General features: G+C 71.2%; 105 protein-coding genes (1 of these 105 running past the window's edge). 62 read left to right on the top strand and 43 right to left on the bottom strand.

The window, feature by feature from the left end; all coding sequences use genetic code 11:
- Positions 1-643 carry the 3' portion of an alpha/beta fold hydrolase gene (locus ABD743_RS07065; RefSeq protein WP_344720013.1) on the top strand. The gene continues 404 nt to the left of window position 1, outside the view, so only the last 643 of its 1047 coding nucleotides appear in the window; its start codon lies off the left edge, out of view; it ends in the stop codon at positions 641-643.
- A gap of 71 nt (positions 644-714) precedes the next feature.
- Complete coding sequence (locus tag ABD743_RS07060) at positions 715-1101, top strand: PNPOx family protein (RefSeq protein ID WP_344720012.1); 387 nt, start codon at positions 715-717, stop codon at positions 1099-1101.
- Between the two features lie 21 nt (positions 1102-1122).
- Here the strand turns inward: ABD743_RS07060 and ABD743_RS07055 are convergent, their stop codons facing one another.
- From ABD743_RS07055 to ABD743_RS07030, 6 genes are all read right to left on the bottom strand, one after another.
- Positions 1123-1548 (bottom strand): DUF1810 domain-containing protein, encoded by a 426-nt coding sequence (locus ABD743_RS07055; protein ID WP_344720010.1) that lies wholly within the window; start codon positions 1546-1548, stop codon positions 1123-1125.
- Positions 1549-1878: 330 nt separating this feature from the next.
- The gene (locus tag ABD743_RS07050; RefSeq protein WP_344720009.1) at positions 1879-2943 is read right to left on the bottom strand and encodes a lysylphosphatidylglycerol synthase transmembrane domain-containing protein; all 1065 of its coding nucleotides are present in this window, start codon (positions 2941-2943) and stop codon (positions 1879-1881) included.
- 6 nt (positions 2944-2949) lie between these two features.
- Entirely contained in the window at positions 2950-3252 is a 303-nt protein-coding gene (locus ABD743_RS07045) for a DUF3040 domain-containing protein (RefSeq protein WP_344720007.1), read from the bottom strand.
- Positions 3253-3410: 158 nt separating this feature from the next.
- Positions 3411-4826, bottom strand: coding sequence for an FAD-dependent oxidoreductase (locus ABD743_RS07040; RefSeq protein ID WP_344720005.1), 1416 nt, complete (start codon positions 4824-4826; stop codon positions 3411-3413).
- 46 nt (positions 4827-4872) lie between these two features.
- Entirely contained in the window at positions 4873-5607 is a 735-nt protein-coding gene (locus ABD743_RS07035) for an acetate uptake transporter family protein (RefSeq protein ID WP_344720003.1), read from the bottom strand.
- A 225-nt stretch (positions 5608-5832) separates the two neighbouring features.
- A complete protein-coding gene (locus tag ABD743_RS07030) occupies positions 5833-6621 on the bottom strand; it encodes an enoyl-CoA hydratase/isomerase family protein (RefSeq protein ID WP_344720001.1) in 789 nt (262 codons plus the stop codon).
- 289 nt (positions 6622-6910) lie between these two features.
- On the opposite strand from ABD743_RS07030, the gene ABD743_RS07025 reads away from it, so the two are divergent.
- On the top strand, positions 6911-9640 hold the full coding sequence (locus ABD743_RS07025; RefSeq protein ID WP_344719999.1) for an ATP-binding protein: 2730 nt from the start codon (positions 6911-6913) through the stop codon (positions 9638-9640).
- A 16-nt stretch (positions 9641-9656) separates the two neighbouring features.
- Here the strand turns inward: ABD743_RS07025 and ABD743_RS07020 are convergent, their stop codons facing one another.
- Both ABD743_RS07020 and ABD743_RS07015 read right to left on the bottom strand, forming a co-directional pair.
- Complete coding sequence (locus ABD743_RS07020; RefSeq protein WP_344719997.1) at positions 9657-10097, bottom strand: DoxX family protein; 441 nt, start codon at positions 10095-10097, stop codon at positions 9657-9659.
- Between the two features lie 87 nt (positions 10098-10184).
- Positions 10185-10628 (bottom strand): DoxX family protein, encoded by a 444-nt coding sequence (locus tag ABD743_RS07015; protein ID WP_344719995.1) that lies wholly within the window; start codon positions 10626-10628, stop codon positions 10185-10187.
- Positions 10629-11084: 456 nt separating this feature from the next.
- Between ABD743_RS07015 and ABD743_RS07010 the strand changes: the two genes are divergently transcribed.
- Positions 11085-12575: an aldehyde dehydrogenase family protein gene (locus ABD743_RS07010; RefSeq protein WP_344719994.1), complete on the top strand. Its 1491-nt coding sequence runs from the start codon at positions 11085-11087 to the stop codon at positions 12573-12575.
- A 4-nt stretch (positions 12576-12579) separates the two neighbouring features.
- Here the strand turns inward: ABD743_RS07010 and ABD743_RS07005 are convergent, their stop codons facing one another.
- Positions 12580-13101, bottom strand: a complete 522-nt coding sequence (locus ABD743_RS07005; protein ID WP_344719992.1) for a PadR family transcriptional regulator — start codon at positions 13099-13101, stop codon at positions 12580-12582.
- Between the two features lie 380 nt (positions 13102-13481).
- Between ABD743_RS07005 and ABD743_RS07000 the strand changes: the two genes are divergently transcribed.
- Complete coding sequence (locus ABD743_RS07000; RefSeq protein WP_344719990.1) at positions 13482-14480, top strand: MucR family transcriptional regulator; 999 nt, start codon at positions 13482-13484, stop codon at positions 14478-14480.
- An 89-nt stretch (positions 14481-14569) separates the two neighbouring features.
- Here the strand turns inward: ABD743_RS07000 and ABD743_RS06995 are convergent, their stop codons facing one another.
- The gene (locus tag ABD743_RS06995) at positions 14570-15730 is read right to left on the bottom strand and encodes an NAD-dependent formate dehydrogenase (RefSeq protein ID WP_344719989.1); all 1161 of its coding nucleotides are present in this window, start codon (positions 15728-15730) and stop codon (positions 14570-14572) included.
- Positions 15731-16161: 431 nt separating this feature from the next.
- On the opposite strand from ABD743_RS06995, the gene ABD743_RS06990 reads away from it, so the two are divergent.
- Positions 16162-16938, top strand: coding sequence for an IclR family transcriptional regulator domain-containing protein (locus ABD743_RS06990; RefSeq protein WP_344719987.1), 777 nt, complete (start codon positions 16162-16164; stop codon positions 16936-16938).
- 236 nt (positions 16939-17174) lie between these two features.
- Here the strand turns inward: ABD743_RS06990 and ABD743_RS06985 are convergent, their stop codons facing one another.
- Together ABD743_RS06985 and ABD743_RS06980 are read right to left on the bottom strand one after the other, a co-directional pair.
- On the bottom strand, positions 17175-21539 hold the full coding sequence (locus ABD743_RS06985; RefSeq protein ID WP_344719986.1) for an HAD-IC family P-type ATPase: 4365 nt from the start codon (positions 21537-21539) through the stop codon (positions 17175-17177).
- 63 nt (positions 21540-21602) lie between these two features.
- Entirely contained in the window at positions 21603-22115 is a 513-nt protein-coding gene (locus ABD743_RS06980; protein ID WP_344719984.1) for a hypothetical protein, read from the bottom strand.
- Between the two features lie 364 nt (positions 22116-22479).
- On the opposite strand from ABD743_RS06980, the gene ABD743_RS06975 reads away from it, so the two are divergent.
- Together ABD743_RS06975 and ABD743_RS06970 are read left to right on the top strand one after the other, a co-directional pair.
- Entirely contained in the window at positions 22480-22833 is a 354-nt protein-coding gene (locus tag ABD743_RS06975) for a DUF3618 domain-containing protein (protein WP_344719982.1), read from the top strand.
- 54 nt (positions 22834-22887) lie between these two features.
- A complete protein-coding gene (locus tag ABD743_RS06970) occupies positions 22888-23802 on the top strand; it encodes a Dyp-type peroxidase (RefSeq protein WP_344719980.1) in 915 nt (304 codons plus the stop codon).
- Positions 23803-23815: 13 nt separating this feature from the next.
- On the opposite strand, the gene ABD743_RS06965 is transcribed toward ABD743_RS06970, so the two are convergent.
- Positions 23816-24556: a Clp protease N-terminal domain-containing protein gene (locus ABD743_RS06965; RefSeq protein ID WP_344719978.1), complete on the bottom strand. Its 741-nt coding sequence runs from the start codon at positions 24554-24556 to the stop codon at positions 23816-23818.
- A 117-nt stretch (positions 24557-24673) separates the two neighbouring features.
- Here ABD743_RS06965 and ABD743_RS06960 point away from each other — a divergent pair, with 117 nt between their 5' ends.
- Positions 24674-25741 carry a YihY/virulence factor BrkB family protein gene (locus ABD743_RS06960; RefSeq protein WP_344719976.1) on the top strand — a complete coding sequence of 356 codons (1068 nt, stop codon included), beginning with the start codon at positions 24674-24676 and terminating at the stop codon, positions 25739-25741.
- Between the two features lie 24 nt (positions 25742-25765).
- Here ABD743_RS06960 and ABD743_RS06955 read toward each other — a convergent pair whose 3' ends face one another.
- Complete coding sequence (locus ABD743_RS06955) at positions 25766-25927, bottom strand: hypothetical protein (RefSeq protein WP_344719974.1); 162 nt, start codon at positions 25925-25927, stop codon at positions 25766-25768.
- 565 nt (positions 25928-26492) lie between these two features.
- Complete coding sequence (locus ABD743_RS06950) at positions 26493-26618, bottom strand: hypothetical protein (protein ID WP_344719972.1); 126 nt, start codon at positions 26616-26618, stop codon at positions 26493-26495.
- A 47-nt stretch (positions 26619-26665) separates the two neighbouring features.
- Between ABD743_RS06950 and ABD743_RS06945 the strand changes: the two genes are divergently transcribed.
- The 3 genes from ABD743_RS06945 to ABD743_RS06935 all read left to right on the top strand — a co-directional run bounded on the left by ABD743_RS06945 (position 26666) and on the right by ABD743_RS06935 (position 28830).
- A complete protein-coding gene (locus tag ABD743_RS06945; RefSeq protein WP_344719970.1) occupies positions 26666-27658 on the top strand; it encodes a Gfo/Idh/MocA family protein in 993 nt (330 codons plus the stop codon).
- Positions 27659-27714: 56 nt separating this feature from the next.
- Positions 27715-28107, top strand: a complete 393-nt coding sequence (locus ABD743_RS06940) for a VOC family protein (protein WP_344720734.1) — start codon at positions 27715-27717, stop codon at positions 28105-28107.
- A 228-nt stretch (positions 28108-28335) separates the two neighbouring features.
- Positions 28336-28830: a bifunctional nuclease family protein gene (locus ABD743_RS06935; RefSeq protein ID WP_344719968.1), complete on the top strand. Its 495-nt coding sequence runs from the start codon at positions 28336-28338 to the stop codon at positions 28828-28830.
- Here ABD743_RS06935 and ABD743_RS06930 read toward each other — a convergent pair.
- Both ABD743_RS06930 and ABD743_RS06925 read right to left on the bottom strand, forming a co-directional pair.
- Entirely contained in the window at positions 28798-30063 is a 1266-nt protein-coding gene (locus ABD743_RS06930) for an MFS transporter (protein ID WP_344719966.1), read from the bottom strand. The two genes, ABD743_RS06935 and ABD743_RS06930, sit on opposite strands and share 33 nt — an antisense overlap.
- On the bottom strand, positions 30060-30521 hold the full coding sequence (locus ABD743_RS06925; RefSeq protein ID WP_344719964.1) for a MarR family winged helix-turn-helix transcriptional regulator: 462 nt from the start codon (positions 30519-30521) through the stop codon (positions 30060-30062). Before ABD743_RS06925 ends, ABD743_RS06930 begins: the two co-directional genes overlap by 4 nt.
- Positions 30522-30569: 48 nt before the next feature.
- Here ABD743_RS06925 and ABD743_RS06920 point away from each other — a divergent pair, with 48 nt between their 5' ends.
- On the top strand, positions 30570-31013 hold the full coding sequence (locus ABD743_RS06920) for an NUDIX domain-containing protein (protein WP_344719962.1): 444 nt from the start codon (positions 30570-30572) through the stop codon (positions 31011-31013).
- 4 nt (positions 31014-31017) lie between these two features.
- Here ABD743_RS06920 and ABD743_RS06915 read toward each other — a convergent pair whose 3' ends face one another.
- From ABD743_RS06915 to ABD743_RS06890, 6 genes are all read right to left on the bottom strand, one after another.
- Positions 31018-31599, bottom strand: coding sequence for a hypothetical protein (locus tag ABD743_RS06915; protein ID WP_344719960.1), 582 nt, complete (start codon positions 31597-31599; stop codon positions 31018-31020).
- Positions 31596-32432, bottom strand: coding sequence for a carbohydrate ABC transporter permease (locus tag ABD743_RS06910; protein WP_344719958.1), 837 nt, complete (start codon positions 32430-32432; stop codon positions 31596-31598). The genes ABD743_RS06915 and ABD743_RS06910 overlap by 4 nt, the downstream gene beginning before the upstream one ends.
- A gap of 5 nt (positions 32433-32437) precedes the next feature.
- Complete coding sequence (locus tag ABD743_RS06905; protein ID WP_344719956.1) at positions 32438-33274, bottom strand: carbohydrate ABC transporter permease; 837 nt, start codon at positions 33272-33274, stop codon at positions 32438-32440.
- A 155-nt stretch (positions 33275-33429) separates the two neighbouring features.
- The gene (locus ABD743_RS06900; protein WP_344719954.1) at positions 33430-34698 is read right to left on the bottom strand and encodes an ABC transporter substrate-binding protein; all 1269 of its coding nucleotides are present in this window, start codon (positions 34696-34698) and stop codon (positions 33430-33432) included.
- 24 nt (positions 34699-34722) lie between these two features.
- On the bottom strand, positions 34723-34851 hold the full coding sequence (locus ABD743_RS06895; protein WP_344719952.1) for a hypothetical protein: 129 nt from the start codon (positions 34849-34851) through the stop codon (positions 34723-34725).
- A 291-nt stretch (positions 34852-35142) separates the two neighbouring features.
- Complete coding sequence (locus ABD743_RS06890; protein WP_344719951.1) at positions 35143-36132, bottom strand: LacI family DNA-binding transcriptional regulator; 990 nt, start codon at positions 36130-36132, stop codon at positions 35143-35145.
- Between the two features lie 204 nt (positions 36133-36336).
- Between ABD743_RS06890 and ABD743_RS06885 the strand changes: the two genes are divergently transcribed.
- From ABD743_RS06885 to ABD743_RS06865, 5 genes are read left to right on the top strand one after another with little or no spacing between them, the layout of a single operon-like run.
- Positions 36337-36585: a hypothetical protein gene (locus ABD743_RS06885; protein WP_344719950.1), complete on the top strand. Its 249-nt coding sequence runs from the start codon at positions 36337-36339 to the stop codon at positions 36583-36585.
- 52 nt (positions 36586-36637) lie between these two features.
- Positions 36638-37948, top strand: a complete 1311-nt coding sequence (locus ABD743_RS06880) for an extracellular solute-binding protein (protein ID WP_344719949.1) — start codon at positions 36638-36640, stop codon at positions 37946-37948.
- A gap of 20 nt (positions 37949-37968) precedes the next feature.
- Complete coding sequence (locus ABD743_RS06875) at positions 37969-38841, top strand: carbohydrate ABC transporter permease (protein ID WP_344719947.1); 873 nt, start codon at positions 37969-37971, stop codon at positions 38839-38841.
- Positions 38838-39755, top strand: coding sequence for a carbohydrate ABC transporter permease (locus ABD743_RS06870; protein ID WP_344719946.1), 918 nt, complete (start codon positions 38838-38840; stop codon positions 39753-39755). Before ABD743_RS06875 ends, ABD743_RS06870 begins: the two co-directional genes overlap by 4 nt.
- Before the next feature lie 34 nt (positions 39756-39789).
- The gene (locus ABD743_RS06865; RefSeq protein ID WP_344719945.1) at positions 39790-42114 is read left to right on the top strand and encodes a beta-xylosidase/alpha-l-arabinosidase; all 2325 of its coding nucleotides are present in this window, start codon (positions 39790-39792) and stop codon (positions 42112-42114) included.
- A 4-nt stretch (positions 42115-42118) separates the two neighbouring features.
- On the opposite strand, the gene ABD743_RS06860 is transcribed toward ABD743_RS06865, so the two are convergent.
- Entirely contained in the window at positions 42119-44101 is a 1983-nt protein-coding gene (locus ABD743_RS06860) for a TPM domain-containing protein (protein WP_344719944.1), read from the bottom strand.
- A gap of 117 nt (positions 44102-44218) precedes the next feature.
- Here ABD743_RS06860 and yczE point away from each other — a divergent pair, with 117 nt between their 5' ends.
- Together yczE and ABD743_RS06850 are read left to right on the top strand one after the other, a co-directional pair.
- Positions 44219-44860 carry a membrane protein YczE gene (yczE, locus tag ABD743_RS06855; RefSeq protein WP_344719943.1) on the top strand — a complete coding sequence of 214 codons (642 nt, stop codon included), beginning with the start codon at positions 44219-44221 and terminating at the stop codon, positions 44858-44860.
- A 139-nt stretch (positions 44861-44999) separates the two neighbouring features.
- Positions 45000-45854, top strand: coding sequence for an LLM class flavin-dependent oxidoreductase (locus tag ABD743_RS06850; RefSeq protein ID WP_344719942.1), 855 nt, complete (start codon positions 45000-45002; stop codon positions 45852-45854).
- 72 nt (positions 45855-45926) lie between these two features.
- On the opposite strand, the gene ABD743_RS06845 is transcribed toward ABD743_RS06850, so the two are convergent.
- On the bottom strand, positions 45927-47198 hold the full coding sequence (locus ABD743_RS06845; RefSeq protein WP_344719941.1) for a multidrug effflux MFS transporter: 1272 nt from the start codon (positions 47196-47198) through the stop codon (positions 45927-45929).
- 75 nt (positions 47199-47273) lie between these two features.
- Positions 47274-48641 (bottom strand): type I glutamate--ammonia ligase, encoded by a 1368-nt coding sequence (locus ABD743_RS06840; RefSeq protein ID WP_344719940.1) that lies wholly within the window; start codon positions 48639-48641, stop codon positions 47274-47276.
- Between the two features lie 63 nt (positions 48642-48704).
- On the opposite strand from ABD743_RS06840, the gene ABD743_RS06835 reads away from it, so the two are divergent.
- The 6 genes from ABD743_RS06835 (at position 48705) to ABD743_RS06810 (ending at position 56244) form a co-directional block, all read left to right on the top strand.
- Positions 48705-49697 (top strand): alanine racemase, encoded by a 993-nt coding sequence (locus tag ABD743_RS06835; protein ID WP_344719939.1) that lies wholly within the window; start codon positions 48705-48707, stop codon positions 49695-49697.
- Positions 49698-49720: 23 nt separating this feature from the next.
- On the top strand, positions 49721-50881 hold the full coding sequence (locus ABD743_RS06830; RefSeq protein ID WP_344719937.1) for a pyridoxal phosphate-dependent aminotransferase: 1161 nt from the start codon (positions 49721-49723) through the stop codon (positions 50879-50881).
- Positions 50878-51786, top strand: a complete 909-nt coding sequence (locus ABD743_RS06825) for an NADP-dependent oxidoreductase (protein WP_344719935.1) — start codon at positions 50878-50880, stop codon at positions 51784-51786. The genes ABD743_RS06830 and ABD743_RS06825 overlap by 4 nt, the downstream gene beginning before the upstream one ends.
- A 60-nt stretch (positions 51787-51846) precedes the next feature.
- Positions 51847-52392: a hypothetical protein gene (locus ABD743_RS06820; RefSeq protein ID WP_344719933.1), complete on the top strand. Its 546-nt coding sequence runs from the start codon at positions 51847-51849 to the stop codon at positions 52390-52392.
- Between the two features lie 61 nt (positions 52393-52453).
- Entirely contained in the window at positions 52454-53056 is a 603-nt protein-coding gene (locus tag ABD743_RS06815; RefSeq protein ID WP_344719931.1) for a hypothetical protein, read from the top strand.
- A complete protein-coding gene (locus ABD743_RS06810; protein WP_344719929.1) occupies positions 53053-56244 on the top strand; it encodes an ATP-binding protein in 3192 nt (1063 codons plus the stop codon). The genes ABD743_RS06815 and ABD743_RS06810 overlap by 4 nt, the downstream gene beginning before the upstream one ends.
- 13 nt (positions 56245-56257) lie before the next feature.
- On the opposite strand, the gene ABD743_RS06805 is transcribed toward ABD743_RS06810, so the two are convergent.
- The gene (locus tag ABD743_RS06805; protein WP_344719927.1) at positions 56258-56530 is read right to left on the bottom strand and encodes a helix-turn-helix domain-containing protein; all 273 of its coding nucleotides are present in this window, start codon (positions 56528-56530) and stop codon (positions 56258-56260) included.
- 33 nt (positions 56531-56563) lie between these two features.
- Between ABD743_RS06805 and map the strand changes: the two genes are divergently transcribed.
- On the top strand, positions 56564-57343 hold the full coding sequence (gene map / locus ABD743_RS06800) for a type I methionyl aminopeptidase (protein ID WP_344719926.1): 780 nt from the start codon (positions 56564-56566) through the stop codon (positions 57341-57343).
- A 15-nt stretch (positions 57344-57358) separates the two neighbouring features.
- Here map and ABD743_RS06795 read toward each other — a convergent pair whose 3' ends face one another.
- The 4 genes from ABD743_RS06795 to ABD743_RS06780 all read right to left on the bottom strand — a co-directional run bounded on the left by ABD743_RS06795 (position 57359) and on the right by ABD743_RS06780 (position 62375).
- On the bottom strand, positions 57359-58171 hold the full coding sequence (locus ABD743_RS06795; RefSeq protein WP_344719924.1) for an SDR family oxidoreductase: 813 nt from the start codon (positions 58169-58171) through the stop codon (positions 57359-57361).
- Positions 58172-59187: 1016 nt separating this feature from the next.
- Positions 59188-59643, bottom strand: a complete 456-nt coding sequence (locus ABD743_RS06790; protein WP_344719922.1) for a VOC family protein — start codon at positions 59641-59643, stop codon at positions 59188-59190.
- A gap of 114 nt (positions 59644-59757) precedes the next feature.
- Complete coding sequence (locus ABD743_RS06785) at positions 59758-61722, bottom strand: acyl-CoA dehydrogenase family protein (protein ID WP_344719921.1); 1965 nt, start codon at positions 61720-61722, stop codon at positions 59758-59760.
- A complete protein-coding gene (locus ABD743_RS06780; RefSeq protein ID WP_344719919.1) occupies positions 61719-62375 on the bottom strand; it encodes a TetR/AcrR family transcriptional regulator in 657 nt (218 codons plus the stop codon). Before ABD743_RS06780 ends, ABD743_RS06785 begins: the two co-directional genes overlap by 4 nt.
- An 80-nt stretch (positions 62376-62455) precedes the next feature.
- On the opposite strand from ABD743_RS06780, the gene ABD743_RS06775 reads away from it, so the two are divergent.
- From ABD743_RS06775 to ABD743_RS06755, 5 genes are all read left to right on the top strand, one after another.
- Positions 62456-63766 (top strand): acetyl-CoA C-acetyltransferase, encoded by a 1311-nt coding sequence (locus ABD743_RS06775; RefSeq protein WP_344719917.1) that lies wholly within the window; start codon positions 62456-62458, stop codon positions 63764-63766.
- A gap of 1 nt (position 63767) precedes the next feature.
- On the top strand, positions 63768-65108 hold the full coding sequence (locus ABD743_RS06770) for a 3-oxoacyl-ACP reductase (RefSeq protein ID WP_344719915.1): 1341 nt from the start codon (positions 63768-63770) through the stop codon (positions 65106-65108).
- Positions 65108-65974 (top strand): MaoC family dehydratase, encoded by an 867-nt coding sequence (locus ABD743_RS06765; RefSeq protein ID WP_344719913.1) that lies wholly within the window; start codon positions 65108-65110, stop codon positions 65972-65974. The genes ABD743_RS06770 and ABD743_RS06765 overlap by 1 nt, the downstream gene beginning before the upstream one ends.
- 64 nt (positions 65975-66038) lie before the next feature.
- The gene (locus ABD743_RS06760; protein ID WP_344719911.1) at positions 66039-67583 is read left to right on the top strand and encodes an adenylate/guanylate cyclase domain-containing protein; all 1545 of its coding nucleotides are present in this window, start codon (positions 66039-66041) and stop codon (positions 67581-67583) included.
- 47 nt (positions 67584-67630) lie between these two features.
- A complete protein-coding gene (locus ABD743_RS06755) occupies positions 67631-68539 on the top strand; it encodes a DMT family transporter (RefSeq protein ID WP_344719909.1) in 909 nt (302 codons plus the stop codon).
- Between the two features lie 4 nt (positions 68540-68543).
- Here the strand turns inward: ABD743_RS06755 and ABD743_RS06750 are convergent, their stop codons facing one another.
- Genes ABD743_RS06750 through ABD743_RS06740 form a run of 3 tightly spaced genes read right to left on the bottom strand, consistent with a single transcriptional unit; the run spans position 68544 to position 70806 of the window.
- Entirely contained in the window at positions 68544-69437 is an 894-nt protein-coding gene (locus ABD743_RS06750; RefSeq protein ID WP_344719907.1) for a 5-oxoprolinase subunit C family protein, read from the bottom strand.
- Positions 69434-70039 (bottom strand): 5-oxoprolinase subunit B family protein, encoded by a 606-nt coding sequence (locus tag ABD743_RS06745; protein WP_344719905.1) that lies wholly within the window; start codon positions 70037-70039, stop codon positions 69434-69436. The genes ABD743_RS06750 and ABD743_RS06745 overlap by 4 nt, the downstream gene beginning before the upstream one ends.
- On the bottom strand, positions 70036-70806 hold the full coding sequence (locus ABD743_RS06740; protein ID WP_241036845.1) for a LamB/YcsF family protein: 771 nt from the start codon (positions 70804-70806) through the stop codon (positions 70036-70038). The genes ABD743_RS06745 and ABD743_RS06740 overlap by 4 nt, the downstream gene beginning before the upstream one ends.
- Before the next feature lie 150 nt (positions 70807-70956).
- Here ABD743_RS06740 and ABD743_RS06735 point away from each other — a divergent pair, with 150 nt between their 5' ends.
- On the top strand, positions 70957-71814 hold the full coding sequence (locus ABD743_RS06735; protein WP_344719902.1) for an SDR family NAD(P)-dependent oxidoreductase: 858 nt from the start codon (positions 70957-70959) through the stop codon (positions 71812-71814).
- Positions 71815-71916: 102 nt separating this feature from the next.
- On the opposite strand, the gene ppc is transcribed toward ABD743_RS06735, so the two are convergent.
- Both ppc and ABD743_RS06725 read right to left on the bottom strand, forming a co-directional pair.
- A complete protein-coding gene (gene ppc / locus ABD743_RS06730) occupies positions 71917-74757 on the bottom strand; it encodes a phosphoenolpyruvate carboxylase (protein ID WP_344719900.1) in 2841 nt (946 codons plus the stop codon).
- A 115-nt stretch (positions 74758-74872) separates the two neighbouring features.
- Positions 74873-75466, bottom strand: coding sequence for an SACE_7040 family transcriptional regulator (locus tag ABD743_RS06725; protein WP_344719898.1), 594 nt, complete (start codon positions 75464-75466; stop codon positions 74873-74875).
- Between the two features lie 89 nt (positions 75467-75555).
- Between ABD743_RS06725 and ABD743_RS06720 the strand changes: the two genes are divergently transcribed.
- On the top strand, positions 75556-77220 hold the full coding sequence (locus ABD743_RS06720; protein ID WP_344719896.1) for a sensor histidine kinase: 1665 nt from the start codon (positions 75556-75558) through the stop codon (positions 77218-77220).
- On the opposite strand, the gene ABD743_RS06715 is transcribed toward ABD743_RS06720, so the two are convergent.
- Positions 77196-77870 carry a response regulator transcription factor gene (locus ABD743_RS06715; protein ID WP_344719894.1) on the bottom strand — a complete coding sequence of 225 codons (675 nt, stop codon included), beginning with the start codon at positions 77868-77870 and terminating at the stop codon, positions 77196-77198. The genes ABD743_RS06720 and ABD743_RS06715 overlap by 25 nt on opposite strands.
- A 127-nt stretch (positions 77871-77997) precedes the next feature.
- Here ABD743_RS06715 and ABD743_RS06710 point away from each other — a divergent pair, with 127 nt between their 5' ends.
- The 5 genes from ABD743_RS06710 to ABD743_RS06690 are packed head-to-tail and all read left to right on the top strand — an operon-like array spanning position 77998 to position 84694.
- Positions 77998-79587: a carboxyl transferase domain-containing protein gene (locus tag ABD743_RS06710; protein ID WP_344720733.1), complete on the top strand. Its 1590-nt coding sequence runs from the start codon at positions 77998-78000 to the stop codon at positions 79585-79587.
- 27 nt (positions 79588-79614) lie between these two features.
- Positions 79615-81618, top strand: coding sequence for an acetyl/propionyl/methylcrotonyl-CoA carboxylase subunit alpha (locus ABD743_RS06705; RefSeq protein ID WP_344719892.1), 2004 nt, complete (start codon positions 79615-79617; stop codon positions 81616-81618).
- Between the two features lies 1 nt (position 81619).
- Positions 81620-82771 carry an acyl-CoA dehydrogenase family protein gene (locus tag ABD743_RS06700; RefSeq protein WP_344719891.1) on the top strand — a complete coding sequence of 384 codons (1152 nt, stop codon included), beginning with the start codon at positions 81620-81622 and terminating at the stop codon, positions 82769-82771.
- A 44-nt stretch (positions 82772-82815) separates the two neighbouring features.
- Complete coding sequence (locus tag ABD743_RS06695) at positions 82816-84264, top strand: fused MFS/spermidine synthase (RefSeq protein WP_344719890.1); 1449 nt, start codon at positions 82816-82818, stop codon at positions 84262-84264.
- A 40-nt stretch (positions 84265-84304) separates the two neighbouring features.
- Positions 84305-84694, top strand: coding sequence for a hypothetical protein (locus ABD743_RS06690; protein ID WP_344719888.1), 390 nt, complete (start codon positions 84305-84307; stop codon positions 84692-84694).
- An 82-nt stretch (positions 84695-84776) separates the two neighbouring features.
- Here the strand turns inward: ABD743_RS06690 and surE are convergent, their stop codons facing one another.
- Positions 84777-85574, bottom strand: a complete 798-nt coding sequence (surE, locus tag ABD743_RS06685; RefSeq protein ID WP_344719886.1) for a 5'/3'-nucleotidase SurE — start codon at positions 85572-85574, stop codon at positions 84777-84779.
- A 106-nt stretch (positions 85575-85680) separates the two neighbouring features.
- Between surE and ABD743_RS06680 the strand changes: the two genes are divergently transcribed.
- Positions 85681-86589, top strand: a complete 909-nt coding sequence (locus ABD743_RS06680; protein ID WP_344720731.1) for an aldose 1-epimerase family protein — start codon at positions 85681-85683, stop codon at positions 86587-86589.
- Positions 86590-86619: 30 nt separating this feature from the next.
- On the opposite strand, the gene ABD743_RS06675 is transcribed toward ABD743_RS06680, so the two are convergent.
- Entirely contained in the window at positions 86620-87396 is a 777-nt protein-coding gene (locus ABD743_RS06675; RefSeq protein ID WP_344719884.1) for a transglutaminase family protein, read from the bottom strand.
- A gap of 75 nt (positions 87397-87471) precedes the next feature.
- A complete protein-coding gene (locus tag ABD743_RS06670) occupies positions 87472-88413 on the bottom strand; it encodes an ATP-binding protein (RefSeq protein ID WP_344719882.1) in 942 nt (313 codons plus the stop codon).
- A 150-nt stretch (positions 88414-88563) separates the two neighbouring features.
- Between ABD743_RS06670 and ABD743_RS06665 the strand changes: the two genes are divergently transcribed.
- The 4 genes from ABD743_RS06665 (at position 88564) to ABD743_RS06650 (ending at position 92702) form a co-directional block, all read left to right on the top strand.
- The gene (locus ABD743_RS06665) at positions 88564-89016 is read left to right on the top strand and encodes a MaoC family dehydratase (protein WP_241036859.1); all 453 of its coding nucleotides are present in this window, start codon (positions 88564-88566) and stop codon (positions 89014-89016) included.
- Between the two features lie 57 nt (positions 89017-89073).
- Positions 89074-90288: an acetyl-CoA C-acetyltransferase gene (locus ABD743_RS06660; RefSeq protein ID WP_344719880.1), complete on the top strand. Its 1215-nt coding sequence runs from the start codon at positions 89074-89076 to the stop codon at positions 90286-90288.
- 134 nt (positions 90289-90422) lie between these two features.
- Positions 90423-90929, top strand: coding sequence for a MarR family winged helix-turn-helix transcriptional regulator (locus ABD743_RS06655; RefSeq protein ID WP_344719878.1), 507 nt, complete (start codon positions 90423-90425; stop codon positions 90927-90929).
- 9 nt (positions 90930-90938) lie between these two features.
- The gene (locus ABD743_RS06650) at positions 90939-92702 is read left to right on the top strand and encodes an MDR family MFS transporter (protein WP_344719876.1); all 1764 of its coding nucleotides are present in this window, start codon (positions 90939-90941) and stop codon (positions 92700-92702) included.
- 60 nt (positions 92703-92762) lie between these two features.
- Here the strand turns inward: ABD743_RS06650 and ABD743_RS06645 are convergent, their stop codons facing one another.
- Complete coding sequence (locus tag ABD743_RS06645; RefSeq protein ID WP_344719874.1) at positions 92763-93269, bottom strand: inorganic diphosphatase; 507 nt, start codon at positions 93267-93269, stop codon at positions 92763-92765.
- Positions 93270-93423: 154 nt separating this feature from the next.
- Between ABD743_RS06645 and dacB the strand changes: the two genes are divergently transcribed.
- From dacB to hpt, 4 genes are all read left to right on the top strand, one after another.
- A complete protein-coding gene (gene dacB / locus ABD743_RS06640; RefSeq protein ID WP_344719872.1) occupies positions 93424-94845 on the top strand; it encodes a D-alanyl-D-alanine carboxypeptidase/D-alanyl-D-alanine endopeptidase in 1422 nt (473 codons plus the stop codon).
- Between the two features lie 93 nt (positions 94846-94938).
- The gene (locus ABD743_RS06635) at positions 94939-96024 is read left to right on the top strand and encodes a zinc-dependent metalloprotease (protein WP_379658991.1); all 1086 of its coding nucleotides are present in this window, start codon (positions 94939-94941) and stop codon (positions 96022-96024) included.
- A gap of 152 nt (positions 96025-96176) precedes the next feature.
- Positions 96177-97169 (top strand): tRNA lysidine(34) synthetase TilS, encoded by a 993-nt coding sequence (gene tilS, locus ABD743_RS06630; protein ID WP_379659027.1) that lies wholly within the window; start codon positions 96177-96179, stop codon positions 97167-97169.
- Between the two features lie 31 nt (positions 97170-97200).
- On the top strand, positions 97201-97752 hold the full coding sequence (hpt, locus tag ABD743_RS06625) for a hypoxanthine phosphoribosyltransferase (protein WP_344719870.1): 552 nt from the start codon (positions 97201-97203) through the stop codon (positions 97750-97752).
- 9 nt (positions 97753-97761) lie between these two features.
- On the opposite strand, the gene ABD743_RS06620 is transcribed toward hpt, so the two are convergent.
- Positions 97762-98655 carry a serine protease gene (locus ABD743_RS06620; RefSeq protein ID WP_344719868.1) on the bottom strand — a complete coding sequence of 298 codons (894 nt, stop codon included), beginning with the start codon at positions 98653-98655 and terminating at the stop codon, positions 97762-97764.
- Positions 98656-98952: 297 nt separating this feature from the next.
- Here ABD743_RS06620 and ftsH point away from each other — a divergent pair, with 297 nt between their 5' ends.
- The 10 genes from ftsH (at position 98953) to ABD743_RS06570 (ending at position 108436) form a co-directional block, all read left to right on the top strand.
- A complete protein-coding gene (gene ftsH / locus ABD743_RS06615; protein WP_344719866.1) occupies positions 98953-101364 on the top strand; it encodes an ATP-dependent zinc metalloprotease FtsH in 2412 nt (803 codons plus the stop codon).
- 77 nt (positions 101365-101441) lie between these two features.
- Positions 101442-102005: a GTP cyclohydrolase I FolE gene (folE, locus tag ABD743_RS06610; RefSeq protein WP_344719864.1), complete on the top strand. Its 564-nt coding sequence runs from the start codon at positions 101442-101444 to the stop codon at positions 102003-102005.
- Between the two features lie 59 nt (positions 102006-102064).
- Positions 102065-102895 carry a dihydropteroate synthase gene (gene folP / locus ABD743_RS06605; RefSeq protein WP_344720726.1) on the top strand — a complete coding sequence of 277 codons (831 nt, stop codon included), beginning with the start codon at positions 102065-102067 and terminating at the stop codon, positions 102893-102895.
- Between the two features lie 79 nt (positions 102896-102974).
- Positions 102975-103367: a dihydroneopterin aldolase gene (gene folB, locus ABD743_RS06600; RefSeq protein WP_344719862.1), complete on the top strand. Its 393-nt coding sequence runs from the start codon at positions 102975-102977 to the stop codon at positions 103365-103367.
- The gene (gene folK, locus ABD743_RS06595; protein WP_344719860.1) at positions 103364-103873 is read left to right on the top strand and encodes a 2-amino-4-hydroxy-6-hydroxymethyldihydropteridine diphosphokinase; all 510 of its coding nucleotides are present in this window, start codon (positions 103364-103366) and stop codon (positions 103871-103873) included. The genes folB and folK overlap by 4 nt, the downstream gene beginning before the upstream one ends.
- The gene (locus ABD743_RS06590) at positions 103870-104334 is read left to right on the top strand and encodes a DUF3180 domain-containing protein (protein ID WP_344719858.1); all 465 of its coding nucleotides are present in this window, start codon (positions 103870-103872) and stop codon (positions 104332-104334) included. The genes folK and ABD743_RS06590 overlap by 4 nt, the downstream gene beginning before the upstream one ends.
- Before the next feature lie 40 nt (positions 104335-104374).
- A complete protein-coding gene (locus ABD743_RS06585) occupies positions 104375-105652 on the top strand; it encodes a PrsW family intramembrane metalloprotease (RefSeq protein WP_344719857.1) in 1278 nt (425 codons plus the stop codon).
- A gap of 148 nt (positions 105653-105800) precedes the next feature.
- Positions 105801-106694, top strand: coding sequence for a Rossmann-like and DUF2520 domain-containing protein (locus ABD743_RS06580; RefSeq protein ID WP_344719855.1), 894 nt, complete (start codon positions 105801-105803; stop codon positions 106692-106694).
- Positions 106691-107566 (top strand): pantoate--beta-alanine ligase, encoded by an 876-nt coding sequence (gene panC, locus ABD743_RS06575; RefSeq protein ID WP_344719853.1) that lies wholly within the window; start codon positions 106691-106693, stop codon positions 107564-107566. The genes ABD743_RS06580 and panC overlap by 4 nt, the downstream gene beginning before the upstream one ends.
- 12 nt (positions 107567-107578) lie before the next feature.
- Complete coding sequence (locus ABD743_RS06570; RefSeq protein WP_344719851.1) at positions 107579-108436, top strand: type III pantothenate kinase; 858 nt, start codon at positions 107579-107581, stop codon at positions 108434-108436.
- Here the strand turns inward: ABD743_RS06570 and ABD743_RS06565 are convergent.
- On the bottom strand, positions 108352-109098 hold the full coding sequence (locus tag ABD743_RS06565; RefSeq protein WP_344719849.1) for a class I SAM-dependent methyltransferase: 747 nt from the start codon (positions 109096-109098) through the stop codon (positions 108352-108354). The two genes, ABD743_RS06570 and ABD743_RS06565, sit on opposite strands and share 85 nt — an antisense overlap.
- Before the next feature lie 156 nt (positions 109099-109254).
- On the opposite strand from ABD743_RS06565, the gene lysS reads away from it, so the two are divergent.
- The 4 genes from lysS (at position 109255) to ABD743_RS06545 (ending at position 114773) form a co-directional block, all read left to right on the top strand.
- Positions 109255-110709, top strand: coding sequence for a lysine--tRNA ligase (lysS, locus tag ABD743_RS06560; RefSeq protein WP_344720725.1), 1455 nt, complete (start codon positions 109255-109257; stop codon positions 110707-110709).
- Positions 110710-110825: 116 nt separating this feature from the next.
- Positions 110826-111170: a histone-like nucleoid-structuring protein Lsr2 gene (locus ABD743_RS06555; protein ID WP_344719848.1), complete on the top strand. Its 345-nt coding sequence runs from the start codon at positions 110826-110828 to the stop codon at positions 111168-111170.
- A 93-nt stretch (positions 111171-111263) separates the two neighbouring features.
- On the top strand, positions 111264-112052 hold the full coding sequence (locus tag ABD743_RS06550) for a siderophore-interacting protein (RefSeq protein ID WP_344720723.1): 789 nt from the start codon (positions 111264-111266) through the stop codon (positions 112050-112052).
- A gap of 174 nt (positions 112053-112226) precedes the next feature.
- Complete coding sequence (locus ABD743_RS06545; protein WP_241036879.1) at positions 112227-114773, top strand: ATP-dependent Clp protease ATP-binding subunit; 2547 nt, start codon at positions 112227-112229, stop codon at positions 114771-114773.
- Positions 114774-114817 lie beyond the last annotated feature (44 nt).

The raw sequence follows: 114817 nt of genomic DNA, 5'->3' as shown, positions 1-114817 counted from the left end.
GATGCGCGACGCGATGAGTCCGGTGCAGACCCAGGCGCTGCTGTCGCTCGTGGACCAGGACTGGGACCTCTTCGCCGACACCGCTGCGCACGCCTGGCTGGGGTGGACCGCGGGCGAGTCGGGGCGCCTGGTCGCGGAAGGGTTCCGCAGCGCGGCCGCGCCGGGCGTCGCCAAGGCGTGGTTCGCGGCCGCCGCGGGGATCGACGTCACCGATCGCCTACCCGAGGTCGCCGCGCCGACGCTCGTCCTGCACCGTCAGGGAGAGCGGCAGATCCCGGTGGAGGTGTCCCGCCGGCTCGCCGAGACCCTCCCGCACGGCCGGCTGGTCGAGCTGGCCGGCTCGTCACCGACGTTGTTCATGGCGGACGCCCGCGGGGACCTGGAGCTGGTCACCCGCTTCCTGACCGGTGGTGACGTCGTCCCACCCGCGGTGCCCGCCACCCCTCCTGCCGACGGCGTGACCGCTCGTGAGCTGGACGTGCTCCGGTTGCTGGCGGCCGGGGAGTCGAACGCAGGTATCGCGCGCAGCCTCGGGATCACGGTGCACACCGTCGAGCGGCACACCGCCAACCTCTATCGCAAGATCGGTGCGAGGGGCCGGGCCGATGCGACGGCCTATGCGCTGCGCCGCGGCATCGCCTGACGGATTTCCGTCATCGGGCCTACCGGGCGACCCCGATGCGGGACGCAGCAGGCGACAGGACGATCACGAGCATGACGACGACGCGATCCACCCCGCCCACGATGGCCAAGGCGAGCGCCCCTATCGCCCGCGCACTGGCCGGGCGGCGCTTCTTCCCACTCTGGGCGGTGGTGCACCACCGTGGCCGCAAGACAGGACGGGCGCTGTCGGTGCCGGTCGCCGTGCGGGCCACGGCTGACGCCTTCGTGGTCGCGCTGCCCTGGGGCCCCCGCACGAACTGGGCACAGAACGTCCTCGCGGCCGGCGAGTGCGTCCTCACATGGAAGGGCGTCGACCACCGGCTCGACCGGCCCGAACTGATCACGACGGCCGACGCGAGACCGTACTTCGGGCCCGGGACATGGGCGGTGGTGAACCGGCTGATCGGTGCCGAGTCCTTTCTCCGGCTCCACCGGTAGCTGCGGCCGTAACGCCGCGCATCACATCCTGCTGGTCGTGGCCTCGTCCGGCTCTCCTCCGAAATACCGGGCGAGCACATCGCGGAACACCTGCTGGTCCGGCGCGGCGCGGGCGAAGAGCGTCATCGACGATCGCAGTTTCTGCGCGTCGACCGGACCGAACACCTGCACCGCGCTCACACCGTGGAGGTCGTTGAGTGCCGACGCCGACTCGATGAGGCGCGGCCCGAGCACCGGGTGGGCGAGGTAGGCCTGCGCCTCCGCGAGGCCGGAGATCGCGAAGTGCCGGGATGTCTCACTCAGGCCGAGCCCGGCGATCTGTGGGAAGACGAACCACATCCAGTGACTGCGCTTGCGGCCGGCGCGCAGTTCGCGCAACGCCTGGTCGTAGGTGTCGCCGTCGTCCTGCGCGTCGACGAAGCGGTCGAGGTCGAACGGGTCGGTCACCCACGCAGGTTCGTCGGTGATGCCGACGGCGTCAATCCGGGCCCGAGATGCACGAGAGCATGATGATTTGGGCCCCGGGTGAATTGGGCCCGGAATCCGGAGCACATACAATTCCTCATTCCGACGCCGCGCGCTTGTTCTACGATCGCCTCATGTCGGATCTCGACGGCCCCGTCGAGGGGGGCGATTCCGTGTGCTGGCTCGACCAGCTGTGTCCGGAGTGCCGCGCCATGCCGTCGCCGGAATCTCTGCAGCGCTGCTGGCGTTGCGGTCACCCGCTCGCGGAAGAGGGTGACCGTGCGACGCCGACGGACGGTCGCGACTCCGGCTTCACGCAGGAGTGAGCTCGGGCGCGTGGCGGTGCAGATGCAGTGGAGCGGTGTGGATCCACAGCGCGTACACCAGCCAGCCCATCAACGCGAGACCCAGCCACGTGATCAACCGGTAGATCAGCACGCTGGCCGCTGCCTGCGCCGCGGGCACGCCGGAGGCCAGCAGCAGTGCGAGCAAGCTCGTCTCGGCCAGCCCGGCGCCGCCCGGGAAGATCTGCAGGGCGATGCTTGCCTGCACGAGCAGGAAGCCCACCAGGAGCCCGCCCCACGGCACTGAAGCGCCCACCGCCGCCACACTGGCGGCCAGGCTGAGGAAGTCCAGCACCCACGTCGAGGCCGCGATCGCGATCAGGCCGAGCCAGCGCAGGCCGCTCGGCTGCAGCACCGTGAGGCGGGCGGACAGCCGCCGGGAGACCTGGTCGGCCCGCTCCGCCCACGCGGACCGGCAGGTCTTGCACACCCCTGGGATCCATTGGGCCACCAGCACCAGCCCGCGTACGCCGTGGCGCAACACCTCGGGATGGGTCAGCAACTTCCACGCACCCACGGAGCCGAGCGCGATGACCAGCGCAATTGTTATGCCGAGGGCCAGGGGAATGCGGCCCACGACACCGAGGCCGACCGAACCGAGTACCAGCAGGCTGAGGGTGGCGATCACCCCGGCCACCAGCACAGACCAGGAGGCCAGTGCCGAGTCGACCTTGCGCCGGCGCAGCTGGTCGATCGCGTACAGGATGGCGCCGGCCCCGCCGACCACGGGGATCGTGGTGGACACCGCGTTCTCGACGAAGTTGATGCCCTGGACGGTCGGGACCGACAGCCGCGCCCCGCCGACGAGGAGAAGCTGCCGATGCAGCTCGCCGTACACGACCAGCGCCGAGACGCCGAACGGGACCGCGACGAACAGCCATCCCCAGCGGAGGTGGTCGAGCGAACCGAAGGCCTCGTCCGCCTGGCCCACCAGTCCGGGAATCAACCAGGCCAGGTAGCCGACAGCGGCGCCCACCACCACCCAGTGCAGCGCCGTCTGCCAGTGCTTCTTGATGAACGGTCCCCAGGCCAACGTGCTCTACTTCCCCTCCGGTCCGATGGTCCGGTGGTGCGGCCGCTCCCTCGCCACGATGAGAAGCAGCGGGTAGATGGTCAGCAGGGTGACCCCTCCCACGACAGTGATCGCGGTAACGCCGGTCACGAGTCCGACCAGCCCCAGCAGCACACAGATCGCCAGGGTGACCGAGGACGCCCTGGTCGTCCACAGTCGGCGGCGCGGCCCCATGGGTGCAGCGAGCCTGCGGACGAGCTCGGGATCACTCCTTCTCGTGAAATCCGCAATCCGGCTCAGCTGTAGGAATTCATTGTGATCAAGGGACATCTGTTCCGCCGTCTGTTCGTTTTGAACCGAGTATACGTGGGTGGCAATGCGGTAAGGCCTTTGCTGCCGACATCCGGATGTCTTCACCGGTTCGTGGCACTTGGGCAGATCGGTGGCTCGATCCGTATCGGGCGGGATCGACCGATATGCGTCGATGATCAGACCCGTGACCCGTGCGGCTCGTCCGTGCGCACGACCGTGGCGAGCACGTCGTTGAACGCTTCCGTCGAACTGGGGTGGGTGTAGATCGCGTCGCGGAGTTGGGCCGCCTTGATCCCGTAGCGCATGGCGAGCGCGACCGTGTTGATGAGCTCCTGCGCGTCGATGCTCAGCAGGGCGGCGCCCAGGATCTCGTCCGTCCAGCCGTCGATCACGAACTTCATGACTCCCCGGGTTTCCTCGACGGCGTATGCGCGCGGCATCGCGACGATCTCGGCGACCGGCTGGCTCGTGATCTTCACCAGGTATCCCGCTTCGCGTGCCTCCCGCTCGGTCAGCCCCACGGACGCGAACGGCGGGGTCATGAACAAGGTGCGGGGAATCGCCACCCGGTCCGCGGTCGAGCGCCTGCCCTCGCCGACGAGCTGGTCGATGACGATGCGACTGTCGTCGAGAGAGATGTAGGTGTACTGCGGGCCGCCGTTGACGTCCCCGAGGGCGTAGATGTGTGGCTGGCTCGTACGCAGGTACTCGTCGACCTCGACGGCCCCGTGTGACGTGGTGCGGACGCCGGCGGCGTCCAGCCCGAGGTCGCGGGTCGCCGGCGCGCGACCGGTGGCGGCAAGGATCGCGTCGACCTCGTGGGTGTGCTCCAGGCCCCCGTTCTCGAAGACGACGGTCGCATCGCTCTCACCGTCGCGAATCTCCACCACACGCGCGCCGGTGATGATCTCGATACCCTCGCCCGCGAGGATGTCCTCGGCGACGGCAGCGACGTCGTCGTCCTCGCGGCCGAGAATCTTCGGCGCGGCCTCGAACACGGTGACGTGGGAACCGAACCGGGCGTAGATGGACGCGAACTCGATGCCGAGGTAACCACCGCCCAGGATCGCGAGCCGTTCAGGCAGGTCCGTCGTGCGGATCAGATCGGTGCTGGTGAGGGCGTACTTGCTGCCCCGCAGCCCTGCGATATCCGGAATGACCGGTTCGGAGCCCGTATTGATCAGGATTTTCTCGGCGACGATGGTGAGGCGGTCTTCGCCCACTCCGACGGCCGCGGTGTGTGGGTCGACGAAAGTGGCTCGCCCGGTGACCACTGTCACGGTGTCGGCGTTGTTCAATGCGTCGTAGTTGCCGCTGCGGAACAGTGAGGTCAGCGCCTGAACGTGCTCGACGGAGTGCTCGTAGAAGTCTTTCACCGAGTCGCCCGACCGGCGCTTGCCCGAGTGGTGCACGAGCGCTTTCGTCGGTACGCAACCGACGTTGGGGCACGTGCCCCCGTACATCTGATCCGACTGCTCGACGAGCACCACACGCTTTCCGAGGTCCCCGACCGTGGCGGCGGTGACCTTGCCGCCCTTGCCGAACCCGATGACGAGAACATCGGCGTACAGGGTCTTGTCCGTGGTGTCCATGGTGTCCAGTTCTTCGAAAGTCGATCTGTGTCTGATGGGGGTGGAGCTACTGCCCGACCTTGACGCCGGGCTCGCCCGCGGCGTACTGGATCGGGTTGCTGGTCAGGACGTCGGTGGCCTGCGCGGTGTGGCGCTTTCCGGTGGGCAGGACGGGCCGGTTGAAGGCGGCTTCGAGCATCAGCGCGGCGGCGAGGTACCAGGCGATCAGGGCGCTGATGATGAGCAGGTAGGCGCCGATGACCAGCACGGTGGGTGTGGCGGCGAGCAGGGCGATGGCCAGGAGTGTGGAGCCGGCGGCGAGCATGACCAGTTGGGCCGTGAGCGCGCTGTTGTCGGCTGTGGCGGCGATGGCGCCGATCCAGGTGATGGCGGCGAGGACGACGAACCAGAATCCGAGGGCCCCCGGAGCGCTGCCGCTGCCGGTGGCCGCTGGTAGGACGCCGAGTGCGATGAGCAGGGTGTAGAGGCCGTAGGCGATCCAGAAGGATCCCCAGATGCCGTGCATGGCGGTGGCGATGGCGTCGCGGGCGCGGTAGGCCCACATGCCGGCGAGGAACTGGGCGATGCCGCCTGCGGTGAGGGCGAAGGGGAACAGGACGAGTGGGGTGTCGCTGCTGCCGTACCAGCCGGCCAGGTTGGCGGCGACCATGAAGGTGGCTGCGGCGAAGCCGAACAGTCCGAGAATGGATGGTGCGGCGACCGGTGACAGCACGATGGTGCTGTGGTCACGCCAGAAGGCGTGGTCGGCGGCGTCGGCGTCGGATGTGCGTCCGTTGGTCATCGTGCTCACTTCTCCTCCAGATGTTTCTCGTGTCGAATCGTTATTTCTGCGTGCGTCTCCCGGAGCCGGTGTCCACCGGCGTGATCTGGGGACCTCGTCACGGCTCGCGCCCGTTCATCCGGGGGCCGTGTGTCTGTCGCAGCGTCACATTCGGGCCACGCTCATCGCACCCGTGGAAGTCTCTGGCGTGTCGCCCCGGGTGCCGGCCCCGTGGGCCCGGGGGCGTCACGTCTGGTTCTGGTACGGCAGATCGGCCGCTGTGAGACCTTCGAGCGCCATACCGAAGGGGACGTCCTCGAGGATCCGGCGACGCAGGTTGACGTTCAGCGTCTGCTTCTGCAGGGCGCGGTAGAGCGCCGGTTTCGCGGCGAGGTGGCGGGCGATCTGCACGCCTCGCTCGACGGCGTGGTCATGGGCGACCACCTCGTTCACGACGCCCCACTGCAGGGCCGTCTGCGCGTCGATCTGCTCGCCGGTCCAGAGCAGCCACTTTGCGCGGGCCGTTCCCGCTATCTCCTCCCAGACGACCTGCACCCCGTCGCCACCGGTGATGCCGAACGCGGGGTGTGGGGAATCGCCGTACGTCGCCCGCTCCGACGCGATATGGATGTCGGCGAGGAGCAGGTACTCCGAATGGACGATCGCGGGCCCGTTGGCGACGCCGACCACGGGCATCGGCAGTTCGATCAGTCGCTGGAGCACCTTCGAGCCCTCGCTCCGCGTCTTCTCCCATGTGGCGGGCTTGAATATCTCCCCGAGGCTCGGCCCGTCGATCTGATCCATGAAGGCGTCGCCTGTGCCGGTGATGACCAGCGCCTTGTTGTCCTTGTCCAGGGAGATCTCGTCGAGTGCAGCCGGGAAGTCCTGGTGGGTCCGGCCGGTGAACACCACCGGACCCCCGTTGGTGTGGAAGCGCAGCAGGAGCACGCCCTCGCTGTCTCGCCCGAAGGTGAAGTTGTCGTATTTGTCGAAGTACTCGGGGGTGACCAACGCCGTCTCCTTTGTGCTGGGCATCTGACACCGGCACGATCGGCGGCGTTGCGACTCGATCGAACCCGTGAAAATCTCGGGGGCGGGCGACCGGCGCAGCGCCGGCACCCCTGACGGGCCTGTTTCCGGCGATACGTGACTCGTGTCTCGTGCGAACCGCCGAATACCCTGCAAGCGCTGGTACGCGACCCGGGGGTCGGCCATGACCTCACAGCGACCCCGCGCCGCCGGGTCGATATGTGGCGGCCGGCGCGACGGCATCCGGATACTCGGTAGGTGGCCCGACGAAGACGCACGCTGGCGGTGTGATCCGTTGTTACGTGACCGGCACAGCGAACGCGACACGCTCGATCGGCTGTTGGAGGCCGTTCGGGCGGGTGAGAGTCGCGCGCTGGTCCTGCGTGGTGAACCGGGTGTGGGCAAGACGGCCCTGCTCGAGTACATGGTCGAGCGGGCGGCCCGGCACGGGCTCGGGGTGGCACGGGTAGTCGGTGTCCAGTCGGAGATGGAGCTCGCATTCGCCGGGTTGCACCAGTTGTGCGGGCCGATGCTGGCCCGGGCCGAGGGGCTGGCGGGGCCGCAGCGTCGAGCGCTGTCCACAGCTTTCGGGCTGAGCGACGGGCCTGCCCCGGATCGCTTCCTGGTGGGGCTGGCTGCACTCGGCCTGATCGCCGAGGCGGCCTGTAAGCGCCCCCTCGTCTGCGTCGTGGACGACGCCCAATGGCTCGACCACGCTTCGGCCCAGGCGCTGGCCTTCGTTGCGCGCAGGCTGGGGGCCGAGTCGGTGGCGATGGTCTTCGCGGCCCGGGTTCCCGACGAGGTCGTGGAGCTGGAGGATCTGCCGGAGCTCGAGGTCACGGGGTTGGCCCCGGTCGAGGCGCGAGCGCTGCTGGACGAGGTCGTGCGCGGGCCCGTGGACGACCGTGTCCTCGACCGGATTGTCGCCGAGACGCGGGGCAACCCGCTGGCGCTGCTGGAGCTGCCACGTGGGCTGACGTCCGCGCAGCTGGTGGCGGGGTTCGGGTTGTCGGGTACGGGGGCGCTCCCGCGGCAGATCGAGGAGAGCTTCCGGCGTCAGATGGGCGCGCTCGATGCCGAGGCCCGGCAGCTGCTGCTGGTGGCCGCCGCAGAGCCCGTCGGCGACCCGGTCCTGGTGTGGCGTGCAGCAGAGCGGCTGGGAATCGGCTGCGCGGCAGCGGCTCCGAGCGTTGCCACCGGGCTCGTCGAGATCGGCACGGTGGTGCGGTTCCGGCACCCGCTGGTGCGATCGGCGATCTACTGGGCGGCGTCGCCGGAGGAGCGGCGCAACGCACACCAGGCGCTGGCGGACGCCACCGATGCCGAGACGGATCCCGATCGCCGGGCCTGGCACCGTGCGCAGGCCGCGTTCGCTCCGGACGAGGACGTGGCCGCGGAGCTCGAGCGATCGGCCGATCGGGCGCAGGCACGTGGCGGGCTTGCCGCTGCGGCTGCCTTCCTGGAACGCGCGGCCGAACTGACTCCCGAGCCGGCGCGCCGGGCCGACCGCACCCTTGCCGCGGCCCAGGCGACGCACCACGCAGGGATGCCCGATGCGACCCGGCGATTGCTCGCCCTCGTGGAGGCGCTCCCACTGGACAAGCTCCAGAACGCTCAGATGGACCTGCTGCGCGCCCGGATCGCCTTGACCGTGAACCGGGGCCGGGAAGCCCCGCCGCTGCTGCTCAGCGCCGCCAAACAGCTCGAGCCGCTCGACGTCCGGCTGGCCCGCGAGACCTACCTGGACGCATTGCTGGCGACGATGTTCGCCGGCGCACTGGCCAACGACGGTGTGCGGGACGCGGCCGAGGCCGCCCGTGCCGCGCCGGCGCCCGCCGGGCCCCCGCGCGCGCCCGATCTGCTCCTCGACGGCCTCGCTATCCGCTTCACCGACGGTTATGCCGCGGGAGTGCCGATGCTGCGGCGGGCGCTGTGTGCCTTCCGCAGCCCGGACCTCTGCCCGTCCGAGCTGCATTGGCTCTGGCTCGCCCACATCACGGCGGGAAACCTGTGGGACGAGGCGACGTTGGAGACGTCGCGCCACCTGGAGCTCGCCCGCGATGCGGGTGCGCTCACCACGCTCCCTCTCGCCCTGACCTCACGTATCGGCTCGCTCGTGTACCTGGGCGAGCTCGCCGAGGCTGCCGGGCTGCTCCAGGAGGTGGAGTCGGTGAGTGCGGCGACCGGGATCCCCGTCGCGCCCTACGGCGCCCTCCTGCTCGCTGCCTGGCGCGGCCGGGAAGCCGATGCGTTCCGGCTGATCGAGACCACCACCGAGGAGGTGCTCCGCCGGGGCGAGGGATTCGGGCTGATCATCACGGGTGCGGCGGACGCGTTGCTCTGCAACAGCCTGGGGCGGTACGAGGACGCCTACGTCGCGGCTCGGCGGGCGAGCGAGTACCCGCCGGTGATGGGCGTGGAACCGTGGGGGGTGCTGGTCGAGCTCGTCGAGGCGGCCACCCGGGGCGGGCGGCCCGAGGGTGCTGCAGGTGCTCTGGAGCAGCTCGTCGAGACGACCCGGGCCAGTGGAACGGACTGGGCGTTGGGGATCGAGGCGCGGTGTCGTGCGCTGATGAGTGAGGCCGGTGGGGCCGAGGACGCCTATCGGGAGGCGATCGAGCGGCTGGGCCGGACCCGCGTCAAGGGTGAGCTTGCGCGGGCGCATCTGGTGTTCGGGGAATGGTTGCGCCGGGAGCGGCGACGGTTGGATGCGCGTGAGCAGTTGCGGCTGGCTTTCGAGCTGTTCTCGGGGATGGGGATGGAGGCGTTTGCCGGGCGTGCGGCTCGTGAGTTGGGGGCGACCGGCGAGACAGCGCGTAAGCGGAATGTGGAGACCAGTAGTGAGCTGACGGCTCAAGAGGCACAGATTGTGCGGTTGGTACGGGAGGGTTTGTCGAATCCGGAGATCGCGGCGCGGTTGTTCTTGAGTCCGCGCACGGTGGAATGGCATTTGAGCAGGATCTTCGGGAAGCTCAACATCACCTCCCGCCGCCAGCTGCGTAGCCGCGCCTACCAATCGCTGTAGCGCGGGCGCCTTCGCCTCAGTCGGACGAGGCAGCCGTGGTCGGGTCGCGTCGCGCTGCCAGCAGGCCGTCGAGGCTGTACCGCCCGCCGCCGACAGCCGCCACCAGCAGCGCGACCACCGCGATCAGCCCGACGAGCTCCCAGCCGCCCTGATCGACGAACACGCCGTTGCGGACGTGGACGAGGATCAGTGCACCCAGCATGTCCAGCGCGACGAGGCCCGCCGCCACCGTGGTGACGAGCCCGACGAGCAGCAGCAGGCCGCCGCCGAGCTCGGCGACCATCGCGTAGAACGCGGAGACGGAGGGCAAGGGGACGCCCATCGACCCGAACGCCGCGCCGGTGGCGCCGATGCCGTCCGTGAGCAGCTTCTGGAGGCCGTGCGCGACGAGCACGACGCCGAGGAGGACGCGGGCGACGAGGACGGCGATGTCATCGAAGGGGCGGGGCAGGGTCATAGGGATCTCCGGGTTCGATCGAGCTCTCGACTGGTGGAAGAGGTGCCGGGCGCCGACGCGCCCGGTGTGTGGACCGGCCCTCCTTCGTCAGCGTGCGCCGACCGCTGGCGTCTCCTCACGCATGCGCAGCAGGTGGGCCACGCTGTACCGCCCCGGACCGGTGGCCGCGATACCCAGGAGCCCGGCACCGAGCACGCCGACGAGCTCCCACCCTCCGTCGGCGACGAAGATGCCGTTGGGGATGTGAACGAAGACCGCGGCGCCCGCCATCGTGATGAGCTCCAGTCCGGAGACCAGGAGCGTTGCCACGCCGGCGATCATCAGCATGCTGCCGGCGAACTCGACGACCGTCACGAACGACGCGGAGATGATGGCGAGCGGGATGCTCATGGTCTCGAAGCCCCGGGAGGTCTGGCCGATCCCGTCGATCGCCAGCTTCTGGTAGCCGTGGGCGAACATCACGACACCGATCACGACGCGAGTGATCAGCAGCACCCAGTCGCGCGCGGGTGCAGGGAGAGATCGGTACATCGGGGAGCTCCAGGAGGCACTCGGTGATTGGCCCCGACGATGGGGCCGGGTAAGTCAACCGAACGGGATGGCTCGAACTGACCCGTTCGGGTGGCTACGCGGCGGCCGAACGACGGAGAGCGACGAGCAGTAGGCGTAACGCGACGCCCTGTTCACCCGGTCGTGTTCGGTCAGTCACCCCTCGTGTGATGCCGTTCGGCGCTCGTCATCTCGGCGACCGCGAGGGCGGTCGCGAGCCCGCCTTCAGCACGTGGTCAATGCCCGCCCCGCGGGTCCGGCGGGAGCCGGCGCCCGCCCCGTGATCGTTCGCCCTCGTACCTGGCCGGATGGGCGGGGACAACTGTAGAGAATCCGCTTTTGCGGGCCCATTTCTATCGACGTTCCGCAGATGCGGTGGTTCCATGGCGTTCTGGGTCGTGGCGGCGAACCAGTCTGATTCCAGCGAGGAGGACGATGATGACCCTGGCGTTCGAGGCACCCCGCATCCAGGAGGTCGTGGGATCGCTCAGCCGCAAGATGCTGATCAATGGCGAATGGGTCGACGCGGCGTCGGGCTCGACGTTCGACAGCGTCAACCCGGCCACCGAGGAGGTACTCGCCTCGGTCGCGCACGGTCAGGCGGAAGACGCAGACCGGGCCGTACGTGCGGCGCGTGCCGCGTTCGAGGACGGTTCGGCGTGGCGCAAGATGCCCCACGGGCAGCGCGGCCGGATCATCCACAAGCTCGGTGACCTGATCCTGGATCACCTCGAGGAGTTCGCACTCCTCGAGTCGTTGGACAACGGAAAGCCCTTTGCGGTGGCCAAGGCGGCGGACGTGCCGTTGGCGGCCGACATGTTCCACTACATGTCGGGCTGGACCACCAAGATCGAGGGCAGCACGCTGCCGATCTCGGCGCACGACCCGGACGCCTACCTCGGGTTCACCCTGCGGGAGCCGGTCGGGGTGGCGGCGCAGATCATTCCGTGGAACTTCCCGCTGCTGATGGCCGCGTGGAAGGTGGCCCCCGCGCTCGCGGCGGGGTGCACGATCGTCCTCAAGCCTGCCGAGCAGACGCCGCTGTCGGCGTTGCTGCTCGGTGAGCTGGCGATGCAGGCGGGGCTGCCGCCGGGCGTGCTCAACATCGTCACCGGCTTCGGTGACGCCGGCGCGGCGCTGGCCGCTCACCCCGACGTGGACAAGGTGGCGTTCACCGGGTCCACCGAGGTGGGCAAGCAGATCGTGCAGGCGGCTGCGGGCAACCTGAAGAAGGTCACCCTGGAGTTGGGCGGCAAGTCGCCCAACGTCGTCTACGCCGACGCGGACATCGAGAAGGCCATCGCCGGATCGGCCAACGCGATCTTCTTCAACCAGGGCGAGTGCTGTGTCGCGGGCTCCCGGCTCTACGTCGAGGAGTCGGTGTACGACCAGGTCGTGGAAGGCGTTGCCGAGCAGGCCCGCAACATCAAGGTCGGCAACGGGCTCGACGAGTCGACCATGATGGGCCCGCTGGTGTCGTCCGAGCAGTTCGACCGGGTGACCGGCTACATCAGCTCGGGCCGCGACGAGGGCGCGAACATCATCGGCGGCGAGCGGGTGGGCGACAAGGGGTACTTCGTGGCCCCGACGATCCTCACCGGCACTCGCGAGGAGATGAAGGCCGTTCAGGAGGAGATCTTCGGTCCGGTCGTGGCCGCCGCGCCGTTCAACGCGGACCGCGACATCCTGCCCACCGCCAACAACACGAACTTCGGGCTGGGTGCCGGGGTGTTCACCCGCGACATCGGCAAGGCCTACCGCACCGCTCGGCGGCTGAGGGCGGGCACGGTGTGGGTCAACACCTGGAACGTGTTCGACGCGACCCTCCCGTTCGGCGGCTACAAGGAATCCGGGTGGGGCCGGGAGATGGGCCAGGCCGTCTTCAACAACTACATGGAGACCAAGACGGTGATCACCGACCTGAGCTGATCCGTCAGCGGATGGTCGATGCGCGGGACAGGTCCTCCACGAAGTCGAGGGCCGATGCGGTGGTCGCCCGGCGCCAGCTGAACAGCACGGCGTCGAAACCGGTGTGCCGGGCGGCCTCCGCGTCCAGCGCTCGCGCGATGGTCGTCAATGTCTCGCGCTGCTGGGCGAGCACGGGGGCGGGGTCGCCGCCGCGGCGGTCCAGCAGCGCGAGCTTGACCAGGAAGTGCGAGCGCATCTCACGGACGTGCTCGACGGGGGTCTGGAGCCACTTCTCGGCCTCGCGATGGCCGAGCGGGGTGCTCGCATACACCGTGCGTTGCGGCCCGGCCTCGGACTCCACCGCATCGGGCCGCACCATCTCGGCCTCGAGCAGCCTGCCGAGCGCGCGGTACACGACCGGACGAGGAAGGTGCCAGATCCTTCCGAGCTCGCCGTCGCGGGCCGTCAACGCGGCCACGGCGAATCCGTGCACCGGTCGCTCGTCGATCACGCTGAGCACGATCCACTCGGCCAGACCGAGATGCATCGCCTCAGCCTAGTGCCGAGGAAACGAGGTCGTCTTACCCGTCTCCGGCGCCCAGGCGGCGCCTCGCGGCGTTGTCGTCGGCGCCGATACAACAGCGGTATCGGCGCCTCCTCCGCCTTGCGATTGCCCGGGTGCGGGTGTCCCGCAGGGACACTGCGCCTGGACACCGGATCCGGGCAAGGAACCCCGTTTCCGCGACACTAGACAACCTCGCCCGGGAGGTTCGCAGAGGCTAGTCTCAGTGATACTAGTGGCCATCGTTCCCCGCCTCGGGAGGCCTGATGTCATCAGCGGAGACAGTGTGGACGGCGCCGCCGCATCCGCCGGAATACGTGCCGTCGGCGTGGGCGCGCGGTCGATCTGTGCACGAGGTCGCCGGGGTGCTAGCGGACGGAACGGTTCACTACGCCCCGATCGGCGTGGTGATCGGGGACGGGCCGGTGGTGATGTGCCACCTCTGCGGGGAGTGGTTCCGGTCGGTTCTGGCGCACCTGCGCTCTCACGGCTGGAACCAGGAGGACTACCGGGCGGCGTTCGGTCTCGAACGTGGGCAGCCCCTGGAGGGCACCTCCACCCGGGAGCGCCGGGCGGCTGCGCTGACCGTCCGCAGGTCGACCGACCCCGCGATCCGTGAAGGGTGCGATGTCGGGATGCGCTGGGCGAAGTCCGGTGGGCTGAGCAGGGCCGCAGCGCTCGCGGCGCGTGGCAGGCCCCAGCCCGAGCAGCGCCGTCGCAAGACGCTGGCCACGCTGGCGGCGATCTCCCTGGAGAAGCGGGCCGCCGCCACCCGCCGGTACGCGGACGAGCGGCTGCGGGAGACGGCCACGGCCGCGGCGGAGCGCCTTGGCTTCTCCGACATCGGCACGCTGGTGCGTGAGCGCATCCGGGACGGCTCCAGCCTCGCGGCGATCAGCCGCGCGGCCGGCCTGCACAAGGACTGGCTCAGCCGGCACCTCGCCGCGGTCGACCCGGAGGCCGCCGCGGCCGTCGACGACGAGGTCCGTGGCAGGCGCCGGGCCCGCTGGGATCAGTCGTGGCTGCCGGTGGTGGAGGAACTCGGGTTCCCGGACGTCGCCGCGTACCTCGAGGACCGCCACCTGCGCAAGCACTGGACCGTGGCGGCGATCGGCGTCGAGGTCGGGATGTCGCGGCCCGCGGTCGAGTCCGCGATGCGCCGCCACGGGATCGATCGGCACCTGCACGCGACCTCGCGGTCACGCACGCAACGGCGGGCCGATGCCATCGCGCACCGCTTCGGCTACGACAGCATGGACGACTATCTGTCGGCCCGTCGCGGCGACGGCTTCTCGTGGAAGCGGATCGCCCGCGAGTGCGGCGAGCCGGAGACGTGGGTGCGCAGGCGCGCCGGCCTCTGCTGAGTCGCCGAGCGGGCGACTGCAGGTGGCACGGCGGAAATGACGGACGGGCCCGGGATGCCGTACGGCACCCCGGGCCCGTGCCCGGTGGATCAGCTGTTCGTGCTGTAGGAGTGCGCTCCGGTGCCGGCGAGCTTTCCGGCGTCGACGATCAGGTACTCGTCGCGGATCGGCGTGCCGGCGAAGAAGGACTCGAGGATCTCCCGAGTGCCCGCTGCGTAGCGTGCCTGCGCCGACAGCGACGAGCCCGAGATGTGGGGGGTCATGCCCTGGTGGGGCATGGTCCGCCAGGGGTGGTCGGACGGGGCGGGCTGCGGGTACCAGACGTCACCGGCGTACCCGGCGAGCTGGCCGCTCTCCAGGGCGCGCACGACCGCGTCCCGGTCGACGATCAGCGCGCGGGCGGTGTTGACCAGGTAGGCCCCGCGGCGCATCTGCGAGAGCAGATCATCGCCGAACATGCCCTGCGTCTCGGGGTGCAGCGGCGCGTTGATGGTGACCACGTCGCAGTGCGGAGCCATCTCCTGCGTGGTGGCGTGGTAGGTCAGGCCGAGTTCCTCCTCGACCTCGGCCGGGAGGCGGTGCCGGTCGGTGTAATGCAGGCGGACGTCGAACGGGGCGAGGCGGCGCAGCACGGCGAGCCCGATCCGCCCGGCGGCGACCGTGCCGACGTCCATGCCCTCGAGGTCGTAGGAGCGGGCCACGCAGTCGGCGATGTTCCAGCCGCCCTTGCGGACCCACTCGTGCGACGGGAGGTAGTTGCGCACGAGCGAGAGGATCATCATCACGACGTGCTCGGCGACGCTGATGCTGTTGCAGAAGGTCACCTCGGCAACGGTCACACCGTGCTTGATCGCTGCGTCGAGGTCGACGTGGTCCGAGCCGATGCCCGCGGTGAGGGCGAGCTTGAGGTTGGGGGCCTTCGCGATCCGCTCCGCCGTGAGGTACGCGGGCCAGAACGGCTGGGAGATCACGACCTCGGCGTCGGCGAGGTGGCGGTCGAACTCCGAGTCGGCCCCTTCTTTGTCGGAGGTGACGACCAGCTCGTGGCCCAGGCCTTCGAGGTACTTCCTCAGCCCGAGCTCGCCCGACACGCTGCCCAGCAGCTGGCCCGGCGTGAAGTCGATGCCTGCCGGAGTGGGAAGCGTCTGTCCGTCCGGGTAGCGCTCCAGCACGGGAAGGGTGTCGCGGGCGTAAGTGGACGGATATCCGTCAATCGGGTCGTCGTACAGGACGCACAGCACCTTCGCCATCGTCATCTCCTTGATTGTCGGGATTTCCCTTTGTGTAATAACAGTGCTGGATAGCAGGGGTGCCCGGCAACAGTGTCGAGGACGATTCTCGCTATGACCTCATTCATCGCGTCGATCGTTCGAGGCCGGAGCCTTCCCGGCTGCGGAGGCCACGCGGCGAGCAAGGAGGGGCGGGGCGCCGCCCCGGCTGTGTCCGCAGAAACGGAGACCACTCACGATCTTGACCGCATCTGCGGGAGTGGTGACGGGCCTGGGGCGGCGTGGTGGCGCCGCTGCCAGAGGTGGTGCCGCTCTGCTGTCGCGGGCCGACAGGCGGCGTGAGCCCGTGTGTAAGTGGAGCGCCGGCTCCGCGAATGCGCCCGGATGGCCGCTAGTTACAGTGATACTAGTGAAGTTCCCGCCGGTACATGCGCAACGCAAGGGGAGAACAGGTGTCGTCGGACGTGCCCGCGGTCGAGAAAGCCATCCGGATCCTGGAGCGTCTCGCCGTGGAGTATCCACGTCCGGTATCCCCGGCCACGCTCATCGCCGACCTGGCCCTCAATCGCAGCACCTGCTACGGAATTCTGGCCACATTGCGTGCCCAGGGATGGGGCGTCTCGCCCGAGCGGGCGGGCTGGACGCTCGGGCCGCGCCTGCTCACTCTCGCCCGCACCGGCGAACACACGGCCGGGGTCGTGCGTGAGGAGCTCGACGAGCTGAGCATGCGACTGCGCGCCGTCACGGTTGCCGTGGTCCCCGACGGCTCCGGGGAGTTCGTCGTCGTCGCCACGGGTGAGTGCACGCAGGGGGTCAGGGTCAGCATCGGGATCGGTGACCGGCTGCCGGAGCCCGCCACGGCTGTGCGGCAGGTCGTCGCCGCGTGGGGTCTGCAGGGGGAGGCGTCGAGACATCGCCTTCCGCCGGACGAGCTGCGCGATCAGGGTGACGTGGTCACGCGGGTACGCGCGGACGGGTTCGGGCGCAGTGCCGGGGCCGCCGACCAGCCGCACGGCGTCGCCGCGGCTGCCGCGTTCGACGCCGACGGCCGCGTTCGCATGATCGTGACGGTGCTCGCGATGCCCGACCGGAAGTCGGACGAAGAGATGGACAGGATCGGCCGCGCCGTTCGTGACGCCGCCGTGGCGATCAGTACCCGTACCGGCGGAGTGCCACCGGCCTACGACGTACGCGCCGATCCGCCTCCGGTTTCGGGAATCGGCAGGTAGAGGTCAGTGCGCCGCTTGTGGATCAGACGGTGGCAGGCCGCAGCGCTCCCCAGAGGGACCGGGCGACCCGCACCGCGAGCCGCTCGAGCAGGGAAGCCGCAACAGCGACCAGCACCGCGGTGAGCATCTCAGTCATCGCATCCGCCTTCCGAGGAATTGCTCCAGGATCGGTGGCGGTGGTGAGCATTGCGCGCCGGTGGACTGGATGTCCGGTGGCGAGAAGATGACGAGCGCGTTCAGGCGCCTGTCAGTAGCCGTTGCGCCACGAGCTGGGCGCCGGTGGCCCCCACGGAGGCGCTGAGGGCGATGGCCCACTGGTGGGGAAGGAGCGGCTGGGAACCGACCACCCGGCTCAGGCCGGGTACCTGCACCGCGACCGCCAGCAGCACCATCGAGCCGGCGACCGCGGCGGCCACCAACGGGGTACGCCCGCGCACGGCGAGGGTCTGCCCGAGCTGGGCGCCGACGAGCGCGACGAGCCCTGTCGTGCTCGCCTGCCCGGCGGTGCTCACGGGCCGGGCCAGCAGCCACGCGATGCCTGCGGAGGTCGCCGTGATCGCGGCCCTGACCTCGATGTCGCGGGTGAGCGCGCCGCCCAGTGACTGTTCGGGGCCTTCGGCGAGCAGCTGCTCGGGCGTGGCGTCGGCGGGTGGCCGGACGGCGACGGCCATGGCGGGCAGCACGTCGGTGAGGAGGTTGATCAACAGCAGCTGCCGTGCGTTGAGGCCGCCGTTACTGCCTGCGATGCCCGTGGCGAGCGTGTAGGCGATCTCGCCGAGGTTCCCGCCGAGCAGGATGGACAGCGCGTCGCGCACCGAGGTCCACATGCCGCGGCCCTCGACGATCGCGTCGGTGATCGTCTCGATCCGGTCGTCGGTGACCACGACGTCAGCCGCCTCCCGCGCGGCCGCGGTGGCCCTGGCGCCCAGCGCGATGCCCACGTCGGCGAGGCGGATGGCGGGCGCGTCGTTGGTGCCGTCACCGGTGACGGCCACCGCGAGACCGCGTTGCTGGTACAGCCGGACGATGCGGGCCTTCTGCGCGGGGCTCACGCGCGCGAAGACGGCCGCGCGCGGTAGCGCCTCGACGAGCTGGGAGTCCGTGAGCTCCTCGAGCTCGGTGCCCGTCATCACCGTGCGCCCGTTCAGTGCGTCGAGCTCGCTCGCGATCGACTGCGCCGTGCTCGGGTGGTCCCCGGTGATCATGGCGATCTCGACACCGGCGGCGCGCAAGGTCGCGACGGCCTGGGCGGCGGTCGGCCGGACGGGGTCGACCAACGCGACGAGCCCGCGGAACTCCAGCTCCGTGACGTCGTCCTCGGTCAGCTCGGTCCGGTTCGTGATGCGCCGCTGGGCCACGGCGAGCACGCGGTGTCCTTGCAGGGCCAGCCGGTGTACCTCCTCGTCGATCACGGCGCAGGCCTGCTCGTCGAGCGGCTGGGTCTCGCCGTTGCGTCTGCGGGCGCTGCAGAGCGGGAGGACGACCTCGGGAGCGCCCTTGAGGCTGATCCGCGTGCCGGTACGGCCGCGCCACAGGGTGGCGTGGTAGGCCCGGCGGGACTCGAAGGGCAGCTCGTCGAGCTGCTCGACGACGGCGTGACCGTTCTCCGCGCTCACCCCGAGCGTGTGGGCGCCGCGCAGCACAGCCCGGTCGGTCTGGTGGGTGACCTGGTGGGGGTCGGCCCGGAACGGGCTGGCTCGCACGGCGGTGGCGATGACGTCCTGCAGGTCGGGGCGCAGCGGTTCGTCGACGCTCACGGTGTCGGTTCCGTCGGACACCTGCCGCAGGCTGATCCGGCCCTCGGTGAGCGTGCCGGTCTTGTCGAAGCAGAGCACGTTCACCCGCCCGAGAGCCTCGATCGTCGACGGGTTGCGGACCAGGGCTCCGCGGGCGGACAACCGCCGCGCGGCCGCGAGCTCGGCCACCGTCGCGACGAAGGGCAGCCCTTCGGGCACGGCGGCCACCGCGAGGCTGACGGCGCGGGTGAGCGCGATCCCCGCAGGCCGTCGGCGCAGGAGGTCGGACACCACCAGGACGACACCGGCACCGATCGAAATGGGAAGGGCGCGTGCGGTGAGCTTGCGCAACCTGGTCTCGACCCCGGTCGGCGGCGCCTGCTCGCCGGTCTGGCGCAGGGCTCGGCCGGCCTCGGTGTGGTCCCCGGTCGCGACGACCACCGCGTCGGTGCGGCCGACCGCGACCACCGTGCCCTCGTAGAGCATGGAACTCCGGTCGGCGATGGCTCGGGCGCTCGTCGCGCGGTTCGACTTCGCCACCGGCACCGACTCGCCCGTCAGGGACGACTCGTCGATCTCCAGGTCATGGCCGGTCAGCACGCGGGAGTCCGCCGGTACCGCGTCACCGGTCTGTAGCCGGATCACGTCGCCCTCGACCAGCTGGTCGGCCCGCAGCTCCACATCCGACTCCCCTCGCCGGACGTGGACGCGTGCCGCGCTGCTCTTCCGGAGCGTGCGGAGAGCCCGCTGCGCTCCGACCCGCTGCACGCCGCCGATCAGGGCGTTCACCGCGAGCACCGTGGTGATCAGCAACGGGTCGAGGATCGAGCCGGTCGCCGCCGAGACACCGGCGCCTGCTGCGAGCGCCGGAGTGAGCGGGTTGGCGAGCTCCTCCAGCGATGCCCTGGTGAGCCCGACCTCGTGCTGGTCATCGATGGATGGCCGGTCGCGCTGACGCAGCTGCGACTCGTGCTCGGTGAGCCCGGTGCGGGCGCTGTGCAACGACTGCAGCACGGCGTGAGCCGACATCGCATGCCACGGCGTGCGGTCGGCCGGTATCGGCCCCGGTCGCCTGGCCAACGAGATCCCCGACCAGGTGCCGAGGCCGAGCGCGACCAGTGCGGCGGTGTGCACGGGGATGGCGGCCCGTCCCGCGGCGCCGGTCGGAGGCCCGAGCACGGCGAGGAGTCCTCCCAGCCCCGACCCCCCGACGGCGAGCTGGGCGGACCGGCGGCTGACCTGCTGAGCCACCCCGATCGCGTCCAGCAGCAGGCACACCTCTGTGGCCGTTCTGGTGAGCACGTCCGCGGTCCACGGCGGGGGCTTCCGGGGTCCGACCACGCCGATCCCGACGTCTGCGGCGACCAGCGCGGTGCGGTGGTTCCTGCTGACCACGGCGACGACGTGGCCGTCCGTCTGCAGCGCCCGCACGGAGTCCATCAGCGCGGCCCCGCCGGGAACGGCGCCGTCGAGCTCCAGGCGTCGCGAGAGCTCGCGGGGGCCGCCGACGAGCACCAGGCCGGCCCGGGTGGCCGAGGCCACCACGGACTCGGCGAAGGGGTCCAGTGCCGGCGAGACGCCGATGAGGGCGACCGGCTCGCCGCCGCGCCGCAGGGTCAGCAGCGTGGACGACCGGCGCCCGAGCACGGCGGCGACCTCGCCCAGCCGCCCTGTCGGCTCCGGCTCGGTCGGCCCGACCGACCATCCCTCGTTCGCACGTGCCCGCAGCGGCCTTCGCAGGTCGACCAGGTCGTGGGCCCGCTCGACGAGCTCGGACAGCTCGGAGCCGGGCTCCTCCGCGAGGGGAATCACGTCGTCCACGGCCTGGTGGCCGGCCAGCAGGACGTCCTCGTCCAGAACGACCGTGTCGACGCGGTCGAGTCGGCGCAGCACGTTCCGGTCGAGGACGAGCGTGCCTTTCGCAGCGGCGTCGCGGCCGAGCTGAGCGGCGAACCCTTCGCGGCCCGACCGCGCGGCCTTGGGGGCGCCGAGAGCGAGCGCGGTGGTCGCCAGCGGCACGGACCGCGTGGCGGCCAACAGCGCGGCGGCGCCGCCGAGCGCGGCCAGCGGCGTCTGGTCGGCGACTTTCTCGACCGGCCCCGGCGGCATCGGTGCAGGGCGCGGGCCCACTGGTCGTGGCATGGCTCGATGGGCGCCCTCCTGATCGGCGAGCGCGTCCTCCCACGCTGTCCAGACCCGGCGGCGCGCCTGGTTCTCCTGGTAGAGGACGAAACGCTGGCATGCGTCGACGATGAGCCCGATCGGGCGCTTGCCGAGCCCGTTGGACAACGCCGCTCCGGTGCTGAGCAGTGCGTCGGCAGTGGGTTCACCCAGGGCTCCCGCGACGTAACCGCGCAGCCGGGGGGAGGCGTCGATCAGCGCGAGGACGGATGCCGGCAGCGCGACCGGTGCGGCGGGCACCGCCCGGCCGACCGTCGTGTAGACGAGCGCGGCGGCGTGAATGCCCAACAGGGCGGCCTCCTGCAGCGCCCGGCGAGCGTTCCCCGGATGCTCCTGGCTCGTGTACGGCTCCGACGCGAGTCCGTTCTCCCGCTCGACGTCCGCCACGATGTCCAGTGCGTCGGACACCGGGAGCAAGTCCGGATCGAACTCGACCATGACGTGGCCGAGCGCCGCGTTCACCTCCGCGCGGCGGACCGCGGGATGCTCGGCGAGCTGCTCCTCGACGGCCGCGGCGATGGCGGCGTCGCTGGTGTGCACCCCACGCAGGGGAACGTGCACCCGGCCCGGCGCCACCGTCGTGGCGTCGCAGGTGGCGGCGTAGGCCAGTTCGGCCACCCCGTTCGCCGCGCCGAGGACGGTGCCCACAGCGCTACCCGCAAGGTTGAACACACTCTGCAACATCTGCCCTCGCACACAACGGACGAGCCACGGCCTCTGCCGCGGCTCGTCGCTCCATGGATCAGGTCAGTTCCGCGCCCTCGCCCCGCGCATTCCACCTACCTGTGGACCGTCTCCCCGCGGCTCGGGTTTCGCCGCCCCCCGGCCGGCCAGAGCGCTTCCGATACCGATGGCCGCCGCTACCGGCCATTCGATCGCTCCGATGACCGCGGTGGCCGCCAAGCCCCCGAAGAACAACAACGTCTTCGGCGGCGGCAGAACGGACAGCGCCTTTCGTCCGGCCGAGTCGAGATCCTCGCGGGTCGGCGGACGCACTTCCGGCATACGGATCTCCGGCATACGGATCTCCGGCATATGGAGCTCCGGCATGTGAATATCCGGAACCCGGAACTGGGCGGTCATGAACGGCAGGTCGACCGTGGCCGACCGCTTGCCCTCGAAGCGGCCTTCGGCCGGATGATCCGGCCGCACCTCCCCCGTGAGACCGCCGGTGCCACCACCGGAGATAGTGCCTGTGGGCTTTCCCGGCGACCGCGGCACGCCGGTGCCCTTGTCTGCGGTCCTCGGCCTGCCTGCCACGGCCCCTCCTCGCTCTGCGCGCTGCTCGAGATGGAATCAGAGCGTTACCTGGGTGGCGACGAAACAAACGTCGTATTGACGGATCAGGGCCGATTGACAGCGCGGGTTACGACGGTCGCCGGACAACGTTCGAAAAATGATCGCTTTTGCCTGCTTCGTCCCTCGGAGGCTTGCACGTTGTGGATCCGAGAACCTGCCGTATACGGCCGCCGGGGCTGGCGGGATGGGGTAAACGGTCATTTCATGGAGGCAGGCGGGGACGGCGTAGTCACGAGAGGGGCGCCAGATGAGCACGGGTGCGAGAAGTGCGGGCAGCGGTGACAGCGAGGACGATGCGGTGCCTGTGGCGCCGGACCGTCCTGTCGTGGACGGTCGCACGATGTCGCCCGAGGAGCTCCGGGAAGAGGTCGAGGAGCTCCGCGACGAGCGTGTGGTGCACATCGAGGAACTGCGCGCCGAGCTGGGCGACACCGTCGAGGAGCTCGCTTCGCGCTTCGACGTGCCGGCGCGGGTGCAGGCCAGAAAGGAGGAGGCGGTCGCTGCGGCGCTGCAGCAGGTCGACGAGCTCTATCGCCTCGCGACCGTGAAGGTCGCGGAAGTTCGCAGGTTCGTCCGCGAGAAGCCGGGCGCGGCGGCCGGGGCGGCCGCCGCCCTGCTGCTCCTGATCGTGCTCCGGAGGCGTCGGCGCAAGGTTCGATGCGCGAGCACGTGGGGCTGACCCGACGCGCAGGGCCGCGGCAGGCGTCGCCGGGACTTTGCGAGCATGACGATCATGAGCGCACAGCCGGGCATCTTCGCCCTCGGTACTCCGGAGCACGGGTACCTGGAGTTCGATCTTCGGCCCGGGGTACGTGCGGTCGATCTGGTCACGGCGGCGGCCGGGTTGGTAGGGCCGCTTTCCACCACCGGCGGTGTCAACCTTGTCGTCGGTCTCCGCCCCGAACTTTGGGCGGAGGTGGCGGACCGGGCCGACGTACCCACCGGAGCTCGTAGCTGGGAGGAGGGTGTCGTCGGCCCGGATGGATTCACGATGCCCGCCACCCAGCACGACGCGTGGCTGTGGCTGGCGGGTGGCGACCGCACCGCCGTGTTCGACAACGGCCGTACGGTGATCGACGGCCTGGCGGCGGTTGCCGTGCTGCGGCGGGAGACGGCCGGCTGGTTGTACAGCCACGACCGCGATCTCACCGGCTTCATCGACGGCACCGAGAACCCGTCGCTGCTGGAGGCGCCCGAGGTGGCGCTGGTCCCTGACGGATCGCCCGGGGCGGACAGCAGCGTGGTCCTGTTCCAGCTGTGGGAGCACAACAGCGACGGGTGGGAGGGACTGGCGCAGGAGGAGCAGGAGCGGGTGATCGGCCGGACCAAGCCCGACAGCATCGAGCTCGACGACGCCGCGAAGCCCGCCGACAGCCACGTCGCACGGACCGTGCTCGAGGTCGACGGCGTCGAGCTGGACATCTTCCGTCGCAACGTCGCCTACGGGACCGTGTCGCTTCACGGCACGGCGTTCGTCGGCTTCAGCTTCGACCAGTGGCGACTCGAGGAGATGCTGCGCCGGATGGCGGGCGTGGGCGACGGGATCCGCGACGCGCTGACCCGCTACACCCAGCCCGTCACCGGCGGGTATTACACGATTCCCTCGGTCACCGCGCTCGCCCGGTTCGCGCCTCCCGGGGACGACTGACCGGACGCCTCGGTCAGTGCCTCTCCTGGGCCGCGATGAGAGCCGCTAGGGCGGCGACGATCGTGGCCTCGGCGTTCGCCTTGGTCAGGCCGAGGCCGGAGAGCAGTCCCTGGCCGTCCTCGACGTCCAGCAGTGCGAGCAGGATGTGCTCGGTGCCGACGTAGTCGTGGTCGAGGCGCAGCGCTTCCCGGAACGTGAGCTCCAGGACCTTCTTCGCCTGGGAGTCGAACGGGACGAGTGCCGGCATTTCCGCGGACGCCTCCGGAAGGGCTGCCGTGGCGGCCTGTCGCACGGCCTCCAGCGATACGCCCTGCGCGACGATTGCCTCCGTGCCGATCGAGTCCGGCTGGCCCAGCAGTCCCAGCACCAGGTGCTCCGGCCGGATCTCGGCGTTGCTCGCCGCCCGTGCCTCGTTCTGGGCGCCCACCACCACGAACCGCGCCCGAGGGGTGTACCGGCCGAAGCCCTGGCTCGGGTCGAGATCGTTCGCCTCGCCCGGTTCCTTCGGCATGAACCGCTTCTGGGCTGCCTGCTTGGACACGCCCATGCTCCGGCCGATGTCGGTCCAGGACGCACCGGAGCGCCGCGCCTGGTCGACGAAGTGGCCGATCAGGTGGTCGGCCAGGTCGTCGAGGGCGCCGGCGACCACGACTGCGCCCGCGAGCTGGTCGAGAGCACCGGTGTGGGACGTCTTGATGGCGTCGATCAGGTCGTCGAGCCGAACGGGGGCCGTCATGCGAACGGGATTCGTCATGCGTCAACCCTAAGTTGACGGTGCGCAAATCGTCAACCTGAAGTTGACGATCCGTTGCGGCCCGCATGATCGACTACCCGCGGGGACGGCCCGGAGCGAACAGCGCATCCTTACCCGATGACGGGGCCGAAGGACGAGGGGCCGGTGTTCGACGACGAGCGCCCGTTAGGGGCGACGTCCGACATCCGTCCCGAGCGGAGCCATCCGGTGCGCCGGCTGCTGGGGCGCACGGTCAGCAGCGCGTGGGAGGACGACCTCTTCAGCGAGTCGGCATCCGCGGCGTTCTGGCAGACGTTGTCGCTACCGCCGCTGCTGCTCGGCCTGTTCGGACTGCTCGGCTACACCAGCGGCTGGTTCGGTCCGGACACCGTCACGGCCGTCCAGCAGTGGATCATCAACCTCACCAGCGGGGTGTTCAGCCGCAACGCGGTGGACCAGATCATCGTGCCCACCGTCGCGGACGTCCTGACCACCGCTCGCGGCGAGGTCGTCTCCTTCGGGTTCGTGCTCAGCTTCTGGTCGGGTTCGTCGGCGATGGCCGCGTTCGTCGACGCGGTCACGCGGGCGTACGGCCAGTACCAGCTACGCAACCTCGTCTGGCAGCGGATTCTCGCGATCCTGCTCTACCTGGTGGGCCTCGCGATCGGCATCGTGGTCCTGCCCATCGTCGCGCTGGGGCCCGACCGTCTCCTGCCGCTCCTGCCCGACACGTGGGAACCCGTCGCGGCGCTGGTGCTCGGCTCGCTCTACTACCCGGTGATCGGAATCGTGCTCATGCTCGCGCTCACCACGTTCTACAAGATCGCGCTGCCGCTCAAGCCGCCGTGGTACCGCGGTCTGCCCGGCGCCGTGCTGGCGGTCGTGGTGTTCTTCGTCAGCGCCACCGGACTGCGCTTCTACCTCGACTGGATCACCAGCACCGGTTACACGTACGGCGCTCTGGCGGCGCCCATCGCGTTCCTGCTCGGCATGTTCTTCATCGCGCTCGCGATCGTCCTGGGCGCGCACCTCAACGCAGCCGTGCAGTCGCTGTGGCCTGCTCCGCTGCGCCGCCGGGGCAGGGCCGCCGAGCAGCCGGACGCGGCGGAGGAACTCGCCCGCGCGATCCGCGCCGCTCCCGAAGCTGCTGCGGCGGTCCTGAAAAACCTCGGCTACGCGGTCACGCCCGACGTCCGCAAGGGTTGAGGATGCGCCGGGCCGTCGGGCGGATCAGCGGCCGGAGCGTGCTCGGAGGCGGTTGGTCGCCCGATCGGCCATCGCCAACCAGGTCTCGTGTTGCAGCTTCACCACGCCGTCGACCATCGAGCAGAAGAGCGTGACGGGCCTCCAGGCCAGGTCGATCCCCACCGCGAGGGCCCTGAAGGGCTCCATCGGGACGGGCCAGTCGGCTCCCTGAGGCGTCCCTGTCGGGGGCCCCGGCCGTCCCGCGGGGCCGGGCGGCCCGGGCTCGCCGCGCAGGCCTCGCTCGCCCGGGGCTCCCCGCTCGCCGCGGGGTCCTTGCTCGCCGGGCTCACCGGCTGGTCCCGGCTCTCCGCGGGGCCCGGGCTCGCCGGCGGGCCCCTGCGCACCCTGCTCTCCGCGGGGTCCTTGTTCACCGGCTGGTCCCTGCTCCCCGCGGGGTCCGGACCCGCCCGTAGGCCCCTGCTCGCCCTGCTCTCCGCGGGGTCCTTGTCCGCCGGGTTCACCGGCTGGTCCCGGCTCCCCGCTGGGCCCCGGCTCCCCGCGCTCGCCCTTCTCGCCGCGGACCTGTGCGCTACGGGCTGTCGTCCCCGTCGTCCTGGCGGTGCTGGCCGGTTGAGCTGCCGCGCGTTGCGTACGCCGCGGCGATGACCTGGACCGCTGCCCCTCTGCCGGCTGGTCCGGGTCGGTGCCTCGGCGGTCGGGCGACGATTCCTCTGCCACTGCGCTCCTTCGTTCCGATCGTTCGGCCGGACACTCAACTGCGTGGCCGGATCTCGATGCCGTCTTGATAGGTATCCCAGGCAAGGATCGACAATTCAAGCGATCGGAGCCGGAACATCACATCCACCACCGTCTCGAACGTACGTTCGAGGTTGTCCACCGGGTTGTCCACAGCTTGTGGAGCGTCCGGACCGGCAGGATGGGGGAATGAGCATCGTCCGCTGGGGAGTGGTGGGACCAGGCCGCATTGCGGCGAAGGTGGTGGCCGACTTCGTGCACGTGCCCGGGGCCGAGGTCGTCGCTGTGGCATCGCGCTCGGCCGAGCGGGCCGAGGCCTTCGCCGACGCCCACGGCATCGGCCGCTACCACGCGTCTTACCGCGCGATCGTCGATGACGACAGCGTCGACGTCCTCTACATCTCCACCCCGCACCCGCAGCACCGCGCCGTGGCGCTGGCCGCTCTCAAGGCGGGGAAGGCGGTGCTGGTGGAGAAGGCGTTCACGGTGACGCCCGCCGCCACCCGGGAGATCGCGGCCGCGGCAACCGACGCCGGGGTCTTCGCGATGGAGGCCATGTGGACGCGCTTCCAGCCCGCCGTCGTGCGGATGCGCGAGCTGATCGCCGAAGGTGCGATCGGCGATGTCCGCGGCGTGCAGGGGGAGTTGGGGGTGAACGCGCCCACCGACCCGCTGGACCGCTACTACAACGCCGCGATCGGTGGGGGCGCCCTGTTCGACCTCACCGTCTACCCGATCTCGTTCGCGCAGATGGTGCTCGGCACGCCGGACACGGTCGCCGCCCACGGCACGCTCGACGCCGCAGGCGTGGACATCGAGGAGGCCGTGCTCCTCGGCTGGGCCGACGGGCGCACCGCCTCCCTCTTCTGCTCGCTCCGCTGCGCCACCCCGGGGCAGATGCGCGTGTACGGCACCGAGGGCTGGATCGATGTCCCGCCGCGTTTCCACCACCCCGACACGTTCGTGCTGCACCGCACCGGCCGCAGCCCGCAGGAGGTGACACTGCCCCACACCGGGGGCGGCTACGCGCACGAGCTGCGCGAGGTCACCGACTGCATCCTGGCGGGGCGTGGGGAAAGTGCCGTGATGCCACTGGCCGACACGATCGCGGTGCAGGACGTGATGGGCGAGGTGGCCGACCGGCTCGGCATGCATCCCCAGGAGGGTCCCGCCGAGCTGTAGCGCAATCCCCGCACCGGGCTCGGCGCGCGCCGATCGCGCATGATCGTCGTGTGCAGATGCGGATCGATCTCGTCACCGTCGTCGTCGAGGAGTACGACCCCGCGATCGCGTTCTTCGTCGACGTCCTCGGCTTCGAGTTGGTGGAGGACTCGCCGTCCCTCACGAACGACGGCAGGCCGAAGCGCTGGGTCGTCGTCCGGCCGCCGGGTACCCAGACCGGGCTGCTCCTTGCCCGCGCCGACGGGGAACGCCAGGCCGGCGCCGTGGGGAACCAGGTGGCCGGCCGGGTCGGGTTCTTCCTCCAGGTGCCCGACTTCGACGCGACCTTCACCCGGATGACCTTGGCGGGCGTGGAGTTCGTGACCCCACCCCGCACCGAGGCCTACGGCCGTGTCGCCGTGTTCCTCGACGTCGCAGGCAACCGGTGGGACCTCCTCGGGCCGGTCTGAGCACTAGTGCCGAGGAAACGAGGTCGTCTTACCCGCCTCCGGCGCCCAGGCGGCGCCTCGGGGCGTTGTCGTCGGCGCCGATACAACAGCGGTATCGGCGCCTCCTCCGCCTTCCGATGCATCCGCCTGGACACCGGATCCGGGCAAGGAACCCCGTTTCCGCGACACTAGCCCCGCGGACGAACAGGAGATGTCGCGCGGCCGCATGTGGTGTCGCACACTGCCGAGATGCGGGCGATGCGTGTGCTGCGGTTGGTGGTCCACACGCGGACGCGGGAGCCGGTGCTCCTGCTCGGCGAGATCGACGGCGACCGCTGCCTGCCGGTGTTCCTGCACCGCGCCCCGGCGGAGGTGATCGCGGCCGGGCGCCGGAACGAGTCCGACCCGCCGCTCACCCAGGACGTGCTCCTGCCCGTCGTCACGGGTCTCGGGCACCGGCTCGACGGCGCCGAGATCACGCAGTTGCGCGACGGCCGGTTCTCCGCGGCTCTCGTGTTCGACTCGAGCACCCGGGTACCGGTCCGGCCGAGCGACGCACTGGCCGTCGCAGTGCGGTACGGGCTGCCGATCGGCGTCGCCGACGAGATCCTCGACGACGTCGGTCAGCCGATCGCCGACCTGTTCCCCGACGGCACGGACGCCCCGCCCGACCAGCAGCTACGCGACTTCCGGGAGTTCCTCGACGACGTCTCACCCGACGACTTCGGCAGCGCGGGCCGCTGACTCCCGCCGGACGTAGATCGCTCCCAACGCGGCCGCGACGAGGCATGCCAGCGCACCCAGTATCAGCCCGGCGCGTCCTCCGAAGTGCCCGCTGACCAGGCCGGCGATCGGGCCGCCGATCGGGGTCGACCCGAGGAATGCGACGGCCCACAGCGCCATCACCCGCCCTCGCATGTGTGGAGCGGCGGTCAGCTGCAGCGTGCTGTTGCCGGTGGACTGGAAGGCGACGCTCGCCGCACCGACCAGGCCCATGCCCAGCAGCGCCACGAGCAGTGTCGGGGAGAGCGCGACGAAGAGCAGCGCCACGCCGAACGCGACGGCGCCGACCACCATCGACCGCATCCCGGTGCGTCCACGCGCAGCCACGTAGAGCCCGCCCATGACCGCGCCCACACCCATGGCGGCGGTCAGGAACCCGTAGGTGCGCGCGTCTCCGGCGAACGTCTCGCTGGCGACGATCGGCAGCACCACCTGGAACTCGTACGCGAGGCAGCCGACCAGCGCCATCATCAGCAGCGGGACCGCGAGCCGTGGGGTCCGTCTCACGTAGCTGAGGCCCTCGCGCAGCTGCCCTGGCGCCCTCGGGGCCGGTGTCGACGGGGTGAGCTTCGAGACGTCGAGCCTGGTGAGCGACACGACGACCGCGACGAAGCTCGCCGCGTTGAGCAGGAAGCACAGGCCGATGCCGCCGGTGGCGATCACGATGCCGGCCACGGCCGGACCGACCGCTCTGGCCGAGTTGACGAGCACCGAGTTGAGGCTCACCGCGTTGCGCAGATCCGTCGGGCCGACCATCTCCAGCACGAACGACTGGCGTGCAGGGTTCTCGAAGCTGTTGTTCAGGCCCAGCAGGACGGCGAGAACGTAGACCTCCCACAGCCGGACCGCTCCGGTGATCGTCAGCAGTCCGAGCAGCAGCGCGAGTACGCCCATCATCGACTGCAGGCCGATCATCAGCTTGCGCTTGTCCATCCGGTCGGCGATCACGCCGCCGTACGGGCCGAGCACGAGCGTGGGCAGGGTCTGCAGTGCGACGACCAGGCCGAGCGCGGTGGCCGAGCCTGTGAGCTGGAGGACCAGCCAGGACTGCGCAATCGTCTGCATCCAGGTGCCGACGAGCGAGATCGACTGGCCGGTCAGGTAGCGGCGGTAGTTGCTGTTGGACAGGGACGCGAAAGTCTGTCGGCGTAGCGCATCCAGGGGGGCGAGTGCCCGCTCGCCGACGACGGTCATCGATTCTCCTTGCGTGGGCTGTGTGGGGAGCACTGGTCTGCGAGTGATTCCAGGGCCGGCAGGGCGGCGAGCAACTCGGCCGCGCCGGCCTCGGGAAGACCCGTGAGCCGTTCTCTGAGTAGTTGGGTGCGTTCGTTGCGCACGCGCAGGTGCTCCGCGGTGCCGGCGTCCGTGCACTCGACGTGGGCCACTCGCCGGTCGTCGGGATCCGTGCTGCGCCTGAGCAGGCCGCGGTCCTCCAGCTTCGCGACGATGCGCGACAGCATGGTGGGGTTCACACCCTCTGCATCGGCCAGATCGGACAGCCGTACCGACCCGAGGCGGGAGACCGTGGCCAGCACGGATGCCTGGGTGCGCGTCAGTGAGGCACCTTGGGACTGGCGATCGAGCAGCCGCGCGATGCGGGTCAGAGCCACCCGGAGCCGGATGACGTCGTCGTTGTCGAAGGTCTCCGTCATGTCGCCTCCCCATGTAGTTGCCTGCCAATAAGCAACTATACTCTCCGGGTGACCCGAGCGTTGATCGCGGCCGGAGCATTGTTCGTGGACGCCGCAGAGCGGGTGCTGATCGTCGAACCGACGTACAAGCAGACGTGGGAGATCCCGGGCGGGATGGTCGAGGACGGCGAGACACCCCGCGAGGCGTGTGTGCGGGAGCTGCGCGAGGAGCTCGGCCTCGACCTGGCGCCCGGTGTGCTGCTGGCCGTCGACTGGGCGCCGCGCGAGGGCGTCGACCGGGTGCTGTTCGTCTTCGACGGCGGTGTGCTGGACGACGGGCAGGTCGGCGCGATCAGGCTCCCGCCCGACGAGCTGGCCTCGTGGACCTATGTGCCGCCCGGCGAGCTCGCTCCCCGGCTGGCTCCGTGGCTACATCGCCGGGTCGTCGCAGCGCTGGGGGCGAAGGCGGCAGGCCAGACCTGGTACCTGGAGTACGGCGTCCGAGCGGGTTGATCGATCAGCGCCGTCGGGTGTCAGCGCGGGTCTCGACGGCCGTGCCCGCGAGCACCAGGCAACCCAGCGCCAGCGGCAGCAGCGCCGGGAGCTGCCACGTCAGCGCCGCGACGGCGACGAGCGCCCCGGCCAGCAGGGCACTGCCGGAGAGATCGGCACCGGCGCGGGACGACGCGAGCCGGATCAGCGCGACCCACGACGGTCCGTCGTGGCGCCACTGCGCCGCGGCGCGCAGGAGGACCACGAGCGCGCCCGCACCGGCGGCTGCGACGACCATCGCCACGACCGCGCCACCCGGCACCGGAGCCCGGAGCAGGACGAGTGCGTCGAACCCGAGCAGCGCCCCGCCGCCTGCCACGCCGACCGCTGCGGGTGCGCTCGTCCGGAGGGCTGCGCGCAGGTCGCCGACGAAGGTGCGGGCACCGACGGCCCGATGGTCGACGAGTCTGCGAACGCCCGAGCACCCGGCCGCGAGCGCCGCCGGAAGCGTCACGACGGGCAGCGCCGCCACTGCCACCAGCACGCCGAGCAGCAAGCACTCGGCGAAGAGCTCCAGCCTGCTCACGCGCGTGGTCTCCATGGTCATCCCTTCACCCCCGACGTCGCCACGCCCTCCACGAGGTAGCGCTGGAAGGCCAGGAAGAACAGCAGCACGGGGACGAGCGCCAGCAGCGACATCGCGATCATCGCCCCGTAGTCGGACGTGGTGGTCTGATCGATGAACGCCTGCAGCGCGATCGGGAGCGGGTAGTTCTCCGGGCTGTTGAGATACAGCAGCGGACCGAGGAAATCGTTCCACGTCCAGATGAACGTGAAGATCGACACGGTGATCAGCGCCGGCCGCGACAGCGGGAGGATCACGTTCCAGAACAGCCTCAGGTGACCGCAACCGTCGATCGTGGCGGCCTCGTCGAGCTCCTTCGGCAGGGTGCGCATGAACTGCACGATCAGGAACACGAAGAACGCCTCGGTGGCGAGGAACTTGCCGATCAGCAGCGGTACGAACGTGTCGATCAGTCCGGCCCGCTGGAAGATGATGTACTGCGGAATGATCATGACGTGGAACGGCAGCAACAACGTGCCGATCATCATCGTGAACATGAGCCCGCGGCCACGGAACCGCAGCCGGGCGAACGCGTATCCCGCCATGGCCGACGACGCCACCGTGCCGAGCACGGCGAGCCCGGCCAGCACCACGGAATTGCGGAAGAACGTCCACACGCTCACCCCGGCGATGCCCTCCGCCGCCCGGGCGTAGTTCGCCCCCGTCGGCTCGGCCGGGAACAGTTCGATGCTGCCGACGATGTCCGTCGACGGCTTGAACGACGCACCGATCGTCCAGGCCACCGGGTAGAGCAACACCACGAGGATCGCGAGCGCGACGGCGTGCCAGACCGCCCGGCGGACACGGGTGCTCATCGCATTCATGAGGTGCTCCCGTCGTTGTAGAAGACCCACGAGCGAGAGGTACGGAAGAGCACCGCGGTGACCAGCCCGACGGCGAGCAGGAGCATCCACGCCATCGCCGACGCGTAACCCATCCGGAAGTCCTGGAAGCCGCGTTCGTACAGGTAGAGCGTGTAGAACAGCGTCGACCCGGCGGGACCGCCGAGGCCGTTGCCGCTGCTCACCACGAATGCGCTGGTGAATGCCTGGAAGGCACCGATCGTCTCCATCAGCACGTTGAAGAAGATCACCGGTGACAGCGTCGGCAGCGTGATCGACCAGAACTTGCGCCACGCGCCCGCACCGTCGCACTCGGCGGCCTCGTACAACTCGCGGGGAATCTGCTGAAGCCCCGCCAGGAAGATCACCATCGGGGCGCCGAACTGCCATACGGCGAGCAGCACGAGGATCATCAGCGCCCGCGACGGGTCGCCGACCCACCCGCCCGACGGGAAGCCGATCGCCGTGAGCACCCGGTCGACGGCGGCGTCGTCGCTGAAGAGGGCGCGCCAGGTGATCGCGATGCTGACGCTCGCGCCGATCAGCGAGGGCGCATAGAAAGCCGAGCGGTAGAACCCCTGAGCCCTGCGCGGCCGGGCCAGCAACATCGCGACAGCCAGCGCGACGGCCAGTTTGAGCGGGGCCGAAAGCACCACGTAGGTGAGCGTGACCAGCACGGACTGGCGCCACCGCTGGTCTGTGAACATGTCGATGTAGTTCTCGAGCCCGACCCACTCCGGCGCCGTGAACAGGTTGTAGTCGGTGAACGACAGGTAGAGCGACGCCAGCATCGGCCCCAGCGTCAGCAGGACCATGCCCAGGATCCACGGACTCAGGAAGAAGTACCCGGCCGGCCCGTCGGAGCGCAGCGATCGCCGTGCGCGCCCACCCGTCCTGATATCGGCCTGACGGGGAACGGCGCTCGGCGGAGGGCTCCCGGACAGAGCGGGCCCCGCACTGGTCCCCGCCGTCACCTGAGTGCGGCCTCGGTCTCGTTGAACCACTGCGCGACCGCGTCCTGCACCGAGATGCGGCCGTAGGCCAACTCCTCGTTGATGCGCAGGAAGGCGGAGTCGGCGGTGCCCACGCCCGCGGGCGGGATGGTCGGCGGCACCGTCAGGTACTGCCCGATCGTCTTCTCGTACTCGGCCACTGCAGCATCGGTCGCCGACAGCTTCGGGGTGGCGGCCTCGCGCTGCGCGTTGCTGGCCGGCAGGCCGCGGTTGCCGCCGAAGATCTCCCCGACGCGCGGGTCGTTGACCATGAAGTCGATCAGCTCCGCGGCCTGCCGCGGGTGGTCGGTGCCGCTGAACGCCGAGAGCAGGATGCCCGGACGCAGGCGGATCCCCAGGTCGTCGGGGTTCGAGCTGGGGAGCGCACCGAGAGCGAGCTTCCGCTCGGTCTCCCCGGCGTACCGGGTGAGCATGCTGTCGAGGTTCACGGTGGACGCCGCGAGATCGGCGCCCATCACGGTGACCGGCAGGGCCTGCGCCACCTTGTCCTGGGGCGGGAACGCACCGGCCGCGCGCAGGTCGACGCCCTGCTGCCAGAACCGCTGCAGGTCCTCGTGCGTGGCCTCGATGCGGCCGTCCTCGGTGAAGAGGACCTTGCCCTGCTGGCGCAGCCAGATCTCGAAGACGCCCATGATCGACGTGTAGTCCCACGCGCCTGCCATGCCGGAGGCCCGGGCGACCTGGGTGACAGCAGCCCCGTACTCGTCCCAGGTCCAGCGCTCGGGGATCGCGACGCCGGCGGCCTGGAACGCTGCCGGGTCGTAGATCATCCCCCAGGTGTTGCCCGACAGGGCCACCGCGAACCGCTCCCCGCCGACCACACCCGCCTGCTGCAGGCCGGGCAGCAGGTCGTTCACGGGTACGGGGTTCTCCGCCTCGTCGAGGTTCAGCAGCAGGCCGCGGTCGCCGTACTCGCGCAGGTAGCTGAAGTCCATCTGCAGGACGTCGGGCGTGCCGCCGCCCGCCGACTCGGTGTTGAGCTTCTGCCAGTACTCGGCGAAGTCGGAGAAGTTCGGGACGATCTTGACGTCGGGATGCTCGGTCTCGAAGATCGCGATCGCCTGCTGCATGAGCTCGGCCCGATCGGCGTTGCCCCACCACGAGTAGCGCAGCTCGACCGGGCCGCCGTCGTCACCGCCGCTGCCTCCGCAGGCGGTGAGGACCATCAGGAGGGCGGCGGCCAGCGCAGCCGGCAACCGGGACCGGTGACGCTCTCCGTTGAGCATGCGTTTCTCCAGGTCGGTAGGGAATCAGGACTGCGTCAGGGACCAGGGGGGCCGGACAGCGGCTACGCCGTGGTCGTGCTGCAGGCCGAGCCCGTGGGGGGAGGGCTCGGCCTGCAGGCCCCCGTCGGGGCCGTCGGCGCCGGCGTAGGACATCAGCGGTCTGTTCCGTGGGGCAGGGGGCGCGTGCTCACGGATCTCCGATCGACGATGACGGGAGCGGAAAGCGCTTGCTACGTTCGCACAGGATGACCAACCGCACAATCCGTAAATTTCCGAAACTTCCGACCTCTCGCCACCCGGGCCGGCTCACGCCGGAGCGGCTGGTGTCGTCCGGATGATCTTGGCGACCATGATCGCTCCGAGATCCAGATTTCCGCCCTAACGAGGGCTGATATCCGGATCTCGCGGCGATCTTCGCCGGACTCCGGTTCTGGCGGGGGCGGGTCAGTGGGGGGCTGGGCCCGTGCTCTCGCGCACCACCAGGTGCGTCGCCAGTTCCACGCGGGGTGGGGGTGTGGTGTCCTCGGCCGCCAGCGCCAGCCGCACGGCCTCGCTCGCCATCCGGGCGAGGGGCTGGCGCACCGTCGTGAGCTGCGGAGTCATGTCTTCGCAGAACGCGATGTCGTCGAAGCCGACCACGGAGAGGTCCTCGGGGATGCGCAGGCCGCGCGTCGCGGCTTCCTGGTAGACGCCCACGGCCTGCATGTCCGAGCCGGCGAAGATCGCCGTGGGGGGCTCGGCCAGGTCGAGCATCTGCTGGGCGCCCAGTCGGCCGCCGTGGGGCCGGAAGTCGCCGAAGTGCACGAGGTCCTCGTCGGGTGCGATGCCGGCGCGTCCCAGAGCGGCCCGGTAGCCCTCGACGCGCTCCTGGCTGCACACCAGTTGGGGACGCCCGGAGATCACACCGATCCGGCGGTGCCCGAGGCCGACCAGGTGCTCGACGGCGCTGAGCCCACCTGCCCAGTTCGTGGCGCCGACCGTGGCGAACGAGGGGTCGCTTCCGCCCACCGGGTCGAGCAGCACGATCGGGGTGTGCAGGGCGGCCAACTGCTCCACCACCTCCGGGTCCGGCTCGCTCACCACGAGCACGAGCCCGTCCGAGCGGCGGGCCATCAGGTGGTCGAGCCACTGCCGGTCACCGGCCGGACGGTTCTCCGCCGAGGTGAGGACGATCTGGGCGCCCGCCTTCCTGGCCTCGGCCTCGGCGCCACGCAGCACCTCGACCACCCAGGGCGAGTCGAGGCTCGGCAGCACCATGTCCACCAGGCCGACCCGCCGTTGGATGCCGGGCTTGCGTCGCTGGTAGCCGCGGTCGGCCATCACCTGCTTGACCCGTAGTCGGGTGGCCTCGGCGACGTCGGAGCGGCCGTTCAGGACCTTGGAGACCGTCGGGACCGACACGCCGGCGTGCTCGGCGATCTCCGCGATCGTCACGCGGCTGCTGGTCGTGTCCAGGGATCCTCCCGAGCTCGGGCCGAGGGCGGCGCGAATGCTAGCCGAAACTTTCTGTGGCGGTCACAGCGCGATATCGGTCGGCCGCCGAGGCCTTGACGATCGCCGGTTCGGAAACCTACGGTCGGCCACCTTGAATCGCAAGTCTCGGAAAGTTTCGGCGGCCGGCTCGAAGGGGAGTCCGCAGTGACCAGACGACCTCAGGGCGCCGCTTCGTCCCGCATCACCGGACGAACGGCACTACCGCCCGATCTAGCCGGTCGACAGTGCCGTTCGCGCGGCACCGACCCGTTCCGGCGCTCGGGACTTGTGGACTTCTTCCTCGGTGAGCGGCCGATCGCCGTCGACTCCGAGCGGCACGCTCCCGCGCAGTCGCGCACCCGGCGGACCACCCCGCAGCAGCCCGCCGACCCCTGGGTCGTGGCCGCTGCCTGACGAGGGCACGGGCCGCGACCGACCACCGATTCCACTCCCCGAGGGAGAGCACATGCCGACCTGGTCCACCATGCGGACGGCGCTGGCTGCAGCCGCCGTCGCGCTGACCGTCACAGCCACCGCCGCCTGTGGCACCGCCGGCCCCGCGGGGGCAGGTGGGGGCGGGCTCACGTTGTGGACGCTCGAGAACGAGGGCATCAACGGCGTGCAGCAGGCCGCCGTCGACTCCTTCAACGCCGGTGAGGGCCCGGACATCGCACTTCGGACCTACGTCAACGACCCCTACAAGGCGGCGCTGCAGACGGCGATCGGCTCGCCGAACGCGCCGGACGTCTTCTACAACTGGGGCGGCGGCAACCTGAAGGGCTACGTCGACGCCGGTCAGGTGGCCGACCTGAGCGCCGCCCTCGACGCGAACCCCGCAGTCAAGGACGCCTTCCTGCCCAGCGTGCTCGACGTCGGGACGATCAACGGCAAGGTCTACGGCATCCCGATGCAGGGCGTGCAGCCCGTGTCCTTCTTCTACAACAAGGACGTCCTCTCGGCGGCCGGCATCAGCACGTTCCCCACCACCTGGCAGGGCTTCCTGGAGACGGTGGACAAGCTCAAGGCCGCCGGGGTGCAGCCGATCGCACTGGCCGGCTCCCAGCCGTGGACCGAGCTGATGTACCTGGAGTACCTGCTGGAGCGCAACGGCGGCCCGGAGAAGTTCCAGGCGATCGTCAACGGCACGCCGGGTGCCTGGAGCGACGCCGCGGTGGTCACGTCGCTGCGCCAGATCAAGGATCTGATCGACCGCGGCGCGTTCGGCAGCAACTTCTCTGCGGTCAACTACGACAACCAGGGCTCGCAGGCGCTGCTCACCAGCGGCCGCGCCGCGATGGAGCTCATGGGCTCGTGGGAGGTCACGAGCCTCAACGACAACTTCCCGGACTTCGTCAAGGCGGGAAAGCTCGGCTGGGCCGACTTCCCCGCGGTCGAGGGCGGTGCCGGTGACCCCGAGGTCATCGTCGGCAACCCCAGCAACTTCTACTCGGTGGCCGCGAGCTCGTCGGACGTCGCGGCGGCCACGAAGTTCCTGATCGACAACATGACCAGCCCCGCCTACGTCAAGGGCATGATCGACGTCGGCCAGGTGCCGGCCATCAAGGGTCTGGACCAGCAGATCGCCACCGGCGAGTTCGCCGACTACAACCAGTACGTCTACAAGATGGTGCAGGACGCGCCGAGCTTCACGCAGTCCTGGGACCAGGCACTTCCGGCCGACGTCTCACAGGCGATGCTCACCAACCTCTCGCAGGTGTTCCTGGGCAGCATGACGCCTGAGCAGTTCGGCCAGGCGATGGACGCGGCGGCGCAGTGAATCGCTCGTCCCATGTGGACGTGGCACGGCCCGGCTTCGGCTGGGTCGTGCCCGCCCTGGTGTTCTTCGCGCTGTTCGCCCTGGTCCCGATGCTGGCGCTGATCTACCTCAGCTTCACGACCTACGACGGGCTGAACCCCCCGGTGTGGGTGGGGATTCAGAACTGGCAGACGCTGGCCGGGGACCAGGTGTTCCTCGACTCGCTGCGGCTCTCCGGGATGCTCACGCTGCTGTCCTGGGTGCTGCAGACAGCCGTCGCGTTGCCGCTCGGTGTCTACCTGGCAGGCAAGCAGCGCACGCGGGCCGTGCTCGCGGCGATCTTCTTCGTGCCGCAACTGATGTCCGGCGCCGCGATCGCCGTGTTGTGGGGCACGCTGTTCGACCCCAACTTCGGGCTGGCGAGCGTGCTGGGCCCGCTGGTCGGGGTGCCCGACGGCAACTTCATCGGCAACCCGTCACTCGCGTTGTACGTGGTTCTCTTCGTGATCTCGTGGCAGTTCATGCCGTTCCACACCTTGTTCTACCAGGCGGCGACCCGGGCGATCCCGGAGTCGCTCTACGAGGCGGCCACCCTGGACGGCGCAGGCCGGTGGCGGCAGTTCCGGTCGATCACGGTGCCGCAGCTGCGGCACACGATCATCACTTCGGGCGTCCACATGATCGTCGGGTCACTGACGTACTTCGAGATCGTCCTGATCCTGACGAACGGGGGCCCCGGCACCGCCACCCGGATCCTGCCGCTGCACATGTACATCGAGGGCTTCCGCAGCTTTCAGATGGGCTACTCCGCCGCGCTCGCCGTGGTGCTGCTCGTGATCGGCACAGTGCTCTCGCTCGTGATCACCCGAGTCACGGGCTACCGCCGGATGGCCAGTCAGCGGGAGGGCCTGTGACGACAACGAGTCCCTCGACGTCGCGCCCGGCGCCGCCGCCGGCTCCTCCCACCGGGACGCCGTGGTCGCCGCGCAGGCGCTCCCGGCGCTCGGGCGCATACCGCCGGCCCAACATCGTGGGAGGCCTGGGTGCCGGAGTCTGGCTCGTCATCGTCGGGGTGCCGCTGTACTTCCTGGCGGTCACCAGCCTCCGGGCGTCCGGTGCGTATCTCACCGACGGCCCGATGGCGCCCCCGACGAGCCTCACCGCCGAGAACTACATCACCGTCCTCACGTCGCAGTTCCCCCGCTACTTCCTCAACAACCTGCTCGTGACGGCGGCATGCGTCGCGATTGTGCTGGTGCTGGCGCTGCCCGCCGCGTTCGCGATCGTGCGCAGCCGCAGCCGGCTGGTCTCCACCGGCTTCTCGGTCGTCCTGCTCGGCCTGGCGGTGCCGGCCCAGGCGGTGATCGTGCCCCTGTATCTGATGATCACTCAGCTGCGGCTGTACGACTCTCTCCTCGCGATCATCCTGCCCACGGCGGCCTTCGCGCTGCCCCTGTCGATCGTGGTGCTGACGTCGAGCCTGCGGGACGTGCCGAAAGAGCTGTACGAGGCGATCGCCATCGACGGGGCCGGCACGGTCCGCACGCTCTTGTCCCTGGTGCTCCCGCTGTCGCGCTCCGGCCTGGCGACGATCGGCATCTACACCGCGCTGCAGGCCTGGAACGGGTTCCTGTTCCCCCTGGTGCTGACCCAGGACCCCGCTGTCCGGGTGCTCACGCTCGGGCTCTGGGACTTCCAGGGCCAGTACGGCACGAACGTCCCGCTCGTGACGGCCGCCGTGGCCCTTTCCCTGCTCCCCCTGCTGGTGGTCTACCTGCTCGGGCGCCGCTTCCTGCTCGCGGGTCTCACCGCGGGCACCGGCAAGTGAACCTCCCCGATCACCGAACTTCCGAGAGGACGTCATGAGTACCGACGTGTCCACCACGAGCGCCGCGACGGGCACCGACGACCCGCGGGTCGCCGAGCTCGTCGCCGGCATGACGCTCGAGGAGAAGCTCGCCCAGCTGGTGGGCCTGTGGGAGGGGCGGGGCGGCTCCGGCGAAGGCGGCGACGTCGCCCCGATGCAGGACGCGATGCAGGCGGATGAGAGCGGGTTCGAGGAGTTCGCCCGGCACGGGCTCGGACATGTGACCCGCCCGTTCGGCACCGCGCCGGTCGACCCCGTCGAGGGCGCCAGGGCCCTCGCCGCGAAGCAGCGCTGGCTCACCGAGCACACCCGGCTCGGCATTCCGGCGCTGGTGCACGAGGAGTGCCTCACAGGCCTCGCGGCCTGGAAGGCCACCACGTTCCCGGCGCCGCTGTCGTGGGGCGCGAGCTTCCACCCGGAACTGGTGGAGGAGATGGGTGCGGCGATCGGACGGTCGATGGCCGCGCTCGGCGTGCACCAGGGGCTCGCCCCGGTGCTCGACGTGGTGCGGGACGCCCGCTGGGGCCGGGTCGAGGAGTGCATCTCCGAGGACCCCTACTTGGTAGGCACGGTCGCCACCGCCTACGTGCGGGGCGTCCAGAGCACCGGAGTCGTGGCCACCCTCAAGCACTTCGTCGGGTACTCGAACTCGCGGGCCGGACGCAACCTCGCACCGGTGTACGCCGGACCGCGCGAGGTCACCGACGTGCTGCTGCCCCCGTTCGAGATGGCCGTGCTCGACGGCGGCGTGGACTCGGTGATGAACTCCTACGCGGAGATCGACGGCCTTCCGGTCGCCGCCGACGCCGGGCTGCTCACCGGTGTGCTGCGGGAGCAGTGGGGCTTCGCGGGCACGGTGGTGTCGGACTACTTCGCCGTCGCGTTCCTCCACACCCTGCACGCGGTGGCGGCCGACCTGGGTGACGCCGCGGCGCAGGCCCTCGTGGCGGGCATCGACGTCGAGCTGCCCACCGGCACGGCCTACCTGGCGCCGCTCGCCGCCTTGGTGCGGTCCGGCGAACTGCCAGAGGAGGTGGTCGACCGCGCAGTGCACCGGGTGCTGGCGCAGAAGGCACGGCTCGGCCTGCTCGACGCGGTGTTCGACGAGACCGCCGTGGACGATGCCATCGATCTCGACCCGGCCGGGCACCGGGCGCTGGCCGCCCGGCTGGCCGAGGAGTCGGTGGTGCTGCTCGGCAACAACGGCGTCCTGCCGCTGGACCCGGGCACCGGGAGCCGGATCGCGGTGGTCGGCCCGAACGCCGACGACACCTCGGCGCTCTTCGGCTGCTACAGCTTCGCCAACCACGTGCTCGCCCAGCACCCCGGCACCGAGCTCGGGCTCGACGTGTCGAGCGTGCTCGGCGCGCTGCGGGCCGAACTGACCGGTGCGGGCTTCGAGTACACCCGCGGCTGCGACGTGGACAGTGCCGACACCACGGGCTTCGCCGCCGCAGTGGCCGCCGCCCGGGACGCGGAGCTCTGCGTCGCGGTGGTCGGCGACCGGGCGGGCCTGTTCGGTCGCGGCACCTCCGGTGAGGGCTGCGATGCCGAGTCGCTGGACCTTCCGGGCGTGCAGCGACAGTTCGTGGAGGCGCTGTTGGACACCGGCACACCGGTCGTCCTCGTGCTCCTCACCGGGAGGCCGTACGCCGTCGGGTGGGCGATCGACCGCTGTGCGGCCGTCGTCCAGGCGTTCTTTCCCGGGCAGGAGGGTGCCGCGGCGATCGCCGGGGTGCTGTCGGGCCGCGTCAACCCTTCGGGGAGGCTCCCGGTGAGCCTGCCCCGCTCGGTCGGCGCCCAGCCCTACAGCTACCTGCACCCGAAGCTCGGGGGCGCCAGCTCGGTGAGCAACATCGACACCGAGCCGGTGCGCCCGTTCGGCTATGGGCTCTCCTACACGGCGTTCGAGCACACCGACCTGCGTGTCGTCGCCGAGCGGGTGGCCACGGACGGCGCGATCCGGGCGGTCTCGCGGGTCACCAACACCGGCGACCGGGCCGGCACGGAGATCGTCCAGCTGTACGCCACGGACGTCGTCGCCACCGTGACGCGTCCGGTGGTGCAGCTGCTGGGCTACGCCCGCGTGCACCTGGAGGCGGGCGAGAGCGCCGAGGTCGCCTTCGACGTGCCCACTCAACGGCTCGCCTTCAGTGACCGGCGGATGGTGCGAGTGGTCGAGCCGGGCACGATCGAGCTCTTCGTCGGTACGAACTGCGAGAGCCCGGTGCTGACGGGTGCGGTGGAGCTGACCGGACCCGTCCACGAGGTGAGCACGGCCGACCGCCGCCTGGTGGAGGTGACGATCAGCCGGGCTTGAGGCGTCAGAAGCGGCCGCCGCCACCGCGGCGGCCGCGCGTCGCGGAACCACCGAAGCTGCCGGGGCTCCTCCGGGTGCCGCCACCACCGAAACCGCCACCGCGGCTGCGCCCGCCGCCGTGATACCGGCCGCCGGAGCCGGCGATGATCCCGCCGAGGATCAGGCTGCCGAGATCGATCCCGCTCGACGCGGTGGGCGACGGCACCGGGCGGGACCAGCGGGAGACGTCCGCCTGCGCCAGCCGCAGGGCCTCCTGCGCGAGGGCGTCGGCCTGCTGCGCCTCCCGCAGCGCGGCGACCGGGTCGCCGCCGGCGCTCGCCTGCTGCAGGTGCCGCTGTGCCTCGGCGAGCCGGGTGCGCGCCTCGCTCCCGACCGCACCGCGCCGGGTCGCGATGAAGTCGCCCGCCGCCGCGACGGTGGAACGGGCGGTGAGCACGGTCTGGTCGAGGGCCGCGGCGGCGCGGCGGGCCCGGTCCTTGGCCATCCGCGCCTGGTCGAGGCCCTGGTCCAGCGCGGTGCCTGCTTCGTCGAGGAGCCGCAGCGCGGAGATCGGGTCGGGCTGCTGCGCTGACGCGGCCTGGTCGGCTGCTGCCACAGCGGCCTCGGCCCGTGCAACGACCGGGCCCAGGTCGCCGGCACCGTTCGACGCCGACAGCGCCCGGGCCTCGGCGAGGTCCTGCACCACCTCCGCTCGGGCGGCGGAGACCCGACCAGCCGCGTCGGCGAGCTCGGCCTCCCGCCGCCCGATCCCGTCGAGCAGCGTCTCGGCCTGGGTGATCGCGTCCTCCGCGGCCCGCCCGGACACCACGGCGGCGGCCGGACCGGGGGTGGTGAGCTCGGTGCGCGCTTCGTCGACCTCCGCCTGCGCCGCGGTGAGCAGTTGGCGCGCCTGGTCGAGGTTGCCTGCCACCGGGGCCAGCGCGGGGGCGGCGTAGCGCCCTTGCAGCGCGCTCCAGCCCGTCGCGGCCTCCGGGAGCCGGGCCGTGACGGAAGCGAGCCGCCCGCCCAACCCGGCGATGTACTCCGGTGCCTTCGCCTCGAGGCTCCGCAGCTTGTCGAACGCCTCGACCTGCGCGTCCAGTCGCTTGTCGGCGGCACCGGCCGTGCGGATGATCCGGCCGTACATCGACCGCTTCGTCGGCTCGTCCTCGGGCTGGTCGTCGTCGAGCTGCTGGCGGACCTCGAAGGCGTCGAGCATGTCGGCGCGCGACTGCTCCAGCGCGGCCGCGAACTCCGCCACGGCGTGGTCGCCGAAGTGGGCGCGGGCCGCCGACAGCTCCTGCTCGGAGGTGCGCACGGCGTCGTCCACGTCGATGAGGGCGGCGCTGGCGCGGTACGCGAGGTCGTCGGTGGAGACATCGCTGAACTCGTCGCGCTGCGCGGGCGGAGGTGGTCCGGCCCCGGCCGCCGCAGGCGCATCGCCCCGCGCCTTCTTCCGTTGACGGGCGAGCAGGTACGCCCCGCCGCCGACCACCGCGGCACCGCCGACGATCAGCACACCGACCGGGACCTCGCCCGGGCCGGAGCTGTCCGCCGTGCGCAGCCCTTCCGCGAGACCGATCGCCGCGCCTGCCCAGTCGCCGGCGGCCAGCCGCGGCTCGACGTCCCTCGTGCGGATGCGGTCCGTCTCGGCCACCGAGAGCGGGAACCCGTCGGCGACAGAGACGTAGTACGCGCGGTCACCGGTGGCCACCGCGAGGAGGACGTCCTCGGTGCCGAGCTGGGACAGCTGCGCGGTCTGGTCGGCCCAGGCCTGCGGGGAGGCCCCGTCGAACGAGTTGACGTAGACGACGAAGAGGTCGATGCCGTCTTCGGCGCGCAACTGCTCGATCGCGGCGGCGACCTGTTCCGTCTGGCCAGGGCCGAGCACCTGCGCCTGGTCGCTGACCCGGTCGACGAGCCGGAACGGTGGCTCGGCGAGCGCTACACCGGCGCCGCCGACCAGCAGCGTGGCGAGCAGGGCAGGGATGATGGACAACCTGCGCACGGCGACCTCCGCTATCCGGGATATCGCCATCATGTCGGCTCGCGGCCCTTTGTGCCGGGAGTCCACCTGAGGGAGATTGGCCCTGGTCACGGCCGGGGGACCCCCGAGGATGGGGCAATGGCCGTTGTCGATCTACGCCCGCTCCCCGTCAACCGGCATCCGGCCAGACGGATCCCGCAGCTGCTGGTAGGGCTCATCCTTTACGGGACCAGCATGGCGATGCAGATCCGCGGGGCGCTGGGGATCAACCCGTGGGACGTGCTGCACGAGGGAATCACGGAGCAGACGCCGCTCAGCTTCGGCGCGGTCACGGCCATCACCGGCGTCCTGGTACTGCTGCTGTGGATCCCGCTGCGCCAGCGGCCCGGCATCGGGACGGTGGCGAACGTCGTCGTGATCGCCCTGGTCGTCGACGCGGCGCTGGCGGTGATCCCGGAGCCGGCGGGGCTCCCCGCGCGCATCGCACTGCTGGTGGGCGGCGTCGTTCTGAACGGTGTCGCGACGGCGGCCTACGTCGGGGCGCGGCTCGGCCCTGGCCCGCGCGACGGGCTGATGACGGGTCTGGCCGGACGTACCGGATGGTCCGTTCGACTCGTCCGGACGTGCATTGAGGCGACTGTGCTCGTCGCCGGATGGCTCCTCGGTGGCACAGTCGGGGTGGGCACCGTGTTCTACGCACTCGCCATCGGGCCGCTCACACAAGCGTTCCTCCCCCTGCTGACAGTGCGGGACGGCCGAGGCGAACGTGAGGGTCCCTGATTCACAAGATCAACCGGACGCGGGTTCGGCGAGAGCCGGCCCTAGGCTTTGGTTGAAGGCTCACCGACGCGCCTGCACGGATTGACGGCGCCGGCCTCGCCGCGCCTCAACCATCTCATCGATCGGCCAAGGAGAATTCATGAAGATCGGTCTCGGGCTTCCGAACCAGGTCCGCAACGTACGCCCCGAAACGATCCCGCAGTGGGCGGCGAAGGCCGAGGAGGCCGGGTTCTCCACCCTCGGCACGGTCGGCCGATACGCCTACCCCGGCGTCAGCGACACGGTCACGCTCGCGGCTGCGGCGGGCGCGACCAGCACGATCGGGCTGTTCAGCCACGTCATGCTCGCCCCGGTGTGGCCGGGAGAGCTCCTGGCCAAGGAGTTGGCAGGCATCGACGGGGTGTCCGGCCACCGGCTCAGCCTCGGGCTCGGCATCGGCGGGCGTCCGGACGACTTCGTCGTGGACGGGTACGGGATGAGCGGCCGCGGCAAGCGGTTCGACCACGACCTCGAGACCTACCGCAGCATCTGGAACGGCGATCCGGTCGGGGGCGGCGTCAACCCCGCTGTGCCGGCCGGCACCCGTCAGATCCCGCTGCTCTTCGGCGGTTTCAGCCCGGCGGCGCTCGGGCGCATGGCGCGCGTCGGGGAGGGCTACGTCGGTGCCTCGATGCCGGCGTCCATGGTCGCTCCGTCCTTCGAGGCCGCCAGGGCGGCGTGGACGGAGGCGGGGCGCTCCGGCCAGCCGAGGATCGTCGCGATCGGCTACTTCGCCCTCGGCGCGGAGGACCAGGGGCGCGCCAACGTCAAGGACTACTACAGCTTCCTGGGCGAGGAGATGTCGAACGGATCCGCGGCCGGCGTGAGCGGCTCGCCGGAGGCCGTGCGCGAGGCGGTCAAGGAGTACGAGGACCTCGGCGCCGACGAATTCATCCTCATCGGGACGACCGACGACATCGACGAGGTCTCCCGCGCGGCCGAGATCGTTTTCTGACCTTCGGCACTTCGTACCGGCCGGCAGCGGCCGTCGAGCCGTCCCCCGACGCCCGCGGCCGCTGCCCGCCGGTCAGTGCACGACCGCGGCTTCCAATGCCACGGCCGAAGGCTCCATGTCGGGCAGCCGCCACGGCCGCACGACGACAACGAGGACGAGCGTCGAGAGCACCAGCCCGCCGGCGACGATGATGGCCATCGCGATGGCGTTGTTGCCCAGCACGCCCACAAGCGGCGAGACGAGCGCGCCGACGCCGAACTGCACCGCACCCAGCAGGGCAGCGGCGGTGCCGGCGGCCTCGCCGTGGCGGGACAGCGCGACGGCAGGCGCGTTGGGCAGGGCGAGGCCGACGGCGAACAGCACCAGCCACAGCGCGACCAGGAACCCGATGACCCCGCCCAGACCGAGCAGCGCGACCGTGAGCAGCACCAACGCGGCCACCGAGCCCGCGACGACGGCGGCGAGCAGCAGCTGACGCGGCTCGAAGCGGCGCAGCAGCACCGGGTTGAGCTGCGTGGCGGCGATCAGCCAGATCGCGGCCGTGCCGAAGACCAGCCCGAACACCTGCTCGCTCAGTCCGTACTCCTCCTGGAAGACGAACGAGGCGCCGGAGACGTACGCCATCACCGCCGACATGGCGAGACCGGCGACGAGCACGAGCCCGAGGAACGTGCGGTCGCGCAGCAGCCCGCCGTAGGTGCGCAGCGTGCCGAGCACGCCGGTCGTCTGGCGGCGCTCAGGGGGAAGCGTCTCCGGCAGGGCCCGCGCCGCCACGGGGATCAGCACGAGCCCGATGAGGGCCAGCACCGCGAACACCCCGCGCCACGACGTGAACGCGAGGACGTAGCCGCCCACCGTCGGAGCGATCACGGGAGACACGCCCATCACGAGGATCAGCCTCGAGAGCAGGGTCGCGGCTGCCCGCCCGGTGTAGAGGTCGCGCACGATCGCGAGTGCGATCACCGAACCCGCCGCTGCGCCGAGGCCCTGCAGCACGCGCAGCCCGCCGAGCACCTCGATGGAGGGCGCGATCAGGCAGAGGGCCGAGGCGATCACGTGCACGGCCGTTCCGGCCAGGAGCGGCATGCGCCGGCCGAAGCGGTCCGACAGCGGCCCGATGATCAGTTGTCCGAGACCGAGCCCGAGCAGCGTGCCGGTGAGTGTCAACTGCACGGTGGCCGAGGACGTCAGCAGATCCGTGCTGATCGTCGGCAGCGCGGGCAGGTACATGTCGATGGTGAAGGGCCCCAGCGCGATGAGCGCGCCCAGCACCAGCACCAGCCGGAGGCGAGCCCCCCGGGTGTCCGGTACTGCCGGTGGGACACGATCGGGAGTCAGCGTCACGAAGGGGTGAAATCCGCCGGCTGCGACTGGTGTTCCCGATCACCCGATCGTGTGAGCCAGCTCTCGGTGCGAGCCTCAGTAGCGCCAGCGCAGTCCGGCCAGGACGTCGTCGGGTGATCGGTCCTCGGCCGCCGCGGCGTCGGATCGCCGGACGGCGAGAAACGCGCCCAGAAGATCGTCGCCGAGCACGGCCGGGATGCGCGGGTTACCCGTCAGAGCGGCCTCCTGCTCCGCCTGGGTCCGCGGGAGCAGGGCGATCTTCTGCCCGGCGCGCTCGTTCTCGCTCCACGATCCGGGGTCGGCCTGCACGGGCGGTTCGAGCGAGAGCTCGTCGGCGACACCGGTTGCTCCCGCGGCGAGCACAGCGGCCAGCGCGAGATAGGGATTGGCCGACGCGTCCGACGTCTTGAGCTCGACGTTCGCGTGGTCGGACCCGAGGAACTTCGAGCCCGGCACGTACCGCAGCGGCGCCTCTCTGTTCTCCACGCCCCAGAACGCGAACGCCCCCGCGAAGAACCCGGGCCGCAGCCGGGCCAGCGACCCGAGGCTCGGCGCTGTGATCGCCGCGACGGCGGGCAGGTCCCGCAGCAACCCGGCGATGTAGGCGGCACCCTCGGCGCCGGGGCCCTCCGGACTGCCCGCGAGCAGGTTGCGCCCCTCGCGCCAGACGGAGCTGTGGATGTGCCAGCCGTTTCCGGCGGCGGCCTGGGCCGGGAGTGGCGCGAAGCTCAACCGGAGCCCGTTGCGGCGGGCGGCTGCGCGCAGCGTCTGGCGGGCGAGGAGCTGGCGGTCGGCGGCCGTGACGGGGTCGCTCGGCGCGAGGGACAGCTCCATCTGGGCCGGCCCGTACTCGGCGTGCAACTGCCCGATCTCGAGACCGTTCGCGGTGAAGTCGCGCAGAACGTCCGCCATGAACTCGTCGACCGCGAGGAGCGCGTGCGGGCTGTACGCGGGCCCGGGATGAGCGGGAACGAGCTCGTCGGGGCCGCCTTCCGCGTACACGCCGAACTCCATCTCGTAGCCGACGAGAGCCGTCAGCCCGGCTTCGGCCAGCTCCTCGACCTGCCGCTCCAGCACCGCCCGCTGGTCATAGGGCCAGGGAGCACCGTCGGCGTCGAGGATCCGGCCCGGCGCCCAGGCCAGCGACGGCTGACCGGCCAGCCGCACGAGCCCGTCGAGCACCGGTACGAGCCGGACGTCCCCGGACGGCGACGAGAGCCCTTCGTGGGCGTAGGTGATCGCATCCGAGCTGTCGAACACGGCGAAGAGCGTGGTGACACCGATGCCGGTCTCGGCCACCCGGGGCAGCGCGGCAACGGGCACGGTGCGCGAGCGCGGGATCCCGTTGTTGTCCGCCCAGCTGATCGTCACGCCCGCGACACCGGCATCGGACAGCTCGGCGGCGACGGTCCGGGCGTCGGGCCGCACGTCGGAAGTCGTCATGGCGGGCACGATCCTCCGCCGCGACGCAGCGCGCCAACCACCACGCTGGCTAGCGTGGGGATCATGCGGATCGACGAGCTCCCCACGCCCGCGTTGCTGGTGGAGCGGGCCCTGCTGGAGTCCAACCTCGACACGATGAGCGCCGCCCTGCCCGGGACGAGGCTGCGCCCGCACGTCAAGGCGCACAAGTGCAGCGCGCTGGCGCGCCGCCAGCGCGCGAACGGCCACCCCGGTTTCACGTGCGCCACCATCCGGGAGTGCGAGGTGATGGCCGGTGCCGGGCTCGGTGAGGACCTGCTGCTGGCCAACGAGGTGCTCGACATGCGCCGACTCGGGGCACTCGTGCGTTCGGGAGCGCGCGTCACCGTCGCCGTCGACTCGCCGGAGACGGTCGCGGCGGCTGTGGCGGGTGGAGTGCGCCAGGTGCTCGTCGACGTGAACGTCGGGCTGCTGCGGTGTGGCTGCCCGCCGCAGAAGGCGGGCGATCTCGCCGACGAGGCCCGCCGGGCGGGGCTCGAGGTGCGCGGGGTGATGGGCTACGAGGGCCACCTCATGCTCGTGGCCGATCCGGCCGACCGGGCCCGGAAGACCGCGGAGGCGATGGCGCTCCTGGTGTCGGCCGCCGCCGACGTGGGCGGTGAGGTGATCAGCGCGGGCGGAACCGGGACGTACGCCGACAACACCTGGGCCACCGAGATCCAGGCAGGCTCGTACGCCCTCATGGACACCGCATACGGAGCGATCGGGCACCCCTTCGGGCAGGCCCTGTCGGTGCTCGGCACGGTCGTCTCGGTGGCGGCAACGCACGCGGTCGTCGACGTCGGGCTCAAGGCGCTCGGCATGGACCACGGGCTCCCCACCATCGCGGATGCGCGGGTGCGGTTCTGCTCGGACGAGCACACGACGTTCGTGCCGGAGACGCCCGCGCGGGTCGGGGACCGGATCAGGGTCCTGCCTGCGCATGTCGACCCGACGGTCGTGCTGCACGAGCGGATGCATGTGGTGGACGGTGCCGAGGTGGTCGAGACCTGGGAAGTCGACATGCGGGGTTGGTGACCGAAGGCGGTTACGGTGGGCGGATGCTCGTCGATCGGATGCGCCCCCACACGTCCACGATCTTCGCCGAGATGTCGGCGCTCGCCCTGCGCACCGGCGCGATCAACCTCGGACAGGGCTTCCCTGACACCGACGGTCCGCCCTCGCTGCTCAGCGACGCCGCGGCGAACATCCAGGGCGGGATCAACCAGTACCCACCGGGCATCGGCATCCCCGAGCTGCGCTCAGCCGTGGCCGAGCACCAGCGCCGCTTCTACGGGCTCGAGGTCGACCCCGACGCCGTGCTCGTCACCACCGGGGCCACCGAGGCGATCGCCTCCGCTGTGCTCGCGTTCTGCGAGCCGGGCGACGAGGTGGTGACCTTCCAGCCCTACTACGACTCGTACGCCGCCACGATCGCGCTGGCCGGTGCGGAGCTGCGCGCGGTGCCGCTGCGGCCTCCGTCGTTCGGGTTCGACCCCGACGAGCTGCGTGCCGCGTTCTCCGCCCGCACCCGGCTCGTGCTGGTGAACACGCCGCACAACCCGACGGGCGCGGTGTTCGACCGTGAGCAGCTCACCCTGATCGGCGAGCTGGCCGCCGAGCACGATGCGGTGATCGTCACCGACGAGGTCTACGAGCACATGACCTACGACGGGCGGCCCCACGTGCCGATGGCCACCCTTCCGGGCCTGGCCGAGCGCACGCTGACGATCTCGTCGGTCGGCAAGACGTTCTCGGTCACCGGCTGGAAGGTCGGCTGGGTGCACGGGCCCGGCGAGCTCGTCTCTGCGGTGCGCGCGGTGAAGCAGTTCCTCACCTACGTCAGCGGTGCCCCGTTCCAGCCCGCCATCGCCGCCGCGCTCGGGCTGCCCGACTCCTTCTACACCGGCCTGGCGGCCGATCTGCAGCGCAAACGCGACCTGCTCTCCAACGGGCTGAGGGAGGCGGGCTTCACCGTGTTCGACACGGGCGGCACGTATTTCGTCGTCACCGACGTCACGGCGCTCGGGTTCAGCGACGGTGCCGAGTTCTGCTGGAGCCTGCCGGAACGGATCGGCGTGGCCGCCGTCCCGGTGTCGGTGTTCTGCGCCGACCCCGATCTCGGGCGCTCACTGGTCCGCTTCGCGTTCTGCAAGCGCGACGAGGTGCTCACCGAGGCCGTGTCCCGCCTGGCGGCCCTGCGCTCGGCGGTGCAGGCATGAAGGCCTACGGCTTCACCGCTTTCGGCGGGCCCGAGAACGAGGCGATGCTCGACCTGCCGGTCCCCTCGCCGGGGCCGGGCGAGCTGTTGGTGCGGGTTCGCGCCGCGGGCGTCAACCCGGGCGACTGGAAGCTGCGCGAGGGCGGCTACGGCGACACCGTGCTGCCCGCGGCGCTGGGCCGGGAGGTGGCCGGCACGGTCGTCGGGCTCGGTCCCGGTGTCGACGGTTTCGCCATCGGCGACGAGGTGTTCGGCGGCACCCCGGGCATGGTGGGCGGCTGGGCCGAGCAGGCGCTGGTGCTGGCGTCGTTCGCCGCGCACCGTCCTGAGGGCGTGAGCCCGGCCGATGCGGCGGGGCTACCGGTCGCGGCAGGCACCGCGTACGACGCTCTGAACGGGCTCGACCTCGCCCCTGGCTCGACGTTGCTGGTCAACGGGGCCGGTGGTGGGGTCGGTGTGGTGACCCTGCAGCTCGCCCGGGCCCGTGGGCTCGTCGTCATCGGTACGGCCAGCAAGGGCAAGCACGATCTCGTCGCGTCCTACGGCGCCATCCCCGTTGAGTACGGCGACGGGGTGGCCGAGCGGATCCGAACCGCCGCGCCCCAGGGCGTCGACGCGGTGTTCGACACCGTCGGCGGCGAGGCGCTGCGCGCCGTGGCCGGTGTGCTGTCCGACACGTCGCGTCTGGCCACGATCGCCGACCGGTCGCTCGCCGCCGAGCTCGGGGGCCACGGCGTGGAGCGCGACCGCAGCACCGCAGTGCTCAGCGCGCTCGCGGGGCTCGTCGCCGATGGCGCGCTCGACCCGCACGTCACCGAGATCCGCCCCCTCGACGAGGCGGGCGCCGCCCTCGCCATCGTGGAGGCCGGGCACACGCGCGGCAAGGTCGCGATCCGGGTCAGCTGACGTGATCGGCCGCCGGCACCCGCTGCGGTGCCGGCGCACCGAGGCAGGCACAGTGACGCCGTGACGGCGAATCGGCTAGGGCTGCTGATCGGTGCGGTTTTCGGGACGATCTACGTGGTCGTCAACGCAAGCGCGCTGGGTGCGCCGGTCGGCACGCTTCTGCAGGTGGTGGGTGTCGCGGCCCTCGTCGGGCTGCTGGTCTTCATGTTCCGGTCCCGCCCGGCGCCGGGCGCCGCCGCAGGTAATGCCGTCGGGTTCAGCCGTTGGTACTGGGCCGTCGTCGCCGCCGAGGTGGTCGCCTTCTTCGCGGGCACCGCGGTGCTGCGCGGGCCGCTCGACCTCCCGCTCGCAGTCCTGCCCTGGGTCACCTTCGTCGTCGGCGTCCACTTCCTCGGGCTCGCCAAGGTGTGGAGCGCGCCATCGCTGTTGTGGCTGGGGGCCGGCCTCGCGGCCTGCGGCCTGCTCGGCCTCCTGGTGGCCGTGACCGGTGCCGGCGAAGCGGTTGTCGCCGTCGTCGCCGGTGTGGCTCCCGGGCTGATCCTCCTGGGAGGCAGCTGGTGGGGCGCGATCCGCGGCGGCCGTGAAAAGGCCGCAGCCGCTGAGTGAGCCCCGCTTGCCTGCACGACCCGGCAACGACCCTCGAAGCCCCGATCTCGGAGGACGACAAGTGCCCACTGACCAGCTGACCGTGCGCGAGCGGGCCACCCTGCTGGCCTTGATGGCCGAGGCTCGCGAGCTGACGAACGCGGAGCTGCGCGACGCTGCCGGCTTCGCGCTCGACGGCCGGTACCGGCGCCGGCTGAACGAGCAGAAGCTGGTGACCTCCCGGAAGGTCGGCCGCGGCTTCGCGCACGAGCTCACCGACGACGGCTGGGCCTGGTGCACCGCCGAGCTGTCCATGGAGCGTCCCGACCGGGCGGGTTCGCTGGGCGGAGCGCTCTACACCGTGCTCGCCGGGCTGCAGCGGTACGTCGCCAGGGGTGGCCTGCTCCACGAGATCTTCACGCCGGACGTCGAGGTGCTGATCCGGAATGCGTACCGGGAACTCGCGGGTGCACCCGGCCGGTGGGTCGGCCTCGCCGAGCTGCGGGAGAAGCTGCTGGGCGTGTCCCGAGCCGCGGTCGATGCCGAGCTCGAACGGCTGGCGAGCAGCCCGGGCGTCCACATCCAGGCCGAGTCGAACCAGAAGACGCTGACCGAGGCCGACCGTGCCGCCGCCGTCCGGTTCGGGGGCGACGAGCGGCACATGCTGATGATCGAGGCGGAATGACCGACGAGGAGCGGATGGCGCTCGAAGCCGTCCAGTTCAACTGGGCCGTCGCTCCGGACGACGTGTGGAGCCCGGTCACGCACCACGTCGACGGTTTGCACGAGCGCGTTGCGAAGTCCGTGCTGGACTCCCTGTCGGCGGCGCGGGCGAGCCAGGGAGCGAGCCCGATCGGGGTGGTCCTGCAGGGCGACCGCGGTGTCGGCAAGACGCACCTACTGCGGTGGGTGCGTCAGCAGGTGCAGGAGAGCGACGGGTACTTCTTCCTGGTCAAACTGCTCGAGGGCCATGAGTTCTGGCGCAGCGCCGTGCACGGGATCGTCGACGGCTTCTTCGCCGGGCAGGTCGACCAGCTCACGCCCCTCCTGCGCCGTCTCGCTGCGCTCGCGGGAATGTCGCCGCTGGCGCAGACCCGCATCGCAGGAATGCTGCCGCTCTTCCGCGAGGACCTGGACGCGCTCGTCATCGGTATCGGTAGCGTCGATCGCCAGGTGTGGATGGAGTGCCAGAACACCCTGCGGGCGCTGGTGCTCTATCGGGCCGTCCACCCGGAGCTGCAGGAGATCGGGTACGGCTACCTGACCCTCGACGGCGACGTGGAGGAGTCCGCGCGGCTGGACTGGGGCTTCCGGCGCGGCACCCGGTCGCGTCAGCTCGTGTTGCGCGACCTCTCCCGGTTGCTCGCGCTCACGGGGCCGACCGTGATCGCGGTCGACCAGATCGATGGGCTGATCAACCAGTCCGACGAGGCGACGACGGACGCGGCGTCCGTCACGGCGAAGCGCAGCGCGCTGGTCGGCGAGATCGCCGACGGGCTGATGGAGCTCCGGGAGGCGACGCGGCGCACGTTGTCGATCCTCGCGTGCATCCCGGCGTCCTGGGAGACCATCAGGAGCAGCGCGGTCACCTCCGCCGCCGATCGCTTCCGCGTGTCGACGCTGCAGGGTGCGATGCCCGACTCGGACGTCGCGAGGGCGCTGGTCGCGCAGCATCTCGGCGGGTGGTACGCCGAGGTCGGGTTCACCCCGCCCTACGACACGTGGCCCGTGCGGCCGTCGGCCTTCGAGAGCGCGAGCGCGCGGAACTTCACTCCGCGCCGCCTCCTGCAGCGCGTCGACGCGCACATCCGCAAGTGCCTCGACTCGGGTGAGCTGAGCGAGCTGGACGATCTCGCGGACGAGCAGGCTCCCGTCGGTCCGCCCCAGCCGCCTGATCCCCGCGAGCTGCAGGCGATGGACGCGTGGTTCACCCGGTTGCGCGATGAGGCCGACGTCCGTGTGCCCCTGAGCCAGGACAGCGAGGACGACTGGATGCCGCCCCTGCTGACGGCGGGGTTGAGCGCGTACATCGCCGAGCTCGGCGAGGCCGGACAGCACCTGGCGGTGGATCAGATACGCGGGAGGAAACCCGCGTTGCACGCCCGCCTGCGTCGGACGCTCGATGAGCGGACCGAGGACGAGGTGCACGTCGCCTTCCGCGGGATCGCGCACACGCACGCCCGTGCGGTGCAGAGCCGGATCAGCGCGGCGAGCACCGAAGCCGGCCTGAGGGCAGGCGGGGACAAGCGCACGCTCGTGCTGATCCGCAACTCCGCCTGGCCGAGCGGCCCCGTGACCGCCCGGGTCGTCGCCGAACTGGAGGAGCAGGGCGGGATCGTCGTCCCGATCAGCGAGGACGACCTGCGCACCTTCGCGGCACTGGAGGTCATGCAGCGGCCGCAGAAACCGGGATTCCTGGAGTGGCTCGCCGCTCGCAGGCCGGCCGGGTCGACCGAGCTCTTCCGGCGCACCCTCGCCGATGTCGCACCCCCGGAGGCCGACGCTGCGCCGGTGGCCGATCCCGCGTTGCCTCCACCGGCCGACGATCCTCCGCCCGAGCAGGCCGCCGAGAACCGGGAGTCGACCGCCGAGCAGCCGGAGCCCCCGGCGCGGTGGCGGCCCAGCCCGGTGCCCCGGCCCCGTGTGCCGACGGTGCCGGTCGGCAGGTCGGACACCCACCAGCGGGACGTCCACGTGCCGCTCGAGTCGCTGCGCAAGCACACCGTCGTCTTCGCCGGGTCGGGTTCCGGGAAGACCGTGCTCCTGCGGCGGTTGGTCGAGGAGTGCGCCCTCCACGGGGTCTCGGCGATCGTGCTCGACCCGAACAACGACCTGGCCCGCATGGGGGACGCATGGCCTGAACCGCCGGAGAACTGGCGTGACGGCGACGGGGAGAAGGCCGCCACCTACCTCGAACAGACCGAGGTGGTCGTCTGGACGCCTGGTCGCTCGAAGGGGCGGCCCTTGGCCTTCCAGCCGCTCCCGGACTTCGGGGCCGTCCTCGGTGACGACGACGAGTTCGCCATCGCGGTCGCTGCGGCCGTCGCGAGCCTCGCCCCCCGGGCACAGCTGACCGGGCGGAAGGTCGAGTCGGGCAGGGCGGTGCTGCGGGAGGTGCTCACCTACTACGCCGGCCACGGCGCCTCGTCCCTCGACGGGTTCATCGACCTGCTCGGTGACCTGCCCGAGGGCATCAGCGGGCTGCGCAACGGCCAGAAGCTCGCGGCGGAGATGGCGGAAGCACTGACGGCCGCCATGATCAACGACCCCCTGTTCGGTGGATCCGGGGAGACCGCCGACCCGTCGGTGCTGCTCACGCCGCGCGAGGGGAAGAGGGCGCGGATCTCCGTGATCAGCTTCATCGGGCTGCCCGCCGACGAGCAGCGACAGAGCTTCGTCAACCAGCTGCAGATGGCGCTGTTCTCCTGGGTGAAGGCGAACCCGGCGGGCGACCGGCCGCTCGGCGGGCTCTTCGTGATGGACGAGGCGCAGACCTTCGCGCCCTCCGGTGCGATGACCGCGTGTACCGAGAGCACGATCTCCCTGGCGTCGCAGGCACGGAAGTACGGCCTCGGCCTGGTCTTCGCCACGCAGGCACCGAAGGGCCTGCACAACCGGATCCCCGGAAACGCCGCCACCCAGTTCTTCGGCTACCTGAACTCGGGCGCGCAGATCAACGCCGCCACCGAGCTCGCCAGGGCCAAGGGCGGTCAGGTGAGCGACATCTCCCGGCTCAGCTCGGGCCAGTTCTATGTCGCCAGCGAGGGTCTTGCGTTCGAGAGGGTGCACGAGCCGATGTGCCTGAGCCACCACCCGTCGAGCCCGCTCACCTCGGAGGAGGTGATCAGGCGGGCCGCCGAGGGACGGGAGTGACGGATCTGCCTGGTCAAACGGCCTGCACGTTCCGTTCCTCGGGCACCGGTGTCGTGGCGGCCACGAGCTCGTCCAGCGATAGCCCCAGCGCCCCTGCCAGCGCGGACACGGTGAAGAACGCAGGCGTCGGGATGCGACCCGTCTCGATCTTGCGCAGCGTCTCCGCGGAGATACCGGCGTCGCCGGCGATCTCCGCGAGACTGCGGTCTCCCCGCGCCGCGCGCAGCAGTGCACCGAGCCGCTCCCCGCGCTCGCGGTCGGCCGGGGTCAGGGGGACACGCACCATGGCACCAATAGTAATACCGGTATAGTTATCGACATGATTGAGATGAAGACCCCGTCGGAGATCGACGCCGTTCAGGCCGCGGGGAAGATCGTGGCCGACGTCCTCACCGCCGTGCGGGAGCACGTTGCCCCCGGCGTCGCGCCCGCGGAGCTCGACACGCTCGCCGCCGACCTGATCGCGGCCGCGGGCGCGCGGCCCACCTTCCTGGGCTACCACCCGAGGTCCGCCCCCTCGGCCTATCCGGCGGTCATCTGCGCGAGCGTGAACGACGCGGTGGTGCACGGCATCCCAGGCCGTCAGCCGCTGCGCGACGGGGACCTGCTGAGCGTCGACCTCGCCGTGCACCTGGACGGCTGGTGTGCCGACGCGGCGTTCAGCACCGTGGTCGGTCCGGCCGATCCGCGCGACGTCGAGCTCATCGAGACGACGGAGCGGGCCCTCGCCGCCGGCATCGCCGCGGCCGTGCCGGGTGCCCGCATGGGCGACATCGCCCACGCGATCGGCGTCGTCGGCCGCGCCGGCGGGTACGGCCTCCTGGCGAACCACGGGGGCCACGGTGTCGGGCGCGAGATGCACGAGGCCCCGCACGTGCCCAACGAGGGCCGCGCGGGTCGCGGCCTCGTCCTGCGTCCGGGTCTGGTGATCGCGATCGAGCCGATGTTCCTGGCCGGTGGCACCGACGACTACCGCCCCGACCCCGACGGCTGGACCCTCCGCGCCGCCGACGGCAGCCGCGCGGCCCACACCGAGCACACGATCGCGGTCACCGACGACGGGCCGCGGGTGCTCACAGCCGGCCGCCCCACGAGCTGACCCGCCTCGCGAATCTCAGCCCAGCTCCGCGACCACGGCGTCACGCATGCCGGTGGCCGGCCGCCCGAGGAGCTTCTCCAGGTCGTCGGAGGGCTCCGCGAACAGGCCCGATGCGATGAGGTTGTGCACGAACGCGGCCGGCCCGAGGTCGTCAGCCGGCACCGCCCGGTAGGTCACGGGCCGCCCGGACACCTCGCCGAGGGTGCGGGCGAGGTCGGGCAGCGTCCAGAGCGCGCCGCGCACCTCGTACGCCACGCCCTCGTGCTCCGTGCCCGTGAGCGTCGCTGAGGCGGCGAGTGCGAGGTCGTTGATCGTCGCGAAGTTGACCGGCCGCCCGCCGTCGGCGGCCACCAGCTCACCGGACTCGACGGCCGAACGCAGCCCCGGGTTCACGAGCGCCTCCATGTAGAAGGTGTTGCGCAGCAGCGTGTGGGGCACGCCGGACTCGCGCAGCATCTTCTCGGTGGCGGTGTGGTCGGCGAGGAACCCCACGCCGTCCTGCGCCCCGATGGCGCTGGTGTAGACGATCCGGCCGACCCCGGCAGCGCGCGCCGCGTCGACCACGTTGCCGTGCTGGCGGACCCGGGTGCCCGGGGTGATGTCCGGCGAGGAGACGAACAGCAGGACATCGGCGCCCGCGAAGGCCGCTCGCAGCGACTCCGGGTCCTCGTAGTCCCCGGCACGGACCTCGACGCCCTGGTCGGCGAGGGTCGCGGCCTTCTGCGGAGTTCTCGCCACGGCAACGAGATCAGTGGCTGGCACACGGGTGAGCAGGTCCTTCGCGACGATTCCCCCGAGCTTGCCGGTGACTCCGGTAACGACGATCATTCCTGCTCCTCCACAACACTCCCGCCGGGACGAGATGACCGTAGGCGTGCCGGACGATGCGCCGCCCCGCACCCGCCGCCCCGGCCGAAACGAGCGGTGGTCGCGGCCACGGTCTGGGATCGATCATGATCACCGCGAGTGTGGCCGATGCGCCCTCTCGAGGGCGGGAACCCTGATCTCGGAACGATCATCGGCCCAAGATCGCCGTGAGATGAGGCTGCGCGCCCTCGTGGGGGCGGAAACCCGGATCTGGGAACGATCATGCGCCGGTCGGCCTGCCGGCTGGCTGAGCGGATCTGCGGTGATCGCCGCGCGGTCCTGCGGGGCGAAAACCCGGATCTGGTGCAGTCTGGTCCGCCTGCGGGAGGGATCGGTGGCGAAGATCGCCGCGGCGGCCGTCCGATAGGACTGAACCAACGTGCCGCTCGTTCAACTGGTCCCGCCCGGCGCCGCCTCATCGGGTGGATGAGCGGCGCGGCGGTCCGATAGGTCTGGACCAATGCGCTGCTCGTTCAGCTGGGGCTCTGCGCACACCCCCGCGTGCACCGCCGGTCCGGACGAGCGGCGCGACCGTCCGATAAGACTGGACCAACGCGCCGCTCGTTCAGCGGGGGCGCTGCGCACACCCCCTGGCGCGCACCGCCGGTCCGGACGACTGGCTCGGCCATCCGATAGGTTTGGACCAAGGTGCCGTTCCTTCAGCTGGGGGCGGCACGCCCCGGGGCGCCGCCTCGGGCCGGACGAGGGGCGCGGTAGTCCGATAGGGCTGGACCAACGCGCCGCTCGTTCAGCTGGGGCGCTGCGCACACCCCGGGAGCGCGCACCGCCGGTCCGGACGAGCGGCGCGGCCGTCCGACAGGATCGGACCAACGCGCCGCTCGTTCACCTGGGCACCGCGCGGCCCGCGTGTGCCCGCGGGGCTCGGCTGGACGAGCGGCGCGGCGGTCCGATAGGGCTGGATCAGCGGGCCGTTCGTTCAGTTGGGGCACGCAGGCTGCGCGGCTCACGGCCGCCCGTCAGGTTGCCGGCGGCTCGTCTTCCGTCCACTCGTCCTGAGGCTCGCCCGGCCGGTGCACGCCGAACGACCACTCGAAACCCTCGGGGTCGACGACCCGGAATCGGTAGTTGCCCCATTCCGTGGTCTCGGGCTTCCAGATCGTGGTCGCGCCGGCGTCGACCGCGCGGGCGTAGAGCGCGTCGACGTCGTCGGGGGCGGGGACGCTGAGGTAGACCCCGTAGCCCATGGTGGGGCCCTTGCGCGGCGGGCGCTCGTAGCCGTCGTGGTCGCTGAACACCACGACCACGGCGTCGCCGAGCCGCAGCTCGGAGTGGGCGATGCCGCCCTTCTCGTCCGGGAACGACATGGTCGTCTCGAACCCGAAGGCCCGCTGGAGCCACGTGATGGCGGCCGGGGCGTCGCGGTACCCGAACAGGGCGTGGAGATCGGCGAGGGGCTGTTTCGTCTCGGTCACCCGACGAGCATGTCCACCTCAGCGGTCAGTTCCTGTCCTGATTTTCACGCGGCTCCGCTGCATGAGCGGCGCGTTCGTCCCGGCCTATCGGACCGCCGTGCCGGTCGTTCGGGGTCAGCCCACCGCCGCCAGGTCCGTTGGCTCCTCGTGGGACGGGGTCGGGTCCGTGGCCGGGGCCTCCGGATTCCGCTCGCCGTCGAGCAGCGGGCAGTCGATCCAGGCTTCCGGGATACCGAAGGCGGTTACCAGCGTCCTGGCGTGTGGACGGAGCGTCCCGCACAGCGCGTTGACGGCCTGGGTGGCCGCCTTGGCGCGGCCCGGGGTGAGGTATCCGTGCTCGACGAAGAACGCGCGGTCGGCCTCGATCACCGAGAGGGCGTGCAGCCCACGCACCTGGTCGAGCAGGCCGCGTACGGCTGGGCTGTCCACCCGGTCGACGGCGGCGGCGAAGGCGTCGAACACGATCCGGTCGACGTGCGCCCGCGCGGCCACGAGCAGGTGATCCTGGGCGCCGTTGAAGACGGCGAACTGGTCGGCCCCAGGCGACAGTGCCCGGCGCATCCGCCGAGCGGCTGCGGCGAGCAGGTGCTCCTCGCGCTCGACGAGCAGCCACCGCTGGTAGGAGCGGTCGCGCACGTCGCCCCGTCGCAGGACGGCGCGCAGGCCGGTGCGCTCGGCCACGGAACCGGCCACGAGGTCGGCCGCGAACCGCGCCTTGCCCGCCAGGTCGAGCTTCCCGATGCGCCGGGCGTAGTCCGAGAGCAGCGTCTTCGCCACCAACTGCAGCAGGACGGTGTTGTCGCCCTCGAACGTGGTGAACACGTCGGTGTCGGCCTTGAGTTGCGGGAGCAGGTTCTCCGCCAGATAGCCGGCGCCGCCGCAGGCCTCGCGGCAGGTCTGGATCGTGGCGGTGGCGTGCCAGGTGGCTACTGCCTTAATACCTGCGGCCCTGGTCTCCAGGTCGCGCTGCAGCTCCTCCGCGTCGGTGCCGGAGGCCTGCTCCTCGCCGAACGACTGCAAGTCGTGCATGTCCGACACCAGGTCGCCCTGCGCGAAGTGCAGCGCGTAGGTGGTGGCGAGCGCGGGGAGCAGTTTGCGCTGGTGGACGAGGTAGTCGAGCACGACCACCTCCTCGCCCGTGGACGGGTCGGCGAACTGCCGCCGGGTCGCGCCGTAGCGGATGGCCAGCGCGAGCGCCTTCTGGGTGGCCGTGCCCGCCCCGCCCGCAACGCTGATCCGGCCCCGGACGAGCGTGCCGAGCATCGTGAAGAAGCGGCGTGAGGAGCTCTCGATGGGGCTGGAGTAGGTGCCGTCCTCGGCCACGTCGGCGAAATGGTTGAGCAGGTTCTCCCGCGGCACCCGCACGTGGTCGAACGACAGCCTCCCGTTGTCGACGCCGTTGAGGCCCGCCTTGCGTCCGCAGTCGCCGATCGTCACGCCCGGCATCGGCGTGCCGTCCTCGGCGCGAATGGGCACCAGGAGCGCGTGGACGCCGTGGCTGGTGCCGCCGGTGATCAGCTGGGCGAACACCACGGCCATCCGCCCGTCCCGCGCGGCGTTGCCGATGTAGTCCTTGCGCGCCCCGGCGTCGGGCGTGTGGATCTCGAACTCCTGCGCAGCCGGGTCGTACGTGGCGGTGGTGCGCAGGTGCTGGACGTCGGAGCCGTGGCCGGTCTCCGTCATCGCGAAGCAGCCGAGCAGCTCACCGTCCATGATCGCCCGCAAGTGCTTGTCGTGGTGACGAGAAGTGCCGAGCACCTGGACGGCCCCACCGAAGAGGCCCCACTGCACACCGGCCTTGACCAGCAGGGAGAGGTCGCCGTATCCGAGCGCCGCGAACGCCGTGACGACGCCTCCGACGTCGCCGCCCCCGCCGTACGCCGGGTCGAAGCCCAGGTGAGGGCGACGGCTCTCGGCCAGCAGTCGCAGGTTCGCCGTGGTGAGCTCCCGGTACTCCTCGGTGCTCAGCCCGGGATCCGGGTTGAGTGCGAGCGTGCCGAGTTGCGCGCGGACGTCGGCGCGGACGTCGGCCCATCTACCGTCGAGGACGCGCTGGAGTTCGCGGGCGTCGACCGTCATGCAAGTTCCTCTTCCTTCTGGGCGGCGGCCTGGGGAGCCACCACGCCGGAGAGCCCGGACCAGGCCAGGGCGGTGAGCTGAGCGGCGAGCTCGTCGCGAGTGGTGCCCGCGGGCCGCGCCAGCCAGTTGTCGGCAGCCGCCCGCACGAGGCCGACGACCCCGTGACCCCATGCCGCCGCCGCGCCGGTGGCCGAGCCGGCGCGGCGAAGGTGCGCGGCGATGACCGCGGTGGCCTCGTTGCCGATCAGTGAGACGAGATCGGCAACGGGATCGGCGTCGAGCGCGCGGTCGACGAGCGGGCGGTGCACGACGAACCGGTAGACCTCGGGGTCGTTCTCGATCAGCCGCAGGTACGCGGCGATGGCGGCGGCGGTCTTGGCGTGGGGCCCGTCCGCGCCGTTCATGGCGGCACGCACCTGCGCGACCAGCACCTCGGCCACGCGGGCGCAGACGGCGACGTAGAGCTGGGTGCGGTCGGTGAAGTGCCGGTAGACGACGGTCTTGCTCGTGCCCGCCGTGGCAGCCACCTCGTCCATTCCCACGCCGGCCCCGTGCGTGCGGATCGCGGTGATCGCGGCGTCCGTCAGCTCGGCACGGCGAGCGAGCCGATGGGCGTCCCACCGGCTGGTGCGCTTGTCCCGCAGTGCCTTCACGGGACCGACAGTACCGTGTACTTTGAGTATCGGCTACCGATGGGTAACACCGTCCAGAAGCCTCAACCCGGGAGGAACCCGTGCCGGAGAGCCGGAAGGCCGCCGTGATCGGTGGCAACCGCATTCCCTTCGCCCGCGCGAACGGCGCGTACGCCCGCGCGTCCAACCTCGACATGCTCACGGCCACGCTCGACGGCCTCATCGCCCGGTTCGGCCTGGCCGGGGAACGGCTCGGTGAGGTGGCGGGTGGCGCGGTGCTCAAGCACAGCCGCGACCGTGACCTCACCCGCGAGGCCGTGCTCGGCAGCGCGCTCTCGCCGTACACGCCGGCATACGACGTGCAGCAGGCCTGTGGCACGGGCCTGGAGACCGCGATCCTCGTCGCCAACAAGATCGCCCTCGGCCAGATCCAGAGCGGTATCGCGGCGGGGGTCGACACCGCGAGCGACGCGCCGGTCGCACTGAACGACGACCTGCGCCGCGTGCTGATGGAGCTCAACGGAGCCCGCTCGCTCGGCGCTCGGCTCAAGGCGCTGCGCGGGCTGCGGCCAGGCCAGATCGTGCCGGAGATCCCCCGCAACGCCGAGCCGCGCACGGGCCTGTCAATGGGCGAGCACGCCGCGCTCACCGCACTCGAATGGCACGTGGGGCGGGAGGAGCAGGACGAGCTGACCGTCGCGAGCCATCGCAACCTCGCCGCCGCCTACGACCGGGGCTTCTTCGCAGACCTGGTGACGCCCTACCTGGGGCTGACGCGCGACCAGAACATGCGCCCCGACACCTCCGTGGAGAAGCTCGCGAAGCTGAAGCCCGTGTTCGGCAAGGGCGAGGGCGCCACCATGACGGCGGGCAACTCCACGCCGCTCACGGACGGCGCGGCAGCGGTGTTGCTGGGGTCGGACGAGTGGGCAGCCGAGCACCGGCTGCCGGTGCTCGCGCACGTCGTCGACGCGGAGACGGCTGCGGTCGACTTCGTGCTCGGCTCGCCGGGCCGGCCGGCGGACGGGCTGCTCACCGCACCGCTCTACGCCGTGCCACGGCTACTCGAACGCAACGGGCTCACGCTGCAGGACTTCGACTTCTACGAGATCCACGAGGCGTTCGCGTCCACGGTGCTCGCCACGTTGAAGGGGTGGGAGGACCCGGCCTTCGCGAAGGAGCGGCTCGGGCTGGACGCCCCGCTCGGCCCGATCGAGCGGTCGAAGCTGAACGTCGTGGGCTCCTCGCTCGCCACCGGCCACCCCTTCGCCGCGACGGGCGGGCGCATCGTCGCGACCCTCGCGAAGCTGCTCCACGAGAAGAGCAGCGAAACCGGGACGCGCATGCGCGGGCTGATCAGTATCTGTGCAGCGGGCGGCCAGGGTGTCGTCGCGATCCTCGAGGCGGGCTGACATGTCGAATGACACTCTTCGCGATCTCTCCCAGAACTCCCTGGTCAGGCGGCTCGGCGTGCCCCGGATCCCGGTGCTGCGTCGCTACTCACCGGGGCAGCCGCTGCTCGACGGGCCCGCGCTCGTCGGGGCGGTCGGCGCCGGCCGGTACGCCGAGCAGATCCGCGCGCTGCTGAAGGATGCCGAGGTGGCCGACGCCGGCGAGGGCAAGGTCGTTGCCGCCGTCCTCGACGCCACCGGCGTGCGCACGCTCGACGACCTCGCCGCCGTGCGCGAGTTCCTCACCCCCGCCGTCCGGCGGCTGGGGCCGTTGGGGCGGTTGTTGCTGCTCGGTCCGGAGCCCGACCCGGCCGACGTCGAGGCGGCCGCCGCGTCCCAGGCGCTCGACGGGCTGGTGCGCTCGGTGGCCAAGGAGGTGCGTGCCGGCGCGACGGCCAACCTGCTCGTCGTGCACCCCGACGCGCCCCCCGCGGCTGCCGACTCCGCGGTGCGGTTCTTCCTCTCGGCCCGCTCGGCGTACGTCGACGGGCAGGTCGTGCGGATCGGGGTTCCCGTCGGCCCGGCGCAGGACCCGATCGGGATGGACGCGCCCGACGAGGTCGAGCGGCCGCTGGCCGGACGGGTCGCCGTGGTCACCGGCGCGGCCCGCGGGATCGGTGCGGCCATCGCCGACACGCTCGCTCGCGACGGCGCCACCGTCGTCGCCGTCGACGTCCCGGTGGCGGGCGAGGGGCTCGCCCGGGTGGCGAACCGCATCGGCGGCACTGCGCTGCAGCTCGACATCACGTCGTCCGATGCCTCCGAGCGGCTCCTCGCACACGTCCGGGAGCGGCACGGGCGCGCCGACATCGTGGTGCACAACGCAGGCATCACGCGCGACAAGCTGCTCGCCAACATGGACGCCGACCGCTGGGACGCCGTGCTGGCCGTCAACCTGCGGGCGCAGCTCGCGATCAACGAGGCACTGCTCGCCGGTGACCTGCTCAGCGAGACCGTGCGGATCGTCTGCATCGCCTCCACCAGCGGCATCGCCGGCAACCGCGGACAGACCAACTACGCGGCGAGCAAGGCGGGCGTGATCGGGATGGTGCGAGCGCTCGCTCCCCGTCTCGGGGAGCGGGGCGTGACGATCAACGCCGTCGCGCCGGGCTTCATCGAGACCGAGATGACCGGGAAGATGCCGCTCGGGACCAGGGAGGCCGGGCGGCGGATCAACAGCCTTCGCCAAGGCGGCCTGCCGGTGGACGTCGCCGAGACCGTCGGCTGGCTCGCGCAGGCCGGGAGCGGTGGGATCACCGGCCAGGTCGTGCGGGTGTGCGGGCAGAGCATCCTGGGGGCCTGATGGGCACGGGTGGTGCGGGGCTCGCCCCGCTCTACGTGAAGGCCGCGGTCGGGGCGATCGGGCCGCGCGCGACGACGCTCCCGGAGGGCGAGCGTTCGCGGGAGGGCGTGTCGGTGGATCGCGGGCATCTGGCGGACTACGCGCGCGTCTGCGGCTTCCCGGTCGAGGACGCGCTCCCGCCGACGTACCCGCACGTCCTGGCCTTTCCGCTCCAGGTCGAGCTGATGGCCGGCCGCCACTTCCCGCTGCCCCTGCCTGGGCTGGTGCACATCCGCAACACGATCAGCGTGGACCGTGAGATCGACGCGGCCGAACCACTCGACCTGCGCGTGCACGCCGAGCGGTTCGTCGCGCACCCGAAGGGCGCGCAGGTCGACCTGGTCACGCGGGTCGACGCGGGCGGCGAGCCGGTCTGGCGCGGACGCAGCACCTACCTCGCGCGGGGCGCTACGGCGCCCGCAGGGGATGAGTCGCCGGAGTTGGTGCCGCCGGACGCGCCCGACGGCCCTGCGGTCGCGACGTGGCGGGTGGGCGCCGACATCGGGCGCCGCTACGCCGGTGTCAGCGGTGACGTGAACCCGATCCATCTGCACCCGCTCACGGCGCGTGCGTTCGGTTTCCCCCGGGCGATCGCTCACGGCATGTGGACAGCTGCCCGGGCGCTCTCCGCGTTGCAGGGGCGGCTACCAGCGGCGATCACGTACGACGTCGCATTCGGCAAGCCCCTGTTGCTGCCCAGCACAGTCGAACTGCATGCCGCCGCGACGGACGAAGGCTGGAATGTGGCCGTCCGCAAGAGGGACCGCACACACCTCACAGCCACCGTCCGACCAGCCACCGCCCGCGACGTGGACACATCTCGCTGAGCAACCCCGCTACAGAACAGCGACACGTGTCCATGTCGCGGGTGCGGCCCTACGCTGCCCGATCATGGTCCGGTTCGTGATCGACCTGTCGACACGGATCTCGCTCGCTGTGGTCGTGCTGATCGCCAACCTCGCCGGCGCCGCCGTGGTGCTCGTGCTCGCGGCGTGGGTTCTGCCCGAAGGGCCGCTGGCCGATCCGGCCACGGTGCGGCTGATCAACCTCCTGACGTTCTGTGGGTACCTGGTGCTCGCTGTGCCGGTCGGGTTGTTCTGGGGTGCCCTGCGGTTCCGGATGCCACCCGGGGACGCCGACACGGAGCAGCACCTGGTGCTCCACGGTCCGCTGCGGCTGGTCACCGTGCAGGCCGTGCTGTGGGGTGTGGCCGCCGCCCTGTTCATCGTCCTGAACGCCGGCTGGTCCCTGCGGCTCGCGGCGTCGGTCGGGGAGACGATCGTGCTCGGCGGGATCACCACGTGCGCGCTGTCGTACCTGCTCAGCGAGCGCATCCTGCGGCCCACGGCAGCGCGCGTGCTGGCGGCGCACCCGCCGCGGCGGCGGGTACTGCCCGGGGTGGTCGTGCGGGCGCTGCTCTTCTGGGCGCTCGGCACGGCGGTGCCGGTGGTCGGGCTGCTGCTGTCGGCGGTGTCCGCCCTGGCCTACGGGGACGTGTCGCCGGGTCGGCTCGCTGTGATCGTGCTGGCCGTCGGCGGCACGGCGTTGGTCGCCGGTCTGCTGGTGACCGTGGGGGCGGCCAGGGCGGTGGCCGACCCGGTGAACGCGGTGCGCCGCGCGATGCGCCGGGTGCAGGGCGGTGACCTCGAGGCGAACGTCACCGTCTACGACGGCACCGAGCTCGGGCAGTTGCAATCCGGCTTCAACACGATGGTCGTGGGCCTGCAGGAGCGCGAGCGCATCCGTGACCTGTTCGGCCGGCACGTCGGGCGGGACGTGGCTCGTGCCGCCGCCGCCACGGGAGAGGTCCGGCTCGGAGGCGAGGTGCGTCGGGTGGCAGCGCTCTTCGTCGACCTCGTCGGCTCCACGACGCTCGCCGCGCAGCGCCCGCCCGGCGAGGTGGTCGGACTGCTCAACCGCTTGTTCGCCGTGGTCGTCGAGGTGGTCGAGGAGCACGGCGGCTGGGTCAACAAGTTCGAGGGGGATGCCGCCCTCGCCGTGTTCGGAGCGCCCGTCGGCGTCCCGGATCCGGCGGGCTCCGCGCTGGCCGCCGGCCGGGCACTGGCCGCGCGGCTGGCCGCCGAGCTGCCGGATGTCACAGCGGGGATCGGGATCTCCGCGGGCGACGCCGTCGCGGGGAACGTGGGTGACGTGCGCCGCTACGAGTACACCGTGATCGGCGACCCGGTGAACGAGGCCGCGCGGCTCACCGAGCTGGCCAAGACAGCGCCCGGCCGGGTGCTCGCCGCAGGGTCCGCGGTCGATCTTGCGGGCGCGTCCGAGGCGGCTCGATGGATGGTCGGCGACGCGGTCGTGCTGCGTGGCCGGGGCGTGGCGACCAGGCTCGCGAGCCCGCACGACGACCCGCAGCCGGGGGAACCGGCCGTCGAAACGGAGGGGCGCCGGGGAACCCGTCAGGATCTTGGTGCTGGATGACCGAAAACCGCGTGGATGGGGTAGCTGTCCGGAGCTAGCGTCGGCGAGTGACCCAGCAGGCGCCCACGCGCGTCGTCCCTCCTGTCCCCGCCTCCCGCTACCGATGGGGCGCCCTGGCCGCCGTCGTGGTCACGGTGTGCGCGTGGGCGTCGGCGTTCGTCGCCATCCGCGCCGTCGGGCAGTCCTACGGCGCCGGTTCGCTGGCATTGGGCCGCCTTCTCGTGGGCTGTCTCGCCCTCGGCGCCGGACTGCTGGTCAGCAGGCGTTGGGTCACCCCGACCGCGCGGGAGTGGGGGCTGATCGCCCTGTGCGGGGTTGCGTGGTTCGGTGTCTACAACGTGGCGCTGAACGCCGCGGAGCAGCAGGTCGACGCCGGGACAGCGGCGATGGTGGTGAACGTCGGCCCGATCCTGATCGCGCTGTTCGCAGGGTTGCTGCTCGGCGAGGGCTTCCCGCGGTGGCTCGTGGTGGGGGCGCTGATCGCGTTCGGTGGAGCCGTGCTCGTCGGAGCGTCCACAGCGCAGCTGGACCGGTCCGACCTCCTCGGTGTGGTGCTCTGCCTCGTCGCGGCCGTCACCTACGCGATCGGTGTGCTCTCCCAGAAGTCGGTGCTGCGCAGGCTGCCCGCCCTGCAGGTCACGTGGCTGGCGTGCACGATCGGCGCCGTCGCGTGCCTGCCTTTCACTCCCGCGCTGGTCGCCGACGTGACCGCTGCCCCCGCCGGGGCGACGGCAGGCCTGGTGTACCTCGGGCTCGTGCCCACCGCGCTGGCCTTCAGCACCTGGGGCTACGCACTGGCGCGCATGGACGCCGGGCGGTTGGGCGTGACGACCTACGTCGTCCCGCCGATCACGATCGTGATGTCGGCCGTTCTGCTCGGCGAGCTCCCAGCGGCGCTGGCGCTCGTCGGGGGCGCGATCTGCCTGATCGGTGTCTCCCTGTCCCGACGCCGGTAGCGGGTCAGGGCTCGTCCTTCCACGGCGGCGCGACCAGGACGAAGCGGACGCACTGACCAGGCCGTACCTGGGCCGCCCTGTCGACGTCGGCGTCGAGCACCACGGCGGCCACGGGGTATCCGCCCGTCACCGGATGGTCGGCGAGGAACAGCACCGGCTCCCCGCCGGGCGGCACCTGAACGGCGCCCCGCACCATGCCCTCGGTGGGCAGCTCGCCGGAACCGGCGCGCTCGAGCCGCCCGCCCTCCAGACGCATCCCGACCCGGTCGCTGCGGCTCGACGCCGTCCAGGTGGTGTCGGTGAGAGCGGCCGGATCGGCGAGGCGGTCCGCGCGTGGGCCGGGGACGGCCCGCAGCATGACGGGGCCGCCTGTGGGCACCGCCACCGGCGCAACGTCCACCAGCGGCAGCTCGGACGGCTCCGGGCCGAGGGGGAGCATCAGGCCGGGTTCGAGCTTCGGCGGACCGAGCCCGGCGAGCACGTCCGTGCTGCGCGACCCGAGCACGGGATCGACGGCGATGCCGCCACGCACTGCGAGGTAGGTGCGCAGACCGGTCGGGGGTGTCCCGAGTCGCAGTACCTGACCCGGTCGCAGCATCAGAAGCGCGTGGTGACCGGCGGGGCAGCCGTCGATGTCCGCCGGGGCCGGGGCACCGGTCAGCGCGACGGTGAGCGGCACGGGGTTCTGTTCTGCCGCGCGCACGACCAGGCCGCCGAACACCACCTCGATGCCTGCGGCGTCCTCCGAGTTGGCCACGAGCCGGTTGGCCAGGCGGAGCGCGGCGCGGTCGGCGGCCCCCGAGCGCCCCACGCCGGACGCGGCGAGCCCCGGCCGTCCGAGGTCCTCGACGAGTGCCAGTGCGCCGGTGGCCAGCACTTCCAGGGCTCGCTTGCTCACCGGGCCTCCACGAACCGGACGGTGCCCCCGGGTTCGAGCAGGGCACCACGCTCGAGATCCCACAGCAGCGCGTCGGTACGACCGATCAACTGCCAGCCGCCGGGCGACGCGCGAGGGTAGATGCCGCTGAACTCGCCCGCCAGCCCGACCGACCCGGGCGGCACGGAGGTCCGTGGCTCGGCCCGGCGCTCGACGTCCAGGCGCGGATCGCCGCCTGCGAGGTAGGCGAAGCCGGGCGCGAACCCGCCGAAGGCGACCCGCCACGGCGTGCCCGTGTGCGCTTCGACCACACCCGCCGCGCCGAGTCCGGTGAGGCGCCCCACCTCGTCGAGGTCGGGACCGTCGTAGACGACCGCGATCTCGATGTCCTTCCCGTCCGGCGGCGGCGCGCCCGGTTCCACGGGCAGCGTGAGCACCGCCCGGCGTGCCGCGACCAGGTCGGTGCGGGGGACGAAGGTGAGCAGCACCGTCCGCGCTGCCGGGATGACGTCGAGCACGCCGTCGGGTGGGTCCGCGCGCACCGCGTCGGCCAGAGCGAGCACCTCGGGTAGTCCGTCGACCTCGATGAGCAGCCCGGCGTCCCCGCAAGGGAGCACCTTCACCCTGCGCGCTCCCCGGCGAACGGCGTCACCTCGACGCCCGCGCCGTCCAGGCCCGCTCGGACCGCCGTGGCCATGGCCACTGCCCCGGGGGAGTCGCCGTGCACGCACGCCGACTCCGCATCCACCCGCACCTCGCTGCCGTCCACAGCCGTCACGATGCCGGACTCGATCATCCGCAGCAGCCGCGCGGTGACCTCCTGCGGGTCGTGCAGCAGCGCGCCCGGCTGCGATCGGGGCACGAGCGTGGCCTCCGGGGTGTATCCGCGGTCGACGAAGAACTCCCGCACGGTTCGCAGTCCGGCGGCCTCGGCCGCGCGCAGCAGCGCCGAGCCGGGCAGTCCGAGCACGGGCAGCGACGCGTCGTACGCGCGGACCGCCGCCACCACCGCCTCGGCCTGCGCCTCGTGGTGCACCACCGCGTTGTAGAGGGCGCCGTGCGGTTTGACGTAGCGCACCGCGGTGCCGCTCACGCGGCACATCCCGTCGAGTGCGCCGATCTGGTACACGATGTCGTCGGCAAGTTGGCCCGGCTCCACGTCGATGAACCGGCGGCCGAACCCCGCCAGGTCGCGATAGCCGACCTGCGCGCCGACCACCACCCCGGACGTGGCGGCCTTGGCACAGGTGCGGCGCAGCGTCGAGGGGTCGCCGGCGTGGAAGCCGCAGGCCACATTGGCCGAGGTGACGAGGTCGAGCATCGCGTCGTCGTCGCCGAGCACCCACCGGCCGAACGACTCGCCGAGATCAGAGTTGAGGTCCACGCTCACAGGGTTGTCCAATCCGCTTCGCGGGGAACCGGGACGCGCCGGATCACGGCCGCTCAGGGTTTCCGGAGCGTATGGACCGCCGGGCGACGCGGCAAGGACGTGCCCGGCGGCTCACCCGTCGTCGCGCCTCCGGCAGGCAGGATCGGGGTCATGACGGATGATTCTCCTGCTGCACTGGTGACCGGTGGCGGCAGCGGTATCGGACGGGCCACGGCGCGACGGCTGGTGACGGACGGCTGGCGTGTCGTGGTCGCGGACCTCAACTCCGGCAACGGCGAGGCGACGGCCGCCGAGCTCGGTACAGCCGCCCGGTTCGTGCGTACCGACGTGGCGCAGGAGCCCGACGTCCGCGCCGCCGTCGACGCGTGCGTGGACCGATTCGGCCGGATCGACTGCGTGGTGAACAACGCCGGTGTCGGGGGCGCCTTCGGCCGGATCACCGAGATCGAGGTCGAGGACTGGGACTACACGTTCGCCGTGCTGGTGCGTGGGGTGTTCCTCGGGATCAAGCACGGGGCCGCCGCCATGCAGGCAGCCGGGCGGGGCGGGTCGATCGTCAACGTCGCCTCGATCGCCGGGTTCTCGGCGGGGGCCGGCCCGCAGGCTTACTCGGCTGCGAAGGCCGCCGTGATCAACCTCGGCAAGATGGCCGCCACCGAGCTCGGGCCCGATCGGATCCGCGTGAACACGGTGTGCCCCGGCCTGATCGAGACGCCGCTGGTCGGCGCAGGGCAGGCGGGCGCAGCCGATCGGATGGCCGCGGCGATCGAGAAGGCACAGCCGTGGCCGGAGATGGGACGCCCCGAGGACGTCGCGGAGGTTGTCGCCTTCCTGGCCGGACCCGGCGTGCCGTTCCTCACCGGCGAGCACATCACCGTGGACGGAGGCGTGACCGCCGCCGGGCCGTGGCTGCATGAGGCGTACGGCGGGGATCCGGGTGCGCGTGGCTACGTGGGCGTCAACCGCGGCACGACGGGCGAGGGTTCCACGGTGCGCCGTCAGCCCTGATCCGCGCGAGCCCGGCGCCCGCGATCGGACGGTCGGCGCGGTCGTGCGGACCTGTCGGACGAACGCGCCGCTCGTTCAGCTCGTTCGTGAGTCCCGGCGGCGTCAGCCGGTGTTGCGCAGGCCTGCGGCGATGCCGTTGATGGTCAGCAGCAGCGCACGGTGCAGGTCGGGGTCCGGCTCGTCGGTGGCACGGCGCCGGCTGAGCAGCTCGACCTGCAGGTGGTGCAGGGGTTCGAGGTATGCGGCGCGCACCGCGAGGGTGTTGCGCAGCACCGGATGGCGGGCCAGGAGGGTGGAGCTCCCGGTGAGCCGCAGCACCTCGCCCAGGGTGCGCTCGTGCTCGGCGACGATGTCGTCGAAGATCGGGTGCAGGTCGGGTTCCACCAGTTCGGAGACGTAGAACCCGGCGATCCGCAGGTCGGTCTTCGTCAGCGTCATCTCGACGTTGCCGAGCAGGTTGGTGAAGAACGCCCACTCCCGCATCTCGTCGAGCACCTCGCCGTAGCCCGCCGTGCGTGCCGCACGCAGCCCCGTGCCGAGCCCGTACCAGCCGGGCACCACCATGCGGGTCTGCGTCCAGCCGAACACCCACGGGATGGCGCGCAGGTCGTCGAGGGTCGGGGCACCGCGGCCCGGCCGCCGGGACGGACGCGAGCCGACGTTGAGCCGCCCCAGCTCGTCCACGGGGGTGGCCGAGGAGAAGAACTCCGGGAGGCCGGGCCGCCCGACGAGCCCGCGGTAGGCATCCCGCGCGGCGTCGCTGACGACGTCCATCACCTCGTCCCAGCGGTCCAGCTTGGCGCCGCCCCAGCGCGCCGACTGGTGCAGGAGCGTGGCCTCCAGCACCGCGGCCAGCATGGTCTCAAGGTTGTCGTGGGCCAGTGCGGGCAGCGAGTACTTGTCGGAGATCACCTCTCCCTGCTCGGTGACCTTCATCGTGGCGTCGACCGACCCGAACGGCGCCGACGCGACGGCCTCGGCGGCCGGCCCGCCGCCGCGCCCTACCGAGCCGCCACGGCCGTGGAACAGCCGCAGCCCGACCCCGTGCTTGGCGCCGATGTCGCGCAGCTGGCGCTGCGCCCGGTGGATCTCCCACTGCGAGGTGGTGATGCCGGCGCCCTTGTTCGAGTCCGAGTACCCCAGCATCACCTCCTGGAGGTCGCCGCGGTTGCGTACGTGCTGCCGGTAGCCCGGCACGGACAGCAGGCGATCGAGCAGCTCGCCCGCCTGTGAGAGCTCCTCGACGGTCTCGAACAGCGGCACGAGGTCGATCGACGAGCGCGGATTCCGGTGCAGCTCCACCATGAACGCCTCGCGTGCGAGGACGGCGACGGCCAGCACGTCGTCGACGCCCTGGCACATGGAGACGATGTAGGTGCGCGCAGCCTCCTGGCCGTACTCGTGCTGGACGTCGTGGAGCATGTCGAAGGTCGCCAGCACGTCCACGGCATCAGCGGGGAGGCCGTAGTGGCGTCGCACCAGCGGGCGTCCGCCCTCCAGCTCGTGGGCGAGGAGCTGTGTGCGCTCCTCGCGGGACAGGTCCGCGTAGGGCTTCGGCAGCTCGCCCAGCGCGTCGTAGACGGCGCCGAGGGCCTCGTGGTGGCGGGCGCTGTGCTCCCGGACGTCGAGCTCGGCGAGATGCAGGCCGAGTGCCCTCGCGGTGCGCAGGGCGCGGGCGAGCGTGCCGTCGGCGATGCGTCCGCCGAGGTGAGCGCGCAGGGAGCGGTCGATCACCGCGAGGTCATCGACGTACGCCTGCGAGCCCAGGTAATCGCGCCCCGCCTGGTGTTCACCGTGCTGCTTGATGCGCGCGTGGGTGTTCGCGAGCCGGGCCCGGACGTAGGAGAGCTTGAGCCGGTACGGCTCGTGCGCGTTGAGCCGGATGAACCGGTCGTGGATCCGTGGAAGCGCCCGGCGGTCGCGGGCCAGCGAGCTGCGCAGCTCCTCGGACACGCCGATCACGCGGGTGGAGATGCTCAGCTCGCTGACCAGGTCCTCGACCAGTCCCTCGTGGATGCGGATGGCCCGATCCGAGTACAGCTCCAGCACCTCGCGTGTCACGGCCGGGGTGACGTTGGGGTTGCCGTCGCGGTCGCCACCGACCCAGCAGCCCAGCGCGAGCGGACGCGCCCCCTCGGGCACGGTGAAACCGGCCGCGCGCACCTCGCGCTCGAACTCGCCGAGCAGCTCGGGCACGGCGGTGCGGCCGAGCTGCTCCATGTACCAGCCGATCGCCCGGGCCTCGTCGGCGACGGTCGGCTTGTCAGGGCGTAGCTCGTCGGTCTGCCAGAGCAGGTCGACGAGGGCGGCGAGCTCCTCGTCCGGCGCGCCCCGGTCCAGGGCGGTGGCCACGCGCCGCACGATCGCGAGCACCGACTGGCGGGAGGACTCGGTGGGGTGCGCTGTGAACACCGGCCGCAGCTCGGTGCGGGCCAGCACGGCCTGCACCTCAGCGTGGTCGGGTCCGCCCTCGTCGGTGGAGCGGGCGAGCCGCTCCATGAGCCTGCGCAGCGGGCCGCGACCGTCGGGAGCGGAGCCGGCGAGCTCCCTGGCCCGGTGGCGCTGCTCCGCGATGTTGGCGAGCTGGAAGTACTGCGAGAAGGCCCTCGCCAGCGACACCGCGGTGCCCGTGTCCAGCCCGGACAGCAGTGTGGTGACCTCGGCGTCCCCGTCCCCGCCTGCTGTGATCGCCGACCGCGAGAGCCGTCGGACCTGCTCGACGAGCTCCAGCAGCTCGGGCCCACCGTGGTGCGCGAGGGTCTGGCCGAGCATCGTCGAGAGCCGTCTGATGTCGGCGCGCAGGGCCTCGTGCCCGGACGCCGAGGTCACACCGGCATGGGCCGCGACGTCGCGGGGAGCACCGTCGGGCCGCGCGGTGGCGGCGTCGGAAGGCGACAGATCCGGTGGCCCGGTGTCGAACGTCGAGCGCGCAAGATCGCTCACTGGCGTCTCCGATTCGGCCGTCGGGGCCGTTCGCGCCGGTGGGAACGACAGGACGAGCGGACATCGTCCCCTCTCCACGGTCCTGCGCGCCAGCCCCCGGACCGTCCGGAGTGGATCAGTCGGGCAGGTCCAGCAGCGCCACGAGCGCCATTCGCGTCAGCACCGCCGCCACAGCAGGCGCGGGCTCCACATCGAGCCCCGGCGCGCTGTGCGGGGTGGAGTTCAGCAAGCCGAACGCGCCGTGCGCGGCGATCCTGGCCGACTCGACGGGGAGGCCGGGGTGCACGCGCCGCAGCGCGTCCACCCAGATCTCCACGTAGGTGCGCTGAAGCAGGCGCACCCTCCTGCGCGCTTCGACCGGCAGGTTCGCCAGGTCGCGGTCCTGCACCACGATCAGCTCCGGCTCGCGCAGGGCGAAATCGGCCTGGAACTCGACGAGCGCCCGGAGCACCGCCCGCGGGTCGTCCGACGACCTGGCGCGGGCCTGCCCGCCGGCGAGCAGGTGCTCGCTGATGCCGATGAGCATCTCGGCGAGCAGCGCCTCCTTGCCGGGGAAGTGCCGGTACAGCGCGGGCCCGCTGACCCCGACCGCCGCTCCCAGGTCGGCGATGCTCACGCCGTGGAAGCCGTGCTTGGCGAACAGCTGCGCCGCGACCGTGAGGATCTGTTGGCGCCTGCCACCTGCCGGCACCACCGGGGACGCTGCCACCCCGGCAGCGTAGCCCTCGAGTTAACGTCTGCTAACCCGCTTGTGGTCGCCCTCAGCAGCGTCACAGCGCCGCTCGTTACCCTCGTAGGATGGCCCGGCTACCGAAGGCGATTCGCGCGCGCCTCGGCGTCCGCACCGCGTCGGCGCTGTCTGCTGCCGCTGTGGTCGCCATTGCTTTGATCGTCGCGGGCGCGGCGCTCGTCTTCCTGGTCGGCCAGTCGCTGCGCGCCACGGTGAAGAACTCCGCCGAGGACCGGACGAAGCAGATCGTCGAGCGGGTCGAGGGCAACTACGAGGGCTCGGCCAACGAGAACGCCCGAGAGGCGATCGACGTCCTCGCCACCCCGGACGACCTGGTCCAGGTGCTCGTCAGGTACGAGTCGGACGACGACGAGGACCACGTCACGGTGATCGAGGCCGGCAGCGACGCCGCCGGCCGGGCCACGGCGCTGTCCACGATCGCACCCCAGGACGGGAAGTCCGTCGTGGTGCCCAACACCGAGGTCAGGCGCGCCAACGGAGCCCCGGCCAAGGTCGTTCTGGTGGCGGCCGGGGCGGTGTCCGCAGGCGACCACGTCGTCGTACTGGTGGCGATGCCGCTGAAGCCCGTCGACGACGCCACCAGCACGTTGCTGTTCTACCTGATGTTCGGCGTGCCCATCCTCATCGTGATCACCGGGCTCACCACGTACTTCTTCGCGGGGCGGGCGCTGCGGCCGGTGGAGGCGATCCGGTCGCGCGTGGCCGCGATGAGCGAGAAGGACCTGTCCCAGCGCGTCCCCGTGCCCCCGGCTCGCGACGAAGTGGGCCGCCTGGCCGAGACGATGAACGCGATGATCGAGCGGCTGCAGGACGCTCAGGGCGTACAGCGCCGGTTCGTCGCCGACGCCAGCCACGAGCTGCGCAGCCCGCTCGCCACGATCGCCACCGGTCTCGAGCTCATGCAGCGCGGCTCGAACGAGCCCGGCACCGTCACGGCGCTGCGGGGTGAGACCGAGCGGCTCAACCGGCTGGTCGACGCGCTGCTGCTGCTCGCCAGGGCCGACGAGCGCGGGCTGCAGCCGCGCCGCGAGGAGGTCGACCTCGACGAGGTCGCCGAGACCGAGCGCGGCCGTCCTTCCGAGAGCCGGGTGGTGGCCGAGGTGCACACCGAGCCGGTGCGCGTGATCGGAGACCGCGGCCAACTGGCGAGGGTCGTGCGCAACCTCGTCGACAACGCGCGGCGGCATGCCCGCTCCCGGGTGGTCGTCAGGGTCATGCGGGACGGCGACACGGCAGTGGTGGAGGTATCGGACGACGGACCTGGTGTGCCCATCGAGGACCGGGCCAGGGTGTTCGACCGTTTCGTACGCCTCGACGCGGCCCGGGCCCGGGCGGACGGAGGTTCCGGGCTGGGCCTGGCGATCGTCGCCGAGGTCGTGGCTGCCCACGGCGGCACCGTGGCGGTGGACGACGCGACGATCGGCGGGGCGCGGTTCCGGGTGCGCCTGCCCGCGCAACCGCCCGTGCCCGTCGGTGACCGCACCCCGGCTGCCCCGTGGCAGCCGGTCGCTTCTGTGCCGGCGGCGCCCACCACAGCGGTTGCGCACATGCAGCAGCCGGTGCGCGACGAGGACGCGAAGCGGGATCCGGAGACGAGGCCGTGGGGTCTGCCTGCGGTCCCGACCAGCCCTCCCGTCGGTCTTCCGTCGCCGCGGCGCCGGTCGCCTCAGCCGGGTATGCCGGGCGGTCAGCCCGGTTCGGTCATCCGGTAGCCCACTCCGCGAACGGTATCGATGCTGCGCGTGCCGAACGGCGTGTCGATCTTGCGGCGGAGGTAGCCGACGTACACCTCGACGACGTTGACCTCGCCCTCGTAGTGGGCGTCCCAGACGGCGCGCAGGATGTCGGTCTTCGTGACGACCTCGCCGGCGTGGCGCATCAGGTGTTCCAGCACGCCGAACTCCCGTGGAGTCAGCGTGATCTCGGTGTCTCCGCGGTGCACCCGGTGGCGGGCCGGGTCGAGCCGCAACGTGCCGACGTTCAGCACGGCGGGCCTGGCATCCCCGGAGCGCCGCAGGAGGGCGCGCAGCCGGGCGAGGAGCACGACGAACGAGAACGGCTTGATGAGGTAGTCGTCGGCGCCGAGGTCGAAGGCGTCGGCCTCGTCGTACTCGCCGTCCTTGGCGGTCAGCATGAGCACGGGGGTCCAGATCGACGCTGCGCGCATCCGTTCCAGCACGCGGTAGCCGGATAGGCCGGGCAGCATGATGTCGAGCACGACGACGTCGTGCTGGTGGGTGCTCGCCGCCGCCAAGCCGGATAGGCCGTCGTGCACGACGTGCACGGAGTGGCCCTCGTTGGTCAATCCACGCCGCACCATCTCGGCCAGCGGTACCTCGTCCTCCACCAGCAGTACCCGCACGATCAAACCGTATAGGGCCCGTGCGGCGTGTCGCTCCTCCCACCCGCCGTGGCGGTACTGGCATCACCCGGTTAATGAGCGTTAACATCGGCGACAGTCGACCGAGGGAGTCAGCATGCCCGTCGTCATGTCCGCTCCGGTGCTGCGCAGCGCGGTCGACCCAGCGGGGCAGGACTCCGCACGTCACGCCGCCGCGCACCGGGAATTGGTCGCCGATCTGCGACAGAGAATCGCCGCGGCCCGGCTGGGCGGCCCCGAACGTTCCCGCATCCGCCACGTCGAGCGCGGCAAGATGCTGCCGCGCGACCGCGTCGACTCGCTGGTCGACCCGTCGAGCCCGTTCCTCGAGCTGTCGCCCCTCGCCGCCGGTGGGATGTACGGCGACGAGGCCCCCGGCGCCGGCCTGATCACCGGCGTCGGCCGGGTGGCCGGGCGCGAGTGCGTGATCGTGGCCAACGACGCCACCGTCAAGGGCGGCACCTACTACCCGATGACGGTCAAGAAGCACCTACGCGCCCAGGAGGTGGCGCTGCACAACCGGTTGCCGTGCATCTACCTCGTCGACTCCGGGGGCGCCTATCTCCCCGAACAGGACAGCGTCTTCCCCGACCGGGAGCACTTCGGTCGCATCTTCTACAACCAGGCCACGATGTCCGGGCTCGGCATCCCGCAGATCGCGGCGGTGCTCGGCTCCTGCACGGCGGGCGGTGCGTACGTCCCCGCGATGAGCGACGAGGCCGTGATCGTGCGCAACCAGGGCACGATCTTCCTGGGCGGCCCACCGCTGGTGAAGGCGGCCACCGGCGAGGTGGTCACGGCCGAGGAGCTGGGCGGGGGCGACCTGCATTCGCGGATCTCCGGGGTCACCGACCACCTAGCGAACGACGACGCGCACGCCCTGCGGATCGTCCGCTCGATCGTCACGACGCTCGGGCAGCGCCCCGAGCGGCCCTGGGACGTCGTGCCCACCGAAGAGCCTGCCGTCGACCCCGCCTCGCTCTACGACGTGGTGCCCACCGACTCGCGCACGCCTTACGACGTGCGCGAGGTGATTGCGCGGATCGTCGACGGTTCCCGCTTCCACGAGTTCAAGGCCGAGTACGGCACCACCCTGGTCACCGGCTTCGCGCGGTTGCACGGGCACCCCGTCGGGATCGTCGCGAACAACGGGATCCTCTTCTCCGAGTCGGCGCTCAAAGGCGCGCACTTCATCGAGCTGTGCGACCAGCGCGGTGTACCGCTGGTGTTCCTCCAGAACATCTCGGGCTTCATGGTCGGCCGCGAGTACGAGGCCGGCGGAATCGCGAAGAACGGGGCGAAGATGGTGACGGCCGTTGCCTCCACACGGGTCCCCAAATTCACCGTGATCATCGGTGGCTCCTTCGGGGCGGGGAACTACTCGATGTGCGGGCGCGCCTATTCACCGAGGTTCCTCTTCATGTGGCCCAATGCGCGCATCTCGGTGATGGGCGGCGAGCAGGCGGCAACGGTGCTCTCCGCCGTGCGTGGCGACGGGAACGGCGAGTCCGAGGAGGCCTTCAAGGAGCGCATTCGCGCCCAGTACGAGCACCAGGGCCACCCGTACTACTCCACGGCGCGGATCTGGGACGACGGCGTGATCGACCCACTCGACACGAGAACGGTCCTGGGTCTGGCGCTGAGCGTCGCGGCCAATGCCCCTCTGGAGACGCCGCATTTCGGCGTCTTCCGGATGTGACTCCCCCGACCAGCAGGAAGGCTTCGCGTGTTTGACACCGTGCTCGTCGCGAACCGGGGCGAGATCGCCGTGCGCGTGCTGCGCACGCTGCGGCGGCTCGGCGTGCGTTCCGTCGGCGTGTACTCCGATGCCGACGCCGACGCTCCCCATGTCGCGCTGGCCGACGTCGCCGTCCGGATCGGGCCGGCGCCTGCCGCGCAGAGCTACCTGTCGATCCCGGCGGTGATCGAGGCTGCGCGGTCGACGGGTGCGCAGGCGATCCACCCCGGCTACGGGTTCCTGAGCGAGAACACCGCCTTCGCCGCGGCCTGCGGCGAGGCCGGCATCACGTTCGTCGGGCCGCCGGCGGCCGCGATCGAGGCGATGGGCGACAAGATCCGCGCCAAGCAGACCGTCGCCAAGGCGGGCGTGCCCGTCGTCCCGGGCTCGGACGGCGCCGGCCTCTCGGACGACGACCTGACGGCGGCCGTCGAGCAGATCGGGTATCCGGTGCTGCTCAAACCCAGCGCGGGCGGTGGCGGCAAGGGCATGCGCGAGGTGCACCACCCCGAGCAGCTCGCCGACGCCATCACGTCGGCCCGGCGCGAGGCCCGCGGATCCTTCGGCGACGACACCCTGCTCGTCGAGCGGCTCGTGAGCACTCCCCGGCACATCGAGATCCAGGTCATGGCCGACACGCACGGCAACGTCATCCATCTCGGTGAGCGCGAGTGCAGCCTGCAGCGGCGCCACCAGAAGATCGTCGAGGAGGCGCCGTCGGCGCTGCTCGATGAGACGCAGCGAGCCGCGATGGGCGCCGCGGCGGTAGAGGCGGCCCGCGCGGTGGGCTACACGGGCGCCGGCACGGTGGAGTTCATCGTGGAGGGCGACCGGGCCGGCGAGCTCGCCTTCTACTTCATGGAGATGAACACCCGGCTCCAGGTGGAGCACCCGGTCACCGAGATGGTCACGGGGCTCGACCTCGTCGAGCTTCAGCTGCGGGTGGCCGCAGGTGAGCCGCTGCCGATCGGGCAGGAGGACGTGCGCCTCACCGGGCACGCCGTGGAGGCGCGGGTCTACGCCGAGGACCCGGCCTCGGGCTTCCTGCCGACGGGCGGCCGGATCCTCGCTCTGCACGAACCGGAGGGGCCGGGGGTGCGGGTCGACTCGGGTGTGGCGCAGGGGTTCGTCGTCGGTTCGGACTACGACCCGATGCTCGCCAAGGTCATCGCCCACGGCAGCGACCGTGCCGAGGCCCTGCGTCGCCTGGACGCCGCGCTCCGCGACACCGTGCTGCTCGGCCTCGACACCAACGTCGGCTTTCTGCGCGCCCTCCTGGCCGACGACGACGTCCGCGCGGCAAGGCTGGACACCGGCCTCGTCGGCCGCCGCGGCTCCGCGTGGACCACGTCGCAGCTGCCTGCCGACGTGCTGGCCGCCACCGCGGCCCACGCGATGCTCGCGCTCGAACCCACCGGGCCGGTGGTGGACCCGTTCGATGTACCCGGCGGCTGGCGCGTCGGCGAGCCCGCCTGGACCACGTGGCAGATGCTGGTGTCCGGGCACGAGCCCGTCGTCGTGCGGGTGCGCGGGCGCGCAGCGGCGGCCGAGTGCGTCGTCGGCGACGACCCTCCGGTCGGTCTGCGGGCCCACCGCCGCGCCCCGGGGTCCCAGGACCTCGAGGTGACGCTGGACGGCGTCATCCGTCGCTACCACTGCGCCCATGCCGACCACACGTTGTGGATCGGTCGTGACGGGCTCGCCTGGGGCGTCCGTGAGCAGGCCCCCCTGGAAGCGGCGGCCACGGCCGACGAGGGCGCGGGCGGCCCTGTGCTCTCCCCGATGCCCGGCACCGTCACCGTCGTCGAGGTCACCGAGGGCCAGCAGGTACGCGCAGGCCAGCGGCTCGTGGTGGTGGAGGCCATGAAGATGGAGCACGTCCTCACCGCGCCCATCGACGGGGTGGTCCGCGAGCTGCGGGCCCGCGCCGGCACCACCGTGGCGCGCGACGCCGCGCTCCTGATCGTCGAACCCGGCACCGAGGAGGAATGACATGGACCTCACGTTGAGCGGCGAGCACGAGACGCTGCGGGCCACCGTCGAGGACTTCGCGCGCAAGGAGGTGGCGCCGGTCATCGGGGAGCTCTACGAGCGTGGTGAGTTCCCGTACGAGATCGTGGCGAAGATGGGCGCGATGGGCCTGTTCGGCCTGCCCTTCGACGAGGAGTACGGCGGCATGGGCGGGGACTACTTCGCCCTGTGCCTGGCGCTGGAGGAGCTCGCCCGCGTCGACTCGTCGGTGGCGATCACCCTGGAGGCCGGGGTATCGCTGGGGGCGATGCCGATCTACCGGTTCGGCTCCGAGGAGCAGAAGCGGGAGTGGCTGCCCGCGCTCGTCGCCGGGGAGCGGCTCGGCGCGTTCGGGCTGACCGAGCCGGGCGGCGGCTCGGACGCAGGCGCCACCCGCACCACCGCCCGGCTCGACGGTGACGAGTGGGTGATCAACGGCTCGAAGGCCTTCATCACCAACTCCGGCACCGACATCACCTCGGTCGTCACGGTCACCGCGATCACGGGTGGCACGGACGCTGCCGGGCGCCGGGAGATCTCGGCGATCATGGTTCCGGCCGGCACGCCGGGCTTCCGGGTGTCGCAGAAGTACTCGAAGGTGGGCTGGTCGGCCTCCGACACCCGCGAGCTCTTCTTCGACGACTGCCGGGTGCCCGCCGGCAACCTCCTCGGGCAGCGGGGCCGCGGCTATGCCCAGTTCCTCTCGATCCTCGACGAGGGCCGCATCGCGATCGCGGCGTTGTCGGTCGGGCTCGCGCAGGGCTGTGTGGACGAATCGGTGCGCTACGCACACGAGCGTGAGGCGTTCGGCAGGCCGATCGGCAGCTACCAGGCCATCCAGTTCAAGATCGCCGATATGGAGGCGCGGGCGCACACGGCCAGGCTCGCGTACTACGCCGCCGCGGCGAAGATGCTGGCAGGTCAGCCGTTCAAGAAGGAGGCGGCGATCGCGAAGCTGGTGGCCTCGAACGCGGCGATGGACAACGCCCGCGACGCCACGCAGGTCTTCGGGGGCTACGGGTTCATGAACGAGTATCCGGTGGGCCGCTTCTACCGTGATGCGAAGATCTTGGAGATCGGCGAAGGCACCTCCGAGGTTCAACGGATGTTGATCGCCCGACAGCTCGGTCTGTAGCACCCCGCTGGCGCCATGGGGGTCGCCCACCGGAGGATGGTGGGGTGAACGCCCTGTTCGCCCGGATAGTCGTGATTGTGAGCGGTGCCGCAATCTTGGTGGTGGAGACACTCTCCACCCGGCTCGTGGCGCCTTACGTCGGTCTGACCATCGAGTCCACCACGGCCGTGATCGGTGTGGCGCTGGCCGGGATCGCGGCCGGTGCGTCACTCGGCGGCCGCTGGTCCGACGTGCTGCCACCGCGCCGGGTCGCCGCCGGTGCACTGGCCGTCGGCGGGCTGGGCGTGCTCGTGGTGCGCCCGCTGATCCGGCTCCTGGGTCCGGGGCTCGGCCCAGGCCCGTACGCGGCGGTGGTGCTGGTGGCGGTGTCGACGCTGGTGTCGGTCACCGCACTGGCGATGGTGACGCCTGCCGTCACCCGGGCTTCCCTTTCGAGCGTGGACGGCTCCGGCGCGGTGATCGGCCGGCTGTCCGCGGCCGGCACGCTCGGGTCACTGGCCGGGGTGTTCCTCACCGGTTTCGTGCTGGTGTCGTTGCTGCCGACCACGGCGATCCTGCTGGCCACGGCCGGGGCCTGCCTGGCGCTCGCAGCGGTCACGGCCACAGTTCGCACGCGGACAGCGGTCGCAGGGGTGGCCGTCGCGACGGCGGTGGCAGGCGCGCTGCTGGTGGTCGTGCCCGGGCGCTGCGACGTCGACACCGTCTACTACTGCGCCCGTGTCGAGACCGAACCCGGGGATCCGAACACCCGCATCCTCGTGCTCGACGATCTGCGCCATTCGGCTGTCGACCTCTCCGACCCCACCCGACTGCAGTTCGCCTACACCCAACGCTTCGCCGACGCGATCGACTCCGCGTTCCCGGGCAGGGGGGCGCTTCAGACGGTGCACCTCGGCGGGGGCGGGTTCACGATGCCGCGCTGGCTCGCGGCCACCCGTCCGGGCAGCACCTCCACCGTGCTCGAGGTGGACGCAGGAGTGGTCGAGCTGGCCCGTCGCGAGCTGGACGTCGACTCGATTCCCGGCACGTCGGTGCAGATCGGGGACGCCAGAACGTCGCTGGCGAGCGTGCCGACGGCGTCCGCGGACGTCGTGGTGGGCGACGCATTCGGCGAGCGTTCGGTGCCGTGGCATCTCGCCACGGCCGAGTTCATGGGCGATGTGAACCGGGTGCTGCGCATCGACGGTGTCTTCGTGCTGAACGTGATCGACCACCAGCCGTGGCACCTGCTCGCCGCCGAGATGGCCACCGTCGCGAGCCGGTTCCCGCACGTCGCACTCCTGGTGCGGCCGGATCAGCTCGCCCCGGGCGGCGGCGGCAACGCTGTGATCGTCGCTTCCGACCGGCCGCTCGACGCCACCGCGATGGCCGCCCACGCCGCCGCTCACGGCGAGCCGAACTCGGTGCTCGGCGACGACGACGCCCGCAGCTTCGCCGCCGGTGCCCAAGTTCTCACCGACGACTGGGCGCCGGTCGACCAGCTGCGAGGCTGAGCACGGTACGGTCCGCACGACCCGAGGGGAAGGTGGCGTGGTGGCCAGCTGGGACGATCTGGTGTCCTTCGTCCGCGTGCGCTACGAGATCATGCGGCAGGTCGAGGACGAGCTGTGGTTCAACCTGCCCACATCGGGCGAGCGCACCCAGCTCGTCGTGGTGCGGTTGGTGAGCGGAGAGGACTCCCATCACTGGGCCCAGATCACATCGCCCATCGGGCGGGCCGCCGACCTGGACCTTCCCCGGCTGCTCGTGCTCGCGGGTGAGTCGATTGCCGGCGGTGCCGTCGCCACCGACGGAGTGGTGCTCTTCCGCCACTCGATCCCGCTGGCGGACACCGCGCTCGACGGGTTCGACCGCTCGTTCCGCGTGGTGGTCGAGGTGGCCGACCGGCTCGAGCACGAGCTGACCGGCTCCGACGAGCATTGAGCCGGCGCACCGGAACCTGAACGAGCGGGCCCTCCGTCCAGACCTATTGGACGAGAGTGCCGCCCGTCGGCCCTGGCCCGCTCTAGCCCGCTCGCCTGCTCGGGGTCACCCGGTCAAGAACACCTGGCCGTTCGGTCACGCCGACCAGCTCCGTGAGCGTCGGGTGGCCCGCGGCCAGCAGCGCGGCGTCCTTACCGGGTTCGAGCGGAGTCGACATCTTCACCCCCTCGGAGTGCAGCACCTCGCCGTGCTCTCCGCTGCGGTGGTCGACGCGCACCTGGACCGTGCCGAACGTCGAGAGCCCGGCTTCGCGCAGCTCTCCGACCTCGGCGACGGGCAGGTTGGGCACGTTCAGCGACAGAGCGGCGGGGTCCGGGGCGGCGAGCAGCACGTCGAGCACCTCGGGCAGGAGGTGCAGCACGGTGTCCCAGTGGGCGTTCTCCGCCGGGTCGGCAAGGTCAAGTGACACGGCCAGCCCGCGCCACCCGTGCATCAACCCGGCCAGCACCGCGTTCACCGTGCCGGAGTGCAGCACCGCGTGACCGAGGTTGGCTCCGAGGTTGATGCCGGACAGCACCACATCCGGCTCCGGGTCCAGCCAGCCGCGCCCGGCCGAGTGCACGATGAACGCCGGGTGCCCCTCCACCGCATAGGCCGGCACGCCGGGCAGGCCGGCGAGCTCCCGGCGGTGCACGCGGGTGCGGTTGCCGTCACGGATCGACAGCACCGACCCACCGACACCGCTGGCGTCGACGTGCGGCGCGGCGACGACCACCTCGAACCCAGCGGCACGCGCTCCGTCGGCGAGCGCGTGCAGCCCGGGGGAGTCGATGCCGTCGTCGTTGGTGATCAGGGCACGGAGACGTCGCGAATGGGCCACCAGTTCACCGTAAGGGAGGAAGGTGACCTGGGGGCGACGCGCCCGTGACCCGCACCGGTCCCCGCCGCCACGGACGTAGGCTCCGCCAGTGGTCACCCGCATCCCCATGCCCCCCACGGGCGAGCAGTTCGAGATCCGCTCCGGCGACGTCCGCGCGGTCGTCACCGAGGTCGGTGCGGGCCTTCGGGCCTTCGAGTCGGACGGTCGCCCGTACATCGAGACGTTCGACGAGTCCGCGCGCCCACCACGCGGGTCGGGCAACGTCCTCGTCCCGTGGCCCAACCGCACCGCGCACGGGCGCTGGACGTGGAACGGGCAGCCGCAGCAACTCTCGCTGAGCGAGCCCGCGGCGGGCAACGCGATCCACGGGCTGCTCCGCCACGCCTTCTACCGCACGGGCGAGCTCACGTCGGACACCGTGACGCTGCACGCCGTGGTCGCTCCGCAGCCGGGCTGGCCCGTGCCGCTCGACACAAGCGTGCGGTTCGCCGTGAGGGCCGACGGGCTCACCGTCACCCACCGCGTGCGCAACGTGGGGGCCGATCCGGTCCCGTTCGGCGTCGGGGCGCACCCGTACCTGCGGGCAGGGGACGAGGCCACCGACGACTGCGTGCTCACGCTGGCGGCCGCGTCGACGCTCCCGTTGGAAGGCGGTCTGCCCACGGGACCGGCCGGGCCCGCCGATGGCGATCTCGACTTCCGGGCGGGCCGGCCACTTCGCGGCCGTGAGCTCGACCACGCCTTCGGCGACTGCACACCTGCCGACGGGGACACGGTGGTCCGCCACCGGCTGACCGGACGCACCGCCGGCGTCGAGCTGTGGGCCGATCCCGACTTCGCCTGGGTGCAGGTCTTCACCCCCGACGACCACCCCGGGCGGGGCCGCGCGGTCGCCGTCGAGCCGATGACCTGCCCTCCGGACGCGCTGAACTCCGGAACCGGGCTGCTCGTCGTCGAGCCGGGTGAGACGTGGACCGGGAGCTGGGGCATCCGACCGCTGGCGATCTCCGGCTGATCAACGGGGTCGGCGATCAGGACCGTCGGCTCAGTTCAGGCGGGCGCGCAGGGCACGGGCCGCGGTGCGCAGCAGCTCGGCCCGCTCCGGCGGTGACTCCGGAAGCTGTTCCTCCAGCACACGGGCCCCGTCGATCCAGCGGGCCTGGTCGCCCAGCGCGCCTGCCAGCTCGAGCAGGTCGGGGAGCCCGGCGCCGGGGAGGGCGAGCCGCATCCGCACCACCCATTCCAGGTCGTCCGGACGTCGCCGGGCCCGGTAGACCAGGCGGAGGTTCTCGAGCATCCGCAGCAGGATCGACGGCGTCGCGGCGCTGGCCAGCAGGTGCGGCCCGAACGGCACCTCGGGGCCAGCCCCCGACGCCGTGCGGAACAGGGCCTCGGCCGCGGCGTCGTCGAGCTCGACACCACCGTGGAACACGTCGAGGAGGACCTGCGAGTCGACCGCCCGCACGAGGAAGTGCCCGGGCATACCCACGCCTTCCAGCTCGATCCCGGCCCGCCTGCCGACCTCGATCGTGACCACGGCCAGCGTGATCGGTATGCCCAGCCTGCGCTCGAGGACGTTGTGGAGCAGCGAGTTGCGCGGATCGTGGTAGTCGCCGACGTTGCCGGCAAACCCCTCCTGGACGAACAACCGGTCCACGAGCCCGTCGAGCGAGGTGACGCCCTCGGCGAGGCGGTCCAGCTCGCGCAGCCAGCGTCCGGTGTCCAGGTCGGCGTCCGCACCTGCGGCCAGGGCGAGCGCGGCACGGTCCAACGGCGGGTCGGGCCGGCCGACCAGCTCGGCGAAGCGCGCAACCGTGTCCACCTCGACATGGTGAACCTCACGGCCCCGTACGTCGACGTTCTGCCCGGTTCGCCGCGGCTTCGTGATCCGGGCTCGTCAGAAGCGCATCTGCACCCGGATGACGGTGTTGCCGGGCTCGCTCCACGCCTCGAGCGTGTCGGTCAGCTCCGAGGCGAGCCAGAGGCCACGGCCGCGGGCGCCCTCCGGGGGCGGGAGCGACATGCCCGGGAACGGCACGCTCATCCGGCCGTGGTCGGCGACCTCGGCGACGACATCGGGCTCGTCCCACATCCGCAGCCGGCCCCGGCCCGGCCCGTGCTCCACGCTGTTCGAGGCCAGTTCGTTCACGGCGAGCACGAGGTCGGTGCCCCGGTCGGCGTCGAGTCCGGCCGTCTCGGCGACCCGGAGGACCAGGTGGCGCAGATCGATCAGGTCGTCCTGGCCGAAGGGGAGCTCCGCGACCGGCGGACCGAGATCCGGCGGTGGTGGCGGCGGGTAGTCCATCACCGACTCCTCCGGTTGCCGATAGCTCTTGCTGGGCTCGGGACCGTTGGCCGTGGCGAGGAGCGGGTGGGTGGCCTCCACCGTGGGCAGGTCCGCGACGTCGTGATCGACGGGGCACAACACCGTGATCGGCAGCCCGGCGGTGGCCACGTTCACCCCGATGTCCAACCGCGCCCAATGGTGAGGTCCGCGGTCGACTTCCAGCTGCTGGCTCACGACCAGCGCACGACCGCCCGGGTTGGTGATCCGCCTGCTCGTCCTGGCCCACCGCACAGCCACAGTGAAGGCCGGCATCCGGTGCACCTCGAACGGGTCTTGGAAGTCCACCTCGGCCGAGTCGCCCCCGAGGGCGCGGCGCAGACGCACGCCGGTGGGCTCGTCCAGCACGGCGACGACCGGATCCCCCGCCGACAAGGCGGCCGCGACCCGTGGAGCCAGCCTTTCGATGAGGTGGGCAGCGGAGGAGTACGGCACGGCCTCGTGCCACGCACCATCGGGTCGCCGGGGCGTCGTCCTCTCCGTTGCGGTCCCCATCACATCCCGTCCCTGCCGATGATGCCGACTTATAGGCGCGTACCCGCTCCGAGCAGGGCGAACCACCCAGCCGGGTGTGGCAGGGTGAATCGGCGGTCGAGATCCCCCTGTGCCACGGTGGATCAGCGGAGTAGGAGATCAGGAGTGACGATGCGAGTCTTCAACGGTGTCGACGAGCTGCGCGCGTCGGTGGGCACCCAGCTCGGGGTGAGCGACTGGGTCACGATCGACCAGACCCAGATCAACACCTTCGCCGACGCGACCGGCGACCACCAGTGGATTCACGTCGACGAGGAGCGCGCGAAGGCCGGCCAGTTCGGCACCACGATCGCGCACGGCTTCCTCACGCTCTCGCTCCTGCCCGTGCTCGTCTCGCAGATCTATCGGATCGAGAACACGAAGATGGGCATCAACTACGGCCTGAACAAGGTGAGGTTCACCTCGCCGGTGCCCGTCGGGAGCAAGGTCCGGGGGAGCATCGAGCTGATCGATGTCGCCGACGTGGCCGGAGGGGTCCAGCTCACCAACAAGGTCACGGTGGAGATCGAGGGGTCCGAGCGGCCCGCGCTCGTGGCCGAATGGTTGACCCGCCAGTACGTGTAGGACTCGATCGACGAGAGCAGTCAAGCGGTACGACAGGACGACGAGGGAGACGACCTGATGCGAGAAGCGGTCATCTGCGAGCCGCTGCGGACACCGGTGGGCGGCTTCGGCGGCTCGTTGCGGGACGTGCCCGCCCACGAGCTGGCGGCCACCGTGATCCGGGGCCTGCTGGATCGCACCGGACTCCCACCGGACGCCGTGGACGACGTCCTGCTCGGGCACTGCTACCCCACGATGGACGCCCCGGCGATCGGCCGGGTCGCCGCGCTGGACGCCGGCCTGCCCGTCACCGTCACGGGGCTGCAGGTCGACCGGCGCTGCGGCTCCGGGCTGCAGGCCGTGCTGTACGCGGCGATGCAGGTGCAGTCCGGTGCGTCGGAGGTGGTGCTGGCCGGCGGCGCGGAGTCGATGTCCGGAGCGTCGTTCTATTCCACGTCCATGCGCTGGGGCGCGAGGGGCGGACCAGGCGTGATGCTGCACGACTCGCTCGCCCGCGGCCGGGTCACGGCCGGCGGGATCAACTTCCCGGTGCCCGGCGGCATGCTCGAGACCGCGGAGAACCTGCGCCGCGAGTACTCCATCCCGCGTGAGGAGCAGGACGAGTTCGCCGTCCGCTCGCACCACCGCGCCGCCGCCGCGCGTGAGGCCGGGCGCTTCGCCGACGAGATCGTCCCGGTCACGGTGAAGGGTCGAAAGGGCGACACCGTGGTGGACACCGACGAGCACATCCGTCCGGACTCCTCGGTGGAGAAGCTGGCGACGCTGCGCCCGGTGCTCGGCCGCGACGACCCCGAGGCCACCGTCACCGCGGGCAACGCCAGTGGACAGAACGACGGCGCGTCCATCTGCGTGGTCACGCACCCGGCGAAGGCGGAGGAGCTCGGCCTGCGGCCGCTGGTGCGGCTGGTCTCGTGGGGTGTGGGCGGGGTGCCGCCCGCCACGATGGGGATCGGGCCCGTTCCGGCCGTCGCGAAGGCGATGGATGCGGCGGAGCTCACGCTGGCCGACATGGACCTGATCGAGCTGAACGAGGCGTTCGCCGCTCAGGTGCTGGCGGTCACCCGTGAGTGGAAGCTCGCGCCGGAGGACTTCGATCGGCTCAACGTCAACGGCTCGGGAATCTCGCTCGGCCACCCGGTGGGCGCCACCGGTGGCCGGATCCTCGCCACGCTCACGCGGGAGATGACCCGTCGCGAGGTCCGTTACGGCCTCGAGACGATGTGCATCGGCGGGGGCCAGGGCCTGGCCGCGGTGTTCGAGCGCGTCGCCTGAGGTCGCGTCTTCTCGCGGCACGGCCCACGTCACACGTGTGCAGGTTGCCGAAGCCGGACGGCCGGTACATCCTTGCATGAGTCAAGCTGTTGCGTGACACATGCAAGCCGACAATCTCCTCAGGGGGCCCAGCCGTGCCGTTCGACGACGAGCTCGTCATCGCCGACGAGGTCGGCAGCCAGCTCATTCGGCTGGTCCGGCTGATAGAGCGCAAGCAGGTGCAGTACCAGGCCGAGCACCCGGACGCGGTGGAGCGGGCCACATATCACCTGCTCGTCCACCTCGTGAACGACGGGCCGCGCCGCGCCGGGTCGCTCGCGGAGGCGGTGCACTCCGACCCGTCCACCATCAGCCGCCAGATCGGCCACCTGGTGCGTCTCGGACTGGTCGAGCGCACCGCCGATCCGGTGGACGGGCGAGCGACGCTGCTGGCTGCCACCGACGAGGGCCGACGGGTGTTCGAGGAGAACCGGCGTCTGCGCAACGAGCGGATCGTCGAGATGCTCGCGGGCTGGTCCCCGGACGACCGGCACGCGCTCGCCGAGCTACTGGCGCGGTTCACCAGCGACTTCGAGAACTCGATGCTCCGGTCGGCCGAGGCCGCCGCCGCCACGATCGATGCAGCGGCCGTGCGCTCCTGAGAGGCCCGCATGACCGAGCCCCCAGCTGATCCGGCAGGCGCTCGGTCCGCCGCCCTGGACGGGGGCGTGCTCACCCATCGGCAGATCCTGACGATCTTCGCCGGGCTGATGCTCGGGATGTTCCTCGCTGCGCTCGACCAGACGATCGTGGCCACGGCGATCAGGACGATCTCCGACGACCTCGACGGGCTCAGCCTGCAGGCCTGGGCCACCACCGCGTACCTGATCACGGCCACGATCACCACGCCGCTCTACGGCAAGCTCTCGGATCTCCTCGGACGCAAGCCGCTGTTCCTCACCGCGATCTCGATCTTCGTCGTCGGCTCGGTGGCGTGCACCTTCGCCACATCGATGTTCCAGCTCGCGGCTTTCCGCGGGATACAGGGGCTCGGGGCCGGCGGGTTGTTCTCGCTGGCTCTGACGATCATCGGCGACATCGTGGCGCCCCGGGAACGGGCCCGCTACCAGGGCTGGTTCGTGGGCGTCTTCGGCACGTCCAGCGTGCTCGGGCCGGTGGCCGGGGGGTTCCTCGCGGGGCAACCGGAGATCCTGGGCATCACCGGGTGGCGGTGGGTCTTCCTGATCAACGTCCCGCTCGGCATCGTCGCGCTGATCGTCGTGACGAAGGTGCTGAACGTCCCGCACACCCCGCGGGAACACCGCATCGACTGGCCGGGCGCGCTCGCGCTCACCGTCGGGCTCGTCCCGCTGCTGATCGTCGCCGAGCAGGGCCGGTCGTGGGGATGGGCGTCGCTGCCCGCGCTGACCTGCCTCGTGATCGGCGTGGCCGGGCTCGGCGCGTTCGTGGTGATCGAGCGATGGATGGACGACGACGCGCTGCTGCCGCTGCGGTTCTTCCGCGACGGCGTGTTCCGATCGGGCGTCGTGGCCTCGTTCATCGCCGGCACGGGCATGTTCGGTGTGCTCGCGGTCCTGCCCTTGTATCTGCAGATCGTCAAGGGATCGTCGCCGACCCAGGCCGGTCTGCAGACCCTGCCGCTCGTGCTCGGCATCATGTCGATGTCGGTGTTCTCCGGCCAGTTCATCTCGCGCACCGGCCGGTACAAGGTGTGGCCGGTCATCGGCATCTCGCTGATGATCGTCGGATCCGCACTGCTCTCGCGAGTGGACGTCGCGACGCCCTACTGGCGCACGGCGGTGGTCATGCTGGTGTTCGGCTGGGGGCTCGGCGCGGTCATGCAGCCGCTCACCCTGGCCGTGCAGAACGCGATGCCGCCGCAGGACATGGGCGTCGCCACCGCCTCGGCCACCTTCTTCCGGCAGATGGGCGGCACGCTGGGCACGGCGGTGTTCCTCTCCGTCCTGTTCGCCCAGCTCGGCGGCCGGGTGGCGGACAACCTCCGGGCCGCGTCCGCCACTCCGCAGTTCAGTGGAGCCGTCGCTGATCCCGAGGTTGTCGCCAACCCGGCGAACGCGCCGATTCTCGACGCGGTGGCGGGCCGTGCCGGACTGTCGCTCGACGACTCGTCGTTCCTCTCGTCGGCCGACCCCGTGGTGAGCCGGCCGATCCTCGACGGATTCGCGGAGTCCATGAGCGTGGTGTTCGTCGCGGCCTCGGTGGTTCTCGTGATCGGCCTCGTCGCCGTGGTCACGCTCAAGGAGGTGCCGTTGCGCACTCAGTCGGGCATCGATGCCCGGCGCAGTGAGGAGGTGCCTCCCGTGGCCGCCTTGGGGCCTTCGGCTACGCCCGTCGTCCTCCCCGCGGAGGCCGCGGTTCCGGACGCCGGGCGCGCAGCGAGGGACCGGCACTGAACAACGGGCGGCGATGCCCGAGACCGGGCAGGGGAGCGGCCGCCTCGATCGGGGAGTTGGTCAGTGCCCGTTCTCGTGCTCGGCGGCGGCGTCCTTCGCCCGCTGCCATGAGGTCTTGATCTCCCGCTCGGCGTCGGCCCGGCCCACCCAGGTGGCGCCCTCGACGCTCTTGCCCGGCTCCAGCGTCTTGTAGATCTCGAAGAAGTGCTGGATCTCCGCCCGGTCGAACTCGGGCAGGTGGTGGATGTCGCGCAGGTGCTCCTGGCGCGGGTCGTCGCTCGGGACGCAGAGGACTTTGTCGTCCCCGCCCTTCTCGTCCTTCATCCGGAACATGCCGATGGCGCGCGCCCGGATCAGGCAACCAGGGAAGGTCGGCTCCTGTACCAGCACCAACGCGTCGAGCGGATCGCCGTCCTCGCCGAGGCTGTCCTCGATGAACCCGTAGTCGGCGGGGTACTGAGTGGCGGTGAAGAGGGTGCGGTCCAGCCGGATCCGTCCGGTCCGGTGGTCCACCTCGTACTTGTTGCGACCCCCCTTGGGGATCTCAATCGTTACATCGAAGTCCACAGCACTCTCCTGCTGTTCAGAAGCGGGCATTGACGGAGCCGATGCCGGTCGGGCGACCGGCTCCGGCGCCTGCCTCTAGTGTGGGGGACCGCGTCGGCCCACTCGTGACCGGCCGACCTGTGCTGTTGTGCCACTGCGAGGGGGAAGGAGCGGCATGGGCTTCGGGCGGCGGATCGGTGACAGACTGCGTGTGTCCGGTAGCGGTGCGCGACGCGGCTTGATAGTTCTCGTGGTGCTGGCCGTTCTCGCCGCGTCCGGCAGCGCTGTTGCGCTCACCGGCCCCATTCTCGTGCACCGGCTCGGCCTCTCGCAGACCGAGACCGTCCTGCCGTCCTCGCCGCTGCCGATGCTCCAGCCGCTCCAGGGCGACGCGCCCCGGCCCTCCGCAGCCGGGGTGGCTGCGGTGCTGGACGGCGCGGCCGAAGCCCTGCCGGGGAAGTTCACCGGCATCGTCGTCGATCCGGCCACCGGGAAGACCATCTGGCAGCACACTCCGGAGGTCACGCTGACCCCGGGCTCCACGGGCAAGCTGCTCACCGCGGCCGCCGCACTGCTCACGTTCAACCCCACCGACAGGTTCGTCACGCGCGTGGTGCAGGGGCCGCAGCCCGGCACCGTGGTGCTCGTCGGCGGTGGAGATCCCACCCTCACCACCCTGCCCCCTGGCCAGGAGAGCGTGTACCCGGACGCCCCGCGGATGTCCGATCTCGCCGCCGCGGTCAAGAAGGCGGTGCCCGGCCCGATCACCCAGGTGCTCGTCGACACGAGCCGCTACCAGGGACCGACGATGGCCGAGGGCTGGGACCCCGCGGACGTGGCGGCCGGCTTCATCACCCCGATCGAGCCGCTCATGGTCGACGGTGGCCGGATCAATCCGAAGCTGCCCGAAGGGCCCCGCGTCCCCGACCCCGCGATGGCTGCCGGCCGGGCGCTGGCGCAGGACCTGGGCGTCGATTCCTCCGACGTCGCAGAGGGCGCGGCCGCGTCGGGCGCGAGGTCCGTCGCCGCGGTGCGATCGGCTCCCGTCGCGGTGCTCGTGGAGCAGATGCTGCGCGACTCCGACAACGTGCTCGCCGAGATCTTCTCGAGGGAGATCGCGATCGCCCGCCACGGCGAACCGACGTTCACCGGCGGCGTCCAGCAGACCGCCGCCGCGCTCGCCCAGGCAGGCTTCGACCCGACCGGCGCCGTCATGCACGACGGGAGCGGGCTGTCCACCGAGGACCTCGTGCCTGCCCGCCTGCTCGGGCAGCTGCTCAGCGCTGCCGCCGCGCCGGCCATCGGTCCGGACGACACCGAGTTCCTGCGCCCCATCATCACGGGGCTGCCGGTCGCCGGCGCCGACGGCACCCTCGTGGGCCGGTTCGGCCGCACCGGGGTCTCCGGGCCGGGCCGTGGGGTGGTGCGGGCCAAGACGGGCACACTCACCGCCGTCGCCAGCCTCGCGGGTGTCGTCTCCGACACCGACGGGAGGCTGCTGGTCTTCGTGCTGATGTCCAACGGCGTGAGCCCCGCCACCATGCGACCGAAGCTCGACGCCATGGCTGCGCAGCTGAGCCGCTGCGGCTGCCGTTGAGCGCAGCCGCAGGCTCTCCTGCGGGTCGGTACTCGGTGTCGCCGAGAAGGGCGTACCGGGCGTCCGTTGCGTAGCGTGGGCGATGTGCCGCACGTGACCGATGCCCTTCAGCCAGACCAATCGCTGCCCGGTCCGGCCGGCTCCACCGAGCGCGGCCTCCCCGTGGACTGGGAGCTGGCCCGGCGCACCGCCACCCGGCTCATGCAGCCCGGCCCGGATGCCACCCCGCAGGAGGCCAGGGAGCTCGTCACGCGGCTGCGGTCGGATGCGGCGGTCGCAGAGGGGCACGTCCGGGAGATCACCGGCCTCGGCGAGGGCCTGCCGCTGCTGCCCGCCGACGTCGTGGACCGACCGGCGTGGGCCGCGGCAGCCGTACACGGCATGTCTGCCCTCACCGCCGACGCGCAACTGCCCGCCGTGTCCCGTGCCGCCCGAGCCCTGACGGCCCGCACCGCGGGTCTGCAGGTCGGCGGCGTCGTCGCGTACCTGGGAGGCCGGGTCCTCGGCCAGTACGACCCGTTCGGCGGCCCCATGGGCGACGGGCGGCTGCTGCTGGTGGCGCCGAACGTGCATGCCGCGCAGCGCGCACTGGACGTGCCGGCCACCGACTTCGGGCTCTGGGTCTGCCTGCACGAGGCCACCCACCGGCTCCAGTTCACCGCCGTGCCGTGGTTGCGCTCGTACTTCGCCGCCGAGGTCGCCCGCTTCCTCACGATCACGCAGAGCAACGACCGCATCGTGCTGCTGGACCGGCTGCCCGAGGTCCTGCGCGCCGTGCGTTCCTCGGGCGGCGACTCGCTGGCGATCGTGGAGCTCCTGCAGGGGCCCGAGCAGCGGGCGGTGCTCGACCGGCTGCTCGCCCTCACCACGTTGCTCGAGGGGCACGCCGACCACGTCATGGACGCCGCAGGCCCCGGCGTGGTGCCGAGCGTGGCCACCATCCGCTCCCGGTTCACCGCCCGCAGGCGCGGCACGGGGCTCGTGGACCGGGTGCTGCGCGCCGTGCTCGGTGTGGAGGCGAAGGTGCGCCAGTACGCGGTCGGCTCCGCCTTCACCCGCCACGTGGTGCTCGCCGCCGGGATGGACGGCTTCAACCGGGTCTGGGAGAGCCCGGAGACCCTTCCGACCCGCGCCGAGCTCGCCGACCCGGGTGCCTGGCTGCGTCGCATCCACGGCTAGCCCCTCGCGAGTCGTGGCCAGCGGGATGAGCGGGCCCCTCGCCCGATAGGGCCGGACCAACGCGCCGTTGGTACGGCAGCTTTGTCTGCTTCCGGCAGACTCGCGCCCAGGAGCGTCGGGTGCGGGGCGGACGGAGAGGGCAGGAGGGGCTGGTGGCCGAGCGGGCACAGCGGCGCGTCGACCCGGCGGTGGCCGAGGTCCGGCGTGCTGTCCGGACCGCGCTCGCGGCGCTGCCTGCCCCGTACCGCACCGCTCCGCTACTGGTGGCGTGCTCCGGTGGCGCCGACTCGCTCGCACTCGCCGCTGCCACGCTGGCCGTCCGGGACGAGCGGGACGTGCACGCCGCCGTCGTCGATCACGGCTTGCAGGAAGGCTCGGCGGAGCTGGCGGCCACGACCGCGGATCGGCTGATCGGCATGGGGGCCATCGCGTCGGTGCACCGCGTGCGTGTGGACGGCCCCGGCGGCATGGAGGCGGCGGCGCGCCGGGCCCGCTACCTCGCGCTCCGCGCCGCCCGCCCGCACCCGGACGCGCCGGTCCTGCTCGGGCACACGCTCGACGACCAGGCCGAGACCGTGCTGCTCGGGTTGGGTCGGGGATCGGGGCCGCGGTCGCTGGCCGGCATGCGGGAGTGGGACGCGCCGTGGTTGCGCCCGTTCCTCGGGGTGCGCCGGTCCGTCACGGCGGCGGCCTGCGCGGCGTGGGGCCTCCCGGTGTGGGAGGACCCGCACAACGTCGACCCGAGGTTCACGCGGGTACGGCTGCGGCACGAGGTGCTGCCACTGCTGGAGGAGGTGCTCTCAGGGGGTGTGGCCGCCGCGCTCGCGCGCACCGCGGCCCAACTCCGCGAGGACGTCGACACGTTGGACGCGCTCGCAGCCGCGTTGCTCGCCGAGATCAGGGATGGCGACGCGCTGCGCGTCGAACCGCTGATCACGGCGGCGCCCGCACTGCGCAGGCGGGTGCTGCGATCGTGGCTGCTGGGCTCGTCGGTGACGACCCTCACCGATACGCAGCTGCGTGCCGCTGATCTCCTCGCAGGTCAGGGTCCGGATCGTGGCGGTGTGGCCCTTCCCGGTGGGTTGGAGCTGGTGCGGGAGCGTGGCAGGCTCTTCCTGCGCCCGGTTCGCTGGCATTCCGGCTGATCTTCACCGATACCCGCAGGAGGACGTCCGCGTGTACGACGGCGATATCGCCACGACCCTGGTCACCGAACAGGCGATCCGCGACAAGATCGCGGAGCTGGCGGCCCAGATCGGGGCCGACTACGCGGCCGAGGAGGCGGAGTCGGACCTCCTGCTCGTCGGGGTCCTGAAGGGCGCCGTCATGTTCATGACCGACCTCGCCAGGGCGCTCCCGCTCCCGGTGCAGCTCGAGTTCATGGCCGTCACGTCCTACGGCTCGGCCACGTCGTCCTCCGGGGTGGTACGCATCCTCAAGGACCTCGACCGGGACATCGCGGGGCGCAACGTGCTGATCGTCGAGGACATCATCGACTCGGGGCTGACGCTGTCCTGGCTGCTCAAGAACCTGGAGTCGCGCCAGCCCGCCTCGCTGCAGGTGTGCACGCTCCTGCGCAAGCCGGACGCGGTGAAGGTCGACGTCCCGGTGAAGTACGTGGGCTTCGACATCCCCAACGAGTTCGTCGTGGGCTACGGCCTCGACTACGCCGAGCGCTACCGCGATCTTCCTTTCATCGGCACGCTCGACCCCGCCGTGTACGCCTGAACCAGCTGCTCAGTTCACCGGCGGCCCGGCGGGCGTGGCCAGCTCGCGGGCCGGCACGCGGGCGGTGTTGAACGGCTCCGTGCCGAGCACGAGCTGGACGTCGCCGAGACCACCATTGGCGTTGGCGTACCCGAGCGCGCCGGCGAGGTCGCTCACTCCGTTGCTGACGGGCAGCGGGGCGAGGTTGAGGGTCGACAGGATGCCGACGGCGTCGCCCTGTTCGTCGACGAAGGCACTGCCGGAGTCACCGGGGACTCCAGGTGTGAGCGTGTAGACCTGGTGGCTCCGGCCACCCCCGGCTTCGGTGGCGCCGATCCCGGCTTTCGGGCTCAGCGCGCTGATTCCGCCCCGCAAGGGTGAGTTTCCGTAGCTGAAAACCTGCTCACCGGTGTTGAGTCCGTCCGTGTCCATCCCGGTGGGTCCGCCGAAGAAGGGAATGCTCGGGTTGACATCCGTCACGTCCTCCGGCGCGATCTCGACCAGCGCGAAGTCGTTGTAGGCGCAGATGTCGGGGTCGGTCTCCCCGTTCTCCTGCATCGTGACCCAGGAGCTGTACGCGAGCGTCCCGCTGCGGTCGGAGCCGTCCGCCGCCTCGATCGTGACGGGCGTGCCGAGCGGGAGGCTGCCGGAGTCGCACCCGTTCGTCTCCGTGGCCTCGCCGGTGCCGGCGCAGTGCGCGGCCTGGCCGAGGAACGTCCTGTCGCCGGTGGCGAAGACGAAGTTGCTGGTACAGGCCCCGCCGCCGATGGTGTCGGTGACGACGCCGGGGTGGATCACGGCCGTGTCCGCGGGGGCCCACCCAGCCGGTTCCGGTTCGGCGGAGGCCGCTGGTGCGACGAACGCGCCGAGCGCCGCGGTGCCCAGTGCGACACCCACCACGACACCACGAAACCGCACCGTCATGAGCACTCCCCCGTCACCGGCTCGCGCGGTCAATGTTGATCACCAACCGGGGGCAACGTAACGAGGGTGCTCTGCGTGGGATACCCCGGGTTGCCGGGAATGGCGGGGTGGGAACACAGATTCGCTTCCGGCCGTTGTACCAGCACGTACCCAAGTGGGGCGTACCGATCGACGTCGACGACGCGGCTTGAGCTCAGGACCGCTATCCTGGCGGACTCAGGGCCGGTCAGTGTGCTGCGCCGGGTCTCCGTCGGAGAAACTCGCCAGGGAGGGTGAAGGCCGCACGGCCGAAGCTGCATGGACCGCAAGCGCCTGCTCCGCAACCCGCTGATCTGGATCCTCGCCGCGATCCTGGTCTACTTCACGTTCAGCGTGCTCTTCGACGACACGCGCGGCTACACCCAGGTGCCCACGTCCGTCGCGCTCAGCCAGATAAGCAGCGGCAACGTCAAGGACGCGCTGATCGAGGACAACGAGCAGCAGCTCCGCCTCACCCTGAACCAGCCTGTCAACGGCGGCACGCAGGTCATCACCCAGTACCCGGCCCAGACCAGCGGTTCCATCGTCCAGGCGCTTGAGTCGGCTTCCAACAAGCCGTCGTTCAACACGGTCGTGCGCCAGGAGTCGTTCCTGACCACGATCCTGATCTACCTCATCCCGCTCGGCCTGGTGCTGCTCATCCTCTTCTGGATGATGAACAACGCCCAGGGCGGCGGCAACCGGGTGATGTCGTTCGGCAAGTCGAAGGCCAAGCAGCTCAACAAGGACATGCCGAAGACCACCTTCGGTGACGTCGCGGGGGCCGACGAGGCCGTCGAGGAGCTCCACGAGATCAAGGACTTCCTGCAGAACCCGGCTCGCTACCAGGCTCTCGGCGCGAAGATTCCCAAGGGCGTGCTCCTGTACGGCCCGCCCGGCACCGGTAAGACGCTGCTCGCGCGTGCGGTCGCGGGCGAGGCGGGCGTGCCGTTCTACACGATCTCCGGGTCCGACTTCGTCGAGATGTTCGTCGGTGTCGGTGCCTCCCGTGTGCGCGACCTGTTCGAACAGGCCAAGCAGAACTCGCCCTGCATCATCTTCGTCGACGAGATCGACGCGGTCGGCCGCCAGCGCGGCGCAGGCCTCGGTGGTGGCCACGACGAGCGTGAGCAGACGCTCAACCAGCTGCTCGTCGAGATGGACGGGTTCGACGCCCGTGGCGGCATCATCTTGATCGCGGCCACCAACCGTCCCGACATCCTCGACCCCGCGCTGCTGCGCCCGGGTCGTTTCGACCGCCAGATCCCGGTGGGCGCCCCCGACCTCGCCGGTCGGCGCGCGATCCTGGCCGTGCACTCCAAGGGCAAGCCGTTCGCCAACGACGTCGACTTCGAGGGCCTGGCCAAGCGCACGGTCGGTATGTCCGGCGCCGACCTCGCCAACGTCATCAACGAGGCCGCCCTGCTCACCGCGCGGGAGAACGGCACGCTGATCACCGGCGCGGCGCTGGAGGAGTCCGTCGATCGCGTCGTCGGCGGTCCGCGGCGCAAGAGCAAGATCATCTCCGAGCAGGAGAAGAAGATCACCGCCTACCACGAGGGCGGTCACGCTCTGGCGGCGTGGGCGATGCCGGACCTCGAGCCGGTCTACAAGCTCACGATCCTGCCGCGCGGGCGCACCGGCGGCCACGCCCTCGTCGTCCCCGAGGACGACAAGGGCCTGATGACCAGGTCGGAGATGATCGGCCGGCTGGTGTTCGCGATGGGTGGCCGCTCGGCGGAGGAGCTCGTCTTCCACGAGCCCACCACCGGCGCCTCCTCCGACATCGACCAGGCCACCAAGATCGCCAAGGCGATGGTCACCGAGTACGGCATGAGCGCACGGCTGGGCGCCGTCCGCTACGGCCGCGACCAGGGCGACCCGTTCCTCGGCCGCTCGATGGGCAACCAGGCCGACTACTCGCTCGAGGTCGCCCACGAGATCGACGAGGAGGTGCGCGCGCTCATCGAGGCCGCGCACACCGAGGCGTGGGAGATCCTCAACACCTACCGGGACGTCCTGGACGACCTGGTGCTGGAGCTCCTGGAGAAGGAGACGCTCAACCGCAGGGACCTGGAGCGGATCTTCGACCGGGTCGAGAAGCGGCCGCGGATCACCGCGTTCAACGACTTCGGCGGACGCACGCCCTCCGACAAGCCACCGATCAAGACGCCGGCCGAGCGGGCGAGGGAGCGCGGCGAGCCCTGGCCACCGCACACCGAGCCGTCGCGCCAGCCGGCTCCCGTTGGGTCCTACCCGGGTGGTGGCGGCCACCCGGTGCCCACTCCGGGTCCCAACGGAGGCCCGGTGCCCGCGCCCGGCCCGCACGGTGGCTATCCCGGTGGCAACCCCGGGCAGCCGCCGTTCCCGGCAGCCGCCGCCCCCGCCGGGTACGGGCAGCCCCCGGCTCCGCAGCAGGGATGGGGCCCCGGACAGCAGCCCAACCCCGGCGCGCCCGGTTCGGGCCAGCCCAACTCCGTGCAGCCCAACTACGGCGCTCCGGCCGACTGGCGTCCGGCCACCACCCCGCATGGCCAGCCGTGGCCCCCGGCGGGTCAGTGGCAGCAGCCGCAGTGGCCGCAGCAGACCGCTCCGCCCGCTGCAGGCAACGGCCACGGCGACGCGCCTGCTCCACCCCCCGAGCCGCCGCGTGAGAACGGCAAGGGTCCGGACGAGGACGGGTCACGCTGAGCTGGGAGGCGTTGGGCGACACCGGGGCATCCGCAGCTGAAACCTTGGACAGAGCAGCAGCGAACGGAAGACCGACGATGGACCGGCCCCGTGCCGAGGCAGCCGTACGCGAGCTGCTGATCGCGATCGGCGAGGACCCGGACCGCGACGGGCTCCGCGACACGCCTGCCCGAGTCGCCAGGTCCTACGAAGAGATGTTCGCCGGCCTCTACGCCGATCCGGACGCCGTGCTGGAGAAGACCTTCGACGAGCATCATCAGGAGCTGATCCTCGTCAAGGACATCCCGATGTTCAGCACCTGTGAGCATCATCTGGTTCCTTTCCACGGGATGGCACACGTCGGCTACATCCCGAACGTCGACGGACGGGTCACCGGCCTGTCCAAGATCGCCCGGCTGGTCGACCTCTACGCGCGGCGCCCCCAGGTGCAGGAACGGCTCACCGGGCAGGTCGCCGACGCACTGGTGCGCAAGCTGTCGCCGCGCGGCGTGATCGTCGTGATCGAGGCGGAACACCTCTGTATGGGCATGCGCGGGGTCAGGAAGCCGGGTTCGCGCACCACCACCTCGGCAGTGCGGGGGATGTTCCAGTCCTCGTCCACATCACGTGCCGAGGCGCTGGCGCTGATCAGGAGCGGGTGAGGCGGGTGGTTGCCCGCACGGACCCGCCCGGACTGCCCCGGCCCGGGCGGTGCGTGGTGATGGGTGTCCTCAACGTCACGCCCGACTCGTTCTCCGACGGGGGCCGCTACCTCGATCGCGACCACGCGGTGGCCCACGGCGTGGAGATGCATGAGGCAGGCGCCGACATCGTCGATGTGGGTGGTGAGTCCACGCGCCCCGGCGCGCAGCGCGTCGAGGCCGACGTCGAGAAAGCCCGCGTCCTGCCGGTGATCCGGGATCTGGTGGCCGAGGGCGTGCGGGTCAGCATCGACACCACGCGGGCCGCGGTCGCCGAGGCGGCCGTCGAGGCCGGCGCGCAGGTGGTCAACGATGTCTCCGGTGGGCTCGCCGACCCCGCGATGGCGGCCACGGTCGCCCAGGCCCGAGTCCCGTTGATCCTGATGCACTGGCGGGGCCCGAGCGACCGGATGAACTCCCTCGCCACCTACGAGGACGTCGTCGGCGAGGTACGTGACGAGCTGGTGGCGAGGGTGGATGCCGCGGTGCTGGCCGGCGTCGAACCGTCGTGCCTGGTGCTCGATCCCGGCCTCGGCTTCGCGAAGACCGCGGCGCACAACTGGGCGTTGCTGCGCAGGCTCGACGTTCTGACGGACCTCGGGTTCCCCGTGCTGGTGGGCGCGTCCCGCAAACGCTTCCTGGGCCAGCTTCTTGCCGGCGCCGACGGCACGCTGCGGCCGGCCCGGGAGCGGGACGTGGCGACCGCGGCGGTCAGTGCGCTGGCGGCATCCAGCGGCGCGTGGGGGGTCCGGGTGCACGAGGTGCACGACACGCTCGACGCGGTCGCGGTGGCCGCGGCGTGGCAGCTGGGACGATCTCCGGCGCGAGCAGTCCCACAGGACGGCCGATGATCGCGACCGAGTCATCGACACAGCGCCCGCGCACGGTGACGTCTCCCGATGGGCCGGGCGAAAGGAGCGGGGGCGTGCGATGAACGACCGGATCGAGCTGCGCGGCCTGCGCGTCCGCGCGAACCACGGGGTGTTCGACCACGAGCGCCGTGACGGACAGGACTTCGTCGTGGACGTCACGGTCTGGATGGACCTGGCTGCCGCGGCGGCGTCCGACGACCTCGCCGACACCCTCGACTACGGGGCGCTCGCCCAGCGGGTGGCCGGGATCGTCGGCGGTGAACCGCGCAACCTCATCGAGGCCGTGGCCGGGCGCGTCGCCGATGACGTCATGTCCGACGAGCGCGTGCAGGCCGTCGAGGTCGTGCTGCACAAGCCCCAGGCCCCGATCCCCCTGGAGTTCGCCGACGTCGCCGTGGTCGCCCGGCGTTCCCGCCCCAGTGATCCCCGGTCCCGGATCATCCCCGCGTGAGCCGCGCCGTGCTGTCACTCGGGTCCAACCTCGGCGACCGGTTCGCCCACCTGCGGGCGGCCGTCGACGGATTCGCGGACGTGCTGGTCGCGGCCTCACCGGTGTACGAGACGGCGCCCTGGGGTGGTGTGGAGCAGGACGACTTCCTCAACGCCGTGATCGTCGTGGACGACCCCGGCGCCGACGCGTGGGACTGGCTTCGCCGAGGGCAGGGCCTGGAGGCGGCATCGGGCCGGGTCAGGGAGGTGCGCTGGGGTCCCCGGACGCTGGACGTCGACATCGTCACGGTGGACGGGCCGGATGGTCCCGTACGCAGCGACCACCCGGATCTGCTGCTCCCGCACCCCGGCACGCCGGAGCGGGCCACGGTGCTCCGCCCGTGGCTGGACGTGGACGCGGACGCCGTGCTGCCCGGCCACGGCCCGGTGAAGGCGCTCCTCGCGGCCCTGGGGCCGGACGCAGAGGCCGGGATGCGGCGACGTGACGACCTGGTGCTCGCGCCATGACCCTCACCCGCCCACGCCACCTGTTCGCCGTCGCGCTCGTGACGGCGCTGTTGGTGAACCTGATCGTGCGGCTGACCTACAACTCGCTGCCACCGCTCCCGCTCCCGGCCGGTGTGACCCTCGGCGTCCTCGGGGTGGCGGAGGCTCTGGTCGGCAGTGGTCTGCGGTCGCGGATCCGGCACCGCCGTCCCGGCACCCCGCCGGTCCAGCCGCTCACGGCGGCGAGGGCGGTGATCGTGGCGAAGGCGTCGTCGCTCGCCGGTGCGATCATGGCGGGAGTGTGGGCCGGCCTGCTCGCCCACGTGCTGCCGCGGGCTGCGGACGTCACCGCCGCTGCCGCCGACTCGATCGCCGCCGGGGTGGGGCTGGCCTGTGCACTCGTGCTGGTCGGAGGCGCTCTGTGGCTCGAATGGTGCTGCCGTACCCCCGATGACGACTCCGGTGACGAGCCCGGTGAATAACGCGTGCACGGCCCGTAGCGACCGCCCGTAGGCTCCCCCCATGGCGCAGGCCACGCAGATCATTCCTCTGCCCACATCGAAGCGACAGCGCCGTGGCGTGCTCGCGCCCGTACTCGGGTTGATAGCCCTCGCCGTCTGCGGTCTGGTCGTCATCGGCATGGTGGGCAGCAGCGTCGGCCCGGGCGGCGTCCTGGTCGGCGCGTTGTGTGCGTTGCTGCCGGTCGGCCCCGTCGTCGCGACGTTCCTGTGGGTCGACCGCTGGGAGCCGGAACCGGCGCGGATGCTGCTGATCGCGTTCCTGTGGGGCGCGTGCTTCGCCGCCCTCTCGGCACTGCTGATCAACTCGAGCGCGGTGCTGGTGGCCGACGAGGTGCTCGGCCGCGGGAACGGCGACCTCTTCGGCACCGTCGCGATCGCGCCCGTGGTGGAGGAGGCGGTCAAAGGCTCGTTTCTCGTCGGGCTGCTGATCTTCCGCCGACGTGAGTTCGACGGGATCGTCGACGGAATCGTCTACGCCGGGCTGGTCGGCGCGGGCTTCGCCTTCACCGAGAACATCCTCTACATCGGACGGGCGTTCGCCGAGGGCGCAGTGGTCGGGCAGGGTAGCGGCGTGGTCGCCGTGCTCCTGCTGCGCGGCGTGCTCTCGCCGTTCGCCCACCCCCTGTTCACGGTCATGACCGGGATCGGCGCCGGGATCGCGGCACGCAGCCGCAGCGTCCGCGTCGCACTCGTCACGGTGCCGCTGGGTTACCTGCTGGCAGTGATCTTGCATGCCCTCTGGAACGCGTCGGCGTCCCTTTTCGGCGGCACCGTCTTCTTCATGGTGTACGGGTTCATCATGGTGCCGCTGTTTCTGGCCGTGGCCGGCGTCGTGGTGTGGCAGCGCCGCCGTGAGCAGCGCATCGTGATCGAGCAGCTGCCGGGGTTCGCCCAGGCCGGGTGGATCGCGCCGAGCGAGGTGCCGCTGCTCTCGAGCCTGGCCGGCAGGCGCGGGTGGCGGGCGGCCGTGCGGCGGGGTTCGGGCAGGCAGGTGGAGAAGGCCGTCTCGCAGTACCAGTACGCGGTCACCGAGCTCGCGTTCCTCCGGTCGAAGATGGCGCGGGGAGCGGTCGGTGACTCCGGGATGTACTGGCACGAGGAGGCGTTGGGCAAACTCCGAAAGGCGCGGGCTCGCGCCGTCGGCCACCCCGAGGGGCTGACGGTGGCCATGCGGCATCGGGGCCACCACAACTGGACGCCGCCGCCGCCCGGGCCGCCGCCGACGGTGTCGATACCTCCCGACGCCCCGCCCCAGAGCTGGCCGCCCCGGCGCCGCTGACCCCCGGGCGGCACCCACGCTTCGGTGAAGCCCGCCACGGCTCCTCTGCGGCGTCGCGCCGCCGCGTAACCTGTGGTCGCGCCGCTGACGTCGGCCGTGACTCATCGTCCGGTGCCGGAGCGGTCCACCGGCCGATCGAGGAGATGAGATGAGTTCAGGCAGGCCCGCCCGGCTCGCCGTCGGGGTCGTCTCGGCCGGCCGCGTGGGGGCCGTCGTGGGAGCGGCGTGGGCCGCAGCAGGGCATCGGGTCGCCGCCGCATCAGGAGTGTCGCGCGATTCGGTCAAGCGAGCCGCGGCGCTGCTGCCCGGCGTACCGCTGCAGCCCCCGGACGAGGTGGTGACGGGCGCAGACCTCGCACTCCTCGCCGTGCCGGACGACGTGCTGCCCGGTCTGGTCCGCGGCCTGGCCGCCGCGGGCAGCTTCCGTCCCGGCCAGATCGTCGTGCACACGTCGGGTTCCCACGGGATCGCCGTGCTGGCCCCTGCCGCCGAGCACGGCGTGCTGCCGCTGGCCCTGCATCCCGTGATGACGTTCACCGGCCGCACCGAGGACGTTGCCCGGCTCGCCGGCTGCAGCGTCGGAGTCACCGCCGCGGCGGGCGACGAGGCGGCCTGGAGCGTCGGCGAGGCACTCGTCGTCGAGATGGGGTCGGAGCCGGTACGCATCGCCGAGGAGGTCCGTCCGCTGTACCACGCGGCGCTGGCGCACGGTGCCAACCACCTCGTCACCCTCGTCCGCGACTGCGTCGACACCCTGGAGAACGCGGGCATCAGCCCCGCTGATCGCCTCATCGCCCCGCTGCTGTCGGCCGCTCTGGACAACTCGCTGCGGCACGGGGATCGGGCGCTGACGGGCCCCGTGGCCCGCGGTGACGTCGAGACGGTGCGCACCCACTTGCGCGAACTCACCGAAGCCGACCCCGATCTGGCCGCCACCTACCGCGTCCTGGCCGCCCGCACGGCGCGTCGGGCGGCGGCGGCGGGTCTGTTGTCCGAGTACGCCGAGAAGGACGTGCTCGCTCTCCTGGAAGGCTCCTCGTGACGGTTCGTACGCAGGGCGGGTACGCCGCCGGTCAGCTGACGGTGCACCGGTCTCCTGCCGAGATCGCGCCGGTCACCCGCGCGCTGCGGGCTGCAGGCCGCAAGATCGTGCTCGTCCCGACGATGGGTGCGCTCCACGAGGGCCACCGCGAGCTCATCCGGCACGCGCGGCGTACACCGGGGACCACCGTCACCGCCGTGTCGATCTTCGTGAACCCTCTGCAGTTCGGCGCGGGTGAGGATCTCGGCCGCTACCCCAGGCCGCTCGAGGCCGATCTCGAGGTGTGCCGCGAGGAGGGCGTCGAGATCGTCTTCCTCCCCGGCGCCGACGACATGTACCCCGACGGCGCCGACACCACCATCGTGCCCGGCCGGCTCGGCAGCGAGCTCGAGGGCGACGTCCGGCCCGGTCATTTCGGCGGGGTGCTCACCGTCGTCGCGAAGCTGTTCCACATCGTCGCCCCGGACGTCGCGTTCTTCGGCGAGAAGGACTACCAGCAGCTCGTGCTCGTCAAGAAGATGGTGCGCGACCTGAACTTCCCCGTGGCTGTGGTGGGCGTCCCCACGGTCCGTGAACCCGACGGGCTCGCGCTCTCCAGCCGCAACGCCTACCTCGCCGTGGACCAGCGGCCCGTGGCCGCCACTCTGCAGCGTGCGCTGTCCGCCGGGGCCGCGGTGTCTGCCCGGGGCCCGGAGGCCGTTCTGGACACCGCCCGCGCGGTGCTGGCCGAGGCGCCGGCACTCGAGGTGCAGTACCTCGAGCTGCGCGACCCCGATCTCGGCCCGGCTCCCGAGGCCGGTCGGGCGCGGCTGCTGGTCGCGGCCCGGCTGGGGAGCACGCGGCTCATCGACAACGTCTCCGTACAGCTGTAGGAGGACGGTGTCGTGCTGCTCTGCGTGGACGTCGGCAACACCCAGATCGCGCTGGGGCTCTACGCGGACGCCGACGCCGACGGCGAACTCGAGATCAACCCGCCCCTGATACGCGACTGGCGGATGCGCACCGAGCCTCGGATGACCTCCGATGAGCTCGAGGTCGCCTTCGACGCACTGCTCGGCCGCTACGCCGCCGAGGTCACCGGTGTCGCGGCGCTGTCCACCGTGCCGAGCCTGCTCCGTGAGCTGCGGTTGCTCATCGACCGGCGCGGTGGTCCGAACGTGGTCGTCGGGCCGGGGGTGCGCACCGGTGTGCCGCTGCTGGTCGACAACCCGCGGGAGGTGGGCGCCGACCGGGTCATGAACACCCTCGCCGCGCACCGGCTGTTCGAGGGCACGTGCATCGTCGTCGACTTCGGCACGTCCACCAACATCGACGTCGTGTCGGCGAAGGGGGAGTTCCTCGGCGGCGCGCTGGCCCCTGGCATCGAGATCTCGCTGGAGGCTCTGGCCACCCGGGCGGCCGCGCTGCGCACCGTGGAGCTGGTGCGGCCGCGCTCGGTGATCGGCAAGAACACGGTGGAGTGCCTGCAGTCCGGAGTGCTCTTCGGATTCGCCGGGCAGGTGGACGGTCTGGTGCGGCGCATCCTCGCCGAGCTGGGATCCAAGGCGGACCCGGTCACCGTTCTGGGCACAGGTGGCCTGGCACCGCTGATGGCCGGGACGTCCGAGACGATCACCGAGTTCGTGCCGGACCTGACACTGCTGGGACTGCGCCTGACCTATTTGCGCAACATCCGCACCACATCGGTGAACAGCGGCAGTTCGAACTCGCCCGCCGATGTCTCCGGTCGCGTGGCCAAGTAGTCCCGCACGCGGGCCAGCGCGGCGTCCCGGTCGGCCGGCTCGGCCACGAGAGCCCACGAATGCGTCGCGAGTGTCGCGAGCAGACCTTCGACCGAGGTGTGCACGGCGTTCGGATATGCGCTGTGCTCGCTCGCCTCGAAAGCGGGATGCTCGGGCAGATGCAACCCCGCCTCGGCACGGTCACGGACCCGGAGCCCGATCAGGCCGGCTGCATCGTGATAGCCCCGCACCCATTCCACCGTGGCGTCGTCGCCGTTCCACAAAGCGGCCAGTACCCCGCCGGGGCGCAGCACACGGGCGATCTCAGGCAGGGCACGCTCCGGGTCGAACCAGTGGAACGCCTGGCCCACCAGTACCGCGTCGACCGATTCGTCAGGCAGGGGGATCGCCTCTGCGCTGCCCTCACGCGCGTCGACATCCGGAAAAAGAACCCGCAGTTCGGCGAGCATCGGTGGGTCGGGCTCCACGGCGATGACCGGACCGCGGGCGAGCAGTGCGCCCGTGAGCTTGCCCGTGCCCGCCGCCAGGTCGAGGAGCAGACGATCGGGCCGACCGGCCACCGGCTCCAGTGCCCAGTCGACGGCACTCTCGGCGTACTCGGGACGATGGCGCGCGTATTCGGCGGCGACGGTGCCGAAGGACCGGGCCCGGGGAGTCGTCACGCTTTCGACGTTACGTCACCACTTGATTCGGGTCACTGGATCTTCTGTCACGACGTCGAGGGGTAACCGGGGAGCGGTGCCGGTGCGGGCGTCACTAACCTTGACAGGGTGAGCACCCAGCCTCTCGACGGCCCAGACAACGAGCTGCCCGAACAGATGCAGGTGCGCCGTGCCAAGCGGGCGGAGATGCTCGCTCAGGGCCGGGACCCATATCCGGTGTCTCTCGAGCGCACGCACACCCTGCGCGAGGTGCGCGACGCACACCCGGACCTGCCGCCGGACACAGGCACCGGTGAGAAGGTCGGCGTCACCGGACGAGTGATCTTTCTGCGCAACACCGGAAAGCTCTGTTTCGCCACCCTTCGTGAAGGCGACGGCACGGAACTGCAGGCGATGCTGAGCCTCGCGCTGGTCGGCGACGAGGCGCTCGCCCGCTGGAAGTCCATTGTGGACCTCGGTGACCACGTATTCGTGCACGGCGAAGTGGCGACGTCGCGGCGGGGTGAACTGTCGGTGATGGCCGACCGCTGGGAGATGGCGTCGAAGGCTGTTCGCCCTCTGCCGGTGGCGCACCGCGAGCTCTCCGAGGAGATGCGAGTTCGGCAACGTTATGTCGACCTCATCATGCGGCCCGAGGCACGAGAGATGGTCCGTAATCGGGCTCAGGTCGTTCGCACGCTGCGGAGCGCGCTCCACGACCGCGACTACGTCGAGGTGGAGACGCCGATGCTGCAGCTGCAGCACGGCGGCGCCACTGCGCGTCCGTTCGTCACCCACGCCAACGCGCTGGACACCGATCTGTACCTGCGGATCGCTCCGGAACTGTTCCTCAAGCGATCCGTGGTGGGCGGTATCGAACGGGTCTTCGAGATCAATCGGAACTTCCGTAACGAAGGCATCGACTCCACGCACTCACCCGAGTTCGCCATGCTCGAGGCGTACGAGGCGTACGCCACCTACGACGACATGGCAGAACTGACGCGAGAGTTGGTACTCGCGTGTGCGCGGGCCGTCTTCGGTTCCACGACCGTCCGGCATGCTGACGGCACCGAACACGATCTGGGGAAGCCGTGGCGTTCCGTCACGCTGCACGGAGCGGTCTCGGAGGCCGTTGGGCAGGACGTGACCCTGGACACCTCAGTAGAAGAACTGCGCAAGCTCGCCGCCGCTCACGACGTCGAACTCAAGGATTCTCTGAGTGCCGGTGAGATCGTGCTGGAACTGTTCGAGAAGCTCGTCGAGCACACACTCGTCGAGCCGACGTTCGTGCGGGACTACCCGATCGAGGTCCGGCCGCTGACCAGGCGGCACCGCACAGACCCGCGGCTCGCAGAGGCCTGGGACCTCATCGTGTTCGGCACGGAGCTTGCCACCGCGTACTCCGAACTGGTCGATCCCGTGGAGCAACGGGAAAGGCTCTACGCCCAGTCTCTCCTGGCCGCTGCGGGAGATGTCGAGGCGATGCAGGTCGACGAGGACTTCTTGCGTGCCATGGAGTATGGAATGCCACCCACGGGTGGGATGGGAATGGGCATCGACCGGCTCCTGATGACGCTGACCGGTCTCGGAATCCGCGAGACCATTCTGTACCCGATCGTGCGTTCTGAGTAACTACCCGGAGTGTTCGAGGTTCCCACTCGACAGTCGCACTGAATTGGATATATCGTGCGGCTCGATGCGGCCTCCCCCCGCAGAACAAGAGCGATGAACTATGGAGGGCTGCGACGGTGGCGCAGATCCGTGAGATCCGACTGATCGACGACCTGGACGGTCAGGCTGCCGACGAGACGGTTGAGTTCGGTGTCGACGGCAAGAACTACGAGATCGACCTCTCGAAGGACAATGCGGAGAAGCTGCGGGACTCTCTGGCCGCGTTCGTTTCGGCAGCGCGTCGTGCCGGTGGTGGCAGGCGCCGTGGTGGTTCGGCAGCCAGTAGTTCGGCGCGGCGTCCGTCGATCGATCGGGAGCAGAACCAGGCTATCCGCGACTGGGCCCGCAAGCGGGGCATGAAGGTGTCCGACCGTGGCCGTATTCCGGCTGATGTGCTGGACGCGTACCACCAGGAGAACTGAGATCAGCGACGGGTGAGGGCCGGCCGTGCGCCGGCCCCGTCCTTCCGGTTAGGGTGACCTCACTTCGGCATAGGAGGTCCCGTGGCTCGCAGGATGACCGTCCTGGAGGTCCGCCGCACGGAGCGGCTGACTCCACACATGATCCGCGTGGTGGCCGGGGGCGATGAGCTCAGCAGCTTCCCCGACACGCCTTACACCGACCGCTACGTGAAGATCATCTTCCCCCGCGCCGGCGTCGTCTATCCCGAGCCGTTCGAGATGGACTCGATTCGTGAGCAGCTCCCCCGGGAACAGTGGCCGGTCACGCGCACGTACACGGTGAGAGCCTTCGACCAGGCCGCCGGCGAGTTGACGATCGACGTCGTACAGCACGGCGACGCGGGTGTCGCAGGGCCGTGGGCGGCGGGTGCCCGCCCCGGCGACGTGGTGCGGCTCCTGGGCCCGGGCGGCGCCTACGCGCCCGACCCCGAAGCGGACTGGCACCTGATGGTCGGCGACGAAAGCGCGCTTCCCGCTGTCGGCGCGGCCTGTGAGCGCATCCCGGCGGGAGTGCCGGTACTCGCCGTCCTCGAGGTGGCGGACGAGGCCGAGCAGCAAGAGCTCCGCTCCCCGGGCGATCTGCGAGTCACCTGGCTGCACCGCACCGCCGGTATCCCCGACCAACTCGCCACAGCGGTTCGGGAGCTGACCTTTCCGTCTGGTCGAGTTCACGCGTTCGTGCATGGTGAGGCGGGCGCCGTGCGCAGTGTGCGTACCCATCTGGTGAACGAGCGCGAGGTGGCGCGCGAGCAGCTGTCCGTGTCCGGATACTGGAGGCGCGGGCGCGACGAGGACGGCTGGCGAGAAGACAAGGCGGCCGAACGCGCGCTCGCTGCGAGCTGACCAGCGGGTCCGTCGGGGTAAAGGGTTGCGGGGGAATCGGCGCCGGGGTTGCCGCGTTGTTTTCAGTTGCACAAGACCGAGGCGACCATCGGTCCCGGGCCGATACAGTGGTACCCGGGGTGTACGCGGCGCAGCGCGCGCCGGTGCATGGCGCAGCCCAGGCTAGGAGTGTAAATGTTCGAGAGGTTCACCGACCGAGCGAGGCGTGTTGTCGTTCTGGCGCAAGAAGAGGCCAGGATGCTCAACCACAACTACATCGGCACCGAGCACATCCTCCTTGGCCTCATCCACGAGGGCGAGGGAGTGGCCGCGAAGGCCCTGGAGTCCCTCGGGATCGCCCTGGAGGGCGTCCGCCAGCAGGTCGAGGAGATCATCGGTCAAGGTCAGCAGGCACCGAGCGGGCACATTCCGTTCACACCGCGGGCCAAGAAGGTGCTCGAGCTGTCGCTGCGCGAGGCGCTGCAGCTCGGCCACAACTACATCGGCACCGAGCACATCCTGCTCGGCCTGATCCGCGAGGGCGAGGGCGTCGCGGCACAGGTGCTGGTCAAGCTGGGGGCCGACCTCAACCGGGTCCGTCAGCAGGTCCTGCAGCTGCTGTCCGGCTACCAGGGCAAGGAGCCTGCCGAGGGCACCTCCGGTGGCCGCGGCGAGGGCACCCCGTCCTCCTCGCTGGTCCTCGACCAGTTCGGTCGCAACCTCACCCAGTCGGCCCGTGAGGGCAAGCTGGACCCGGTCATCGGCCGGGAGAAGGAGATCGAGCGGGTCATGCAGGTCCTCTCCCGGAGGACCAAGAACAACCCCGTCCTGATCGGCGAGCCCGGCGTGGGCAAGACCGCCGTCGTCGAGGGGCTGGCCCAGGGCATCGTCAAGGGCGAGGTGCCCGAGACGCTCAAGGACAAGCAGCTCTACACCCTCGACCTCGGGTCCCTGGTCGCAGGCTCGCGCTACCGCGGTGACTTCGAGGAGCGCCTCAAGAAGGTGCTCAAGGAGATCCGCACGCGCGGCGACATCATCCTGTTCATCGACGAGCTCCACACCCTGGTGGGTGCCGGTGCCGCCGAGGGCGCGATCGACGCCGCCAGCATCCTCAAGCCGATGCTCGCCCGTGGCGAGCTGCAGACGATCGGTGCCACCACACTCGACGAGTACCGCAAGTACGTCGAGAAGGACCCCGCGCTGGAGCGCCGCTTCCAGCCGATCCAGGTGGGCGAGCCGAGCGTCGGCCACACCATCGAGATCCTCAAGGGGCTCCGCGACCGGTACGAGGCGCACCACCGCGTCACGATCACCGACCCGGCCCTGGTTGCCGCAGCCACGCTGGCCGACCGGTACATCAGCGACCGCTTCCTGCCGGACAAGGCGATCGACCTGATCGACGAGGCGGGCGCCCGGATGCGGATCCGTCGCATGACCGCGCCGCCGGACCTGCGCGAGTTCGACGAGAAGATCGCGGCCGTTCGTCGCGACAAGGAGTCGGCGATCGACGCGCAGGACTTCGAGCGGGCCGCGCACCTGCGCGACTCGGAGAAGCAGCTTCTCGCGCAGAAGGGCGAGCGGGAGAAGCAGTGGAAGTCCGGCGACCTCGACGTCATCGCCGAGGTCGACGACGAGCAGATCGCCGAGGTGCTCGCCAACTGGACCGGGATCCCCGTCTTCAAGCTCACCGAGGAGGAGACCACGCGTCTGCTCCGCATGGAGGACGAGCTCCACAAGCGGATCATCGGGCAGGAGGAGGCCGTCAAGTCGGTCTCGCAGGCCATCCGCCGCACGCGGGCCGGCCTGAAGGACCCGAAGCGTCCGTCCGGCTCGTTCATCTTCGCCGGCCCCTCGGGTGTCGGTAAGACCGAGCTGTCCAAGGCGCTCGCCAACTTCCTGTTCGGCGAGGACGACGCGCTCATCCAGATCGACATGGGCGAGTTCCACGACCGCTACACCGCCTCGCGGCTCTTCGGTGCCCCTCCCGGGTACGTGGGCTACGAGGAGGGCGGCCAGCTCACCGAGAAGGTACGCCGCAAGCCGTTCTCCGTGGTTCTGTTCGACGAGATCGAGAAGGCCCACCAGGAGGTCTACAACACCCTCCTGCAGGTCCTCGAGGATGGTCGCCTGACCGACGGTCAGGGCCGCACGGTGGACTTCAAGAACACCGTCATCATCTTCACCTCGAACCTCGGCACGCAGGACATCTCGAAGGCGGTCGGCCTCGGGTTCGCCCAGGGCAACGACGAGACGTCGAACTACGAGCGGATGAAGAACAAGGTCAACGACGAGCTGAAGAAGCACTTCAGGCCGGAGTTCCTCAACCGCATCGACGACATCATCGTCTTCCACCAGCTGACCGAGGAGCAGATCATCACGATGGTCGACCTCATGATCACGCGGGTGGAGGCGCAGCTGGCCAACAAGGACATGGCCATCGAGCTGACGCCTGCTGCGAAGGCACTGCTCGCACGGCGCGGGTTCGACCCCGTGCTGGGCGCTCGGCCGCTTCGCCGCACCATCCAGCGCGAGATCGAGGACCAGCTCTCGGAGAAGATCCTCTTCGGCGAGGTGGAGCCCGGCCAGATCGTGGTGGTCGATGTCGAGGGCTTCGACCCGAAGGCTCCGGAGGGATCCCGGGCCGCCGACGACAAGGCCAAGTTCACCTTCCGGGGTGAGCCGAAGCCCGTCACGGTGCCCGACGCTCCGCCGGTCGACCTGGCGAAGTCCAGCGACGACTGATCTCCAGTAGCACGACCACGAACGGCCCGTCCGGACCTCGGTCC

Origin of the sequence: Pseudonocardia yunnanensis (assembly GCF_039534065.1) — a bacterium.
Taxonomy (GTDB): Bacteria; Actinomycetota; Actinomycetes; order Mycobacteriales; family Pseudonocardiaceae; genus Pseudonocardia; species Pseudonocardia yunnanensis.
This window is presented reverse-complemented; position numbering and strand designations above follow the sequence as displayed.

Bases quoted from the DNA above. Each gene is read 5' to 3' on its own strand.
- ABD743_RS07060 (WP_344720012.1), top strand. From the start codon at position 715: ATGACGACGACGCGATCCACCCCGCCCACGATGGCCAAGGCGAGCGCC.
- ABD743_RS07045 (WP_344720007.1), bottom strand. From the start codon at position 3,252: ATGTCCCTTGATCACAATGAATTCCTACAGCTGAGCCGGATTGCGGAT.
- ABD743_RS07040 (WP_344720005.1), bottom strand. From the start codon at position 4,826: ATGGACACCACGGACAAGACCCTGTACGCCGATGTTCTCGTCATCGGG.
- ABD743_RS07035 (WP_344720003.1), bottom strand. From the start codon at position 5,607: ATGACCAACGGACGCACATCCGACGCCGACGCCGCCGACCACGCCTTC.
- ABD743_RS07030 (WP_344720001.1), bottom strand. From the start codon at position 6,621: ATGCCCAGCACAAAGGAGACGGCGTTGGTCACCCCCGAGTACTTCGAC.
- ABD743_RS07020 (WP_344719997.1), bottom strand. From the start codon at position 10,097: ATGACCCTGCCCCGCCCCTTCGATGACATCGCCGTCCTCGTCGCCCGC.
- ABD743_RS07015 (WP_344719995.1), bottom strand. From the start codon at position 10,628: ATGTACCGATCTCTCCCTGCACCCGCGCGCGACTGGGTGCTGCTGATC.
- ABD743_RS07010 (WP_344719994.1), top strand. From the start codon at position 11,085: ATGACCCTGGCGTTCGAGGCACCCCGCATCCAGGAGGTCGTGGGATCG.
- ABD743_RS07005 (WP_344719992.1), bottom strand. From the start codon at position 13,101: ATGCATCTCGGTCTGGCCGAGTGGATCGTGCTCAGCGTGATCGACGAG.
- ABD743_RS06995 (WP_344719989.1), bottom strand. From the start codon at position 15,730: ATGGCGAAGGTGCTGTGCGTCCTGTACGACGACCCGATTGACGGATAT.
- ABD743_RS06985 (WP_344719986.1), bottom strand. From the start codon at position 21,539: ATGTTGCAGAGTGTGTTCAACCTTGCGGGTAGCGCTGTGGGCACCGTC.
- ABD743_RS06970 (WP_344719980.1), top strand. From the start codon at position 22,888: ATGAGCGCACAGCCGGGCATCTTCGCCCTCGGTACTCCGGAGCACGGG.
- ABD743_RS06965 (WP_344719978.1), bottom strand. From the start codon at position 24,556: ATGACGAATCCCGTTCGCATGACGGCCCCCGTTCGGCTCGACGACCTG.
- ABD743_RS06960 (WP_344719976.1), top strand. From the start codon at position 24,674: ATGACGGGGCCGAAGGACGAGGGGCCGGTGTTCGACGACGAGCGCCCG.
- ABD743_RS06955 (WP_344719974.1), bottom strand. From the start codon at position 25,927: ATGGAGCCCTTCAGGGCCCTCGCGGTGGGGATCGACCTGGCCTGGAGG.
- ABD743_RS06945 (WP_344719970.1), top strand. From the start codon at position 26,666: ATGAGCATCGTCCGCTGGGGAGTGGTGGGACCAGGCCGCATTGCGGCG.
- ABD743_RS06940 (WP_344720734.1), top strand. From the start codon at position 27,715: ATGCGGATCGATCTCGTCACCGTCGTCGTCGAGGAGTACGACCCCGCG.
- ABD743_RS06935 (WP_344719968.1), top strand. From the start codon at position 28,336: ATGCGGGCGATGCGTGTGCTGCGGTTGGTGGTCCACACGCGGACGCGG.
- ABD743_RS06930 (WP_344719966.1), bottom strand. From the start codon at position 30,063: ATGACCGTCGTCGGCGAGCGGGCACTCGCCCCCCTGGATGCGCTACGC.
- ABD743_RS06925 (WP_344719964.1), bottom strand. From the start codon at position 30,521: ATGACGGAGACCTTCGACAACGACGACGTCATCCGGCTCCGGGTGGCT.
- ABD743_RS06915 (WP_344719960.1), bottom strand. From the start codon at position 31,599: ATGACCATGGAGACCACGCGCGTGAGCAGGCTGGAGCTCTTCGCCGAG.
- ABD743_RS06910 (WP_344719958.1), bottom strand. From the start codon at position 32,432: ATGAGCACCCGTGTCCGCCGGGCGGTCTGGCACGCCGTCGCGCTCGCG.
- ABD743_RS06905 (WP_344719956.1), bottom strand. From the start codon at position 33,274: ATGGTCCTGCTGACGCTGGGGCCGATGCTGGCGTCGCTCTACCTGTCG.
- ABD743_RS06900 (WP_344719954.1), bottom strand. From the start codon at position 34,698: ATGCTCAACGGAGAGCGTCACCGGTCCCGGTTGCCGGCTGCGCTGGCC.
- ABD743_RS06895 (WP_344719952.1), bottom strand. From the start codon at position 34,851: ATGTCCTACGCCGGCGCCGACGGCCCCGACGGGGGCCTGCAGGCCGAG.
- ABD743_RS06880 (WP_344719949.1), top strand. From the start codon at position 36,638: ATGCCGACCTGGTCCACCATGCGGACGGCGCTGGCTGCAGCCGCCGTC.
- ABD743_RS06865 (WP_344719945.1), top strand. From the start codon at position 39,790: ATGAGTACCGACGTGTCCACCACGAGCGCCGCGACGGGCACCGACGAC.
- yczE (WP_344719943.1), top strand. From the start codon at position 44,219: ATGGCCGTTGTCGATCTACGCCCGCTCCCCGTCAACCGGCATCCGGCC.
- ABD743_RS06850 (WP_344719942.1), top strand. From the start codon at position 45,000: ATGAAGATCGGTCTCGGGCTTCCGAACCAGGTCCGCAACGTACGCCCC.
- ABD743_RS06840 (WP_344719940.1), bottom strand. From the start codon at position 48,641: ATGACGACTTCCGACGTGCGGCCCGACGCCCGGACCGTCGCCGCCGAG.
- ABD743_RS06835 (WP_344719939.1), top strand. From the start codon at position 48,705: ATGCGGATCGACGAGCTCCCCACGCCCGCGTTGCTGGTGGAGCGGGCC.
- ABD743_RS06830 (WP_344719937.1), top strand. From the start codon at position 49,721: ATGCTCGTCGATCGGATGCGCCCCCACACGTCCACGATCTTCGCCGAG.
- ABD743_RS06825 (WP_344719935.1), top strand. From the start codon at position 50,878: ATGAAGGCCTACGGCTTCACCGCTTTCGGCGGGCCCGAGAACGAGGCG.
- ABD743_RS06810 (WP_344719929.1), top strand. From the start codon at position 53,053: ATGACCGACGAGGAGCGGATGGCGCTCGAAGCCGTCCAGTTCAACTGG.
- ABD743_RS06805 (WP_344719927.1), bottom strand. From the start codon at position 56,530: ATGGTGCGTGTCCCCCTGACCCCGGCCGACCGCGAGCGCGGGGAGCGG.
- map (WP_344719926.1), top strand. From the start codon at position 56,564: ATGATTGAGATGAAGACCCCGTCGGAGATCGACGCCGTTCAGGCCGCG.
- ABD743_RS06795 (WP_344719924.1), bottom strand. From the start codon at position 58,171: ATGATCGTCGTTACCGGAGTCACCGGCAAGCTCGGGGGAATCGTCGCG.
- ABD743_RS06785 (WP_344719921.1), bottom strand. From the start codon at position 61,722: ATGACGGTCGACGCCCGCGAACTCCAGCGCGTCCTCGACGGTAGATGG.
- ABD743_RS06770 (WP_344719915.1), top strand. From the start codon at position 63,768: ATGTCGAATGACACTCTTCGCGATCTCTCCCAGAACTCCCTGGTCAGG.
- ABD743_RS06765 (WP_344719913.1), top strand. From the start codon at position 65,108: ATGGGCACGGGTGGTGCGGGGCTCGCCCCGCTCTACGTGAAGGCCGCG.
- ABD743_RS06760 (WP_344719911.1), top strand. From the start codon at position 66,039: ATGGTCCGGTTCGTGATCGACCTGTCGACACGGATCTCGCTCGCTGTG.
- ABD743_RS06735 (WP_344719902.1), top strand. From the start codon at position 70,957: ATGACGGATGATTCTCCTGCTGCACTGGTGACCGGTGGCGGCAGCGGT.
- ABD743_RS06720 (WP_344719896.1), top strand. From the start codon at position 75,556: ATGGCCCGGCTACCGAAGGCGATTCGCGCGCGCCTCGGCGTCCGCACC.
- ABD743_RS06710 (WP_344720733.1), top strand. From the start codon at position 77,998: ATGTCCGCTCCGGTGCTGCGCAGCGCGGTCGACCCAGCGGGGCAGGAC.
- ABD743_RS06700 (WP_344719891.1), top strand. From the start codon at position 81,620: ATGGACCTCACGTTGAGCGGCGAGCACGAGACGCTGCGGGCCACCGTC.
- ABD743_RS06680 (WP_344720731.1), top strand. From the start codon at position 85,681: ATGCCCCCCACGGGCGAGCAGTTCGAGATCCGCTCCGGCGACGTCCGC.
- ABD743_RS06670 (WP_344719882.1), bottom strand. From the start codon at position 88,413: ATGGGGACCGCAACGGAGAGGACGACGCCCCGGCGACCCGATGGTGCG.
- ABD743_RS06665 (WP_241036859.1), top strand. From the start codon at position 88,564: ATGCGAGTCTTCAACGGTGTCGACGAGCTGCGCGCGTCGGTGGGCACC.
- ABD743_RS06660 (WP_344719880.1), top strand. From the start codon at position 89,074: ATGCGAGAAGCGGTCATCTGCGAGCCGCTGCGGACACCGGTGGGCGGC.
- ABD743_RS06650 (WP_344719876.1), top strand. From the start codon at position 90,939: ATGACCGAGCCCCCAGCTGATCCGGCAGGCGCTCGGTCCGCCGCCCTG.
- dacB (WP_344719872.1), top strand. From the start codon at position 93,424: ATGGGCTTCGGGCGGCGGATCGGTGACAGACTGCGTGTGTCCGGTAGC.
- ABD743_RS06620 (WP_344719868.1), bottom strand. From the start codon at position 98,655: ATGACGGTGCGGTTTCGTGGTGTCGTGGTGGGTGTCGCACTGGGCACC.
- ftsH (WP_344719866.1), top strand. From the start codon at position 98,953: ATGGACCGCAAGCGCCTGCTCCGCAACCCGCTGATCTGGATCCTCGCC.
- folE (WP_344719864.1), top strand. From the start codon at position 101,442: ATGGACCGGCCCCGTGCCGAGGCAGCCGTACGCGAGCTGCTGATCGCG.
- folP (WP_344720726.1), top strand. From the start codon at position 102,065: ATGGGTGTCCTCAACGTCACGCCCGACTCGTTCTCCGACGGGGGCCGC.
- folB (WP_344719862.1), top strand. From the start codon at position 102,975: ATGAACGACCGGATCGAGCTGCGCGGCCTGCGCGTCCGCGCGAACCAC.
- ABD743_RS06590 (WP_344719858.1), top strand. From the start codon at position 103,870: ATGACCCTCACCCGCCCACGCCACCTGTTCGCCGTCGCGCTCGTGACG.
- ABD743_RS06585 (WP_344719857.1), top strand. From the start codon at position 104,375: ATGGCGCAGGCCACGCAGATCATTCCTCTGCCCACATCGAAGCGACAG.
- ABD743_RS06580 (WP_344719855.1), top strand. From the start codon at position 105,801: ATGAGTTCAGGCAGGCCCGCCCGGCTCGCCGTCGGGGTCGTCTCGGCC.
- lysS (WP_344720725.1), top strand. From the start codon at position 109,255: ATGCAGGTGCGCCGTGCCAAGCGGGCGGAGATGCTCGCTCAGGGCCGG.
- ABD743_RS06550 (WP_344720723.1), top strand. From the start codon at position 111,264: ATGACCGTCCTGGAGGTCCGCCGCACGGAGCGGCTGACTCCACACATG.
- ABD743_RS06545 (WP_241036879.1), top strand. From the start codon at position 112,227: ATGTTCGAGAGGTTCACCGACCGAGCGAGGCGTGTTGTCGTTCTGGCG.